Below are 113377 nucleotides of genomic sequence, written 5' to 3'. Positions count from 1 at the left end.
CCGGCGCTTTCCAGATGGCTGACGACCACATTTTTCAGCGAGCCGTTGAGCGAGCGAGGTTCGGGGTGGGCATAAACCAGTAAAACTTTCATCACATCGTCTCCTTGTTGACAGGAGCACAGCATAGGAGGCGGTCTGTTATAGTTGAAATGAATGTTCATTATATCAGGCATAGCCATGAACAATATCAGAAGACTGGATCTGAACCTGCTGCTGACGCTGGACGCATTGCTGGCAGAGCATCACGTTACCCGCGCGGCGCGGCGGCTGAACCTGTCGCAGCCGTCGGTGAGCGTACAACTGGCCCGGCTGCGGGAGATTTTCGACGATCCCCTGCTGTTGCCCGGCCCCAGAGGCATGAAGCCGACCGCCAGAGCCGATGAGTTGCGGGAGCCGTTGCGACAGGCGCTGGAATCGCTTGAGCACGCCATTGCGCCTTCCGCGGCTTTCGACCCGGCAACCGCCGATAATACGTGGCGGGTGTCCGCCTTCGATTATGGCGAGTCGACCATTGTGCTGCCGGCGCTGAGCCAGTTACGCCGTGAGGCGCCGCATACCCGGCTGGCGATTCTGGAAACGCCGCCGTCCGCCATGTTGCGGCTAATGGAACAAGGCGACATCGATCTGGCGCTGCACACCAGCGACATGGCGCCGTCGGGAATGCGCCGCCGGATACTGTTCCGGGAACACTATGTACTGGCCGGTAGGGTCGGGCACCCGCATTTGGCCCATCCGCTGACGCTGGACCAGTTCAGCCGGCTTGAGCACGTGATGGTATCGCCGGACGGCGGCGGTTTTCACGGCGCAACGGATGGGGCGCTGGCGGCGATGGGGCTGGCGCGTAAGGTGGTGCTGTCGGTGCCGCACTTCCTGTTTATGATGTCGGTGCTGGCGACCACCGATCTGGTGGCGATGCTGCCGTCCCGGCTACTGCGCGACCAGCCCGGTCTGCAGGTTGCCGCGGCGCCGATCGAGATTCCGGGGTTTGAGATGGCGATGTACTGGCATGAGCGCTGGCACCGCGATCGCGCGCATCAATGGCTGCGGGGGCTGATCGCCCAGGCGGTGGCGTGAGCACCCGCTCCGGGGTAGCCCGCCGGCATAAGGCTAAGGGGATGACGGCGCCGATTTTTGCCGGACAAGATGATTAAGCTGGCTGATGCCCGCCGCCGCGAACAGCGCTACGGCGCCGCAAACGATCGCCATCGATACGGCATGGCTGGACGCCTGCAAGGCGCTGGTCAGCAGCGGGCCGATAATTTGCCCGACGCCGTAGGTAAGGGTGACCAGCCCGAGCATATTGATGCTGTGCGGCGCATGCAGCCTGCGCGCCAGCGGCATCACCAGCGACGTGGTGCCCATGAAGGTGGCGCCAAAGCCGAGGCCGCTGATGATCAGCAGCAGCGGGGAGTCGCTAAACAGCGTCAGCAGTACGCATCCGCCCTGAACCAGCAAATTGGCGGACAGACAAGGCAAGGTGCCCCAGCGGCGGGCCGCCCACAGCCAGAAAAAACAGCCGGGAATGACCGACAGCCCGACCAGCGACCATAAATGCGCCGCGAGCAGCGACGCGCCCTGCGTTTTCACCATCAACGGCAGATAGGTCGCCACAATGATGTAGCCAAACCCCGCCAGTCCGTACAGCGTCGCCAGCTGCCACCAGCTCATCGCCTGGTCGGCAGGCGGCGGCGTGGTGTGCCGGGCGGCGCTGTCCGCCTGACGGGGATAGAGCAGCCACAGCAGCAACAATAGCGCGACGGACAACAGACCGGCGCCCCACCATAACCCGCTGGCAGTCAACCCTTGTTTCAGGCCGATAATCACATATTCGTTGCCGAGCAGAATGCCGACGCCGACCCCGGCATACAGCGAGGCGATCACCCGGCTGTCGTGTGTGTGTTGCAAAACCAGCATCGAACCGAAGATCATCGCCGCCGCGCTGGCGACGCCGGCCAGAAAGCGAATCACCACCGCCAGCATCACCGGCAGGTCGGGCGCCATAGCGAAAATCAACACGCCGGTGGCCGCCGCGCCGATGAACAGCATCAACGCCGGATGGGATGTCCGCCCCAGACGGCTGAACGAAAACAGCAGACTGCCGAACAGGTAGCCTGCGTAGTTGGCGCTGGCGATATAGGAAAGCTGGCTGAAGGTGAACCGGTTTTCACCGATCATTACCGGCAGCAAAGCGGTAAACAGGAAGCGACCAATGCCCATGCCCAGCGTCAGTATGGTCATGCCGAACAGCGCGGCTTTCAGCCGTTGTCCGGCGCTCATGTGAGGTGTGGTATCCATCAGGTAGCGGCAGTGAAGGGTGGTAAATGAAAGGTAAATGCAATGTTGCCTAAAGGCAAACAAAAGTGCATAAAGGGCGTACCTGCCCGGGGACTCAAATTTGATTTATTCAGCGATGCCCAGTTTGCGTTCAATTACCCTGGATAGCATGACGATAAAAGTAATGAAAACCAGATAAACCAACGCAGCAAATAAATAGGCATCGAAAAACTCAAAATTCGTCGAGGCCACCTCCTGAATGCGGGAGAAAAATTCAGTGTACTGGATAAGGAAAGCAATAGAGCTGTCTTTAATATTGTTAATTACCTGATTAGTCAGCGCAGGTACAGAGGTAATGAAAACCTGAGGTAGTATAATTAATCGGAAAATCTGCCACCGGCTAAACCCCTGCACGATGGCTGCCTCAGTCTCATATTTTCTCAGTGAATTGTAAGCTGTTGTCATATAGGACGCATTATAGGCTCCGATGTTAAGTGTAAAGCCTGTTACTGCCACAACGAAAGACGACAGGTGGATGCCTGTCTGTGGTAAACCATAATAAATGACAAATAAAATAAGAATTAATGGTGTGCCGATGAAAAAATCCATATATATTTTCGTCATACGTTTAACTGTAGATTGATTACTGATGCTTAGGGAAAAAATGACAATGCCCCAGAGAAGACCCGAGAAGGAAACAATAATAGCAAGTTTACATGTTTCAACGATCCCGTCAAAAACCAGCGGAAGTTGTTCCATCAGTTCAGTATAGAAATTAACCCATCCATCGGACATATTATTGCTCTCCAAAAAAATAATGAATGTCCGGATCGGCATCAAGGGATGAGAGCTCATCAAAAGACCCTTCTGCACGGATCCTACCGTAATTTAGGAAAGTAACTCTGTCACAAAGTTGTTTAGCAAGGCGTATGTCATGAGTGACACATAGTATTGTCACTTTTTGCTCATTAAGCTGCTTAATGAGCGAACCCACTTCACGGGTCATCAGCGGGTCAAGGGCTGACGTAGGCTCATCGAACACAATCACTTCAGGGTCCGTTACCAGAGCACGAATAAGTGCGACACGCTGCTGTTGCCCACCAGAGAGCTGTGAAGGATATTTCATGCTGTGTGCAGTCATATCCAGCCTTTCCAGCTCGTATAAAGCTTTATCTCTGGCATCGTTATGGGGAATGTTAAATACCTTACGAAGAGCCAGAGTAATGTTATCCATAACATTCAGATGGCGGTATAATGCGTAATTCTGGAAAACAAAACCAACTTTTTTCCTGAATTCAAGGGTGTTGAATTTTCTATCATTAACATCTTTGCCATGAAAGAATATATTGCCTGTATCTGGGGTTTCAAGTTGAGCCAGACAACGCAGTAGTGTCGTCTTGCCGCAGCCAGACGGGCCCATGACTATTTTTACCTCTCCGTACTTAATCTTTAAGTTGATGTTGTCTAAAACCTTTTTGTTGTTGAATTCTTTACTTACTTCACTTAATTCTATCAATGCCATACATTTTCACCTTCACTCTATTTAATTCATCACTTGTCATTTTGAATTTCATTTCAATCAGCCTGGCTGCAACAAGAGATAATTTGTAAATGAGAAAGTAAAATATTCCTGCGATGGTATAAATTACCAGGCCGTTCATGGTGACAGCGGTCAGGGTCATTGCCTGTTTTGTAATTTCAGATATACCCACGGTATAGGCAAAAGGTGTAGCTTTCAATACAGATGAAAATTCGTTTAATATCCCAGGGACAGCGAAACGGAGCATTTGAGGGAACTCTATGTTGCTTAAGATCTGTAGCTTACTTAAACCAGCCGCTTTAGCAGCTGTAATTTCTGATGGCTCTACCAATTGAAGCGCGCCGCGGAACACTTCCGCAAGATAACCGCCGCTGATTAATCCAATACTAAGATTCATTGCGAGCAATGGGGAAATACTCAGGCCTGTTGCCGGAAGACCAAAATAGACGAGAAAAACGGCTATTAAAACTGGAACTCCACGAAAAATGAAAACCAGGAAATCCAGAGTTTTCTTCATTGATGGAAAAGCCAGTCGCCGTAAAACGGCGACTGTCAATCCGGTAATCAATGCTGAGGTAAAACACGTAAATGTAACAATGAGCGTGTTTACGATACCCTCAAGCAAAAAATAACATGCATTTATCATATCTTGCGATGACATGTGCTGTTATTTCATCCATTTATCTACGATGCCAGATATTTTTTCCTCGCCTTGCTCATTAAGCCAGGCGTTAAAATCATCCCGCACCGGCGAACCTTTCTTAAAAGCAAACCCAAGATGATCAACACCTTTAAATACATAGCGGCTTTCAATAGGCATTTTTTGTTTATTCTTATAGTTAAAGTAAACCGGATCCTCTATGAATGCCAGGTCTACATTTCCATTTTTCAAATCGGCAATGGTTTCATTATAAGAGGGGTAAAGCTTTACTTTGCTTAATGAGTAATATCCTTTGGGTTCAAGAGTGGTTTTTATTAGGTCAGCATAAGCCATTCCCCGGGGGAACCCTATTGAATATTTTTTTAACTCATTCAGATCGCTCAGATCTATTTTACGACTCGCCAGACTGACCAGATTAAAGGAGTTAACATAATATGGAGATGAAAAATCCATTACTTTCTTACGTTTGTCTGTTATGGATATTCCTGAAAATGCTACATCTGCCTGACCGCTGGCTACCGCGCCAAGCATCCCATCCCATGAGTACTCTGTTATTTTTAGCTCGCATTTCCTTTCCTGACAGTAAGAAGAGAAAATCTCCAGATCAATCCCTTCCAATTTCCCGTCAGTAGTTTTGGATAGCATCGGTGGCGAGGCAGGGGACACGGCGACATTAAGTGTCTTTCCATTAACGGGATTGGCTGCGACAACAGTAAATGAGGTTATTCCTAAAATCATCACTAAAAGAAATTTTTTTAATAACATACAGGGCTCCTGGATTTAATCGGGGATACATAAATTTTTGAATTAACTGTAATAAGAAAAGTATGACCACTATTGCCGCCGTAAAAGGTTATAAGCAGCATTTCATCCAGAGGAAGGGCGTCGCCAACATACCGGATTCCAGTATGTGCTCCGTTTAATCTTAATATTATCTTATATGATAAGATGATAAATATCTCAGTGTCGTGAATGTCAGAGATGCGATTATCACCTTACCAAACTACCAAGTGTTCAATATAAACAACGTTTTCTGTTTGTGCAAATTTTGTTCGTGCTTAGACTCAGGTGAAAGGCTTTATGATATGCGGTGCGGGCAGGTATTTCAGCGGTCTGTTGTTTTGTACCACGTTTAATCCAGCAACAGTATGATTGAAGGAGCCTGGCTAACCATAGTACTACACATACGCTTATTCTAATTGTGACGAAAATATATTCTGATAATGGTTTTATTGTTTTTAACAAGAAGAAAAATCTTAATTATATGGATGTATTTTCTTATATTATGTGCGATACAGCAGTAAATAAATTCCCTGAAGCGTTGGCGGTTTTTTATCAACAGCCGCAGTTGTTGTTGCCTTGCCACCGTGCCGATGAACAGCATCAATGCCGGATTAGATGAGGTTTGCCCCAGACGGCTGAATAAAAACAGCAGACTGTCAGACAGGTAGCCTGCGTGGTTGGCGCTGGCGATGCTGGCAATATAGGAGGCTGGCTGAAGGTGAATTGACGTTTGCTAATCATCACCGGCAACAGGGCGGTAAGCAGAAAACAGCTAATGCTCGTGCCCGGGACAGCCTGTGTCGTCATGACGTGAATTGTCGGGATTTCCCGGTTTTTCCTGGCTTCACGCCGACAGATAACGATGCGATGGAGATATTATGAATTTTATTATCATTATCATTTTGGCGAAAATATCGTGAAGTGAGTCGGTAGGAATATTCCAATTTTTAAATTTGTGCATTATCACTAATAAATGGTCTGAGTGAAAAACATAGTGATGTATTGTGAATGCAACGCATTAAATGTAAGTCGATTCGTTAATCATCTTTGGTAGAAATATAGGTTATCACTGCCCATAATCTCTTTTTTAAATTGTGAGCGTTGTAATTAATAGCGTGTTCCCATAAATAACATTCGTTGACATCTATGATTTCGTAAACTACCATCCCCGGCGAATTATAGTTTTTCATGTTTCATTCTTTTATTTCAATAAAAGGAATTATCAGTTGAAAAACTTTTATGATAGTAAGAATATTCAGTTCTGGGATGAGCTGGCCCGAATTCATTCCGGGCAATCCGATTATGATGTTGGCAATTATGACCCGTGGCGATATCAGCTAAAAGATATCGAACTGTCTGAGTTAGGCGATTTACATAATAAAAAAGTACTTCATCTGCAATGTCATATTGGCTTGGATAGCTTTGCCCTTGAAATAATGGGAGCGGACGTTACCGCAATTGATTATTCAGTTGAAGCCATTGAAACCGCCAATGCAATAAAACTTAAATTTGGTCTTAAATCGAATTTTTATTGCGCCAGTGTTTATGATGTTTCTGAGCTGAAGCTGGGCGAATTCGATCTGGTTTTTACCTCTTACGGTGTTCTGGTCTGGCTTCAGCACCTGAATTTGTGGGCGAAAACTATCGCTTCACACCTGAAACCCGGCGGCGAATTACTGCTGATTGACGAGCATCCTGTCGCAAAAATGTTCAGTAATCCTCATCAGGATAATGCACCGCTTGATGGCAATGCTTTATTCTCTCCTGTTCAGTCCGGTGCGCCGGTAAAAGCGAATTATAAATACTCTTATGCCAATGACCATCGCCAGATAGAGAATCAGGAACAATATGTCTGGTTTCATAGCCTGTCTGAAATTATCACCAGTCTGACCAACGAAAGCCTGTGTATAACGGCTTTTCGGGAGTTCGATAAAGGTTTCTATAAAGCATTTTCTCAACTATCGCAGCATGAAGACGGCTGGTGGCGCTTCAATAATGGGCTTTCAGCTATTCCATTGACGTTTTTATTGCGGGCAAAAAAGCATTAGAAAAAAGGGATGGTTATGCAAGAGCTAATTTTAGCAGTAAATCTTCCGGTACTGGCGGATGGAACAGTAACTTACGATGGCAATGTGGTGCTGGCGACCCGCGACAAGGTGATTACCGCCATTGCGGAGGAGCGGGTTTCAAGGAAAAAGTATGATGGCCGGGTAACCTGTGCCGTCCGGGAAATTCTGCAACGTAATAAACTGGCGCTGAGTGATATTTCCGCTATCTCCGTCGTTAGCTTTGGACAGCCGATGAATGGCGCGCACGAGCTTGACGGCAAACTTAAACAGGAGATCGACGCGTTATTTCCGGGGTTTGATAACATTCATGCCGTGACGTCGCATCATTCGGCTCATGCGTTAAGCGCAGTCAGCCAGACGGATGTCAAACGCGCCTTGATCGTGGTGGCCGACCATACGGGGAATCTTATTGGCGAAAGAGCCGATGCGGTGGTGCTGGAAAATAATGCGGCGGAGCAAGTCAGCTATTATTTGTACGAGAATAATGATTTGACCCTCCTCGCTCAGGATAATGCGCAACCTTGCGATCAGGGATATGGCCGGTTTTATGGCGATATTACCTGTTATCTGGGGTTTGACAGCTATCGTGAATCGGGCAAAACCATGGGGCTGGCCTCTTTCGGCAATCCGGCGGTATTTTCAAACTATTCGCCGTTTATTGAAACGCCGGCCGGAGAAATATCCGCGCTGAAAGATGAACGCTATGCCGATGATTGCACCAAGGATCTGAAAGCATGGTTTAAAAAGCAGGGTATGGATATTCCGGAGCGGCGGCGTAAAGGAGAAGTTATTCGACCGTTTGATATGCATCTGGCGGCCTGGGCGCAGGATCAGCTGCAAAAATCGATTATTCGGCGGGCGAAGGCGCTGATTGAGCAATACCACATCGATACGTTGTGCGTCGCGGGCGGCGTGGCCATGAATTCCGTGATGAACCGTAAACTGGAAGAGGAATTGGGCATTACGGTTTACGTACCTCCTTCTCCGGGCGATGCCGGCCTGGCGCTGGGCGCCGCCGCGGAATATTTCTGGAAGAAAGATCACCGGGTTCCGCAATTTGAGAGTTCCCCTTATCTGGGGCCGGTTTATTCTGAAGAGGATATTGCCGGCAGCCTGCGCGCCTGTGAAGACGAATTTCGCATTCAACGTGTCAGTGAGCCGGAATATCAGGCCGCTCGTCTGATTGCGGAAGGAAAAATTATCGGCTGGTTCCAGGATCGCAGTGAATACGGGCCACGAGCGCTGGGTAACCGCAGTATTCTTGCTTCGCCTTCCAATAGCTGGACGAAGGAAATTCTCAACAGTCAGATAAAATTGCGCGAGTGGTTCCGACCTTATGCGCCCGTGGTGCTGGAAGAAGCCGCCGATAAGTATTTTGATATGCTGTCGCCGGTCCCTTATATGATGAAAGTCGCGCCGGTGAAAACCCAGGCCAAAGTCGATATGCCCGCCTGTATTCATGTCGACGGCACGGCCAGATTGCAGACCGTCTCCGCTGAATCCAATAAAAAGTTCTACCAGCTGATTAAGGCGTTGGGGAACCTGACCGGCGTGCCTGTGGTGCTCAATACCAGTTTTAATCTGGCCGGAATGCCGATCGTTGAATCGCCGGACGATGCTATTGACTGTTTCAGGCATGCCGTTGGTATGGATGCCTTGTTTATCGGCAATTATCTGCTGGAAAAGAAACAGAACCATTAATGCAAGGATTTGAGCGACTATCTTATGTTGACGAATAATAACGTTGTCAATTTGCTGCTAATCGGGTTCGGGCCTCACGCTAAAAGAATATATTATCCGCTGCTGGAGGCATCCTGTGATGACCCTGGATTAAACTTATGCGCCGCGGTGGATTTTATTTCAGCAAAGCGGGGAATAGAGGCGTATCTTGCGGGCAAACGGCTACAGCCGGAAATCCTTTATTTTAATGACAGCGATAACAGCCAGACTGAATTAGGCGCCGATGCCAGAAAACGTCTGGATGACGTGGTGAGAAAATACGCGATTAATGGCGTGATCATCGCCACCGAACCGCTGGCCCATACGCCGTATGCCCGCTGGGCGCTGGAGTCCGGGTTGTCTGTTCTGATGGATAAACCGATTTCATCTTATGAAGGCATTTCCACCTCAATTGAGAAATCGATAAAGATTGCCGAAGATTATCATGCGCTGAATGCCCTGTATCAAAAACAGCGGCGTGATAATTCCTGTCAGGTGTTTTCTCTCATGGCGCAGCGGCGCTATCAGACGTCGTTTAATCTGATCAAGCGTTATATTGCCGAGTGCTTTGCGCAGACCCATTGTCCGGTAACCAATGTGCAGACCTTTCATTCGGACGGTCAGTGGCGTATGCCGACGGAAATGGTGGAGCAGCATTACCATCCTTACAATCAGGGTTATGGAAAATGCTCGCACAGCGGTTATCACTATTTCGATATTGTGCCTTTTGTACTGGAAGCCGGATTTGGCGAAGGCAAACAGTTCGATAATATTGACGTCTTCTCGATGGCGATCCGGCCGGATGATGTGCTCAGTCAACTAGAGCTCGATGATTATCGTGCGCTGTTTGGGCAACGTCGTTTCGACGAATCCAACCATTATGATGAAAAACAGTTGGGGCTGTTGCTGGGAACATTTGGCGAAGTGGATTGCAGCAGCAATATCTGTTTTAAATGCGGCGACAGGACGCTGACCGCGGCGTCCATTAACCTGTGTCATAACGGCTATTCGCAGCGAAACTGGGTAACGGCGGCGGGAAGAGATCTCTATAAAGGCAATGGCCGCGTTTCTCATGAATCGCATATTTTTCAGCAAGGGCCGTTCCAGTCGATTCACTTTCATTCCTATAAGTCGGATGAGTTGCCCGACGATGCGTCGGACGAGCGGCATCGTGTCGGCACGAAAGAGCATCTGGAAATCTATATTTTCCGCAATGACAAAATGCTTGGCGGAAAACATGTCGAAGTGTTCGATATCGACGACATTATTGCGATGGAAGGCGGACGAAAAGGATTGAAGGGAAAATCCAAAGCCAAGGCGTTTTATGAATTTATTGCCGGCATGCGGGGCGAGATTGCGGCGGGCGATATGGTGTCTGATTTCAGTAAACATGAGGTGGGCGCGATGCTGACGTCGGCGATTTACCAGTCGATCAGCCATCGTTACCATCGGCTGAATCCGTTGATTAATCGTCGTTTCAAAAGCCGGGCCGCGGTTCTGCGGGCAGAAGCGCTCGTACCGTGATGGGGCTGAAAAAAGAGAGTCGTGGGTTGAAAAAAGAGCGTGTTGGGTTGAAGAAAGAGTGTGTTGGTTTGAAGAAAAAGAGTATGGGGCGGGTTGCCGGCCTGTTTCCGTTAGTGATTGCCGCGCCGCTGGGGCTGGATATCTGCCTCCCCGGCGTGCCGCTGATATCCCATGAACTGGGCAGCATGCCGGGAATGACGCAATGGATTATCAGCGGATTTGTGCTGTGTTTGAGCCTCAGTCAGCTTTTCTTCGGGCCGCTGGTCGACCGCCTCGGCGCGCAATGCGTTTTGTTGTGCGGCAGCCTGGTTTACGCGCTGAGCGCGATCGGCGTGTATTTTACCGACACGATCGCCTGGTTCATCGCGCTGCGGCTGGTGCAGGGATGCGGGGCTGGCGCGATGGCGGTTGCCGCGTCGGCCAGCGTGCCGCTGCGCTTTCAGGGGGTGGTCATCGGGAAGGTATTTAGCCTGCTTAACGGCGTGATAAGCCTGGTCCCGGTGCTGGCGCCGGTGATAGGTGGACTGCTGATCGTACACTATGGCTGGCGTTCCAGTTTTTATGCGCTGGGCGCTTTCGCGCTGCTGTGCGGCGTACTGGTGCTGTGGAAACCGCTGCCGGCTGCGTGCGGCAGGGCGCGTGATGGCGCACTGTCCCCGACACCGTCGTTAAGCGTTTTCTCCGGCTATCTGACTGTTTTTCGGCACCCCGAGTTTCGGTTGGGGTGTTTTGCCGCCAGCTTCGGTTTTGCCACGCAACTGATTTTCTTTTCCAGTTCACCCATCGTACTGATCGACACGCTGCATATCCCGGTGGATCAATTTGGATACTATTTTGCCGTCAACGCTCTGGCTATCACCGGCGGAAGCCTGCTGACCGCCCGGTTGCTGGGGCGAGTGAAAGAGACGGTGATTCTGTATGGCGGCGCAGTGCTGATGTTACTGGCCATGAGCGGCTTTATTCTGACGATCCATGTGCTGACCGTGTCGGTCTGGCCTTATCTTCTTTCAGCCACGCTGGGTAGCCTGGGGTTCGCCGTACTGATTGCGACCGGGGCGGCGGTGGCGCTGTCTCCGTTCACGTCGCTGGCCGGGCAGGCCTCCGCGCTGATGGCGGCGATACAGATGTCGTTCTCTTCGCTGGTTGCCTGGGCCGTGATGAACAGCTGGCGCGACGATTGGTCGCCGATGATTGCCGCCTATTTTCTGTTGGCCGTAGCGCTGCTGCTACAACTGCAGGCTTACCGGATGACGCGTGTCAGACGGCATCAATCGGAGCCGGCGGCGCTCGAAAAACCGTCCCCGAATTCGAATTGATCCATGCCGGAGTGATGTCCGGCATGGGGGCGATATCTGGCAGCGGGATGATATAGGGAATTGGAGTGAGGTATGACTTGCCGTTTCGATGAGGTTATCGATTTTTCGCATTCTCATTTATTGAAATGGGAATACCCTTCTCCGTATCTGCCGCACCCCACCTCACGGCCGCCGCTGCCTTTGTGGATTGCGGATATGGATTTTAGGTGCCCGGATGAAGTGCAACAGGCGCTGCACGACGCCATCAACCAGGGCGTTTTGGGCTATACGCGAGCCAGCGAAACCCTGTTTGACGCCATTATCCAATGGCAGTGGCATCATCATGGCTGGCGAATTCATGAAGACTGGATCGTGCAGAGTCCGGGGGTGGTGAACAGCCTGAGCATGATTGTGCAGACGTTTACCCAGCCGGGGGAGGGGGTGTTGATCCAGCCGCCGGTTTACGGGCCGTTTTATCACAGCGTAACGATGAACGACCGCCAGGTGGTGACGGCTCCGCTCACCGAAACGGCATCAGGGTATACGCTGGATCTTGATGCCTTTGAACAGGCGATCACGCCGACGACGCGGCTGTTTTTTTTATGTAATCCGCACAACCCGACCGGGCATGTCTGGAGCCGGGACGAGCTGCTGGCGATGGGCAACATCTGCCGGCGTCATGGCGTGATGGTCGTTTCCGATGAAATTCATCAGGATTTGATCATTAACCCCGCGAAACGGCATCAGCCGTTTGCCGGCATTAACGACGAATTCGCCGACCACAGCATTACCTGCACATCGCCGAGTAAAACCTTCAATCTGGCGGGATTGCACACCTCCAATCTGTTCATTCCCAATAAGACGATACGCGACGCGCTGAAACGAACCTATGCGCGCTGTTCATTGTATATCCCCAATATGCTGGGGCTGACGGCCTGCGAAGCGGCTTACCGTCATGGCGGGCCGTGGTTATCCGCGTTGCTGGACTATTTGCGCGATAACCGGGCGTTGTTGCAGGCGAACCTTGGCCCGGACTCACCGGTCCGGCTGTTCGACGCCGATGCGCTCTATCTTGGCTGGCTGGATTTTCGGGAAAGCGGCATTGCGCCGGCCGATTTACCGGCGACTTTGCTGAACCAGGCCGGGCTGTGGCTGGATGATGGCGCGAAGTTCGGCGCGGCGTACGCCGGGTTTGCCCGGATTAATTTTGCCTGTCGACGCACCCTGCTGCATTCCGCACTGGCGAAATTAGCCGATATGTTTACGGCGAGGGGGAAAACAGGAGGGCTGGTGTAGCGCGGCGCGGCATGGCGTCTTTTTTCCGCCATTGACCTTTTTAGCCAATGCTTCCAATAATGGCGTTCGTTGACTCGGGGTGCCGCGTTCCTGTCATGGAAAACGGCTGAGATATACCCGTATTACCTGATCTGGATTATGCCAGCGTAGGGAAGTCACGGTATCCCGCCGGTACCGCCTTCTTTCACGCCGGTTGGGAGGTTTATGAACGCTCGACCTGTACTTTTCCCTGCCGCGTCCGTCGCGGATTCCCTTGATGCTTTCCGTTTGCGCGCGCCGCTGGTGCACTGCCTCACCAATGAGGTGGTGCAGGGGTTTACCGCTAATGTGCTGCTGGCGCTGGGCGCCTCGCCCGCGATGGTGGTGGACGCGGGCGAGGCGGCGCAGTTTGGCGCGCTGGCTGATGGGTTACTCATTAATCTGGGTACGCTTGAAGCCGACCGCGCGCAGGCGATGCGCGCGGCGGTCGCGAGCGCCATCGAGGTCGGCACGCCGTGGGTGCTGGACCCGGTAGCGGTGGGCGGCCTGCGTTTTCGCACCGAGTTTGCTTTTGAACTGTTGGCGATGAAGCCGGCGGCGATCCGCGGCAACGCCTCCGAAGTCATGGCGCTGGCCGGCGAATGTTCGGCCGGGCGCGGGGTGGACAGCGGCAACGATGTGCTGGCGGCGCTGCCTTCAGCCGTTACGCTGGCGCGCCGCTGGGCCACCTGCGTGGCGGTAACCGGCGAAGTGGATTACGTGACCGACGGCGAGCGAGTGCTGGCGGTACCCGGCGGCGATCCGCTGATGACGCGGGTGGTCGGCACCGGGTGCGCGCTGTCGGCGGTGGTGGCCGGTTTCTGCGCGCTGGAGGGCGACCGGCTCAGTCATATCGCCGCCGCCTGTGCGGTGATGTCGCACTGCGGGCAACAGGCCGCGGCACAGGCGCACGGGCCGGGGAGTTTCATCCCCGCGTTTCTGGATGCGCTGTATACCCTGAACCGGGAGGCGCCGGCATGAAACGTATCAACGCGTTGACTATCGCCGGCACCGACCCGAGCGGCGGCGCCGGTATTCAGGCCGACCTGAAAACGTTCTCGGCGCTGGGCGCCTACGGCACCAGCGTGATTACCGCGTTGGTGGCGCAGAATACGCGCGGCGTACAGTCGGTCTATCGCATTGAACCGGCGTTTGTCGCCGCCCAGCTGGATTCGGTTCTGAGCGATATCCGTATCGATAGTGCCAAAATCGGCATGCTGGCGCAGACGGATATCGTGGAAGCGGTGGCGGACCGGCTGCAGCGCTACCCGGTGCCGTATGTGGTGCTGGACACGGTGATGCTGGCGAAAAGCGGCGATCCGCTGCTGGCGCCGGAAGCGGTGGCGGCGGTGCGCCAGCTGCTGCTGCCGCGGGTGTCGCTGATTACCCCCAATCTGCCGGAGGCGGCGGCGCTGTTGCAGTGCACGCCCGCCGACGATGAGTGGGGCATGCGACGGCAGGGGGACGCGCTGCTGGCGATGGGATGTCAGGCGGTGCTGATGAAAGGCGGTCACCTGAGCGACAGCGAAAGCCCGGACTGGCTGTTCATGCCGGATGCGGAGCCGGTGCGGCTGAGCGCGCCGCGCGTCAACACCCGGCATACGCACGGCACCGGCTGCACGCTGTCGGCGGCGCTGGCGGCGTTGCGCCCGCGTTATGACAACTGGCCGGATACCCTGTCCGCCGCGCGGGCGTATCTGCAAGGCGCGCTGGAACAGGCGGATTCGCTGGAGGTCGGCCACGGCATCGGCCCGGTACACCATTTTCATCGCTGGTGGTGACGCATTTATTGATTGCCGGCGGTGGAAAAGGCCGTCGGCAATGGCCGCATCGCATCCAGGATCCGCGCCTGACAGCGTGATTGCCGCAACAGCCAATGCGCATCGACTGAAAAGAGCATGTTATTGCAGCCAGATAAAAATGTATGGCCGTAAGCACCGCCTTATTCTGAAAACAGCGGCAGAATATTAAGGGGGGTGGGGGTATTACGATATTCCTGTGTTGCCGTTTTTTTTGATGTAAGCCGTGAATCGCCAACGCCTTGTCGTTGGCAGTTGAGATATTTTTTCTTTCTGATTAACATGAAAAGTAATCGATTACTTTTTGTGGGAAACCTAATGGCGAAGGCCGGGAAATGCGTTTCGGCCGGCAGAAGTAATTGAGACATTGATAACAACAAAACAAGGAACATCTATCTGGAGAGTCTTATGTACCTGAAGCGATTTTTACGTTTATCACTTTTTATCTCGTTGTTTACCCTCAATGCGTTGCCATTACTTGCCAGAGCGAACCTTGAAGCGGGAAAAGGGAATGTGCCCATCGCGCTGCAAATGTACACCCTGCGTAATGTCGGCTCGTTGGAAGAACAGTTCGCAATGGCTAATAAGGCGGGATTTAATGCCGTCGAGTTGGTCGGCGACCATAATGTGTCATCTGACGAGATGAAAACGCTGCTTGAGAAATATAACCTGAAGGCGATATCGGCGCATGTTCAGCTCACGAGTTTGCGGCAGGACAGTCAAGGCGTGGTCGCGTTTAACAATGCTATCGGTAATCGTGTCTTGATTGTTCCCTGGATTGAACCGGCTGACCGGCCGGACAGCGCGCAGGCATGGAAAAATATGGCGCAGGAGCTGGATAATCTGGCGCGCCATCTTAAAAAGCAGGGGATGACGCTGGGCTACCATAACCATGATTTTGAGATGAAAAAGTACAATGGCAAAACGGCGCTGGAAATTCTTTTTGATCATGCCCCCAATCTGGCGATCGAACTGGATATGGCCTGGGTGACGCGAGGCGGTCAGGACCCGGCGCGTCTGCTGAAAAAATATAAAGGGCGGGTGTTTGCCGTTCATGCCAAGGACCACGCACCGATTGGTATGCGTAATGATGAAATGAATTTTGCGCCGGCCGGGGAAGGTATTCTGACCTGGGATGAAATATTCCCGGCGGCAGAAAAAGCGGGCAAAGTCTGGTTTATCGTTGAACACGATGCCCCCAAAGATCCCTATTCGATTATCACCACCGCCAGGAAATTTCTGCTAAAGCATGTCAATCCCTAAGATGACATGATCTTTTTTTGAGTAGCTACAGACAACCTATTATGAGGTTGTCTGTACCACAGTCCGCGTTAATCAAAGAGAGCGTTATTGTTTTTCAGACCATCTGCCGGTCAGCGTGTAACGCATAATATCCTAACCGGATGCCCGGGAAATAAATTGCCAGTCCAGGATTCTTTTTTCAGGAAGGCTGTCAGGCTCGTTGATTTTTTGCAGCAGTAATTTTACGGCCTGCCGGCCAATTTCCTGTGAAGGCTGCTGGACGGTGCTTAATTGCGGCGAAGTAATATAGCTTAATTCGGTACCGTCAAAACCGATCACGGCGATATCTTTCGCCACCTGTAATCCCGCGTCTTCAATCGCTTTTAACGCCCCGGCCGCCAGTGTGTCTGATACGGCAAATACCGCATCCGGTCGTATTTCCTCATCAAGCAACGATAGCATGGCTTTTTTTCCCGCTTCGTAACTGAGTTCACTGGCATAAATAACCGAAGCGTAATGAAGGGCGCGCTCGGCAATCATTTCCCGATAGCCCTGTTCCCGAAGTTGGGCATATTTATAATTCAGGTCGTGATTGATCATGGCAATACGCTGGCGGTTATTGTTTAGCAGATGCTCAAGCACAAAACGGGAGGCCAGCCGGTCATCAATTCCGACGCTGGAAACCGCCGCCGCATCGGCGTATTCGGCACACTGCACCCAGGGCGCATCGCCTATCATCGTGGTCAGTTCCGGCAAACGGGATAACGCGTCCATGGTAATGACTCCATCGACCATTTTCCCGGACAATAATGACAGGCTGGATTTTGCCCGCGCGGTATCCGAGCCGGAATTACATAACAGGATGCGGTATCCGTTTTGCTCCGCTTCGGATTCAATGCCTTTTACCACATCGGCACAGAATGGATTGGCGATATTGGAAACCATGACCAGCAGCATATGACTTTTCGCGGTGCGTAATTGTCTGGCGAGTAAATTGGGCTGGTAATTGCTTTGTTGGATGGCGTTCAGTACACGTTCACGGTTTTGGGGCTTAACGGAGTCCTGATTATTCAGCACCCGCGATACGGTTGCCACGGAAACGCCGGCAAGTCGTGCGATTTTTTGAATCGACATAATGGGAAAACATTCCTGAACATGAGCTCTGCGCACAGGCTATCACAGTTTGTTTTCTCGAAAAAATCGATAGTCCGGCCGATATCCGCCGGACTATCGGGGATTATGCCGGTATGGCGATCCAGCGTTGTTCCTGATGGCTGCGCACTATCGCATCAATGATGTACATAATCGTGGCGCCGTCGTGGAACGTCGCGAAGTCGCAGGGATCGACCTGCGGCTGCTTGCCGTCCCGCAGATAGGTATAAAAGCGCAGCATCATGTTTTTAAACGCATCAGGCCAGCCTTCAATGTGGCCGCCGGGAAAATGGGCCTGGTTGGACACATCCGCATTCATCAATCCCGGATCATCGCACAGTAACTGATTGGGGCGGTCACGCTGCCCGATCCACAGATTTTGCGGCAGTTCCTGATCCCAGGCCAGCGAGGCCCGCCCGCCGTTAACTTCAAAGTGAAGGCGGTTTTTTCTGCCGGCGCTCACCTGAGATACCGTCAGGCTGCCGCGGCTGCCGTCATCAAAACGCAGCAGGATGGCGGCGAAGTCTTCGGTGGTTACGGGCTTGTCTTCATATTCCGCCGCCGCTGCGTCGGGGCCGCCGAAGGTGGCTGCCGCATGGCGGCTGGTCTTGCGCGTGGGGTAGACGGTGGAGAGGTCCGCCATCACTTCGACGATTTTGCGGCCGGTGACGAACTGTATGGTATCGCACCAGTGGGAGCCGATGTCGGCGACGGTGCGGGACAGACCGCCTTTGGCGGCATCGACGCGCCAGTTATAGTCGGTTTCGTAGAGCATCCAGTCCTGCAGGTAGCCGCCGTGTAAGGCAAACAGGCGGCCCAGCGTCTCCTGGCGGATCATGCTGGCCGCCTGCTGCACCATCGCGAAGTGGCGGTAAACAAAGCTGACCCCATGAACGATGCCTTTTTCCTGCGCCAGCGCAACCAGTTCGCGGGCTTCCTCGCTGGTCATACATAGCGGTTTTTCGGAAAAGATATGTTTACCCGCCAGCATCGCCTGGCGATTGATGGCGGCGTGCAGGTAATTGGGCGTGCAGTTGTGCACCACCTCCAGACCGGGATGATTCAGCAGCGCGTCAACGTCGCCATAGGCGTGGGGGATAGCTAACTGACGGGCCTTTTCCTGCGCCAGTTCAAGGGTGCTGTCACATAACGCGACCACATTGACAAACCCCAAACGCCGGATAGCTTCGATATGCGCAGGCCCGATGAAACCTGAACCGATAATGCCGACATTGATCATGACGCGTCTTCTCCTTTCAGTCCCAGCATGTTCCTGATGGCCTGGCGATCGCTGGTGGTGGCCGCAAAGTCATCAAACGCTTTTCCGGCCACCGGGATGATGTGGTGACGGATGAATTCAGCGCCTTCCCGCGCGCCGGTTTCCGCCTCTTTCAGGCAACATTCCCATTCCAGAACCGCCCAGCCCGGATAGTCATATTGCGCCAGCTTGCTGAAAATGGACTTGAAATCGATCCGGCCGTCTCCCGGCGAGCGGAAGCGCCCGGCGCGTTCTGTCCAGGGCTGATAGCCGCCATAGACGCCGCTTTTGCCGCTGGGGGTAAACTCGGCGTCTTTCACATGAAAGGCCCGGATTCTGTCGTGGTAAATATCGATAAAGGCGAGGTAATCCATGTGCTGTAACAGCATATGGCTGGGGTCGTACAGCACGTGGCACCGTGGGTGGTTATCGACCGCAGCGAGAAAACGCTCAAAGCTGATGCCGTCGTGCAGGTCTTCCGACGGGTGTAATTCGTAACAGACGTCGATACCGTGGTGATCAAACACATCCAGAATAGGGCGCCAGCGCCGGGCCAACTCGTCAAACGCTTCCTGGATTAACGCCTCCTGGCGCGGCGGCCACGGGTAGAAATAGGGCCAGGCCAGGGCGCCGGAGAAGGTGGCATGGGCGCGCAATCCCAATTTTTCCGACGCCGCGGCGGCGTTTTTTAATGCGTTGACCGCCCATTGTTGCCGCTCCGTGTGGTGGTGGCGAACCGCCGGCGGGGCAAAGTCGTTAAAAGCGTGGTGGTAAGCCGGGTGTACGGCAATCAGCTGGCCTTCGAGATGGGTGGAGAGCTCGCTAATGACCAGCCCGTGCTCAGCCAGACGTCCGGCGACGTCATCGCAATAGGTCTGGCTGTGCGCGGCCGTTTCCAGATCAAAGATGTGCGGATGGTTACAGGGGATCTGGAGCGCCTTGAAACCGAGGCCGGCCGCCCAGCCGGCCAGCCCTTCCAGTGAGTTAAAGGGCGCCTGTTCCCCAATATACTGCGCGAGAAATAACCCCGGCCCTTTTATTGTTTGCATGCTGCCTCCCGATGTAATGGCTTAACGGTTGTCTTGCTCTTGATATTTAAAGGAAAGAAGGAAAATAAACGCGATGACGGCGGCCATAACGGCCGGGATCCACCAGAAGGTGACCCAGTTGTGTACGTCGGGCGGCGTGGTTTGGCCGAGCAGCCGGTTATACAGCGCGCCGGAGATTTGCGAGCCGAGCAACATGCCAATGCCGTAGGTAAACATGACAATCAGGCTTTGCGCCTGACCTTTGACCTTTTCGCCGGCAACGCGGTCGGTATAGATAAAACCGATGACAAAGAAAAAGTCGTAGCAAACGCCATGCAGCAGGATGCCGAGATACAACAGCCCGCGCCCTGTCTCGCTGACGCCAAGGGCAAACAGCGCATAGCGGAGGAACCACGCCAGCATACCGATCAGCAGCATGTATTTGATGCCCAGGCGGCGGAACAGCAGCGGGATAATCAACATGAAAAAGATTTCCGACATCTGGCCGAACGACATCGCCGTGCTGACGTCTTTAATGCCGAGATCCGCGAGGAATGACGCGGTGTAGGCGTAGTAAGTGCCCAGCGGAATGGAAATCAGCGTGGCGCAGACAGCAAAAATCAGAAAATGGCTTTTCTTCAGCAGAGCGAAGGCGTCGGCGCAGAACAGATCGCGCAACGCCAGCGGCTGGCCTTTGGCCGGCGCCGGCGTATGGGGTAAGGTCAGGCTATAAACGGCCAGCATGACAGAGCACGCCGCGGCAAGCTGGAAAATCATCACGCTGGCGGCAATACCGGTAACGCCAATTAGGATCCCGGCGACAATCCAGCCTATCGTGCCGAACACCCGGACCACCGGAAAGGTTTTTTCCGCCTGCGCCAGACTGTGGAAGGCGATGTTGTTGGTCAGCGCCAGCGTCGGCATGTAGCACAACGTGTAGGAGAACAACAATGCAATCAGCTGTGCGCCGTTTTCACTGGTCAGCGCCTGCGGAACACACCACAGGATCGCCGCGCCGGCCAGGTGCATTACCGCCATCACTTTCTGCGAAGGGAAAAAGCGGTCAACCAGCATGCCAAGCACAAAAGGGGACAGGATGGAGGCGATAGGCCCGGCCGAGAAAGCGTCGCCAATCAATGAAGACATGTTGTGCTGTGTCATCACCAGCCCCAGCGTGACCGACCAGCTTCCCCAGATAAAAAATTGCATAAACATCATGAATGACAGCCGGGGAACGAGCAGTTTATGCGGTGATGTTTTTAATTCGGTACTCATCATTGAAGAAGTCATATTCTCCCGCCTTTTAAAAGTAATCGATTACAAAATATCTTCAGGTAGAAAGTAATCGATTACTTTAATGAACTCTCTGAGTACGTTTTGGAAATGCGAGATTTATCACAGGAAACTATGGCTGGCAAACCCGAGACGGCGATGAAGCTGTGCCGGCGATCGAAAATATACGGTATCAGGACGGGCAGGCAGCAGCATTCAGCGTCTATCAAACCGGGCATGGCGCGACCGACGCCGCTTGTCTTCACCGGGCCGCGCCAGCCGGGTGGGTCAGTCCAGCGTAAAATGCGCCCGAAACTGCGCCAGCGCCTCTGCGCTATCCCCCTGCGCCGATGCTTCCAGCGCTATCGGCCCGCGGTAATCCACCTCACTCAGCGTTCTGGCAATGTGGCGGTAATTGATCTCTCCGGTTCCCGGTTGGTGACGGCCCGGCACATCAGCCACCTGAATTTCCCCGATAAAGGGGTGACAGCGGCGAATCAGCTCGGTGAGATTGCCTTCGCCAATTTGTGCGTGGTAGAGGTCGAGATTCATCTTTAGGTAAGGGCTATTGACGGCGGAAACCAGCGCGAACGTTTCACTGGCTTTGGCAAACGGCGTTCCTGGATGGTCAACCTCCACATTGAGGTTTTCCAGCGTAAAGACGCGGCCGTATTGTTCGCCCAAACGGGCAATTTCATGCAGCGCGGCGGCGGCGTTTAACCACATCGAGCCGGTGAGGTTTTCGACCGGCGTTACCGGCAGCCCACTGGCATCCAGCGCGCTGCCGGTGAGATTAAGGTTCAGGCAATCCAGCTTGTCGGCCGCGATCAGCGACGCCCGCGCAGTCTTTAATAGCATGCGGATCCCCTCGCTATCGGTGAGGTTTCCGGCCAGAAAGCCGGACATGGAGGTAAAGCGGGCGCCGGTTGCGGCCAGTGCGTCGATATCCTGGTGTTCCCAGCTCCACATTTCAACACCGAAGCCCAACGCGTGAATATGCCTGACGCGTTCGATGAACGGGCGTTGCGGAAAAACCATTTCGGCACAGACGGAGAGTTGATTTTTCATGTTGTTGCGTGACCTCACGGTGGCGTTGCGTATGCCATGCGCGCTATAGGGGCGTGTATCCGCGAGCGCTTGCTCCTCGCAGACGCCATTGCGCGGATAAATTGGCGAATGGGTAAAAATATTGCATAGACAGTCCGCCCATGACCCGGTAATTTTGTGATCTACGTCAGATTATTGCCTGCGGCAGGGCTAGCGATCACCGGATTTTGGGGTGATGTTTTTTCTGAACGATCGTTTTTCTCTGAATGGTTACTTTTTTCTGAATGGTCGTTTTTCTCTGAGTGAGATTGTTGAGGAGATACTCATGGCGGGTTCAGCGCGCGCGGTCATGATTGCCAAAGGGCTGCAGACCATACTCAATTGCGGCCTGTTGGTGCTGGCGGTGATTCTGGTTGTCTTTCTGGGCAAGGAAACCTGGCATCTGGCTACGGTACTGCTGGTCAGCAATGAGAAAGAGTCGTCCTACATGCTGATCGAAAGCCTGGTGATTTATTTTCTCTATTTCGAGTTTCTGGCGCTGATCGTGAAGTATTTCCTTTCCGGCTATCACTTCCCGCTGCGCTATTTTATCTACATCGGCATTACCGCCATCGTGCGGCTGATCATCGTCGATCATAAAAACCCGGCGGATACCTTCACCTACGCCGGGGCGATTCTGATACTGGTGATCACGCTCTATCTGGTCAACAGCCCGCGCCTGAAGCGGGAATAACCAGAAAAGAAAAAGCCAGCTCAAGGGAGATTGAGCTGGCCAAGGAGGTGGTTCCTAGTAGCATAACTACGCTTATTTTTCGTTTTGTATTTTCTCAGCGCTGCAATAGTAACCAGTTAGCCAGGCCATTGATGTGATCTGATTCTAAAAAATGTCACAATTGGCACCATACTGTCACTTTTTTGTTATTTTGCGTGCGGATTGCGGGTGCTGGTACCCGGCAGATTTCGCAGCAGCAACGCGTATTCCAGCGCGATGTCGTCCGGCACCGGCAGATACACCGTATGGCCGTCGCCCGGCGCGACATCGATCGGCTGGCCTTTCGTGTTGAACAGGGTTTCGATGGTGAACTGGACGTTGCCGCCCGGCGTCATCATTTCCACGCTGTCGCCGCGGGAGAACTTGTTCTTGACCGCCACTTCCGCCAGCCCGTCGCGCCGCTCGCCGGTAAACTCCCCGACAAACTGCTGCTGGTCCGACACCGAGTAACCGTAGTCGTAATTCTGGTAATCCTCGTGGACGTGACGGCGCAGGAAGCCTTCGGTGTAACCGCGGTGCGCCAGCCCTTCCAGCGTTTGCAGCAGCGTCGGGTCGAACGGCTTGCCCGCTGCGGCATCGTCAATGGCGCGGCGATACACCTGCGCGGTGCGGGCGCAATAGTAGAACGATTTGGTGCGGCCTTCGATTTTCAGCGAGGCGACCTGCATGGTGGTCAGGCGTTCCACGTGCTGAATGGCGCGCAGGTCGCGTGAGTTCATGATGTAGGTGCCGTGTTCGTCTTCAAACGCGCTCATGTATTCGCCCGGACGCTGCTTCTCTTCCAGCATGAATACCTTGTCGGTGGGCGCGCCGATGCCCAGCGTCGGTTCCACCTGGACGGCGTCGAGCTGCGTGACGGCAATCGGCTCGTGGATATGCACGATGTTGCCCACCGTGTCTTCTTTGCCTTCCTGCACGTTGTATTCCCAGCGGCAGGCGTTGGTGCAGGTGCCCTGATTCGGGTCACGCTTATTGATATAACCGGACAGCAGGCAGCGGCCGGAATAGGCCATGCACAGTGCGCCGTGGACGAAGATTTCCAGTTCCATTTCCGGCACCTGGGCGCGGATTTCCTCAATTTCTTCCAGCGACAGCTCGCGCGACAGAATCACCCGGCTCAGCCCCATCTGCTGCCAGAATTTCACCGTCGCCCAGTTTACCGCGTTGGCCTGTACCGACAGGTGGATCGGCATCTGCGGGAAGTTTTCCCGCACCAGCATGATCAAGCCCGGGTCGGACATGATCAGCGCATCCGGGTTCATTTCGACAACCGGTTGCAGATCGCGCAGGAAGGTTTTCAGCTTGGCGTTATGGGGCGCGATGTTAACCACCACGTAGAATTTTTTGCCCAGCGCATGGGCTTCGCTGATGGCTTGCGCCAGCGTCTGGTGGTTGAATTCGTTGTTGCGCACGCGCAGGCTGTAGCGGGGCTGGCCGGCATAAATCGCATCAGCGCCATAGGCAAAGGCGTAACGCATATTTTTCAGCGTACCGGCCGGAGAGAGTAATTCCGGTTTGAACATGGTGTTTTCTCAAGTCTGATCACAGGTCAGGCTGTTCCCGGGCGGGAACAGTAAAGGCGGCAGATTCTAACGCCAACGGCGGGAAAAATCAGTAGTCAGCTTACAAAAAGTAAGCCTATTGACGTGCCGGGCTGTCGACGGCCGGACAAAAGTCCGGCCGTTTACGGCGTCAGGCGGTACGGATACCGGCGGAGGGGCCTGCCAGCTCGCGCTGGTGCGGGCGTTCAAAGTCCACCAGCGGCCCTTTCGCGATGATAGCGGTGGGGTTGAGCCAACGGATACTGTAGTAACCGGCTTTGATGTGATCCAGCTTGACCGTTTCTTTGATCCCCGGCCACTGATACAGCTCGCGCAGGTAACCAGAGAGGTGCGGGTAATCCTCCAGACGGCGGATGTTGCATTTGAACGCGCCGTGGTAAGCGGCGTCGAAACGCACCAGCGTCACGAACAGCCGCCAGTCGGCTTCGGTCAGCGTGTCGCCCGCCAGATAGCGGTGGTGGGCCAGGTGGGCTTCTACCGTATCCAGCGAGGCAAACAGGTTGGTTACCGCCTGGTCGTAATGCGCCTGGGTTTTGGCGAAACCGGTTTTGTACACGCCGTTGTTGATGTTGTCGTAAATCAGGCTGTTCCAGCGGTCTATTTCCGGCTGCAGCTCTGCCGGGTAAAAGTCCAGCCGGTTGCCGGTCAGGTCATTGAAGGCGTGGTTGAGCAGGCGAATGATTTCCGACGATTCATTATTCACGATGCGGCCTTCTTTGCGGTCCCACAGCACCGGCACCGAGACTTTGCCGGTGTAGTGCGCATCGCTGGCGGTGTAGAGCTGGTGCAGATAACGCACCGGCGCCACTGTGTCGCCGGCATCCTGCGGGGTGCTGAATTCCCAACCCTGTTCGCCGATGCAGGGGGCCGCCACCGACAGCTGAATCACGTCCTGCAGGGCTTTCAGGTTACGGTAGATCAGCGTGCGGGATGCCCACGGGCAAAGGTACGAGACGAACAGTTGATATCGCCCGGCTTCCGGCGCCAGCGACGTTGCACGAAACATCGTTTCCTGACGGTGAAATGCGCCGCCTTTGATTTCTTCGGCGGCTACCTCGCCATCGACCCACTTGCCATTCACTAATCCCGACATGCTTACCCTCATCATGATTATTATGTTCAATGATTATGCTAGCAGCCAAACGCCAGGAGAAAATTGCAAATTTTTAACCGAGTCGGACAGTTTCTTTGACGGCTTGCCCGTCTGTGCGGGCGGGGCCGCCTACATTTCCTGGCTGGCGGCCGCTTCCCAGCGGTAACCGATACCGTATACCGTGCGAATGAACGACGTTTCCTGATCAAACATTTCCAGCTTGCGGCGCAGGTTCTTGATGTGGCTGTCGATGGTGCGGTCGGTCACTACCCGGTAGTCATCGTACAGATGGTCGAGCAATTGTTCGCGCGAAAAGACTCGTCCCGGCTCGGCGGAGAGGGTTTTCAGCAGCCGAAATTCGGCGGGCGTCAACTCCAGATGGCGGCCGAGGTAGCTGGCCTGATAACGGTTTTGGTCGATCAGCAGCGCGGGCAGCGCATCGCCCGGCAGCGGCTCATGTTGCCAGCGGCAGCGGCGTAGCAGGGTTTTCACCCGGGCGACCACTTCGCGCGGGCTGTAGGGTTTGCAGATGTAATCGTCGGCGCCGATTTCCAGCCCCAGCAGCCGGTCGATTTCATCGGTACGGGCGGTCACCATGATGATCGGCACGTTGGAAAAACCGCGGATGGCGCGGCAGAGCGTCAGGCCGTCGCGGCCCGGCAGCATCAAATCCAGCAGAATGAGCTGGCAGTGATGTTCCCGCACCCAGGGTTCAACCTCTTCGCCCTGCGTCAGCCAGTGGGTACGGTAACCCGCCGACTGCAGGTAATCCACCAGCAGTTGGGCCAGTTTGGGCTCATCTTCAACGATCAGCACCGGCAGGTTTTCATCACCAGCCGCTGCAGGAGACGATGCTGTCATGTCGGTTACCTGCCTGTATCAGGATAGGTGCAACGGAAGCTCGACGGTGATTTGCACGCCGCCGAGCGCTGAATGATCAGCATACAGGCGTCCATCGTGCGCCTCAACGATATTGGCGCAAATCGACAACCCCAGACCCGAGCCGCCGCTGGCGCGGTTACGCGAGCTTTCCGCGCGGTAGAAGCGTTCGAAGATCAGCGCCAGCTGTTCATCGCTGATGCCGGGGGCGCTGTCGCGCCAGTGGATAATCAGCCGTTGCTGGCGCAGTTCGGTTTCCACTTCCAACTGGCCCTCGTTGTCAGTATAACGCAGGCTGTTTTCCATCAGGTTGTTGAACAGCTGGTTCAGACGATCCGGGTCGCCAAATACCACGGCTTCGGGGTGAAGGCGGGTGGTCAGCCGGATGCCTTTTTGCTGAAAACGCTCCCTGAACGCCGCCACCGACACCTGCAACAGGGCGCTGGCGTTGACGGCGGCCTTGCGATAAGCCAGCGCGCCCAGATCGGACAGCGACAGCTGATGCAGGTCGTCCACCAGCTTGGTCAGCAACGCGACCTCCGACTGTAGCGAGCCGAACGCCGCGGCGTCCGGCCGGCGCACGCCGTCCTGCAACGCTTCCAGTTCGCCGCGCAACACCGCCAGCGGGGTACGCAGTTCGTGCGAGATATCCGCCATAAACGCGCGGCGCGACTGCTCGTTTTTCTCCAGCGCCGAGGCCAATTGGTTAAAATCCTGCGCCAGACGCCCCAGTTCGTCGCGTCCGTTGGCGGAAACCCGGGTGCCGAAATCCCCGCCCGCCAGCTGGTGGATGCCGCTGACCAGCCGTTTGACCGGCGCCAGCAGGCCGCGCGACATCATCCAGGTCACCACCGCGGCCAGCAGGGTGGTGAAGGCGACAATCAGCCAACTGGTACGCTGTTGCTGGCGGTCGAAGCTGATATCGGCGCTACGGGTCAGCCCTTCCACCGGCGCGGCCACCAGCCAGCCGACGGTCTGTTTTTTCACGGTCAGCGGCTGCCAACTGCTGCCGGCGGGCATCGGGATCGGCGGGCCGATCAGCCGGCGGCGGTTCTCATCCATGATCCAAAACCGGGTGCGCCAGCCCTGCATCGCTTCGTCGTTGTTCTGTTCCATCGAGCGCAGCATGGGGAAAATGCCGCGCTCGTTGTTGTGCAGAAAATCCCAATTGCCGTACTGCTGGTATTGCTCTTCCAGCCAGCCGCGAATTTGCACCACCCGCTGCTCGTTGCCGTGGCGGATATAGTCGATAAACCCTTTCTCGAAACTGAGCCGGACGCCAAAGTGCATGATCACCAGCACCAGCATGCAGGTGGAGAAAATCGCCAGAAATAGTCGGGCGGTAATGCCGAATCTCATCATTCACCTCATGAGGAACGCGTCAGCGTCGCCTGTTGAACGGTATCGGACGGCACCCGGTTGAAAATCAGCGCCGGGAACGCCATCACCACCACCATGCAGAGATAGGTGTAAAGGAATACGGTGTGGGTTTCCGGCGCGCCGCTCACCAGATGCTGGTTGGCGAAAATCCCCAGCAGCAGGCCGGCGATGGTCACCCCCATACTGGTGGATAACTGCATCGACATCGACAACAGGCTGTTGCCGCCGCTGGCCAGGGAGTCCGGCAGGTCCTTGAGCGTCAGGGTATTCATGGTGGAAAAGCGAATACCGTTCACCATGCCAACCAGCAGCAGCACCACCGGCATCATCCAGTGCCAGCTCATTAGCGCCACCAGCGCAAACAGCAGGGTAGCGAGCGCCAGCGTCAGGGTGGAGGCGATCAGTACCGCGCGGTAGCCGAACCGGTTAACGATAATCACCACCAGCCGTTTCATCCCCATGTTACCCAGCACCAGCGGAATCATCATCATGCCGGCGTGAAACGGCGTGTATCCCAGCCCGATTTGCAGAAACACCGGGGTCATGAACGGCAGCATGCCGCTGCCGATGCGCGCCAGCCAGCCACCGAACAGCCCGATGGTAAAGCTGCGGGTGTCGAACAGACGCAGGTTGAACAACGACTGCTCATTGTTTCTGGCGTGCAGCCAATACCCCAGCAGCGCCAGCAGGCCGGTCAGCACCAGCGCGCTCAGCGCCGGCGCCGACAAACCGAGGCTTTTCTGGCCGTCCAGCGCCAGCGTCAGGGCGCCCATGGCGATGACCAGACAGACAAAGCCGCGCAGGTCGAAACGGCGCGGCGGCATGGTGAAATTGGGCATCAGCAACCAGGTGGCGAGGGCGCCGACCAGGCCGACCGGAATATTGATCAGGAAAATCCAGTGCCAGCTGGCGTACTGCACCAGAAAGCCGCCGAGCGTCGGTCCCATCAGCGGGCCGATCTGCCCCGGCAGCGTGACGAAGGTCATCGCCGCCATGTACTGATCGCGCGGCACCAGCTTCATCACCGTCAGCCGGCCGATCGGCACCATCATCGCGCCGCCGACGCCCTGAAGCACGCGGGAAAACAGCAGTTCGTTCAGGGTGGTGGAGCGAGCGCACAGCAGCGAGCCGAGGCTGAACAGCACGATGGCGGAAAAGAAGACGTTCCGCACGCCTAGCCGGTCCGCCAGCCAGCCGCTGGCAGGCAGCATCATCGCCACCGTCAGCACATAGGCCACGATCACGGCATGCATACGCAGCGGGCTTTCATTGAGGCTGACAGCCATGGAGGGCAGGGCGGTGTTGACGATGGTGGTGTCCAGCGCTTGCATAAAAAAGCCGAAGGCCACAATCCACAATTGCCAGCGAACGGAGGCGGGCTGATTGGTCATGCTTGGTGTTACTCCCGGGAATATCCTGTCCCTTGCAGGCGCCGGGGCGAACCCCGGCGAATTGTTACAGGTACGGCTAGCGCGGCATCAGGCCGACGGTTCGGTATGCGCGGTCGCGTCAGGGCGTTCGCGGCGACGCCATTGCAGGCGATCAAAGAACAGGTACACCACCGGCGTGGTGTACAGCGTCAGCAACTGGCTCATCACCAGCCCGCCGACGATGGTGATGCCGAGCGGCTGGCGCAGCTCAGAACCGTCGCCGCTGCTCAGTACCAGCGGCAGCGCGCCGAACAGCGCCGCCATCGTGGTCATCATGATCGGGCGGAAACGCAACATGCAGGCGCGGAAAATCGCCTCGCGCGCCGGCAGTTTTCCTTCACGCTGCGCCACCAGCGCAAAGTCCACCATCATGATGGCGTTTTTCTTCACGATGCCGATCAACAGCAGAATGCCAATCAGCGCGATCAGGCTGAACGGTTTGTCAAACAGCTCCAGCGCCAGCAGCGCGCCGACCCCGGCGGACGGCAGCGTCGAGAGAATGGTTAGCGGGTGGGCGACATTCTCGTACAGTATCCCCAGCACGATATACACCGTCAGGATCGCCGCGATGATCAGCACCACCTGCGAATGTTGCGACTGCTGGAACGCCAGCGCGGTACCGGCAAACTGGCCCCGCACGGTGGGCGGCACCCCCAGCGCGGTCATGGTGCGCTCGATGGCGGTGGTGGCGTCCGACAGGCTGGCGCCTTCCGGCAGGTTGAAGGAGAGGGTGGCGGCGGCCGACAGCCCCTGATGGTTGACCGCCAGCGGCGCGTTGGCCGGCTGCCAGCGGGCGAAGAACGACAGCGGTATCGGCTTGCCGTCGTTGTTGATTACAAACATCTTATCCAGCGAACTCGGGTCCTGGGTGTAGGCTGAATCCACCTCCATCACCACCTTGTACTGGTTCATCGGCTGGTAGATGGTGGAGATCTGGCGCTGACCGAAGGCGTTGTTCAGCAGCGTGTTGACGCTGGAGACGTTGATGCCGAGGCGCGCCATCGCGTCGCGATCGTACACCATCATCAGCTCGGCGCCCTTGTCCTGTTGGTCGGAACTGACGTCCGCCAGTTGCGGCAGCTTGCTCAGGGCATCGCGGATTTTCGGCTCCCAGGTTCTCAGCACCGACAGGTCATCCGACAGCAGCGAGAACTGGTAACCGGCGTTGGACTCGCGCCCGCCGATGCGCACGTCCTGCACCGCCATCAGGTACAGGTTGGCGCCCGGCTCTTTCGCCAGGTTGGCGCGCAGCCGGGTTATCACCTGCTGGGCGCTGACGTCACGCTGGGCCAGCGGCTTCAGGCTGATGAACATCGAGCCGCTGTTGGTGCGCATGCCGCCGGTGAAACCGGTGACGTTATCCACCGCCGGGTCGGCGCGCACGATGGTCATGAAATCCTGCAGTTTGCGCTTCATCGCCTGGAAGGAGATGCTCTGGTCGGCCTGAATAAACCCCATCAACCGGCCGGTGTCCTGCTCGGGGAAGAAGGTTTTGGGAATGCTGATGTACAACCAGACGCTCAGGCCGATAGTGCCCAGCAGCACCATCATCACCCAGCGCGAGTGGTTCAGCACCCAGCGCAGGCTGCGGCCGTAACCTTGTTGCAGCCCGAGCAGGAGCCGGTTGAAGCCGCGGGTGCGCGGCTGGCTGCGGGGCGCGTGATGGCGCAGCAGCCGGGCGCACATCATCGGCGTCAGGGTGATGGACACCAGCAATGAAATCAGGATCGCCACCGACAGCGTAATCGAGAACTCGCGGAACAATCGCCCCGGCAGGCCATCCATGAACAGCAGTGGAATAAACACCGCGATCAGCGACAGGCTCATCGACACCACGGTGAAGCCGACCTCCCGCACCCCTTGCAATGAGGCTTGCAGCGGTTTCATGCCCGCTTCGATATGGCGGGAAATGTTCTCCAGCACCACGATGGCGTCATCCACCACGAAACCGGTGGCGACGGTCAACGCCATCAGCGACAGGTTGTTAAGGCTGAAACCGCACAGGTACATGGCGGAGAAGGTGCCGATCAGCGACACCGGTACGGCGATGGCCGGAATCAGCGTGGCGCGCCCGGAGCGCAGGAACAGAAACACCACCAGAATCACCAGCGACACGGCGATAGTCAACGAGCGCTCGACATCGCGCAGCGAGGCGCGAATGGTGGGCGAGCGGTCCTGCGCGACATTCAGGGTGATTGACGCGGGCAGCAGGGCCTGCAGTTCCGGCATCGAAGCGCGGATGGCATCGACGGTGGAAATGATATTGGCGTCCGGCGCCCGGCGGATCATCACCAGAATGGCGGGTTTGGCGTTGGTCATCCCGGCGTTGAGCACGTTCTGCACCGAATCTTTCACTGTCGCCACGTCGCTCAGGCGCACCGGCGCGCCATTGTTGTAGTGGACGATCAGCGAGCGATAGGCGTCGGCGGTTTTCAGCTCGTCGTTGGTCTGAATCTGGTAGTGAGTGCTGCCGCTGTCGACGCTGCCGAGCGGCTGGCGCACGTTGGACTGGGCGATCGACTGGCGCACGGCGTCCAGCGATACGCCCTGATTGAACAGCGCCTGCGGGTTGAGCGCCACTCGCACCGCCGGCAACGAGCTGCCGCCGATGGTGACGTCGCCGACGCCGTCGATCTGCGAGACGCGCTGGGCAATCTGGGTGGAGGCGTAGTCGTACAACTGGCCGGGACCATAGGTGTCCGATGTCAGCGTCATGATCATGATCGGCGCATCGGACGGGTTCACTTTACGGTAGTAAGGACGGCTCGGCATGCTGCTCGGCAACAGGCTTTGGGCGGCGTTGATCGCCGCCTGCACGTCGCGGGCCGCGCCGTTGATGTCGCGCTCCAGCGCAAACTGCAGGATGATGCGGGTATTGCCCAGCGAACTCATCGACGTCATTTCATTGACGCCGGCGATGCGGCCCAGCGAGCGCTCCAGCGGCGTCGCCACCGACGACGCCATGGTTTCCGGCGATGCGCCGGGCAGGGTGGCGGTGACCGAAATCACCGGATAATCCACCTGCGGCAGCGGCGACACCGGCAGCAACTGATAGCCGAGCAGGCCGCACAGCGCTATCGCCAGCGCCAGCAACGTGGTGGCGACCGGACGATGGATAAACAGCGCGAAGAACTTCACTGTGCTTCCCCTTCCTGCGGCTGGCGGCGACGCAGGCGATGCGCCAGGCGGTCAAACAGCAGGTAAATCACCGGTGTGGTAAACAGCGTCAGCACCTGGCTCATCACCAGCCCGCCGACCATACAGATGCCGAGCGGGCGGCGCAGCTCCGCGCCTACGCCGGTACTGAACATCAGCGGTACGGCGCTGAGCAGCGCCGCCATCGTCGTCATCAGGATCGGGCGAAAACGCAGCAGACAAGCCTGATAAATGGCCTGATACGGCGTCATGCCCTGTTCGCGTTCAGCGGCCAGCGCAAAATCGATCATCATGATGGCGTTCTTCTTCACGATGCCGATCAGCAAAATGATGCCGATGATGGCGATGATGTTCAGGTCGCTGCCTGCGATCATCAGCGCCAGCAGCGCGCCGACCCCGGCGGTCGGCAGGGTGGAGAGGATGGTGACCGGGTGGATAAAACTTTCATACAGCACGCCCAGCACGATATACATCGCCACGACCGCGGCCACCACCAGCCAGATGGTGCTGGTCAGCGCCGACTGGAACGCCAGCGTGCTGCCCTGAAAGCGGGTAATGATGTCGCTGGGCAACTGCATCTGCTGCTGCGTTTCCTGGATGACTTTCACCGCATCCCCCAGCGCGTAGCCGGGCGCCACGTTGAACGAAATGGTGGTGGAGGGGAACTGATCGATGTGGTTGATCGACAGCGGCCCCTGACGCTCTTCTACCGAGGCGATGCTACTGAGCGGCACCACGCCGCCGCTACTGTTGATCAGCCGGATATCGTCCAGCGCCGCCAGTCCGTTGCTGCTGTCGTGATGCTGTTCCAGCACTACCCGGTACTGATTGGACTGGGTATAAATGGTGGAGATCAGCCGCTGGCCGAAGGCGTTGTACAGCGCGCTGTCCACCTGCGACATGGTGATGCCGAGGCGGCTGGCGCTGTCGCGGTTGACCTTGAGGTAGGCCACCGCGCCGCTGTCCTGCCAGTCGCTGCTGACATCCTGCAACTGCGGCAGTTTCTGTAGCTCGGCGGTCAGCTTCGGCACCCAGGTGCTGAGTTCATCCAGCGACATGGTTTGCAGGGTGAACTGATACTGGGTGCGGCTGACCTGGGTATCGATGGTCAGGTCCTGCACCGGTTGCAGATAAAGCTGAACGCCGGGCAGGGCGGACATTTGTTGTTGCAGTCGTTCAATCACGCCCTGAATACGGTCGCTGCGTTCCTCCAGCGGTTTCAGGTTGATCTGCAATCTGCCGCTGTTGAGCGACGGGTTGGTGCCGTCGACGCCGATAAACGACGAGACGCTTTCCACCGCCGGGTCCTTCATGATCAGCGCGGTGACCTGCTGCTGTTTGTCCACCATGCCGGTGAACGAGATGGTTTGCGACGCCTGGACGGTACCCTGAATGATGCCGTTGTCCTGTATCGGGAAAAAGCCTTTGGGGATCACGATATACAGCAGAATGGTCAGCACCAGCGTGCTCAGCGCGACGCCGAGGGTAATCCACGGATGACTGAGCACCCGCGTCAGGCCGCGGCCGTATAGCGCGATCACGCCATCAAAGAAGCGCTCGCTGGCGCGGGTAAAACGGTTCTGCCGGCTCAGCGACTGGTGGCTGAGCAGGCGAGCGCACATCATGGGCGTCAGCGTCAGCGACACCACGGCGGAGATCAGGATCGACACCGCCAGCGTAACGGCGAATTCGCGGAACAGACGGCCGATGATATCGCCCATGAACAGCAGCGGGATCAGCACCGCGATCAGCGAAAAGGTCAGCGAGATAATGGTAAAGCCGATTTCCCCCGCGCCTTTCAGCGCCGCCTGCAGCGGTTTTTCGCCTTTCTCGATATAACGGGCGATGTTTTCGATCACCACGATGGCGTCATCCACCACAAAACCGGTGGCGATGGTCAGCGCCATCAGCGTCAGGTTGTTGATCGAGAAACCGAGAAAATACATGGCGGCGAAGGTACCCACCAGCGACAGCGGCACCGCGATGCTGGGGATCAGCGTCGCCACCGCGTTACGCAGAAACAGGTAAATCACCATCACCACCAGCGCTATAGCCAGAATCAGCTCAAACTGCACATCGTCCACCGACGCGCGGATGGTGGTGGTGCGGTCGGTGAGCAGAGCGACGTCCACCGATTTGGGCAAACTGGCTTTCAGCGTCGGCAACAGGCTGCGGATATGGTCGGCGGTGGCGATCACATTAGCCCCCGGCTGACGCTGAATGTTGAGGACAATCGCCTGATTCTGGTTGGCCCATGCCGCCAGATGGGTGTTTTCCGCCGCCTGTTCTACCGTGGCGACATCCTGTAGCCGCACCGGCGCGTTGTTTTTCCAGGCAATGATCAACTGGCGGTAGTCGTCGAGCGAACGCATCTGGTCGTTGGCGGATAGCGTGACCGCGCGTGCCGGGCCGTCAAAACTGCCTTTGGGGGTGTTGACGTTGGCGGCAGTGATGGCGGTGCGCACCGTTTCGCTGCTCAACCCATAGGCGGCCAGCGCGCCCGGATTGAGTTTGACCCGCACCGACGGCCGTTGTCCGCCGGCCAGAGTAACCAGCCCGACGCCTTCCACCTGGGCAATCTTCTGCGCGATGCGCGTTTCGATCATGTCCTGCACCTGCGTCAGCGGCAGGGCGGTGGAGGTGACCGCCAGCGTCATGATCGGCGGATCCGCCGGGTTGACTTTGCTGTAGGTGGGCGGGAAAGGCAGATCGCTGGGCAGCAGATTGGTGGCGGCGTTAATGGCCGCCTGCACATCCTGTTCCGCTACGTCCAGCGGCAGCGAAAGCTGGAACTGCAGCGTGATCACCGATGAACCGCCGGAGCTTTGGCTCGACATCTGCTTGAGGCCGGACATGCTGCCGAACTGATGTTCCAGCGGCGCGGTGACCGCCGAGGTCATCACGTCCGGACTGGCGCCGGGGTACAACGTCACCACCTGAATCGTCGGGTAGTCCACTTCCGGCAGCGCCGAAACCGGCAATGCGCGATAGCCGACGATCCCGGCCAGCAGGATAGCGATCATCAGCAGCGTGGTGGCGATCGGCCGGAGAATAAACAGGCGCGACGGCCCGCCGCCATCAAGCGGCGCGGCGTCCTGTAACGGCGTCGTCTCCTGCATCAGGATTTCTCCGCTTTATGCTGACGTTTTTCCGTGCCGGCGGTGGATTTGGCATCCGCCGTCGCGGGCGCCAGTACTTCAACGCGCGCACCTTCGGTCAGGCGATCGATCCCGTCGGTGACCACCCGTTCGCCGGCGTTCAACCCGGTCGAAACCACGGTTTGCTGGCCGTACTGAATACCGGTGGTGACAAGGTGTTTGCTGACCTGATCCTGGTCGTTCAGTACCCAGACAAAGCGCCCTTCGTTACCCATCTGGATCGCGGATGACGGCGCCACCACCACATTTTGCAGGGTATCCACTTTCATCTTGATGTTGACGAACTGGTTGGGGAACAGCGCATCGTCGGTATTGTCGAAGCGGGCTTTCAGCTTGATGGTGCCGGTGGTGGCGTCGATCTGGTTATCCATGCTCAGCAGTCGGCCCTGAGAGAGAATGTGCTGATTGGCGCGATCCCAGGCTTCCACCTGTACCGGTTGACCGGATTTCTGCGCTTTCAGCACGGTGGCGATATCGCTTTCCGGCACGGTGAAAACGGCGTCGATCGGGTGGGTTTGCGTTAACACCAGCAGATTATCGGTGCTGGTGACGTAGTTGCCGATGTCAATCTGACGCAGGCCGACGCGGCCGCTAAACGGCGCGGTGATGCGGCTGTAATCCAACTGCAACTGCGCGCTGGCGACCGAACCCTGATCCGATTTCACCGTCGCTTCATACTGGCGCACCAGCGATTCCTGGGTGTCCAGTTGCTGACCGGAAACCAGACTGGTTTTGGACAGTTGCCGGTAGCGGGCCAAATCCTGACGGGCGTTGACCAGCAGCGCCTGATCTTTGGCCAGTTGCCCCTGTGCCTGCGTCAATGCGACGTCGAACGGGCGCGGATCGATTTCCGCCAGCAGGTCACCTTCCTTAACCTGTTGCCCTTCCTGAAAGTGGATCGCCATCAACTGGCCGCTGACCCGGCTGTGCACCGTGACGGTATTGGCGGCGGTAACCGTACCCAGACCCGACAGGTAATAAGGCACGGAGGACGAAGAAGAGAGTGCGGCCTGTACCGGCGGCGGCGCTGAAGAGCCGCCGCGGCGACCGCCGCCGCTTCGGCCTTGTCCCTGATGGGTGGCTTGCTGTGTGGCGGTCCCCCCGTTGGCGGATTCTGATTGTGATGTATGGAAATAACGCCAGGCGAAAAAAATGGCGGCAATAACAACAGCCAGTATCAGGAAGCGAGATAAGCGTGTGGCGTTCATAGCTATGGAAGGAACCTCCAATCAGCACAGGCCAAGATAAGCCCATGAAACACTGAATATTATGATACTAGTTTAAACAGCGAACGGAGGACAAAAATGGAGGAAATATGGAAGATATGTCAGGGTTTGTAGAAAAAGAATCCCCGGCGCGGTAAACGCCGGGGATGGTATGCCTGGTGTGTCAGCGAGATGTCATTCTCAAGACGGCGGGATTACAGCACCAGACCGGCGACGGCGGCGGACAGCAAGCTGACCAGCGTGGAGCCGTACACCAGCTTCAGGCCGAAACGGGAAACGGTGTTGCCCTGCATTTCGTTCAGCCCCTTGATCGCCCCGGCCACGATGCCGATCGACGAGAAGTTGGCGAAAGATACCAGGAAGACCGACAGGATGCCCACGCTACGCGGCGACAGCTGACCGGCCACTTTCTGCAGTTCCATCATGGCGACGAATTCGTTGGATACCAGCTTGGTCGCCATAATACTGCCGACCTGCAACGCTTCGGCTTTCGGAATGCCCATCACCCAGGCGAGCGGATAGAACGCGTAACCCAGCACTTCCTGGAAGCTCAGACCGAATACGGCGCTGAACAGGGCGTTGATGCCGGCGATCAGCGCGATGAAACCGATCAGCATAGCGGCGACGATCACCGCAACCTTGAAACCCGCCAGAATGTATTCGCCCAGCATTTCAAAGAAGCTCTGACCTTCGTGCAGGTTGCTCAGGTGCAGCTCTTTTTCTTCGTTGGTGTCGTAAGGGTTGATGAGCGACAGCACGATGAAGGTGCTGAACATGTTGAGCACCAGCGCCGCCACGACGTATTTGGCGTCCAGCATCGACATGTAGGCGCCGACGATTGACATCGATACCGTGGACATGGCGGTGGCGGCCATGGTGTACATCCGTTTCTCGGACATCTGCCCCAGAATGTCTTTATACGCGATGAAGTTTTCAGACTGGCCCAGAATCAGCGAGCTGACGGCGTTGAAGGATTCCAGTTTGCCCATGCCGTTGACTTTGGACAGGATGGTACCGATCAGACGGATGATGAACGGCAGGACTTTGATGTGCTGCAAAATACCGATCAGCGCGGAAATGAACACGATCGGGCACAGTACTTTCAGGAAGAACACGAAGCTATTGTTACCGATATTGCCGAAGACGAAGGTGGTGCCTTCTCCAGCGAAACTGAGCAGCTTGTCGAACAGACCCGCAAAGCCTTTTACGAAACCCAAGCCTGCGCTGGAATAGAGGAAGAAATAGGCAAGCAGAATTTCAATGACTAAAAGTTGAACAATATACCTGACGCGAATGCTTTTACGATCGCGGCACACCAGCAGTGACAGGCCGGCGACAACGAGCAGCGCCAGAATAAATTGCAGAATGTTGGACATGTTTGCTCCAAATTATGATAGGGGCCGATTTTTGGTCGTCATTTTATGTAACGATTGCGCTTAAAATGAGACGTAAGGCGCAAAAGCGAGATTATATCGCGGAAAATAACCTAAACTAAAGCGTGGGTCTCATAGCATTCACTTCTGTCTGGGTGATGTCGGGACGATTTCATCATGTCTGACCGGAAAATGCTGTGATGAAGATTCCCCGCCGGCAACCTCGTCGGGCTGGGAAACAACACAAGGAGATGACAATGCCTGCGTCTGACGCATTACGAGAACTGGGACATTCAGGAATTCGGGTGCCGTTGCTGACTTTTGGCGGCAACGTGTTTGGCTGGACCATTGACGAGTCAGCCTCGTTTCGGGTGCTGGACGCCCTGCTTGATCAAGGGCTGCACTTTATTGATACCGCTGATATGTATTCGACCTGGGCGCCAGGCAATAAAGGCGGCGAGTCGGAAAGCATTATTGGCAACTGGCTGAAACAACGTGGAAACCGCGATCGGGTGATTATCGCCACCAAAGTGGGCAAGGACATGGGCGGCGAGCGGCACGGGTTGTCGGCCGCTTACATCCGTCGGGCGGTGGAAGATTCGCTGCGTCGCCTGCAGACCGATTATATCGACCTGTATCAATCCCATGATGATGATAAAAGCACCCTGCTGGAAGAGACGCTGTCGGCGTTCGACGCGCTGATCCGCGAAGGCAAGGTACGCGCCATCGGCGCATCCAATTATGACGGCGAACGTCTGGCGCAGGCGTTGCAGGTTAGCAAGGATAACCATCTGGCGCGTTATGAAACCCTGCAGCCGGAATATAACCTGTACGATCGCCAGCACTATGAATCCACGCTGGAGCCGGTGGTGAAGGCCAACGGGCTGGGCGTGATTGGGTATTATTCGCTGGCGAGCGGCTTTTTGTCCGGCAAATATCGCTCGGCTGCCGATGCCGCGAAAAGCGCGCGCGGTCAGGGCGTGGTGGAACGTTATCTCAACCCGCGCGGTCTGGCGATTCTTGAGGCACTTGATCAGGTGGCCGAGGCGCACCGCACCTCGCCGGGTCAGGTCGCGCTGGCATGGCTGATTGCCCGGCCCGGCGTGACGTCGCCGATAGTCAGCGCCACGTCGGTCGAGCAGGTGGCGGAGCTGGCCAGCGCTACCCGGCTGACGCTGACGCTTCGGGAGATTGAACAACTGAATACCGCCAGCGCCTGATCGACGGGCGTACGCTGCTGTGGCGGCGTGGTATGACAGGGCGGGGAGCCGGTATCGGTTCCCTGCCCTGTTCGTTTTGGTCTTTATCAGATTTGAATGCGTGCCCAGGCTGCCGTGTCCTGCATGATGGGGGGACAGCTTAGTAAGTCAGCGTGATCGTTACGGTATCGGTTAAGTCCCTGCCGGCACCGGCGCCATCTGCCGCCGGTTGCCGAGATCGTTCGTGCCGCTCAGATTGATGCTGTAAGGGGGGGGTTTGGGTGCGCTGTACGGCGATGATGTTGCTGCTGACGGACGTGAATGCCGAAGGGAAGGCGGCCGAACCGAAATCGACATCCGGTGCGCTGATAATTAAACAGTCCTTCATCACCACCATATTTACCGCCAGCGTGCCGTCAGCGGGGGAATAATCCGGCACTTCATCAATAATAATGCGATAGGCTGTTTGCTGGCCGGCAGGCAGCGTGGTGAGCCTCATCACCGGATTAATTGCCGTTTTGCCGTTGGAATGGAGGTAAAGGACGGGCTGGCGATGACGTCATTAGGGTCATGATAAACATCGTGATTATTTTCCTGATGCCAGGCTACAACCTGTATCTGTAATTTTGTATCCTGGTGCGATTTATTTCCCAGCCAGACGGTAGTGCTGCGTTGGTTGGTTTCAATGGTTTGATAAATCGGCCAGACCGGCATGGGAGATAAACATTAAAACAAGCAGGTAAATTATTGTCGTCCGTTTCACATTTTCTCTGATTCAATATGAAATGGTTATTGTCACCTTATCCGTATAGGTACCTATGCGGGTTGCTGAGCTTGTCAAAATAACCGGTCATAAACGATATGCCACTGTATTTTTTTCCGGAAATGAACTCACGCTATATGTCAGCGCACCGGTTCCCCAAATTGTAGAACAATTGGCGTCCTGATAAAGCTGGTAGGCAATTCTATCCGCGGTATTCGTGTTTTTCAGATAATGAGCAGAACTGCCGCCGCTATTTTAGTCGTAATCAAGCGTGATAGTCATGGACGAGTCTGGCGTACAGGTCACCACAATCGATCCGGCTCCTTCACCGCCTGCGGCATGGCGATTATTCGGGATTTCCGTATGCATTCCGAAATCAATCGTTCCCAGATCACCGGAATAGAAGCCCATCGTGGTACCGAAGGCACAACCGGCAATGATGGTGGCGAAAACGTTAATGGTGGCCGTTCTGGTCTTGCTGACGGCATCAACCATCAGAAATAACTTCGCTGACCTATCCACTCGCAGTTAAAAAATATGGCTACCAGAAAAGCGTGGCGACAACGGTGTTGGTATAGGTTCCTATCGCTGGACTGGCGCTGCTTTGATCTCCCGGCAGTATTCAACCATAAACCGTAATATCCTGTGCGGTACCATTGGCGTTAATCTGTACGCTGCCGCCAATAGTTATTTCATTGGTGCGCGTGCTGTCTGAATATAAGCGATAGGGAATTTTGGTGGTTCTGCCGTCGCTGGAAACGCTGCGCAGTGTGCCGCTGGAATATAATCCACCGTCAGATGCGGAGCCTGATTTAACCCTGCTCTGCATCTGACGGTGGCGCTGCCAGTGGATGCCGAACCGGCTATACTGGCGCCTACGCTATTTTCCTTCATGTTAGCTGTGACCTCATTTGAATAACATCGACATATTACGGTGTACTTTCATCTGTGCATATTCACAGAGATTTCCAAATTTTAATATTAAATCCATTTCCTTCTGATGTGTTTACCCTGAAATTTGGGTGTCAGAATGATATGGTTTTTATATGCTGTATATTTTCTCCATTGCCTTCACTCTTGATGACGACTCTTCTCATTCGTTCACCGGGACACTTTTAAAATCAGAAGTTAATGAGATTATCCGATGAGTTAATAAAGTCGATGTGTCTATTTTTTCAATCGAAAAACGTTGTATTTAAAATTCAGTATTAAGACTGACAGCCAGTCTGCAATCCTGAGCGGGGAAAGTGAAAAAAAATCCGTTTTTCGATGACAGGAAACATCATTTTTTGTGTCATTTTTGTCGCTTACTTAAGTAAGCATGGCATCGCTATATTTATCGGTTTATCTCTGTGAACGAAGACGTTGCATTTGCTGAGTAACATACCACTCGCCTGGTATCGCTATAACATTCATATCATTGATTTATTCTATGAGGGGAAAGCGAAATCCTCGGGGTAGGATAACGTTATTGATGGGAAGTATTGATTTGTGGAAATAAAAAACAGTCTCTGTAAAACAGAGACTGTTTTCTGTGGAAGTGACAGCAACCTTATGGAGATTACCGCACTTCTTGTAAGTGCAATCTCAGCGGCAATTAAGCCTGAGGCTGAGTCACTACGTCTTTGATACCTTTTACTTCGATCTCTACGCGACGATCCGGTGCCAGGCAATCGATCAGTGCAGCGCGAGCTTTCACGTTAGTGCAGGTAGAACCGCTAACCGGGTTAGCTTTACCCATACCGCGAGCAGAGATCTTGTTAGCCGGGATACCTTTGTGAACCAGGTAATCAACAACGGTCTGTGCACGTTTGGTGGACAGAGTCTGGTTGTACTGGTCGGAACCCAGACGGTCGGTGAAGCCCAGAACCACTACGGAACCGTCTTTCGGATCCAGAGTGCTCAGCTGAGAGTACAGCTGGTCCAGAGAACGCTGACCTTCCGGTTTCAGAGTTGCTTTGTTGAAGTTGAACAGTACGTCAGACTTCAGAGTGAAGCGTTTGGTCTGAACAACCGGAGCCGGGGCCGGAGTCGGGGCCGGAGCTGGAGCAATAACCGGAGCCGGAGCAGCAGTTTCCTGACCGAAACGGTAAGAAACGCCCACGCTCAGCAGGCCATTGTCCGGACGACCGCCAACGGTGGACGCGTCGCCGATGTTGTTCACCCACTGGTAATCCAGACGGGTTGCCCAGTTTTTGGTGATAGCGTATTCAACACCCACAGCTGCCAGCGGAGAAACGCCGGTGTCGTGGTCGTTCAGGCCGGAATTGTCGTGGCTGTCTGCACGCCATACAAAACCACCCAGACGGGTGTAGATGTCCAGATCGTCAACGATCGGATAGCTCAGTTTAGCTGCCAGCTGAACGCCTTGAGCTTTGAAGCTGCCCTGGTTGCCGCCGTTATACTTCATACGGCCCAGCCAGTCGTAGCCCATTTCAAAACCCAGGTACGGGTTAGCCTGATAACCGCCGAATGCGCCAGCACCCAGTTGGCTCTGCGCAGCGTTGGTCACGTTGTAACCATTGCCGTTCAGGCCGGTATCGTGGTACTGGGACCAACCCAGTTTACCACCTGCGTACCAGGTGTTATCGTTCGGTGCGGCTTGTGCTACGGTAGCAAAGCCAGCCAGTGCCACTGCAATCGCGATAGCTGTTTTTTTCATTTTACGCCTCATTATCATCCAAATCGGCAATTAACTCTGAAAGCTAATCAGCCTTTGGTTAAAATCCTTTCTCGGAGATATTGCCCTTGGTCTAATTACTTGCTGCCAGTGAACTGACGTTATGAAAGGGCAACTCCAGCGAGCTAAAGTCTACAACGTGGTGAGAAAGTTACAAGTATGATGTGACAGACACCATGAAAAAATCAGTCGTTCATACATAATTACTAACAAATAATGGACGATTTTGTCAGATTAACCAGATGTCTCTTGATATTAACACTTCGCAATAACATCCCGGGCACTGTATTTCCGGGGGCTACGGGTAGCCTGCTACATCCCTGTAAGAAAAGTCCTAATATTCATTTAATGATACAATCTTGAGTGAATTTTTAGTGTGGAAAATGGTCTTGTGATTGTTTTTTCCTCTGGACGCATAATAAATCCATAGGTATTTCCATGCTGTGCCGCTCTTTGCAACCGCATTTTTTGTTCATCATCCAGCTCATTTGGCAGCCAGCACAATACGACGCTGTAATTACCCGTCAGTAATGCTTTCTCCATTGCGTCAACGGTAGATACCGGATTGATGCGATGCAGTTCAATCATTTTCTCTAGCGGCAATCCTGCCTGTTGCAGCCACAAGCGGCTGAGTTTTTGCTGCGGGGAAAGCCAGAGCAACCAGCGCGACTGCGATCCCAGTTGCTGTAATAAAGGAAGCAACAGCGGTGTCAGCATGGGATGATCATCACCATAGACGATTTCGCTGATGAACCCGCTGGAGGCGGTTTTCGGCATCGCGTTATGACCCAGGTGTGACGAGTGGCAGACATGGCGGGAACGGATGGTTTGAGTACGCATGATTTCTTTACCTCACAGCATTACTGTATGTGTGTACAGTATCTTTTGTGTGAGCAAAGATCAACCGGAATTTCTGAAAGCGCTTCGCATAATCGTTATGTCGTTGCCTGCATAACATTTTTTGTATTTGAAGACGCAGTTTTGCTGTGTTTAATTAATTGTTCCAGTTACGGATGTCTCTGGTAAACAGGAAAAAACGTTCAATACAAGGAAAAAGTAATGAAAGGACTATGCGAAAAAAGGATTTTGCAGGCGAAATCAGTGTTTGCTCCGCTGGGAAATATTCTCTCCCGATCTCAGTTCGGCGGTTATAGCATTGCGGCGGACGGCGTGATTTTTGCGCTTGTTTCCAGCGGAGAACTCTATTTGCGTGCGGCACAGCATAACGAGGACTTTTTCCTTGACCGGCAGACGCCCAAACTGATTTATACCAAACGCGGCCTGCCGGTACCGCTTAATTACTATCTGGTGGGTGAGGTGCTCTGGCGGGATGAGCCGGGGCTGCTGGAACTGGCATCGCAGTCTCTTCAGGGCGCCCGGCAGGATAAAGCCGCCAAAAAACGCTGCATCAGGCTGAAAGACCTGCCGAATATCAATCACGATCTGGAACGGCTGCTCTGGAAGGTGGGGATTAGAAACATCGATGAATTGCACCGACTCGGAGCGAAAACCAGCTATCTTAAGCTGCGTTCCGTCAGCCAGAACCTGAGTGTTAATGTGTTGCTGGCGCTGGCCGGCGCCATCTGTGGCGTCCATCAGGCCGCGCTGCCGCAAGGCATGCGCAGCGAACTGATTGAATGGTTCGAGAGCACGAGCCCACGTGCTTTCAGGCCTCCCCGGCTCAATTAGTGCATCGAGGTCTGTTGTCGATTCTCTTCGGCAATCATCTGGTTTTTTAGCTGCGTCAGTTCCGGCAGCAGGCCAATGATTAGATTAACCTGTTGTAATACCAGCTGTTCTTTACTGTCCTGCTCTGGTGACTGGGCATGGATGCGGTTTTTCAGCGCCTCCAGTTCTCTGTCCAGCGCGGCCTGGTCGCCATTGTCCTGGTGCAGTGCGTCGTCGACGTAACAGACGGCATCATTCAGCAATTGCAGGGTTTCGGCCGATCGGATGTGCTCGCGGTGCGCGCCCAGAGTGGAGATATACCCCAACAGGGTGTGATTGAGGCACATCAATCTGAAGGCGTTTTCCAGCGTGTTCGGTCGGGCATGCGGTTCGGCGGACATATTGGACACCACCGAAGCCAGCTCCGCGTCGCTGTTGTGGGCGTCGCGGCGGGCAATCCGATAAGGAAGCCCGTTGTCTTTGCCCTGATGATACTGAACCATGATGGCGTCGAGATAACGGCAATTATTGTTCATGGCCTTGTCGATCACCGCAGGCAAACCGCGAAATTTCCAGTCCGGCCAGATAAAGCTGACCGCCGCCCAGGCAATGCCGCAGCCCAGCAACGTATCGACCACTCTGGGAATGGCGACCTCCAGTCCTTCGCCCAGCAGATTAAAACACATCAACACCAGCAGGGTGATAAACAGCGTGGCCTGCGCATATTGCACGGTACGGAAGGCGAAAAACAGTACGCCGCTGATGACAATCAGCGCCAGTTGCCCTTCCAGCGACGGAACGATATACAGCAGCGGTACGCCGATGAGCACACCGCCCAGCGTGCCGACAATACGCAGCGCCAGACGCCGTCGAGTGGCGTTGTAGTTCGGCTGACAGACAAACAGACTGGTCAGCAGAATCCAGTAGCCGTGGTGCAAACCGGCCAGTTGAATAATGGCGTACCCGATGCACAGCACCAGCGACATGCGTACTGCGTGACGGAACAGCGACGACTGCGGCGTAAGATGGCGGTTGAGACGCAGCCTGATATCGCTCCAGCCGGCGATTTTATCATCCGATAACCGGTTTTCTGCTGGGAGATGGTGATTATGGCGTTCGAGCGTCTGTTCGGACTGAATATTGATTAACTGGGCGTCAATCGCGCGCAGATTATTGAGCAGATGGCGTAATGCCTTGATGGATAAGGTTTCCGCGCCCTGAAAAGCCAGCCTGTCGATAGCGGCGTCCAGATGGGAGAAGGCGCGCTCGATACGGTAGTCATGCAGGTATTTTTGCTGTAGCAAAATGGACTGCGAAACTTGCTGGCAGGCGCGGGACAACATGAACAGCAAGCGCTGGAACCGAAAAGGCACATCGCTGTAGCGCAGCGTGTGGCGCAGTTGTTCATACTGGATATGCGCCGAGCTGGCTCGTTCGTGGATATCCTGCGCGACAAAATAATAGTGCAGCGTGCGTCGGGTGCCGCGCTGGCCACGATCGCCGCGCAGCCGCGTCAGCAGCGACGCCTTGGCCTGATTGAGCGTATCGACCAACTGACCGTTGGCCATCGCTACGTCGATCAACGGCTGATCGTTGTCGTCGATATCGGGGTCGAACAGGTTGGATTTGGTTTCCAGATAGTGAGCCAGTTGCTGGTAGCAGCGGGCCAGATTGTCCTGCAGCGGCCGGATAGGGAACAGCAGGTGGCCGAGCAGCGTCAGCAGGTTATACCACAACGCGCCCAGCAACAGCAGGAACGGTTGTTGATACCAGTCGCTATAAAGCGAAATGCCCAGCATGGTATAGATGGCGATCAGCAGTGCACCGAAAGCGATGGTAGCGTAGCGTTGCCCCAGCGAGCCCAGCAGAATAAAGCTCCAGGTCGAGATCGCCAGGCCGACGATAAATAACCAGGGGTACGGGTAGAGCAGTTCGATCGACACCGAAGCGACCAGAAAGCAGGCGAGCGTAATCAACAGGTTAAACAGACGGCCGGACAAGCGGTCATCGAGGTCGGTCAGGGCGGCGGCCACCACGCCCAGCGTCAGGGGAATGGTGCTGGTGGGCACACCCAGCCACCAGGGCAGGATCGCCACGCCGCTGAGTGCGATCAGGATCCGCAGGTTATACAGCCAACTGCTGTTGTAGATGACTCGACGCAGGTTGGTCGAAACGCTCAGTTGCACGATGATGGTCCGTTGCGGTTACTGATAACGCCGGCGGGCGTTGGCTTCTCTGGCGGCTTGCGCCTCTTCCACCGACACCACGCGACGCCCCACCGGCCAGAGGGCGATGGCGGCAATCTTGAAATTGGCGATCCCAACCGGAATGCCGATGATCGTCAGGCACTGGGCGATGCCGCTGACGATGTGCGACAGGCACAGCCACCAGCCGAAAACGATCAGCCAGAAGACATTCAGCAGGGTGCCGCCGGCATTGAGCAGCGAACTTTTTTGCTCCGGCCGCAGCTCATCGACATGGATGGCCTCGTTGCCGTATGGCAGCAGAGAAAGTTTGGTAATTTCCCAGCATGAGCGGGTCAGCGGCAGGGTAAATACCAGCACAATGCTGACGACGGTGGCCAGCAGCCAGGCGAGCGTCGTGAAAAAACCGCCCAGCACGAAATTCAGGATATTGAGTACGGCTCGCATGATATGACTACCCTCGGTCAAACCCTATGATGGGAAACGAATTATCACATTATTAGCCGGGTTATTCTAACGTGTTTTTCTGGCTAGAGCGCGAAGTCGGATAGCGGTTACACTACAACTTTGAACATTTCTTCTGAAAATGGCGCAGGGCTCATGGAACTGAAATCGACCGCGTTGGGTAAGCATCTGGCGCAGCATCCCTACAACCGTGTGCAATTGCTGAATGCCGGCGTCAATGTCAGCGGTGATCGGCATGAATATCTCATTCCGTTTAATCAGTTACTGGCGATTCGCTGCAAGAAAGGGTTGATCTGGGGCGAGCTGGAATTCGAGTTGCCGGAAAACAAGGTGGTGCGCCTGCACGGTACGGAGTGGCAGGAGACCCAGCAGTTTTTTCGTCATCTGTTCAAGTCCTGGCAGAGCTGGAGCCAGGAGATGAGCGATGTCTGCAAAGACGTATTGCAACAGTTAGTGGACGCAATTGCGGAGCAGGAAACGGCGGATGGCTGGTTCAGCCGTCAGACGCTGACGCGCGTGCAGCAGGATATCCGGGCGGGGTTTGCCGCGCTGCCGTTGCCGCTGGCGCGTCTGGACGAATTTGAACATTGCCGGGACAACTATCAGCGTTGTCTGCGCTGGCTGGAGCAGGGGGACGCATTGCGCCAGCAAGCTAACCAGCGCTGGACGGAAACGATTCTGGCGGAGCAGAAAGCGTTTTTCGATACGGTGGAAAGTTCGCCGCTGAATCCCAGCCAGTGTCAGGCGGTGGTGAATGGCGAAAACGCCGTGCTGGTGCTGGCCGGCGCCGGCAGCGGCAAAACGTCGGTACTGGTGGCGCGTGCCGCCTGGTTACTGCATCGGGCCGAGGCGTCGGCGCCGCAGATCCTGCTGCTGGCGTTTGGGCGGCAGGCCGCGGATGAAATGAACAGTCGTATCCGTGAGCGGCTGCATAGCGACGAGGTCCAGGCCAAGACCTTCCATGCGCTGGCGCTGCACATCATTCAGCAGTGCAGCCGTAAGGCGCCGGTGATCAGCCAACTGGAAACCGACGGTGCGCACCGGCGCGCATTTCTGATCCAGCACTGGCAGCAGCAGTGTGACGAAAAGAAAACTCAGGCGAAAGGGTGGCGGCAGTGGCTGACCGAAGAACTGGAGTGGACTCTGCCTGAGGGGAATTTTTGGCAGGATGCGGCTATTGCGTCGCGGCTGGCCGGCCGGCTGGAGCGGTGGCTGGGGCTGATGCGGATGCAAGGCGGTACCCAGAGCGAAATGCTGGCGCTGGCCGATGACGAAACGCGCCCGCTGTTTCAGCAACGGTTGCGGCTAATGGCGCCATTGCTGAAAGCCTGGAAAAAAGCGTTGAAAGACGAAGGGGCGGTGGACTTTTCCGGCCTGATCCATCAGGCGGTCAACTGCCTGGACAAAGGCCGTTTTGTCAGTCCGTGGCGGCATATTCTGGTGGACGAGTTTCAGGATATTTCTCCCCAGCGCGCCCGTCTGCTGGATGCGCTGCGACGGCAAGCTCCCGATAGCAGCCTGTTTGCGGTTGGCGATGACTGGCAGGCGATCTATCGCTTCAGCGGCGCGGAACTGACGCTCACCACCGCATTTGAACAGCACTTTGGCGAAGGCGCGCAGTGCGTGCTGGATACCACTTACCGCTTTAATCACCGTATCGGGGATATTGCCAGCCGCTTCATTCAACAAAACCCGGCACAACTGAAAAAAGCACTCAATAGCCTGCGGGACGGCAATAAAAAATCGGTGGTGTTGCTGGCGCAGGAACAGCTCGATGCTTTGCTGGACAAGATGAGCGGGTATGTGACAGCGGAAGCGCGCATTCTGGTGCTGGCGCGTTATCACCATTTGCGGCCTGATGTGCTGGAAAAGGCGCAGACCCGCTGGCCGCATTTGCATCTTGATTTCATGACTATTCATGCCAGCAAGGGGCAGCAGGCGGACTATGTGATTGTGCTGGGGCTGCATGAAGGGCGTGACGGTTTCCCCGCGCCGCCGCGTGAATCGGTGCTGGAAGCGGTACTGTTGCCGCGGCCGGAGCCTTTCCCGGATGCGGAAGAGCGCCGATTGTTATATGTGGCGTTGACCCGGGCGAAACATCAGGTGTGGCTGCTGTACGATCGTGATGAGCCCTCGGTGTTTGTGGACGATTTGCATCAGTTGGGCGTACCGATGCAGCGCAAACCGGGCTAACGGCAACGTCGTCTGTTTACCTTCGGGAGGGAAAACTGGCCGGGCAGCCGGCCAGTTCTGGCGTAAAAACGGCGGTTACTTCAAACGGCCCTGAAGATAGCGCTGGTAATCCGGAATCGTGACGGAAACCGGCTGGCGGAATAGGGTGGAGTTAATCAGGAAGTCTGCTGTGGAGCGGTTGGTGGCGACCGGAATATTCCACACCGTTGCCAGGCGCAACAGCGCTTTGACATCGGGGTCATGTGGCACGGCGTTCAGCGGATCCCAGAAAAAAATCAGCATGTCGATTTTCTCCTCGGAGATCAGGGCGCCCACCTGCTGATCACCGCCCATCGGCCCACTTAACATGCTTCTGACCGGCAGGCCGGTATGCAGTTGAATCAGGTTGCCTGTGGTGCCGGTCGCATACAAATGGTGTTCCGCCAGTTGGGCCTTGTTGGCGCTAACCCATTCCAGCAGGGATTCTTTACAGTGATCATGCGCAACCAGAGCAATGTGCTTATGCACCTCGATTGTGCGGGTGGTGTACTCCATGGCGACATCCTTCGAACAGTATAGTTTTTACAGATTACGGAAACACGGTTTCAGTGGAAAGCGGCAGACTGAAAAAATGCGAGCATCTTTCCAAAAACAGCGTTTTTTGCCTGTAAAATCAGCATGCTTAGTGGGCTTCTCTTTCCTTCGCCCATTCCAGAAATCGCTGGCGCGTTCCTTTGTCGGCTTGCTGAAACCAGTACTGCATGATGTCGAGCGGATCCAGCGGATTGGCTGGCGTGTTGGTAGTGGCGGAAGTCTTCGCGGGGGATTGCAGCGCGAAGGTGATGACAGCCGCCGGTTGGCTCGAACGGTTGTAGTCAGCCATGCGTTTTTCGATTTCACCGGACAATTCCACTTCGCCGGTGCGCAACACATCGGTGCGGATCGGGATGGGCAGATTTTTGCTGTCCACCAGTTGATAATCGGGTGACTGGCTGAAATCCCGCTGCGCATTCGGGCTTTCCAGGTCCGGAAGGCGGATGGAAACTTCGTTGAGGTTGTGCGCGTCGAATACGGCAATCAGACCGGGCGAGCGATAGGTTTGTTTTGTCCCGGCGGATGATCCAACCGTTCGCAGCGCCTGAAAAACGATTTGATGATACCCCTTTTCCAGTTCGAGGCTGTCTGCGCCGTTGAGCAGCGAACCGGAGACCTTTTTCCCATCGACCATCATCAGCTCAATATCGGGCCTGAGTTTCAGCGTCGTCGCCATCGCCAGAGAACTGAGCGTGAGCAACCACAGCGTGGCGGCGATAGCGGGAATTGTTTTCATACATGCCTCATTACGGATCTGATCGCCGTATTGTTCAGTAATGGACAGAATGTGTCAAAATTTAAAAAATGAAATATTTGGTTATTAATGCGTAATAAGGTAGCACGACGCGCTTGTGGTGAGCCTGCCGATGGATTTTACCGGCACGACATATCGGCGCTGGTATTCTGCGTTACACTGATAACAGGCAGCGCCTGACGCCTTCGGGTTTTCCGGCATCATGTCTGAGAGCGGGCGTTCATCGGGTCAACGGTCACGGAGTCAACCATGCAAGACAGCGATATTAAAGCGGTACTGAACCAGGTGAAAACCATTGCGCTGGTCGGGGCTAGCGAGAACCCTTCGCGCCCCAGTTACGGCGTGATGGCTTATCTGCTTGGGCAGGGATACCGGGTGATTCCGGTCAGCCCGCGTCTGGCGGGGCAAACCCTGTTGGGGCAAGCCGCCTATGCGTCACTGAGCGATATTCCGGAACCGATTGATATGGTCGATGTCTTTCGCCAGCCGGACGCCGCGTTTGAAGTCGCACAGGACGCGATAGCTATCGGTGCGCGGGTGCTGTGGCTGCAAATCGGCGTCATCAATGAAGCCGCGGCGGTACTGGCGCATGATGCGGGACTGACGGTAGTGATGGATCGTTGTCCGAAAATTGAAATTCCCCGATTGGGGCTGGAAAAATAAGCGGCCTGCCTCGTTTCCCGGTGGGGAGCATTTCCCGGTGGAGGCAATACTGGTGGTAAACGCGCGGCTGGCGGCAAACGAGCGCCGCAATCATTACATGTCAGTGCAGCAGACGCGGGGCGCGGCGTCGGATCGTGGCGGCCAGTTCATCCAGCGATGGGTGCTCAGAAGGGTTGGGGTCTTCATTGACCAGTTGCTCTTCCGCCAGGTAGGTATGAATCGGGCGGCCCTGCTCATCTTCCATCACCACGTGATACCAGGGCGCCGTTCGCAGGGTATCATTGACCGCAAGCTCCTCCCATTTCGGTTGCTCAAGGGAGTATTCAGGATCAATGTCGATGACGACGCCGGGGTACCCCAGTAGTTTATGACGAATCTGCTGTCCGATGGTGAATTTACAGTTAATCATATGACCTCCCGAGAAACGTATTACGTACCCTAAATGGGGGGATGGCGCGTGGTTTTCAAGTCATCAGGTGCGGTGGCGATCTTCATCAGGACGGCTTAGCCAGTCGGTCTGTTTATTTTACTAATAATAGGCTGAACGATGGCGAAAATGCGTTAACTCTGACGTATTTTTACACTGCATTCAGTGGCGTTTGAGGGGGAATAGATGTCGACGGTATCCGTGATTGCCTGGGTTTACGGAATGGTGCAAGGGGTGGGATTTCGTTATCACACCCAGTTGCAGGCTCGCCAGTTGGGGGTACGCGGCTACGTCAGAAACTGCGATGACGGCAGCGTGGAGGTGGTCGCCAGCGGCGAGACGCATGCCGTAGAGCAACTGGTGGCCTGGCTAAAGCAAGGAGGGCCGCGCCATGCCCGGGTGGACAAGGTGCTGATGGAGCCGCACCCCGCCACCGATGAGCGCGATTTTACCATTCGCTATTGAACCCGCGCCTGAATATTCAGATGCATTTCACCGGTTTCGGCAGCCCGGCAATTTTGGTCGCCTGTTTGGCTGGGCCCTTGGGAAACAGGCGGTAGAGATAGCGGCTGTTGCCTTTCTCCTCGCCGTATTTCTGGGCCATCGCTTTAACCAGCATACGGATGGCGGGCGAGGTATTGAATTCGATGTAGAATGCCCTGACAAAGCGCACGACTTCCCAGTGCGCATCAGTGAGCGTGATGCCTTCCTGTTCCGCCAGCATGGGGGCCATGCCTTCCTGCCAGTCGCTGCTGTCTTTCAAATATCCCTGGGCATCGGTATCGATGACCCGGTCTTCAAACACTAACATATTGCCTCGGTATGACGTGAAAACACGCCTAGTCTAGCAAACTTTGCAGCGCATACAGAAGATGGCGCAAGGTGCTGTTTGAAACGTACCCTGCGGTCTTCATGCTCGCAAAAAAACGACAAGGCGCCCGAAGGCGCCTTGTCTGGAGGAGTCCGATGTCGGCGTCCGATTACTCTCGTGACATCCCCAACAGGCTCAGCAGGCTGACAAACAGGTTGTAGATGGAAACATACAGGCTGACTGTCGCACGAATGTAGTTGGTTTCGCCGCCGTGGACGATGTTGCTGGTTTCCCACAGAATCGCACCGGCGGAGAACAGGATAAACATCGTGCTGATAGCCAGATGCAGCCCCGGCAGATTCAGGAACAGGTTGGCAATCGTCGCCAGCAGCAGCACCACGAAGCCAGCCATCAGCATGCCGGACAGGAAAGACATGTCCTTGCGGGTGGTCAGCACGTAGGCGGAGCAGCAGAAGAACACCAGTGCCGTGCCGCCCAGCGCCAGCATGATGATGTCGCTGGCGCCGGCAGCGATAAGCGTGCTCAGCAATGGGCCGAGGGTATAGCCCATAAAGCCGGTCAGTGCGAACGCGGCCAGAATACCCGCCGGGCGGTCCGCCAGACGATATGTCAGGAACATCAGGCCGTAAAAGCCGACCAGCGTCAGGATCAGACCCGGCGATGGCAGGTTCAGTACGGTGCTAAGGGTGGCGGTGACGGCGGAAAAACCCAGCGTCAGCGACAGCAGGAAATAGGTATTACGAAGTACCTTGTGGGTACTGAGTAGCGATTGCTCGCGAGTAGTGGAGGCAATAATGCGGTCCATAATAACGACTCTCTCTAGTTAAGGGGGCCATTGTTGTCTTTAAAGAGAGTAAGTAGTTGCATTATGTTATTAAAGCCGTTTTACCCTTCTTTACGCTGTTGACGATAAAAGTACACTGTTGATAATCAACGCTTGAGCCTGATGGCGATTTTGTACGCTTTCAATCGGTTGCTGCCTGTTTTTCAGGCGATTGAGCGATGTGTCGCTTTACAATATCCGGCACACTGTTTATAGTTCGCGTCGTTGCGGAGGAGTGGCCGAGTGGTTGAAGGCACCGGTCTTGAAAACCGGCGACGCGAAAGCGTTCTAGAGTTCGAATCTCTACTCCTCCGCCACTTCTTTCAATAACTTACATCGAATTATCCCACCTGATTTTTACCATGTTACTATATTGTTGGTATATCTTGTTGGTATACTCATTTCATTGTTTTGCATAGCTATTCATCATCATCAATTAAAGGCAGGTCAAGCGTTGGGCTGATTTTTGTCTTGCGATCGTATGTGATTACCTGAGCCTCCGTCTTGTGACCACTGAAAATCTGCTTATCGCGGCTACTTCCTTCATAATCAGAAATTCCCTTCGCCTTGATGTCATGAAAATGGCACGTCAGCTCATAACCCAATTTTTGGCCTGCCTCCCGCCGCGCATTAACCCAGAGTGTATTTAGCCCTTTGTAGCTGTATTTCTCCCGGAACTTGTTGACGATGATGTGGCGTTTTCCGCCCAGCGACTTGGCTTGATCAAGGGCCGCACGCAATCTGTCGGTATACTCCTTGATCTGCCGAACGCCGGTCTTGCCCTGCTGAACGAAAAGTCCCAACTCAGTTTCCTGACTCCATTCCAGATCCTGCACATCGCCAATTCGCGCAGCGCATAGATAGGCTATCTCCATCGCGCACTGTAGTGCCGGCGCCCCCTCTTTGTAGATGGCCACATACTCGGCATCTGTAATGTAAATATCGCGAGCCTTTACGGTAAATTTCGATATGCCGGCGCATGGATTGGTTTTCACGTACCCCCGCTCATAACCCCACCGGTAGACTCGGCTCATGCTGCTTTTTTCTTGGTTCGCCTGCGTGCGCGAGCTTTTCCCCCTCAAATCAAGGTAGCGTCTAACATGCTCTGGCTTGATGGAGTCGGCCTTGGCCTTTCCAAATGCGTGGAGTAATTTTTTTTGATGCTGCAGGTAATCCCTTTGAGTCCTTGGCGAGCGATCTTTGTAATACTCGCTATCAAGAAATAAATTCCACAGTTTTTCAAACGTCATTATATCCCGTCTGGAATTTATTATTTTTTCGTATTTCTCCCAAACCTGCGCTATAGATAAATCACGTATTTTCCCGAGCGTAATCGTTTCTTTCGTTTTTGCTGGCTTAAATATGTAGCTATATTTATTTTTTCTGACTCGCGGAGGTAATTTATTATCCTCCGGATTAATTCGCTTTCGTCCCATTAAATCTAAATCCCGTCAAAGTTTATCCCAACGTCATCATCTTCCAGTTCCGGGGCTGGCGTTCCGTTTAATACGGCGTTAACGTGCGCCCACGTTACGCGAGGTTTTCCGTCTTTGCGGACGATGAACGAAATCCCAGAGCGGCGCAAAACATCGATTTGCTTTGATGGGTATTTATAGCCCGTTAGTTCGATCAATTCTTCGTCGCTTAATAGGACGTTTTCTGTGATCATTATTTTCCCCCAGCGATTTTATTATTTCGTCAGCATCGGTGCAGGCATCGTCTATATCCTGCTGGGTCAGGGTTTTATTTCTGACGCTACAGGCCAATCGGCCTATTTTGATGTCGAATTCAGATAACAGGCGGGCGCCCTGCTGCCATTTTTTATACATAGTGACCTCCATTCAGAGGTCACTATATTATTTGTGGTGATGAGTTATTTCTGATTATCGATAATCGGTTTTTCGTTCTCCGGCGGATAATTGCTGATACGCACGTCGGCGGGCAGGTCGTAAAAAACATCAGCGCGCCGGTGAGTGATGATTCTGCCAACCCTGCCATCCGGCAGGGTGAGGTACGTCGGTTTGTGCGGGTGGTGAGTCCATTTTAGCATTGGTTTTGCCTCGGTGCGGGGTGGTCAGCGGACCTGCAGCGACTGCTGTCCGATCTCAATGTGAGCGCCGGGGACGTCAACGCCGTTTTCTATGGACTCCTTGATCGCTTTCTTATCAGGGGCAACCAGTGTTTGGACTGTAACGAGCTCATCCGGCAAGAGGCTTTCATTGTCTATGATGACGCTGGCAACCCCTTTACGTGCAGTGAACGTATTGCGCGACGTCTTGAGCGATGACAGCCCAGCGGCCAGCAGGCAATCCAGTGCGTATTTTTTCAGCTGCTTTTCCCTGTTTTCGAATGAGCGCTTGCGTTCAGCCAGGCGCTTGGCTTCTTCGTCACACGTCTTTGCCTGACCCTGCAAATTGCGGACGTGAATCATGATCGCGTCCATTTTTTCGGACAACTCAATTTCAAGCCCGGACATTGTGTCTGCGATCATTTCCGGGGTCAGTTCATCTGATGTTTCCAGTAGTTGCTGTAGTTTTGCCATATCGGCGGCAATTGCGATAGCGGTAGTGCTCATGCTTTATCTCCTTCTTTGGTTTTCAGTTCCGCGATGCGGGCGTCTTTCAGATCGTTTAAGCGGCGCAGGCGGCCAGCCAGATATTTAGCGTGGTCATTGTCGCCCTTGGCTTCGGCGTTCTTGCGATGTACCTCAACCTCACGCGCCAGCACGCCGTAAACCTTGGCCGCCTCGTTTTCGCTAACGGCCGCTTTAATGGTTTCCGCGGCGCGCCCCAGTTTTTCGTCCAGCTCTTCGCGCAGGCGGGTGACATCAACCGCTTTTTCGCTGGCCCGCTTGATGCTGAATTCAACCTCGTTTTCTGCTACGTATTCCGGATTATCATGCATGCCCAGCCATACGTCGGCGCTAAAGCCCAACAGGGATAACGCTTTCTTGATGGCATCGGTGAGGCTTTTCTTTATAACCTCCGAGTCGGTTTTAATCCCCTTCTGCGTTTTGTACATGTACGGGGTGGCACCGTACGCCTCGATCTCCGAGCGCCCGCCACTATCGTTGATGTACCAGAGCGCGATTTTCAGTGAGTGATTCAATTCACTGATCAGCGACCCATCAGCATCACGCAGTATTCTTGTGCCGATGAATTTCTTGTTGTCGTCATAAATCGCTTCGCTTAGCGGTGCGCCGGGGAACATCTTTTCTTCCAATATGCGATAGCCCCACCCTCTTCCGGCCGGGCCAAAAATCTCGGTGGCCCGCATGAACATGTATTCGCTATTGATGCTCGTCCCCTCAAAGCCGGCGCCCGTCAGTGGCTTTGTATAGCGAGGGTCGGTTCGCTGCACGCGCTTCCAGATGTTGAGGTTTTCTTGCTCGATAACGGGCTTTTCTTCGATATCCGATTCCACGGCCGCGGCACGGGCCTGAAAATCATCTGCAGGTGCAGGTGCAGGTGCAGGTGCAGGTGCAGGTGCAGGCGTGCCGCCTTCATCACCGCCCGCGTAAATACCGTAACCCATTTCATCAAGCGCCTGGCGGGCCTGCTGCGCGACGCTGGCCGCCGGTTCCGGTTCGCTAGCTTCCGTTTTTTCTCCCTGATTTGAGGTGCTAGATTCGGGGCCGATCAATCCGTCGATAGAGAACCGCCCGCCGCCGAGATTCTGGATATCGGGTTGCTGATCGGGCTTACGTGTGGTGATAGCCGCCTCGGCCTGTTGCGCGTCGTCGCCATCATGCTGGTTGTCATGAGCCACCGCACCCTCGCGCCATACGGCCAAATACTTGTCAGCCAGACGCTGGCGCGCGTTCGCGTCATTGAGCAACTCGGGGCGCTTTTTCGCTTCGCGCAGCAGCCCCAGCAGCACATCACCGGGAATTGACAGGGCACCATTTTGCAGCCGGATCGCCATCGACCAGCGTTGAAACATTTGGTCGTCAGATTTAGCCAGCTCCTTCGCTCGGGCCACATCAGAAGCGGACACGCCGTCAAACGTGTCGGCATCAGTCACGATGCACGACGCTATTCCGATATCCAGTCGATCCATGTTCGTCCACACGCGCTCAACTGTTGGCGCGGCTGACGGCGGCGCGCTGTGGGTGGGGCGCTCAGCCGTTCCGTATATCCAGTTGTTGACGAACGCACTGGCCGCCGCCGCGTCGATCGGCGGGTTGAATTTTTTCTCAATCTCCGCCACCAGCTCAGTTACGCGAACCGGATACATTGCGGCCACCGCTGGATACTGTGACAGCACACTAACGATGGTGTGCGTGTCGTCATCACCGGATTCGTCATCAGCGAAAAAATCGAGGACGAGAGAATAATCGTGGTCATCCAGATCCGTTTTACCCAGCAGCACGAGCGCCGCGATTTTCTCCTGCAGCGACAACTCGGTTGGGCGGATGGGGGCCGGGTCAGGCTTGCGCGTCCACACACCCTCTACAAGCTCGTTTTCATCCATGAATTCAGTGCTAAACCTCCCGATACCGGGGCGAGGCGAGCCTACACAATCCTCCGTTATCGTCGGGTTGAAAAAGTTTTCGCTGGAGCCGGGAAACAGCTCTTCCAGAAGCATGGTCGCGGCCATTGCCGCCAATTTCTGGGTTTTCGCCTCAATGAGCGTTGCCATCTCCTTGGCTCCGCTTTTCACTGCCGATTTTTTCGGTGTGAATGATGCAACATACATGGTCATTGGTTTTGCCTCGACGCTATGTGATTAGCGGCTGGTCATGGCCGCGGGGAAGTGCTCAATGCATTGCAGGTTTTTGATCCGGTCCTCAATCGCCGATGCCTGCACGTGCGCTGAATCAATGATGCTGGATTGCTGGCGGCGCAGCTGTTCGACGCATTTTTGCGTGATTTCACCGGCGGACAACTGTGGAGCGGGGATCGTTATTTCACGCACATCAATGAGTGTTAATCCGCTCCACCGTGACATGTCACACGTAGCAACAAACGGGACGGGATTGAATTGGTTGTGATGGATGTATAGCTTGACGGTGATATCTGGCGCTTTCATAGCGATCCCTTTATACTGGGGCTACCAGTGGCGGCCCTTGGTTGTCATTGGTTTTGCCTCGGCGCGGGGTGGTTCCCGCGCTGTTCCCGAAAGGTTTGGTCGCCGATCGGGGTGAAGAAGCCCGCGCAAGCGGGCTTTTTTGCTTCACAACACAGCACACTCTGGCCTTTTAAAACCGAATAGACCCGATTTATCAGAGTGCACTGTGGTGTGAAAAAGGGCGGACATGGGAAAGGAACAACCCGCACCGCCAAGGTCTCACACAGCTTACTGGCAAGGATCACGGTCCTAACGTGATTTGGTTGTGACGCCCGGAGTCGAACCGGGCAGCGGGTAGGGTTTCCCGCCGATCACCTGATAACCACAACGATAAGAGCACCCGCTGGACTCGAACCAACACCACGGCCATCGCCATTGCCGTTAACGAGTGCTACCTATTACACCAGGGTGCTCTTACCTGTTGCGTGCTGTCTTTCCAGCCGTCACCGACTTGTCGCCTCGGGGCGCCACTTGGTAGACATTTACGAAGACCGTCTTGAAGTGGTAAGCCATCCAGTCTTGAATTTGGTGCCCCGTAACGTGGGGCGAGCGGCACTGTTTTATCCGTGGTTTATCGAGGGTTCAGGCTAACCCCGTTTACGCGCCATCGGACGGCCTTAGCATTGACTCTCTATGCGTCGGGAGAACACACCGCGGTTAACGGTGGAGAGCGTTCCAAACCTAATTCGTGCCGGTTACGCTATCCGGAGTCGCTTCACCGACCCAACCAGGTCAGAACTTACGACCGAACCTCTGGTGTTAGCGCAGTCTTTCCCGCTGTCAGAACTCATTACCCAAACTACTGCGGTCATTGGTTTTGCCTCGGTGCGAATCATCTACCTATTCGTGCGCCGGTAGCGGCTACTTCGTGGGCGTCCTGCCTGTTCGCTGTCGTTGGAGTTAATTTAGATAAAACGAACAGATTAGTCAACGCTAAATTTAGATATAACGAACAAAATGGGCGAGAAAAATCCCAAGTAATTAAAATTACAAGGGATTATTTTGAATCCTTTCTTGCCCTGAGGAGTTCTTCGAATAGCCGATTGAAGCCATCCACTCGCTCGCGCAAATCGGCAAGGTGCTTTTCCTTTTCGGACTCTGGCAGCGCTGAAAATAGCCTCACCAGCTCCGTCTCCCTCTCATCCAACTCTCTGGGGGTGGGCAGAGCATCTCCCGGAAACTTATCTTCATCGCCGTATAGAATCCATGTCGGCGAGCACTGGAGTGCTTCACTTAGGGCGAAAAGGTTCTTGCCGCCAGCTTCGCTATCATCAGTTTCCCATTGCGACACGGTCACGTGGGAAACCTTGATTAACTTTGCAAGCGCGCGCTGCGTTAGTTTTAACTCTTTTCTTCGCGCTCTAATGCGCTGGCCGGGTGTATTCATAGTTAGTTAATTCTAAATTTTCTTGACTTAGTTATCTCAAACATCTAGCTTGTCAGTTAAATCTAACAGGAGGTGTTTCGTATGTTTAAAACCGATGCCATTAAGTACTTCGGCAACCTCACCAAGCTGGCCGAGGCTGCTGGTGTAAAACTCCCTTCAGCCAGCGCCTGGGGTGATTTAATCCCTGAGCGGCGTGCGGCGCGGCTCGACCGCGTAACCAACGGTGCGCTGCGTTATGACCCTGTGCTCTATCAGCGTCATAACGATACCCGGGGTTAACCCCAAAATCTGATTATCAAAAATCAATGCGTAGGAGACGCGGGAAATGGATATCAGGGAGTTAAAACGCGAAGTTGAGGGCTGGGCCGCGGAGATGGGGCAGGAGTCCGTAGCGATAGAGATATCGCGTGCATTAACAGAAACGGGCGGGCATCCGGATATCAAGCTACACGACATTGAGTGCGGCGACGTCTGGCGGGCCATCAACAACAACCGGCAGCAGATTTTCAGGTGGCTGCGTAGCGACACGCGGGCAGCTGACAGAAAAATTCAGGCGCTGGCGCCAGCCATTAAGCGGGCATTGCCAGCAGAGCGCCGGGCGCGGCTGGAATCCAGCGCGATGTATTTAGTGGCGATCGCTATCCGTGAGTTTTTCGAGGCCGTGATTGCGATATTGCTGGGTGATTGTGACATGTCACAGCGACTAGCAACGGCAAACGCAGCAATAGCAGCCGTAGCGCCGGTACTACAACAACGGCTGACCACCGTTTAAACCGAGGCAAAACCAATGACACCAGAGGATTTTATCAGAAAGCACGTCGTTGAATCCCTGCGAGCAGAGGGATTTTCAGCGGAGCAGGCGGCTCAGGGGGGGGGTAGAGGCCATCGCGTATTATCGCCGGTCCTCAAAGCCATCCAGTAAGCGCAGAAGCATTTTTGATGATTGTCTGGATCAGGCCCGGCTGATTATTCGGTACGGGCGAAAAAATAAGACCAGGTCTGTAAAAGGCCAGATGTTTTGAGGCAAAACCAATGATCACTATCACGTATTGCAACGGTTTCCGGTTAGACGGTAACCCGGCGCATATCGCAGATATCGTGCCAATTTTTGAAGCGCGTCGCGAGGCTGCTCGCTTGGCCTGGGAACAGTACGAGCAGCGCAAGGCTGAGTTGTTCGAAGAGGATCTAACACCGGAACAGTATCAGGATGCATGCCGGGTGATTGCTGAGGCGCTGGGGGTGTGACGTGAGCAGTACAATTCTTGGTTACGTCTGGGACGCATGTGCAGCATCTGGAATCGGTGGCACAAAATTACTGATCATGGCGCGCCTTGCAGATTTTTCTAACGACGAGGGTATGAGTTATCCCGGCATGAAAACAATAGCTCGGCAACTACGCGCTGGTGAGAGCACTGTCAGGACGGCGATCGGCGAGCTGGAGGCTGACGGCTGGCTGGTGCGAGAGAATCGTCGCAAGGGGAACAGAAATACCTCTAACGTTTATGTTCTCAACGTTGACCGCCTGGAGTCGATCGCATTCGCGGAACGGCAGAGAGTTAGAGAACTCAGGAACCGCAATTCTCACCCGCCAGAATCTGACGCGTCAATTCCTGACACGTCAGAATCTGACTCTTCATACGCGTTTCACCCGTCAGAATCTGACAAAAAACCGGGTTTTCACCCGTCAGAATCTGGGGGACATGATCCATCAGTAATAACTGATCCATCAGTAGATAGATCTGAATCATCAGATATACGCGCTATGGGCAAAAAAACAGCGAAAGAAGACTATCTGGAACAATTCGAACTGTGCTGGAAGGTATATCCAAAGCGGGAAGGGTCAAACCCTAAAAATCACGCATTCAAGCACTGGCAGGCTCGAGTCAAAGACGGCGTTAGCCCTGATGACCTACTGGCTGGCACCCAACGTTACGCAGCATTCTGCACGGCAAAAGGGCAGATCGGCACGCCGTATGTCATGCAGGCGCAGCGGTTCTACGGCACAAGCCGGGAGTTTGAAAATAGTTGGGAGGTATCGACCACTCCAGCACCAGCACCGCGCCAGCAGAAACCAGCGGACACAACGCAAGACATGCTGGCCCGCCAGTATCAGGGCGGCGGAGTTAACTGGAAATTCAGGGGTGAATCGCGATGACAGCCACCACCGAAATTACTGAAATTCTGTCCGCAGAGTGCGGAGTGGGGCGGCGATTCATCCGCTCAACACTGGAAAATTTCACCCCTGCCAACGAGCAGGCGGAAAAAAATCTGTCGGTTTGCCGTCAGTTCATCGGCGAGTGGGAACAGATTTATGAAAACGGCTCAAGCCTGGTGATGACCGGCCGCCCGGGTACCGGCAAAACTCATCTGGCCGTGGCTGTCATGCGTGCGCTGATTGAACGGCATGACGTAGACACGTACATGACGACAGCCCAGCGAATCATCCGTGCAATGCGTGATTCGTGGCGCCAGGGCGGCGACAGGACTGAATATGATGTGCTCAGTTTTTATTGCGAAAAAGACCTTTTGGTTATCGATGAGGTCGGTATGCAGCACGGTACAGACTCAGAGCGCCTGTTGGTGTCCGAGGTCATCAATACTCGCTACGAACGCATGTTACCCAATATCCTGATCAGCAATTACACACGCGATGAAATGGATGGTTTTTTGGGTTACCGGGCGATGGACCGGGTGATGGAGAGCTCGGCGGTACTGGTGTTTGACTGGGATAGTTACAGGACGGGGCAACATGGCTGATTTTTTACCGCCGCATGATCTCAATGCTGAGCAGGCTGTGTTAGGCGGCCTAATGCTGAACGATGACGAAGAGCGACGCGCAGCGGTAATGGCGATGCTCAAACCGGAGTCGTTTTACTCCCGGGCTCACCAGTGCATTTACCGCAGCCTGCTGTCACTCGCAAAAACAGACCGACCAACCGATGCGGTTACGCTGTCAGCTGAGTTGACGGCCAGCGGCGATATTGAACTGGTGGGGGGGTTTGGCTATCTCGTCGAAATATGCCGAGTGCCGGCCGCTGCAAACACGGCGGCATATGCGCGCATCGTTCGCGACAACGCGATAGCGCGATACACACAGCGCCAACTGATCGCCTGCACCGAAATCATAATGGCGGGTGACGGGCAGCCGGTTGACGAAAAATTGGCGTCAATTCAACGGATTATGGGCCAGACATTCGAGCACGCGACAAGCGGAAAGCGCGGCGGCCTGCGCCCGTTCGCCGACGTGCTGGCTGAGTGGATGGACGATGTCGATCGGCGATACACAGACCAAAACGCCGGGGGGCTGACGCTGGGTGTTTCCGGTTTGGACGAAATTATGGCGCCCAAATATGCCCTGCGCGGCGCACTGATTGTGGCCGGCGCGCGACCCAAAATGGGTAAAACCGCATTCTACAACAGGGTGATCGGCCACTTTGCGCTGAATCACCGGCTTCCGACCCTGGCGTTTTCGCTGGAGGTGACCGCGCGTGGCATTGTTGAGCGACTGGTCAGCCAGGAATCCGGGGTTAAATCAGAAATTTTTTATACCGGCGCGACAGATGAGATGGATATGGCCCGCGCGATGGCGAAGGCCCAGGAGCTGGCGGAAACAAACCTGATGCTCGACGACACCCCGTCGGTATCGCTGGCGCACATTGTCAGCGAGAGCCGCCGGATAAAGCGCCAGCGCGGCTCTGTCGGGCTGGTCGCCGTCGACTATCTAACGCTGATGAGGGGTGAGCAGGCAGAGCGTCGGGATATCAGCTACGGCGAGATCACGAAGGGGCTCAAAGCGCTGGCGAAAGAACTGGACTGCGTTGTACTGCTGCTGACCCAGCTTAACCGCGCGCTTGAACAGCGTGCAGATAAACGACCGCTGCCGTCAGACAGCCGCGACACGGGGCAAATTGAGCAAGACTGTGACGTATGGATCGGGCTGTATCGCGACTCGGTCTATAACGAGAACGCAGACCCCCAACTGACCGAATTGATATTGCGGATGAACCGCGAGGGGCCGTCTGGCACAGCATACACGCTGCTGCGAGACGGGTATTTCGTAGACACAACGCCGGAGGATATCGCACAGAGAAAATCGCAATCAGCAGCACCGCAGCACCGCGAGCGGCGGTACAGCAAAAAAGAGCCGATTCAACCCTTTTAAACTTAAACCGCGCCTGACCAGCGCCAACCCAAAAATAAGGCAAAACCAATGACCACCAACAAAACTGAAGTTGTTTTCGCAAAGCGCGCCGGCATGATTGATGACGGCTGCGATCACACCGCCGTTATTTTGTGGCAAATGAACTGGCGCGCCCGCGCCGTCAGCCGCTCCGTATATGTTCCACGCCCCCGGCCGATCCCCGTCGTCAAGCCGCGCGATCTGACCCCTAAACCCCAGCCGCGCCGCAAGGCCGAATCTACGCAGTATCGCTATGCAAACACGCTGCCGCTGGAATCGCTGATCGCAGTGATGTCCGGCCGCTGGCTCAGCTGCGATGCAATGCTGAAAATCATCACGACCCAACACCCTGAGCACACAATCAGCCGTCGCGCATTGGCCGTGCGCGTCAGCTCGATGATGAAAAGCCCCAGCGTTGACATCGAAAGCCGCGATGTCGGCATCACTGAATACCGGCTCAACAGCGTAGACCCCGTTTATCTGCAGCGCTCGAAGACGGCCGGCGGGAAATGACGAGACAGTCCGATTATCTACCTGATGGGCTGCCACACAACCGCGGATTATGGCCCGCTGAATGCAGGGAAATGGAGTGGCTGGACCTGCGAGCCAATCAACTGATTCACGCCCTGATCGACGGCAAGACCGACCGTCACCAGGTGGAAGCAGAAATAGGCCGCGTTGCGGAGCGGCACCGGGAACACTTTAAACGCCGCCTGAACTACTGGCGGGAATACCTCAAAAAACAAGGCAAAACCAAATGACAGAACTGACGAAAGAGGCGCTGACCGACGCCATCAGATCCGCGGCAGTCAAAGCGGCATCAACCGACGAACGCCGGGTACTGAATTATGCAGCGGGTGAAATTGAGCGGCAGGGCAGTGAAATTGAACGCCTGAAATTCGACATGCGGGAACTCACCGAGACAATGAATCGCGCTCGACGCACAGCAAAAGATCTGGCGGAGGAAAATCACTCATTACGCAATCCGGCACCGGAAATCACCGCTCAACTTGAGAGCCTCAAATACGTGCGTGTGGAGCCCAACGGCTGGACGTGCAGCACACTGCCGCATGGGCGCGTTACTGATGATGTCGCTGAGCCGTGGAATGCTGCGATCGATGCGGCCGAGCTGATTACTGATGAGCTGGTTGCCGAGCTGGCAGAGCATCACATCCCGACGATGCAGCGGCGTATCGCCGAGCTTGAGGGGCTGCTGTTCGCTCAGGGGGCAGAGTTGGCATATCTGCGGGGGCAAGAGCCGTTCATGTACGGGATTCGCGAGCCGGATGGAACCGCATACATGGACGAGCACTGTGTTGATCTGAACAAAGAGCATATAACGGGCGTTGTCGATGGATTAAACGGGGATGAGACGGGACCGAACAAGTACACAGTTGTCGCGCTCTACGCCGCACCCGTCCCGGCAGCCGCTAGCCAGCCTTTCGCGGTGCCGGACTTTCGCGCGCTGGCTGAGAATTTAGTAGAAAACATAGTTGATCTGGGCAGCGCTACGCCTGAATACGAAGAGCAACTGATATCGTTTGCAGAAAAAGCCTGCCGCGCCGCCATGCACCAGTCCGGCAACTCTCCGGCAATTCCGGATGGTTGGGTGGCCTGCAGTGAGCGGATGCCAGAGGCGAATTCAGAGCAAGAGGTTCTTGCATGCTTCAAAGGTGGTGACATTTCTACGCTGTATTACTGCGAGGGCCGATGGGATGACGCATACGGAATTGTCCCTATTCGTCAGGATGTAACCCACTGGATGTCGCTGCCGCCAGCCCCCCTGTCAGACCATATTCCTGACGCCACGAAATTGATCGGCGAGCTGACTATGTTCGTCAAGCGCTTATCTTGGTCACTGCGCAGGGCAAACCCCGATAGCAAGGTCGCTAACCAAGCTAGTCAGTATCTACGGGACAAGGGGTTAATCTCCGTGTCTGACTGCCTGCGCGGAGCCGATGAGAGCGAAGGGGGTGAGGCGTGAGCAAGATAAAAACAATGGGCGCAAGCCCGTTAACCGGGCAGGTCTTTTACGGCACCATCAACACAGAAAAGGGCATATGGATAGGTAAGAAGACCGATGTGACTGATATGGCATATCGCGCTGTTGCTGAAAGCCTAATGCATAATGGCCGGGATATTGTTTTCACGCTCAAAGACGGACGTGAATTGGTGCTACGCGCGGATGTTCGTGACCCGGGTGTTACCAATCCGACAACAGGCGGTGCCGAATGAAAGCACTATCTATCCGCCAGTCCTGGGCCTGGCTTATCGTCAATGGCTACAAAGACATCGAGAACCGTAGCTGGCACACGAAATACCGCGGGCAAGTGCTGATTCATGCCGCAGCGACAATGCCGACCCCTGCCGAGTGGCGTGAAGCGATGCGTGTCGCCCAGCTTGCTGGCGCACCAGCGATCCCATCATTTGAAATGATGGATAAAGGCGGCATTGTCGGCTATGCGACGATCACCGGCACATGCGAAAGCAGCTCGTCACCGTGGTTTTTCGGTCCAGTAGGATTCATGAAGCTGAGCGGGTGAGCAGCGGGTTAGAAAAAGGGGAGCTTAAACGCTCCTTTTTTATTGTAAAAATTAATTATCAACAGAATTAATAAAAAATATAAATGATTTTATGCAATTTTGTATAATAACATTAGTAATTATACGAATATGATAGAAGTCGTTAAGTTCGATGCAAGTATTCCAAGTGATACTGTTTTTATATACAGTATAAATAATGTGGGTTGTGAGTGGGGGTTTAGTGTCTGACATTGAGTCTGTAGCCGATGGGCTCCCAGACGGCAGAGCGCTAATAACGATAGAGCAGGGACAGATAGTTAGCGTTAGAATAGTTGGTGATAATGAGCATGTAGCAAGCCTGGCGGCGCTGCTGGATATCGCAAAACTTGCTGGATATGAAATTGTAAACTCTGGGAACAAGCCGTATAATTAATGTGCCGGACTGAACACCCGGCAACCCAAATTACTGCGCTATCACGAGGATGAACGATGGCGCAGTTATCATTAGTAAAATCCCCGGGCGGAATACTGGTTCCGTCCACACCTGACACTCGCGAATACCTGAACCGGCTGGCCGTCGGTGCAGTGATTTGTTGCGAGTTTAAAAAGGCTCGCAACCCCGCATTTCACCGAAAATATTTCTCCCTGCTGGGTCTTGGTTTTGACTACTGGGAGCCGGCCGGCGGCGCCATTTCTCAATCTGAACGCGATTTCGTTCGCGGATTCGTGCGTTATCTCGCCAGCTACGCCGGCGCAGAGGACGCAATCAGTGCTGTCGCTGATGAGTATTGCGAAACCACCGGTCGCCAGCGCGCCGCTAACATCTCCGGCACAAAATCATTTGATGCATTCCGACGATGGGTGACCACCGAAGCTGGGCATTACGACGCCTATATCATGCCCGATGGCAGCGTCCAGCGCGAGGCGCGCTCTGTCTCATTTGCAAAAATGGATGACCTGGAATTTAACGACCTTTACCGGGCCACTCTCGACGTTCTCTGGAATTTTATCCTGCGCCGGTCATTCCCAAGCCAGCAGTCAGCAGAAAACGCAGCCGCGCAGCTGCTGGAGTATGCGGCATGATGAACCAGAAAATTCAGGAGCTAATTAGCGCTGGTGCGATTTTCTATGTTTCCCACAGCGGAGGAAAAGATAGTCAGGCTATGTATGCGTTGCTGTCTGAGCATATTCCGCACAATCAAATAGTAGTCATTCACGCGAGTCTGGGTGACGTTGAGTGGCCCGGCGTTATTGAGCACATCAAGGGAAATACAACCCATGATTTAAACGTCGTCCAGGCCGGAAAAAACCTTCTCGGCATGGTCAAATCACGCGGGAAGTGGCCCAGCGCCAGTTTCCGACAGTGCACCAGCGATTTAAAACGTGGACCCATTCAAAAATTCATCCGCCAGGACATCAAGAGACGGGGTGGCGGAATCGCGGTCAACTGCATGGGTTTGCGCTCGCAAGAATCAGCAGCAAGAGCGAAGCGCAACCCGCTAAGTCTCAACAAGAGCCAGAGCGTCAGAGGGCGCGATGTTTATGACTGGCTCCCTGTTTTTGATCTGACCACTGAGCAGGTTTTCGAAACAATCGCCAGCGCAGGACAAAAACCACACTGGGCATACAGTACAGGCAATGAGCGCCTCAGCTGCATGTTTTGCATAATGGGTTCCCTCAACGATTTGCGCAACGCAGCCACATTAAACCCGTATCTCTACCGGCGATACATCTCGCTGGAGCGCGATATCGGACACACCATGTTTACAAAAGGCGGGAAGCCAATTTGGCTGGATGAATATGTCGGTATACCGGTCACCAATATTGATTGTGGCAAAGGGGCTGCCGCATGAAAACCATCTACCGCAGTAAAAAATGGCTGGCGGCCGTCGGCAGCATTCAGCAGTGCGTTTTGTGCGGCACCTGGGGTACCCAGGTTGCTCACAGAAATGAAGGCAAGGGCATGGGCATCAAGGCTGATGACTGCGCCACTGCTGCCATCTGCGTCCAGTGCCACACAGAGATAGACAACGGGAAAAACCTGACCCGTGAAGAGCGCCGCCAGATCATGGACCGCGCCATCGTCTTGACCGTCATTCAGATTGCCCGCCAGGGTTTGGTGGTGCCGAAGTGAAAACCTACAACATTACGCCGATAGGCAAGCCACGCATGACACAGCGCGACAAATGGCAAAAACGGCCACCGGTACTTCGGTACCGGGCGTTTTGCGATGAAGTCAGGCTGAACAAAATCACACTCCCGGAAAGCGGCTGGCACGTCACGTTCGTCATACCGATGCCAGCAAGCTGGAGCAAAAAGAAGCGGGCGGAAATGAATGGCAAGCCCCACCAGCAGAAACCCGACAAAGACAACCTGGAGAAAGCCCTGCTGGATGCGATTTTTGATGACGATAGCCGCATCTGGGATGGCCGGGTTTCAAAAATCTGGGGTGAAACAGGGCAAATCATTATATGCGAGGCGGCATGAAATCAAATAACCACACCACCGACATCTTGCGCCTACGCTTGCGCCGCTTGCGCATATACCGCTACGCCGGGTCGGTGGTTATTGATTACCGGATTCTGCGCAATTATCAAAAAACACTGGTGAGGGCTGGCGCGTGACGGACGAATTAAAATTGACGCAGGCGCAAAAATACTGGCTCCAGCCGATTCTGGATCAATTCGGCGCGTGGGTGTACTCCGGGCGCCTGGACCGCCGGCAGACCAGCATCATTTCGCAGTTCATGGCGCGCATGCGCCCGGCAGAATACCCGTCACGGCCGATGTGTAGCGACGATGATGGCAGGCTGATTAGTGCCATCTGGGACGAGCTGTATGCAACCAGTCGCACAGCCTGGGTGTTGATTTTTTGCCGGTATGTGTACGGCAGCAGCGATCGGCACCTGGCGCGCGTGTACCGCGACGCTCTCATGATTGGCGATGATAGCGCCGCGGCCAGCAATGACCCGGTCAAATGCCTGATGTCGCGCCGCGTACCAGCGCACAGACCCGTAGACATCCCGTCTATATCAACGTGCCGGCGGGAGTCTCTGGCGATGATAGAGTCGGCGGAAATGCTGGTTTACCTGCGGCTGACCGGAGCGCTGGCGGAGCGGGATCGGCTGAATGCGCAGAGAAAGAAGTTAAACGGCAGTCGATAGATTGACAAATAACCGATTATCGGTTATATTGAATTCATCGAAACGAGATATCCGCCTACCGCTGGAGAAAATAAGATGAATGCATATCAATTATACGATGCCGCAATGGAAAACGCAGAAAACAACGATATCGAAATCAGTGCCGAATATTTTTCTGATTACGCAGAGGGGGCGCTGAATATTTTTATGTCGCAAAATTTGGCAGAAAAAATTTATGCGTGCGCCGTCAATTTCCGAGATAACGGGGTGGGAACTAACGATTTGTGGCACATGGTAGAAAAACCACTCAGTGAGATCGAAATATAATGTTGTTGATGGAATTTATTAATAGGCAATTTGGCGGCAATCAGGCTGCCTTTGCTCGTCACATGGGTGTGCGCCCACAAAAAGTTCAGGACTGGTTGAATGCTGGGATGTTTGTGTACGTCGACGCACAGGGGCGGGCATTTCTGTGCTCTGTAAGAAGAGAGATACCCGTCACAAAAAAATAGCATCACCCCATTGAGTATAACTGATTATCGGTTATAATTGATGTCAGCAGGGAGGGGGGATTAACCAACTCCATCAGTTAAAAATAACGGAGTGTCATAATGAAGCGATTTTATATTCCAAAATCCGCACTAGTTATGTGCCGCAGTAAATACCAGAGGTTCGCTTGTGATCTCAAATACGCCATAAATCAAGGCATGTTATCTGACCCGGATTGGCGCGTTGACATAATTTTAGAATGGTATTTTACAGAAGAGAAGTTTCAGAACCATCCCACAGAGGGTTATGGGCATCACTATGCCTGGGTCGAGCATTGCCTTTTATCAGAAGGCGGCGTAAAGCTTAGCGGCGACAGGGCATTCGTTAAATGTGATGATCGTCCCGCGTATATTGAGTGCCACAAGAACTGGTGACGACAAGTTGAGCAACAAAAACATTAAAGCGCTGGCGATGGCTCTCAGTCTCTCAAGGCGCGATATCGCAGAGATAGTTACGTTGGGCGGCATCCCGACATCAACAAGCCGGGCTGACTCATGGTTGCGCGGTAGTTCGTCGGCAAAGACGCCCACTGGAAATAGTGATTTTGACGGTACAATTTCTCGCAGTAGAGAGATAACAACAACCGAATTTGATGCATTTTGCGCTGGATTAAGGTCATGGCTTGATAAAGACGCCAGCAAGGACTAAGTTTTTCTTGTTCCCTGGGTCTCTGGGGATGAACCCAAGTAGGATAGATTTTCTTCCCCAGTTCCCCGCTCCGGCGGGGTTTTTATTTTGCGAGAAACAAAGCTATTGACATTGAGCCACTGAGCCAATAGCATTAGATACGATGTAACACGTATATGCGTAATAATGATAAACCCGCCACTGAGCGGGTTTTTGCGTTTCTGGATAATCGAAAAATGAATTCACAGCCTCGGCATTCGCCGGGGCTTTTTTATTTCAACTGCGCCCCGTTACGCGGAGGTGAGGTCATGCGTATGAACGACAAAGATCCCGGATTCTGGGCGGACATCGCCACCGGGTTGAAAAACTCGTTGCCGCAAATATCCGGCGCGACGCTGGCAGTAATCATTTGCTACGGACGCCTGATTTATGACGGCGTTGAGCGAAAAAATAAATGGATAGAGGGCGTCCTGTGCGGCGCCCTTTCTCTTGGCATTTCCAGTGCGTTGGATGTTGTAGGGCTGCCGATCAGCATGTCGCCGTTTATCGGCGGAATGGTTGGATTTATCGGTGTAGAGAAGCTGCGCGGCATCGCTATTCGCGCAATCAGCCGCCGCGTCGGTGCAGACGATGGGGACAGCAATGCAAATCAGCAATAACGGTATCGCGTTGATCAAGGAATTCGAGGGCTGCCGCCTGTCCGCATATCAGGATTCTGTCGGCGTCTGGACTATCGGATACGGCTGGACGCAGGCAGTTGACGGTAAACCGGTCCGCGCCGGCATGCAGATTGACCAGGCTACCGCAGAGCGGTTATTGCGCTGCGGCGTTGTCCAGTACGAGCAGGCAGTAAATCAACTGGCAAAGGTCAAGCTGACTCAAGGTCAATTTGACGCGCTGGTTAGCTTTGCATACAACCTCGGCATTCGATCGCTGTCCACGTCCACGCTGCTGAAAAAACTGAACGCTGGTGATATTGCTGGTGCGGCTGATGAATTCCCGAAATGGAACAAGGCCGGCAGCCAAGTATTGCCAGGGCTGGTTGCGCGTCGCGCTGCAGAACGCGAGATGTTTTTGTCATGACATCAGTAAAACTTCATCACGGCGACTGTCTCGACGTCTTACGCTCAATGCCGGATAACTCAGTAGACAGTATTGTCACTGACCCTCCGTATGGCCTGAAGTTTATGGGTAAAAAATGGGACTACGATGTGCCGTCAGTAGAAATATGGGGTGAATGTCTGCGCGTCCTGAAGCCTGGCGGCCACCTACTTGCTTTCGCAGGAACCCGCACTCAGCATCGAATGGCAGTCCGCATCGAAGACGCCGGATTTGAGCTGCGAGACATGGTGACATTTCTGTATGACACGAATGAAACTGCTCAGGCGCTGATTGAGAGCATGACACCAGAGCAGTTAAAATTGCTGGATGCCACTTTTGGTCGGGATTCTATGATTGCCTGGATTTATGGCAGCGGATTCCCTAAGTCTATGGATGTTAGCAAGGCGATTGATAAGTCGGCCGGTGTTGAGCGCGAAATCGTTGGCAAGAGAGTTAAGTCAGGAAACATAAAGGGCAGCTCCCTTCATTCAGGATCAGAGAGAGCCGGTCGCGGGCACTCGTCAGAAGTGATATACACGAAACCCGCCACTGACTCAGCTAATCAATGGCAAGGCTGGGGAACCGCACTGAAGCCAGCACTGGAGCCTATCACCGTGGCGCGCAAGCCGCTGGTGGGCACCGTCGCGGCGAACGTGCTGGCGCATAGTACGGGAGCACTGAATATCGACGGGTGCCGGGTGGTAGGCGCTGACGACCCAGCAGCGCGCTACAACGGCAAGCCAGCGAGAGGGGAGAACACGAACGCATACGGCGCTGCGTCAAAGCGGGATGAGGTTTACCAATCTTCCTCCCTCGGCCGTTGGCCTGCCAACCTGATTCACGATGGCAGTGATGAGGTGGTTGCCCTGTTTCCTATGACCGCCCCTTCGAAATCGTCAATGCGCGGGGTTGGCCTAACGGGTTCCAATGAAAAAATTTATGGCAAAGGAAATCCAGATTTTAACACTCTACGCGGTATTAATGACAGCGGCGGCAGCGCTGCACGCTTCTTCTACTGCGCAAAGGCGAGCAAAACCGATCGGGGAAACGGTAATAATCACCCGACAGTCAAACCCACCGACCTGATGGCCTATCTCTGCCGTCTGGTAACGCCTCCTGGCGGTACCGTGCTCGATCCGTTTGTGGGCAGCGGTAGCACAGGAAAAGCAGCGGTATTGGAGGGTTTTCAGTTTATTGGCATTGAACGTGAATCTGAATACGTAGAGATAGCGCGTGCTCGTATAGCTGACGCACAGAAAAAGTCGGGTGCAGCATGAAAATATGGGCAATTGCGGGTCTGTCGCTGGTAGCTGGTATTGCGCTCGGCTGGTACGTTCAGGGGTTGCGCTGGGATGCTGATGCTGCCGAAATTGGGCGCAAACAGTCTGATAATATCAGCGCAGGCCAGCAGGCAATAATTGCGCGTCAGTCGTTTGAGTTCCATCGCTACAACGAGATAGCACGCAACGCGAATCAGTACGCTATCAACATCAAAGGGCAGTCAGATGAAAAACAGATTGTTTACCGGGCAATTATTAAACGTGACCCAGCTAGTGGTAAGTGCGTTCCTGATGATGTTGCTGATCGGCTGCTCGACTACACGAACCGTTTACGTGCCAGCGCAGTGCACGCCGCTGCCAGAGACGCTGACACAACCAGTACTGGCTCCGCTGCCTCCGGCTGCCGACTGACATATGCGCAGGCGATTTACTGGATTGATCCGTTGCTGGCGGCAATTGAGCAAGCAAACGGGCAGCTGGCGGCTATTCGCGAGGCCGATCAGTCAAGGGGAAGTGGTAATACACAACGTTAATTTCTAATTGGCGCATCAACAACAAGAGAGTAATCATGGCGGAAGAATTATCAGCATCACAACAAATTCGCGTCGGCTTGCTGACAACGCTCAGTTATGACACAGCAGCAACGGCAAAGGCGATCGAATTCGTTCAGGATGATCAGTTGCGGTACAAGCTGTTTATCGATCAGTACAACCGGGTGCATACGGAAACCGAGGTTGTGGCGAAAACCATCAAGGCAATCCAGGAAGCGACTGAGGCGCTGGCTCTGTTTTAACTCGGCATTACAGCAGGCATTCATTGAGTGCCTGTGATAATGCTTATTTATAAAATCCTGCCAATAGCGCAGATGTAGCGCCATTGGCAGAGATTTATATAGGTTTTCTTGAGCGGTGTTTCGTATATCCCGGCGTTTTATTTAATGAGGTAGCGGAAAATTCTGTCATGAGTGACTCAGCAATAAAAAGACCGCACGCACCGCAGTCATTCATCACACCAGCCGACCCGTATCCGTACACGCGATTAACCCCGGCAAACGATATTCACGATTGGATCAGCGACAACATCATCAACGATTCCGGTTACCTGCATAATCCTGACCACGAGCATTTGGCAGGTGCTGACATTGCGTTTTTGTGGGCCTCTAACGCTTTTGAGAAAAAAGGGCGCGCAGTCCTCGGTCAGTGTGAAGAGGTCATGATGCGTGCTGGCGGCTGGCAAAAAGCCAGAATGGAACAGCAGATGTATGAATGGTTTGGCCGGGTTCCTCAATTCATCATCACGCTGGCCGCCGATTACTGCGCCGAATGTAATGACCTTGAATTCTGCGCATTGCTGGAGCACGAGCTTTACCACATCACCCAGGCTGTCGATCAGTTTGGTGCGCCGAAGTTCAACAAAGAGGGGCGGCCGGTTCTGAAATTGCGCGGCCACGACGTTGAAGAATTCGTAGGCGTGGTTCGCCGCTACGGCGCGAGCCGCGATGTGCAGGAACTGGTGGACGCAGCAAATCAACCCGCAGAGGTAGCTCACATCGATATCGCCAGGGCGTGCGGGACGTGCATGCTGAGGCTGGCTTAAATATTGGACTGTATTAGACGGATGGTGAGGCATGGCTGCACTAAAATCAGATGTGAAAGCCTTCATCATTCAAATGCTTGCATGCTTTGATACCCCTTCGCAGGTGGTGGAGGCTGTCCAAAAAGAATTTGGTATCAAAATAACCCGCCAGCAGGCTGAATCTCATGACCCAACGAAGGTAAGCGGCAAGACACTGGCGAAAAAGTGGGTCGACATGTTCAACGCGACCCGCGACCGCTTCCTCAATGAAATTTCCGATATCCCGATCGCCAATAAGGCCTATCGCCTGCGCGTCCTGCAACGAATGTCCACGACCGCAGAAAACATGAAAAACATGGGCATGACGGCGCAGTTGCTGGAGCAGGCGGCTAAAGAGGTTGGGGATGTCTACACCAACAAACAGAAGGTTGAGCAAAGCGTTGTTGCCACACATAACGTTATGCCGGTCCCGTCCTGCGATAACGTAGACGACTGGGAAAAAGCAGCGCAGAAACAGCAGGGCGAGGTATTGGGTGGATGAATTACAAAGCCGTCTGGAAACCTTTGCCGGGATCGCAATCGCTCTCCCTGAGTTGCCCGTGTAACGAAATCCTCTACGAGGGTACGCGTGGTCCGGGAAAAACTGCCGCGCAGCTGGCGCGCTTTCGTCGTCTGGTTGGCCTGGGTTATGGCTCGTTCTGGCGCGGCGTAATTTTCGATACCGAGTATAAAAACCTCACCGACATCATCACTCAGTCAAAGCGCATGTATCGCCTGTTCAACGACGGGGCACGCTATCTGGCATCGGCCAGTGAGCTGCGATGGGTCTGGCCTACGGGCGAAGAGTTGCTCTTCCGTTTCGGTAAAGAGGAAAGCGATTACTGGGACTATCACGGCCAGGAGTTCCCGTTTATTGGATTCAACGAGCTGACGAAGCAGCAGTCACCAGAGTTCTACGAAATGATGTTCTCCTGCCGGCGCTCTTCGTTCCGGCCAGAAAACTACCCGCTGGCGGGCGGCAGCCTGTTGAAGCCAATCCCGCTGGAGACGTTCAGCACGACCAACCCGTTCGGCATCGGCCATACCTGGGTGAAGAAACGCTTCATTGAACCTGCGCCGCGCGGCACAATCATTCGCGAAACGCAAAAGGTGTTTAACCCGCAGACCGAGCGCGAAGAGGACGTGACGCTCACCCGCGTTGCGATTCACGGTTCGTTCAAAGAAAACCCTTATCTGGATCCGCAGTACATAGCGACGCTGATGGCCATCAAAGACCCGAACCGTCGCAAGGCGTGGGTAGAGGGTTCATGGGACGTAACCAGCGGTGGCCGCTTTGACCATCTTTGGAATGCATCGCTACACGTCATTAAGCCGTTCCGCATCCCGGATAGCTGGACGGTTGACCGCTCCCATGACTGGGGCGAGTCGAAGCCGTTCTCTAACCTCTGGTGGGCACAGGCTGATGGTACTGCCGCTGAATTGCCTGACGGTCGCCAGTTCTGCCCGCCAGCCGGGTCGCTAATCCTGATTGGCGAGTGGTACGGCTGCCCCCCGGACGAGCTAAACAAAGGTCTGAACATGTCCTCCACCAACGTCGCAAAAGGCGTTGCGTGGGTTGATAGGCGGCTGGTGGGCGACGATGCAGATGAGCCAGAGGAGATTCAACTCGACGGCAAAACGCAGGGCCAACTGCATATCATGCCAGGCATCTGCGGTGAGGTATCAAAAGGCCCGGCTGATGGGGCGATTTACAACACCGGCGATGACGAGCTTTCCATTGCCCAAAAGATGGAGAAACAGGGTGTCGAATGGATCCCATCCAATAAAAAGCCCGGCTCACGCATCAATGGCGCATCGCTGTTCGCTGACATGCTTGAGGCTGTCGTAGAGGGCAAGAATCTGGAATCAGGAATGCCTGAGAAGCCTGCTTTCTATGTCTTCGAATACTGTCGCGGCTGGATAAGCCGCATTCCAGTGCTTGTTCGCGACGATAAAAACCCTGACGACGTCGACACCCAGCAGGAAGACCACGACTGGGATGCAACGCGTTACCGCGTACTGCATTCACCACAAAAAATTACAGGCATGTTGGTGCGCTCGCGCTGACGGAGGACATCGTGACCGAAAGCGAAATGAAACAGCAGCGAGCCAGTAACTCCAGCGTCGAAAAAGAACGCCGGAACTACCTTTCATCGCTGTTCAATGGGACCAGCAACACGAAGCGCCAGCGCCTCTATCAGGAGTTCGGTTACCCGCAGGAACTAACATTTGATGACTTCTACCGGGCATATCGCCGCAATGCTGTAGCAGGTGCCGCCGTGACGCGTATGGTTGACGGCTGCTGGGAGGATTTCCCGGAAGTTTACGAAGGCGACCAGACAAAGGATGCGTCAAAGCTCACCGACTGGGATAAACGCATCAACAAGTTGCTGAAGCGCTGCTGGGAGCAAATTAAGGGCGCTGACCGCCGTAACCTTGTCGGCCGCTATTCAGCTCTGCTGGTGCAGGTAAAGGACAGTAAACCGTGGTGGGAACCCGTGGATACTGTCGTGGTTGCCAGACAAAGGGAGAAAGCCCTCGTTAAGCTGATTCCGGTATGGGAAGCGCAGCTTGATCCTGTGCAGTGGAACGAAGACCAGAGCAGCGACGAGTTCGGTGAAGTGACGATGTACTCGTTCACTGAGCTTCCTGTCGATGGAAACTTAGATGCAAGGCCGGGGCGCATCATTAACGTCCACCCTAGCCGTGTAATCATCCTTGCTGAAGGCTCTGATGATGGTGTCATGACCTCTGGTAAATCGCTGCTTGAGGCTGGATTTAATAAGCTTCTGGACATCGAGAAGGTGAGCGGAGGTGCGTCAGAAGGTTTCCTCAAGAACGCCAGTCGCCAGCTTAACTACTCATTCAGCGAGAAGACCAACTTCGCCGCCCTGGCTAAAGCTCTCGGCGTTCCTGAAGGACAACTGGCTGATGCGCTTGATGATCAGGTTCGTCGCCTGAATAACAGCACTGACAGCGCCAGCTTTATGCAAGCGGGCACTGCTGAGGTGCTAAGTGTTGCAGCCGCTGACCCTGAACCAACGTGGCGCACTGCACTCAGTGAGTTCTGCGCCACAGTACCGATCCCGGTTAAAGAGCTGATAGGCATGCAGACTGGTGAGCGCGCCAGCACTGAGGATGCGAAAGGGTGGGGGCGCACAAGGATGAGTCGCCGCAAAGGATTTCTGACCGATGTTATCACCGACGTTGTAACCAGATTCTGGACGCTTGGTATTGTTGAGCCAGCCGCTGGTGAGGAAATTACCGTCGGATGGTCTGATCTGCTGGCGCCGAGCCAAGCAGAGAAGATTGCCAATATGGACAAGCTGGCCGACGTGGCGGTGAAATCGACGAATGCCTTTGGTCGTTCGGCTATCGAAGAGAACGAAATCCGCACGGCTGGCGAACTGCAACCACTGCCTGAGCTTGAAGATGAGGTTCCGCCTGATGGCAACAAACCAAAGCCCGATCCCCTGGGCGACCCTCAGTCAGAAGCCGAAAAGTCCGGTGATACCACGGTCGAAAGTTGACCCCACAATGTCGCGAAAGTCCGTCAGCAATATGGCGCGCGACATCGAAGATCGGTATTACGCGATAAAACTGGAATTGAAAGCGCAGCTTGACCGGATTCTTATTGGTCGGGAGAGACTTGGCAATAGTCAGACATGGCATTTCCTGTGCCATACCAACGGCGACGATCCGACGTTGTACCAGGTGAACGCCGGGACGTTCATTTACGACATGTCGGCGCAGCAAATGCGTGACTTGCTGCAGGTGGTTCAGACGATACTGGATGACCACTTGCTGGCAGGCGGTGAGCAAAATCTCTGGGCGCTGGATTATGTATCGGCTGAGTTCCAGCGCGGTACGTTCGAAGCGTTCAATAACCTGTCTCAACAGTCGCAGGTTTACGCCAGCCAGACGACGCTGCAGCAGTTGCTATCCAGCCCGGCCTACCAGAACCAGATCGCCAGCGCATACATCAGCACGTACAGCGACTGGAAACTGGAGGCTGACCGGGCGCGCGGCGACCTCGCCAACGTCATTGCCGACGCCATTGGTCGGGGCGTCAATCCTCGCGAGACAGCGCAAGTCATCAGCAAGCGCCTCGATGTCTCGATGTCTCGTGCCAAAAACATCGCACAGACCGAGCAAGTCGGCGCGCTGCGCCAGGCGCAATGGAACGAAACTGACTGGGCTGCTGACCGGCTTGGGCTGAATACCGGCCTTCTGTGGCTGTCAGCGCTCAAACCAACAACGCGCGCCTGGCACGCCAGCCGTCACGGTAAGGTTTACACTACCGAAGAGGTGCGGGACTTCTACGCCGAGAATGGCAACCGGTACAACTGCTATTGCAGCCAGATACCGGTGCTGCTCAACGACGACGGCAGCATTTTTAATGAAGGGCTGGCGGATAAGCTGAAAAAAGAGCGTCAGCAGTGGGCCACCAAGGAGGCCGCATGATCTACCCATGTGATGCCGCCAACGCAGTGGGGATTTTGAACATCCACTACCAATTCGCAGAAACCATATGTCGCCCAAAAGAAAGGATTAAGGCAATTACTCAGGGCCTCATAGCCCATGACAGGATGCTTGCCGATTGGGACGGACACAGAAAAAGCGCCGACTATCGCCGAAGAGTTACACCTAAATCACTTTAATGAGGACGCAACGTGAAGCTATCCAGCATCCACGTTAAATCCCTCGCCATCAACGCCTCCAACATCTCAACGACAACCATCAACGGCCAGGAACACTACGTCATTCGTGGTGCAGTCCCGATCGTCGATGACATCGTGATGAATGGCGGCCTGTACCCGGCGGAGGAGATTAACAACAGCTACCTGACAATGGAGCGCAAGTTGATGCCGTTGGGTCACCCGATGGTGAACGGCAAATACGTTAGCGCCAACGACCCGCAGGCGGTTAACGATTATTACGCCGGTGCGTGGGCTCAGAACGTCAGCAAGGCCAACGACAAGGTCGTGATGGACGTTTACGTCAATAAGGCCGTGGCAGATACCAAGCCTGACGGAAAGCGCCTTATTCAGCGCCTGGACGACATGATTACCGGCAACAACGCCGACCCGATTCATGTTTCCACCGGCCTGCTGCTGAACAAAGAGCAGAAGGCTGGCGAGTCGAAGGGGAAAAAGCACTCCTGGGTCGCTCACAACATGCAGTTCGACCACATCGCGATCCTGCTCGATGAGCCTGGTGCTGGCACGCCAGATGAAGGCGTCGGCATGTTCGTCAACGCTGACGGACAAGAGGCTGATGTTGAATCGACGAGCCTCATCGATGCTGCCAACAGCCTGAAAGACGGCTGGTGGAACAAAGTTAAGCTCTTCATCAGCAACGCATCAGAGATGTCCTTTGACGACATCTACCAGGCACTGCGCATGTCCATCAAGCAGGACGACAAAAAGTGGCGCTACGTCGTCAGTGTCTGGCCTGACCATTTCGTTTACGAAGAGGATGGCGAGAACGCCAAACCGAAACTCTTCGACCAGAAGTACCTCATCTCTGACAAGGTCGTAACGCTTGTCGGCGATCCAGTAGAAGTCGTGCGCAAACCAACTGAGTACGAAGTCAAAACCAACGGAGAAGAAAACCCGATGAAAGAGAAGATGATCGCCGCGCTCAATGCCGCAGGCGTTAAAACCGAGGGGCTGACCGACGATCAGGTCTGGGATGCCTACAACCAACAGATGAAGAAGAAAGAAGGTGGCGGCGACCCGGGCCAGGCTCAGATTAACGCTGACGCGATTACTGCGGCAGTAAACCTGGCACTTAAGCCGCTGACCGACGAGATCGGCACGCTGAAATCTCAGTTACAGGCGAACGCTGAGCAAGACCTCAAAACCAAGCGTGAAGCGGTCAAGGCGAAATTCCCGTTCATGACTGAAGCTGCGATCAACTCGCTGGCTGGCGATGCGCTGAACGACATGTATTCGCAGTGCCAGACCAGTACTGGCCTTAACCCGTCATTCCATCAGGTGAATGCTGATGTCGACCAGTGGAAAGACTACGACCTCAACGCTGGCATGGATCAGGAGAATAAATAATGGCGAATGTCATCTATCGCGGCCCGGTCGAGCGTGAACCGGAAACCATCAACCTGCCTGTAGCGGCGGCGCTCAACCCTGGCGTGGCCGTTAAGGTTGCCTCCGGCAAACTGGCCGTGGCGGCCGATGCCACCGGGCGCTGGCTCATTCTTGGCAATCGTCGCTTCACTGGTCAGGCAATTACCACTGCTTACGCAGCAAACGAAACCGGCGTGGCGTATCGCGTCGAAGGTGAGCAGGAATACAACGTCCGCCTGGCGGCAGCTGCCTACACCGCTGGGCAGGAACTGACTGTCGGTGCTGGTGGCGTGTTCAAGGCGGCCGCTAGCGGCAATCAGGTAGTTGCGACGTTCGACGAAAAAGCAGGGCGCACTCTGGCGGCGGAAGGTTTCGCCGACGTGGTGATCCTCTCCACTCCGTACGCCAAGGCATAAGGAAAACACGAATGTTAAAGTATACGAAAGAACAGCAAGCGCTGATTCTTAACGCCCGTCGTCGCTGGGATATGATGCAGCGCAATATGGCGGCCCAGCACGGTTTTGCGGTTAACGACGCAAACGGCCAGTTCATCGCGTATGACAACCTAGTTGGTAACGCCTCCGTGTTGCCTAAAGATGTCTGGGGCGAATGGGACCGTTCGGCGATTACCGTGCAGCGCGACGTCCTGGCGGTGTTCAACGACCTGGCGGCAAGCGTGTCACGCCCGATGGCACTGGGTAAGATCGTTCACTACTTCATGACCCTGTCCGACTCTGGTGATGTGAATATCAGCCTGGACGGTCGCGGTAAAGCTAAGACCGATCAGCCTGTCATGGATTATGAAGGCACGCCACTGCCGATCATCGATAGCGAACTGTCTTTCGGCTGGCGCCAGATGCTGGCTGCCCAAACGGAAGGCTACTCGCTGGACAGCGATGCCATCACCAACCATCAGCGCAAAATCGCTGAGAAGCTGGAGGATTTGGTGTTGAACGGTGATTCGACCATTAACGTCAGTGGCTCAACCATATTCGGGCTGCGCAACGCACCTTATCGCGCAACCGGTGTTCATGGTCTGGTTCTGAAAGGTGCTACGGGGGCACAATGGGTTGGCGTCATCACCGACCTGATCAACCTGCTGCACACTCAAAACTACTACGCACCAGTGACCATTTACCTGAACTATTCGGACTGGTTCTACACCACGGTGACCGATTACGCGGCGAACTACTCCAAAACCATTTCCACTCGCATCATGGAAATCCCAGGTGTGGCTGCGTTGGTTCCCGCGTCGAAAGTTCCAGCAAATGAGCTGCTGGGCGTGGTTAAACGCCCGGACGTGGTCCAAATCCTCAACGGCATGCCGCTGACCATGCGCCCGAAAGCACGCCAGAACCCGGAAGATGATTACGTCTTCACCGTCCTGGCAGCGGCGTCCCCCCAGTTCAAACACGACCACAATGGCCAAGCCGGTTACGTTCAGGTCACCAACGCGTAATTCACGGGGCTTCGGCCCCTTTTCTTTTACGGAGGCCGTATGGCTGATAAGAAAAAGCAGAAATGGATGCTGACCCACGATAGTCACGAATTGAAGAGGGGGGCTATTTTCGAAGGCAATTCGCTTCCCTTGTGGCTGTCGGGCAAGGCGATCCCGGTTAGCGAGCAGGTGCTGGAAGTGGCAACGCCTGATTCCGAAGCAGTAGCAAAGCTGCAGACCGAGCTGGATGAGGCCAACAGCAAGGTAACTACGCTGACCGCGTCCAACGCAAAGCTGCAGACCGAGCTGGATGAGGCGCAGAAACAGCTGGCTGAGCTGCAGAAGAAGGTGAAATAACCATGGCGGCCCAGATAGCTGCCGATGACGTGTCTGCTCTGCTTGCCGAGCTGGGCTACAGCATTCCATCTGTGGTGCTGGGCCTGATTCTGGCGCAGGTGAATGCCATCGATGAGTGTCTGGATGCAGCCGGGCAAGACGAGAGCACGCAAAAGCTGATCAAGATCTATGCCGCGGCGCTTTTAGCCGCCTCATCCGGCGCTCGGCGCATCAAATCGCAGGGGGCGCCGTCCGGTGCATCCCGCTCATTTGACTATGGGGTGGACGGTATAACCTGGTTGCGCGACTCGCTGGCCCGGCTGGACGTTCATGGCTGCACCGCCGAACTACCGATCAGCGCTGGCAATAATGTCGGATTTTTTATGGTTGTAGGTGGGTGCAAATGAGCTGGATTACTGTGAATGAGCGCCTACCAAAACCTTTCACTCGCGTCTGGGTGCTGACGGACACCGGCAGGCAGACCACCGGCTACATCAAATCTGACGGCGAGTGGTTCATCAACTGCCAACGCATCCGGGCGACGAATGCAGTGGTGCTGCAGTGGAGGGGATAGCTGTGTCAAATATTGCCAACTGGAGCTACACAGCCAAGGCGACTATCTGGCGCAAACTGCCCGGAAATGACGAATACGGCGACCCGCTGGGCTACGCTGCGCCGGAAGTCATCATGTGTGACTACGAAGGCGGGCTGAGCAAGCGCCTCGGCAACCTGGGTGCCGAGGTCGTCGTGAAAAACACCGTCTGGTCTGAATACGCGCTGGCGGACGCGGGTGATTACCTGCTGATCGGCGAATCAACAGAGGCTGATCCGGTTTCCGCCGGCGCCGACGAGGTGCGGCAGGTTATCAGATACGCCGACACGTTCGAGCGACAGGCGGACGATTTCGCTATTTTGACGGGGGCATAATCATGGGGGCAAAAGTCCGGGGTATAGCACAGTCAAAACGCGGACTGGAGCGGATCATAAACGATATTCAGGGGCGGAAAGCTGTGCGCGCCATTCAATCGGCCATGCTGATTGGGGCGGCGCAGGCAGCGCTGTATACCCCGATTGATACGTCTACGCTGCTGAATAGTCAATACAGGGAAATGAATGTCCGCGGAACCCGGCTAACCGGGCGCGTAGGCTACTCAGCCAATTATGCCGTGTACGTTCATGACCAGAACGTGCCGCAAGTATTCCGGCGCGCCACGGCGGAAAAAGAGTTCCTGACCAAAGGCTTTGCCGATACGCAGGGGCAGATCACCGAAGCTATGCGTAGGGAGCTGGCGTTATGACACCGCTTATGTATGAGCGGGTGCGTAATCTTTTTGGCGATGCCGGGCTGACTGACGGCTTTATCGTGCAGCAGTTGCTGTATGACGATCCCGGCGACATGTCGAAAGCTGTGATGGTGTTCCGGCCGAATGGCGGTACCGCTATCCGCAATGACCTAGGGGCTGAGCATTATGTGCTGGTGGATATCATCGGAGCCAAAGACAAGCGCCGCGATGCCGCCAGCGCCGTCCAGCGCATCATCGACTACGTGCAGGCTAACCCGATGACTGACGAGTGCGTCGGATTTATTCAGAACATGGGCGGCATCCCGCCGCCGATTCTCACCGAGGAGGGGCGGATCGTCTTTCGTTTGCAATTCGCCTGCACCTTTGGGGAATGATATAATTTCACCGCGCGGCTAGACCGGCCAGTCGAAAGCAGAGAACACAGACTCTGTTGCCGCGCACCTTCATCTGTGAAACCTACTGTGAGGTTTATATGAAAGCGAATAAGGGTCGTGATGACCTGCCTATTTCCCGTATCCGTGAGCTTTTCAGCTATGACCCAAATACTGGCGAATTGGTATGGAAAGAACGATCAGCAGAGACGTTCAAGAGCAAGGCTGGTTATGTGAATTTCATGCGAGAATTCTGTGGGAAGTCAGCGGGAGCGGTAAGTAACCGTGGCTATCTTCGCTTAAAAATTCAGGAAAGATCGTATCTTTCTCATAGAGTCATATGGGCATTATTCTATGGCGAGTGGCCCTCTGCAGAAATCGATCATATTAATGGGGTTAAAACGGATAACAGGATATTGAACCTGCGAAACGTACCCATGCTCGAAAATGAAAGGAACAAGAGTCGGCCTGAAAATAACACATCTGGCTACATTGGAGTCTGGTACAGAAAGGATAAAGATCTGTGGCAGGCGGCAATAAGAGCCAATGGCGTCAGATACCATCTTGGATACCACGAAACTCCAGAGCTTGCTTATGCCGCAAGGCTAAAGAAGCAAAAAGAATTAGGTTTCCATGAAAACCACGGGCGATAAGCCCACCGACCTAAACAGGCTGCCGATTGGCGGCCTTTTTTATGCCAAAAGAGGGCTAAATAATGTCTAATTGCCAAAACTCAAATGAACGCCTGTTTGGTGGGGCTGTTGTTTTGGAGGTAAGTGATGGTTGCCCGGACACGAAACCGGCTGAGGCCGACTGGAAAGCGCTGGCAGCTGGTACCAGTAAAGGCTTTGACTTCAACCCGAACACGGTAACAAGTGATGCCGACGATGGCGCTGGTTTTGTTGAAACCATCATCACTAACAGCGACTTCACGATCTCCTTTGAGGGGGAAGTGCGCAAGAAAGACCGGCTTGATCAGTACGGTATCGGCAAGTACATCAAGTATTTTTCGACGGAGTTAGCCGCTAAGAGACAGCCTGGTATCTGGGTTCGCATGGACTATGGCCCGGTCGAGTTTGTTGGTTACATGAACATCACAGCGCTGAGTTCTGACGGCGGTACGAACGATATTGTGACGTTCTCAACCGAGTTCAAGGTTGGCGACGCGAGCACGATAGAAGTTAACGAAACCGACACGGTGGCGGTAACCGGCGTCACAATCTCGCCGACCACTAGCACCGGGGCTGCCGGCGGAACGAGCACGTTCACTGTTACCGTGGCGCCGGCCGGCGCGACCAACAAAACGTTTACTGTCGCATCAACTGACCCCACAAGGGCCACGGCGATGGCATCCGGAACGACGGTCACGGTTAGCCGCGTGGCGACCGGTACGGCGCAGATTGTCATCAACACCGACGACGGCAACTTTGTGGCCACCCACACGGTTACCGTCAGTTAACGGGCATTACAAAGGCTGCCGGCCGGCGGCCTTGATAATGCTCATTGCTCAGGGAAAATCATGACACCACTCAAGGCGATCGGTGAATGCGTTATCTCGACACGCCAGCGCGATTATCTGTTTCGCCCGTCATTTGCTGCCATGACGAATATTGGCGAGCCGGCGGAGATTGTCCAGGCATTCTATGACCTGCATAACGACGAGGCGCGCCCGCTCATCGAGCGAGCTGTGGAGGCTTACGGCGTAGTGCCGGCGTGGCTGATAACTCACGTATCCCGGCCCGCGTTCAGCAAGCGGGCGGTGCTGGCGGCGATAACGGTGCTGGCGGCGTGCTGCGATACCGATTGCTCGGCCCTGACCGGGGAGCTGGTGCCGAGAAAAACCAGAAAAGGCGGCGTTATCTGGCGCCCCGGATCGATGCCTGTTTCCGATCTGGTGCTGGTGGCGCAGTCGCTGATCACTCACGGTATTATCGGAAAGGCTAGGGTGCGGCGTTTGCAGCGTCACGAGTCTGCCGAGCGTACAACCGAATTCCACGCTATCGAGTACATCAACGCGGCGCGCTCGCACTTTGGCATGAGTCGGCAGGAAGCTGAGAGCCTGACGATGACCGAATTTATCATGCTGCTGGCTGCCAAATATCCAGACCAAAAAGGGTTCACACGGGAGGAATACGACGCAGTGGCCGATAACTACCTGCGGCGCAAGGCGGCGAGAATTGCGAAAGAAAGTACCCACTGAACTCCGTCAACTGATTTGAAATCCATCAACCCACTAACTTAGCCCCGTCAGCCGATGGGGCTTTTTTTATCCACGCGCTTCACACGCGCACGTTATAATCCCAGAGCCTACAGAAAGCCGAGCCTGAGAGTTGCCGTTGGTGGCGACCTTCTGGGAGGCGGCTACTCTGTGTGACAGGCTCTGCTTTCTATAGGCAAACGCTATGAATAATCACGCTGTAATTCCCGCCTTTGACTTCCGTGAAATGGTCATGGTGGCAGACGGTCGAATTGTCACCACCTCGTTAAGGGTCGCGGAGTATTTCGGAAAACGTCACGATAACGTCATTCGCGCAGTAAAACGCTTATCTATTGATTGTTCTAATGATTTTAACCAACTCAATTTTGAGGCGGTCGAATATTTAGACAAAAAGGGCGAGATGCGCCTGATGTACAACATCACCAAAGACGGTTGGATGATGCTGGTCATGGGTTTCACCGGCAAGGCCGCTACTGCCATCAAGGAAAGCTACATCACCGCCTTCAACTGGATGGCGGGCCAACTCCAGCGTCGCCATGTGATGGGTGAAGAGGCCATGCATCAATTGGCTATCAAAGAGACGCGCTCTAAACTGAAAGGCACTATTGGTAGCCGCCTTATGAGTGACCGAAAAAGAGAGATACCGCTCTTACGTGCGGAAGAAGAACGGGTGCGCGCCCTGAGTTGTCCGCCACTATTTGATGAGCTGACACTGTGACAAGATGGCTGCGATGTCGTGGCGCGTCCCTGCGCCACCGTGTCAACCCAAAATACCGGCAATTCGCGTTGTTAACTCATCTTTTGTCATGATGACAAAGCCGCGTTTCTGGAGTAGCTCAACCATCGTTGTTGCGCTGATTAATTGCTCGTCGTCACGAGCAGTCTGGGCCATTTCCATCCGACCCTCTTTAAACGTCAGGAGTACGCGGCCACTAAACAGCGGGGAGGATACCGGGCGATTATCTATTATCAGGCAGTGAATATACTCAATCGCCTGTAGCATCTGTGTTTGTGTCAGGTCTTCGATGCGCTCGACATTAAAACGCTGGTGAATGAGTGAATAGGCATCTGAATAGATCATCCCGGTTTTCCCAACCAGCAGGTTAACAGCGTCACGCAATGGTGTGCGCTCCAGTGTTGTGGTTTTCTCCGGGCGGCGTTCTCGCTGGTTAAAGTAGCAGTCTTCCAATTTCTCGAACACGTCCCACGCCTGATCCGTTTCCAGCATCTTTGCGTGACGTGCTGCGCCGCGTTCTGTCCAGAGAATGAGGAATCGAACATTTGAATGGATTTTATTTTGAGAGTCTCTTAAAGATACTCTCAAATTTTCGAGATCCTTCCCCGTGATTTTGAAGTAGTGCTTACCTTCATCAAAGCGATCTCTGTTTCGACTGTGATTGTTCCTAATGCGGATGGGTTCAGTGCCGTAAAGCTGCGCCAGCAGTTCAGTGGTGATAACCGGTATTGAGTTGTGGCTGATGGCTGGCAGGGTTTCTACTATGAATGTAGTCATGACGACCTCTGTTTGTTTTTTTCGAATTGCCACTGTCGGAGTGGTGCCGGGAGGTTCGAAACAGCACAAACAAAGCTGCGGACTTATTCCCCTTTCGGGTGTTGTATTAGTCGCCCTCCCGACTCTGATCGGGATGTGGTCGCGCATTGCGCCCACTAAATAACAGGCATAAAAAATCCAACACTAACGGGGTTGGTTCTGGCCGTGTTTGTTGAGGTTTCGACGCCTCGTGACACAGAATGTAGCGGATAGTGATCGGGGCGTCAACCGGTGTTAACATTAGTTTCTTTAACTGATGGGGATAGGGATGAATAAAATATTAGTGTGGCTTAGTTTTTTTGTTTTGATTGCCACTTGTTATTTTGCATTGAGAGAATGGATTTCGTTGTTTTTCATTATTCCAACATTTTTATTGCTGGCGTATTTTTTTGAGTGGATAAAACAGAAGGCCGAGTTTAATCGTCAATTGTCAAAATCTGAGGTGCTTGCGGTTTTTCGTTTTTGTGCTATTGGTTTTTTTATATCATCATCTTTCACTAATTTTGGGTATCTATACTGGATTAACTCAATGAAACCAATTTTTGGTGATAGATATTTAGCATATAAAAAATATGAAGATTTACAAGAAAAAGATAAAGCATATAACAACAAAAAAGAAGAAGAGAAAGTTAAGTTGTTATTTAATGCGCGCTCTTCAGCAAGGCTTCAACTAAAAGATTCATCGTCAGCGACATTTTCTGGTGAGAGAGTTAGTCGAGATGGTTCTATTTGTGGTTTGGTTAATGCTAAAAATAGCTTTGGCGCATACACTGGCAATGTTCGTTACTTATATGCTGTCGGTGTTTCATATATAGATGATGGAAGTAGTGACTTTCAAAATGCTTGGGATAAATACTGCCTATAACGTAAGTTGATATCAATTACAAACCCCGCTTGCGGGGTTTTTTTATGCCCGGAGAAAAGTAAATGCCGACTAAAGCTGGCGAGATTTATTACGATATCGAGTTAGAAACCGCTCAGTTATTATCGTCCCAGCAAAAGACGAATTCTGCTCTTGATTCTCTGGGTAAGGGATTTGATCGCACCACTCGTAACGTAGAATCTACCGAAAAAGCCATGTCCAGTCTGTCGCGTGTGGTTGTTGCAATGACAGCGGCATTATCCGTGCAGCAGGTTTCCGAATACGCGAACGCATGGACGACGGTCAGCAACAAACTTGCTAACTCTGTGCGCCCACACGAACAACTGGTAGATGTTACCCAGCGTGTATTTTCGATCACACAATCCACGCGCTCAAGCCTTGATGCTACCGCGTCACTGTATGCCCGCCTTGAACGCGCAACCCGGCAATATGGCACCAGCGCTGGCGATTTGGCCCGCCTGACCACCATCATCAATCAGGGGTTCATCGTTTCCGGTGCTACCACGCAGGAGGCGGAAAACGCAATCATCCAGCTATCGCAGGGGTTGGCATCCGGAACACTGCGCGGCGAGGAATTTAACTCCGTCAACGAGCAGGGAAATCGGCTTATGGTGGCGCTGGCGGATTCGCTCGGCGTCGGTATTGGGCAACTCCGCAACATGGCTGCACAGGGCAAATTGACCACCGATGTGGTGGTGAAAGGGCTGCTGTCTCAGGGTTCAAAAATCGGCGACGAATTCGCTAAAACCATCGCCACCACCGCCCAGTCATTGCAAGTGGCAAAAAACAACATCACCAAGTTTTTCGGCGAAAGCACATCCGTTCAGGCCGGTCTGTCTGTATTCAACAGCGCGGTAATATCCGCCAGCGAAAACATGGACGCGATGAGTGGCGCGCTAACGGCGGTCGCGCTGGTGATGGGTGGGCGCTTTGTTGGCGCGCTGACGATGGCGGCGGCTGGGCAGGTAAAAGCCACGGCGGCCAGCATCGCCAGTTCCAAAGCCGCGGCGCAATCTGCAGCAGCGGCAGAGCTGGACGCCGCAGCACAACTTCGCCTTGCTCAAGCCAACAAAGATACGGCCCTGTCTGACCTGAACCTGGCGCAGGCGCGGCTAAACGTCATTCGTGAGACGAACGCCGCCGGCGTGGCTGAGGTTGCACTGGCTGACTCCAAGGCGGCCAGCATCAGGACGAATCTGGCTCAAATCGAGGCGGAAAAAGCGCTGGAAACCCAGCGACTCAAGGCGCAGATCAGTGAACAGGGTCGCATTGCCACGGCGACGCGCATGGCTGAGCTGCAACGCGCATCTACCGCGCTGACCGCGCAATTGGCGACCACTGAATCAGCCGCATCACAGGCCAGAGCCACGGCGATAGCGCAGGCAGAAGCGCAGGTATCGTCTGCTCGCTTGGCTGCTGCTGATGCCGCCAGTGTGGCTGCCGCCGCGAATGGAAAATATGCGGCATCACAAGAGGCGTCCACCGTCGCAACCAAGGCCGCCAGCCTGTCGATGGGTGTATTGCGTGGGGCGCTCGGCCTTGTCGGCGGACCTTCCGGAGCCGCCATGATCGCCGCAGCCGCCATTTTCTACTTTTACCAGAAGGCGCAGCAGGCCAAGCAAGAGAGCATCGACTTTGCCGACAAGTTGGATGGCGTCATCGCAAAAATGCGTGAAATGAACTCCACGCAGCTGGCTGCGTCAATTGCAAAAGGGCAGCAGTCGTTGATTGATCAGGCTGGTGTGATATCCGATCTCCGTTCCCGGCTCTCTGAGTTGCGAATGGAGGAATCAAAATATGCCGGGCTGGCGCAGGCGTTCGGCAATGAGGGCGGGTACGGTGTCCGATTGGCTGAAATCCGACGTCAAATCACCATCGCCACCGGAGATCTGGACGCAGCAGAGAACAGGCGCAGTCAGACTGCCAGTAAATTGGGCATCATCGAGGCTCAGGCTAACGGCAGATTCGCACAAGGCATTGACCTACTTAAACGCAACGCTCAGGAAGCGGGCGTAGCCGCCGGCATGATGAGTCATCTGGGTCAGATGATTGATGTAGCGGCAAAGGCAAAGGATCGCTTTAATGCCACATCACTGAAAGTGCAGGTCAACCCTGACGCGCAAAAGCAAATCGAAGGCATGCAGCAGCAGGCCAAGTTGATGAGCATTGTCGATAAGCGTCAGCGCGCCGTTACCGAGGCTCAGGATGAGGCGAAGTCTAAGGGTGGCAACGCCAATCAGATCCGCGAAGCCGGGGAGTACGCTGCTAAGCTGTACGACCTGAAAGAGGCTGAATCTGATCGGGAAAAATCTCAGAGAGAGGCTGAATCTGAGGCGAATAAAGCGGCCAACCAACAGCAAAGCATTGCATTGAAGCTGGAGAACCTGCGCGAACAAACGGAGATGACAGCTGAGTCCACCCGCGAACTGACTCGTGAACAGGCCGTGCTGCGCGCCCAGCAGTCTTTGGGTAATGGTGCTACCGACGAACAGACAAAACTTGCCGGCGAGCTTGCTGGTAAACGGTGGGATGTGGCTAACGCCATTCGTGCGGAAGCCGCCGCACAGAAAATGCTGCCTGAGGCAGCGGAGAACAAGAGTTATCAGGATGATCTGAAAGACCTGCAGATCGCGCTGAACAGCAAAAAAATATCTCAGCAGCAGTTTGATACTACTGCTGAGCGGCTGGAGCAGGAGCATCAGGCAAAACTGGCAAAAATCCGCTCCCAGCAAGTGGTCACGCCAGCCCAGGAGGCATTGGGGCAGGTTGACCCTGTACAGCAACTGGCAAACCAGCACGCTCAGCAATTAGCGCTTATCCAGCAGTTTGAGCAGCAGGGTGTGTTGCAGCATCAACAGGCACTGGCGTTGAAAAACTCGTATGACACGCAATATGAGCAGCAGCGCATCGCGGCAGCCTGGCAGATCTGGGAGCAGCAAGACACCACAAATAGGCTGCTGGGTGAGTCAATGGATTCACTAAGCAGCTCCGCGTCTAGCGCACTCACTGGCATTATTACTGGTAGCACATCTGCCAGCGAAGCCCTACGGTCAATCGGGAACACGATCCTGAATAGTCTCGTGAATACGTTTGTGCAAATGGGGATGGAGTGGGTCAAGTCTGCGATTATGGGCCAAACTGCGCAGACGGCAGCAATTGGGACTGTTACCGCCGCGCAGACGGCAGCAATTGGCACGCAGACTGCGGTAAGTACGGCCGCCGCTGGAACTACCGCCGCTGCATGGACTCCGGCGGCGATCCTGTCATCCGTTGCGTCAATGGGTACCGCCGCCGCCATTGGTCTTGGTGCAGTTGCTGGGGTGGTGGGTGCCAATCTACTGGGCAAGCGCAAAAACGGCGGCCCTGTTAGTGCCGGAGGGCTTTACCAGGTCGGTGAGAGTGGGCTTCCTGAGATATACAAAGCAAGCGATGGAAAACAGTACATGATCCCCGGCGATAATGGCTCTGTTATCAGTAACAAGGATATGCAGGGTGGCAACGGTGGACACACGTTCGCTTACAGCCCGGTAATCAACGTTAACGGCGATCCTGACGCCCGCACGCTAGCGATGATGCAGGACGCTGTCAAGCAGGGTGCCATGCAGGGGTATCAAATGGTGACCCAGCACCTGGCGACCGGCCGGGGGCAGGTGTCAAAGGCGTTAAGCAACGGCTGGGGAACCAAGCGGAGAATGGGCTAATGGCAATCACTACCAGCGTTAACTATCCGGGTGATTATCTGCCGATGCCACAACGCACCGGGCACGTATTTAACCATGTCAGCCCAATGATCAGGACGCAATTAACATCCGGTCGATCGCGCCAGCGGCGACTTTATACGTCAACACCAACTCAGGCCGGGGTAACGTGGATTTTCTCTGATATACAGGCCGAACTTTTCGAATCCTGGTATAGGGATGCAATCGCCGACGGTGCAGACTGGTTTAACATGAACCTTCGGACGCCACTGGGGGTTGAGTCGTATGTTTGCCGGTTTACCGATATTTATGATGGGCCAACGCTGATCGGGTTTGGTCGGTGGCAACTTACCGCCACGCTTGAATTGTGGGAGCGGCCTATATTGCCGCCGGGATGGGGGGAGTTCCCCGACTACATCATCAACAGCAGCATTATCGATATGGCAATTAACAGGGAGTGGCCCGAATCATGACGGTACTCAATAGATTGTATGCCTCATCCGGTGATGAGGTAATTATTGAAACCCTGCAGATAAATATAGGCGATGATGTACATTACCTGTGCAAAGGGTATGAGGATGTCACGGCCACAACCGAGGCTAATGATGTCGTCACGTTCACAGCATGCGCTATCGATATCGCTCTGCCGGCGCGTAATAGCGACGGAACGCAGGATTTACAGTTTGCCATCGGCAACATAAACGGCGTGGTATCAACTGCGATCAGGAATGCGCTGAATAATCTCAGCGGGGCCACTCTCACATACCGTAATTACGTGTCTACTGACCTCGCGGCGCCAGCCTCTACGCCCTATACCCTGACTATCAAGTCGGGATACTGGACGGCGTTAGAAGTGCAGATAAAGGCCGGTTACATGAACATCCTCGACACGTCGTGGCCGCGCCACCGCTACACCCTGCCTTATTACCCCGGGCTCAGATACATGAGTTAAGGAGACCACATGTTTAACCCTGACAAATACCGTTCTGTCTCCTGGCAGAAGGGCGGACGCGCTTACCCCTATCTTGATTGTTTTGGCATTGTAAATGAGATACGTCGAGATCTTGGGTTGCCAGAATGGCCCGACTTTGCCGGTGTTACAAAGGACGGTGACGGACTCGACCGCGAGGCCAGAAACCTGATGCTATCGCTGGAGCGCTGCGAGCCATGCGCCGGCGCTGGAGTAGCCTGTTATTCAGGCTCAACAGTAACGCACGTGGGAATTGTCGTGGAAATTAACAGCCGGCTACATGTAGCCGAGTGCAACCCCAAAACTAACGTCACGTTCCTGCCGCTTGGCAGATTTAGGCGTCGATTTGTAAAACTGGAGTTCTGGCGATGACCATCAGGATTTACCCCTCTCGACTGCCCGGCGAACCACTGGAGGTGCACGAGCATAAAGCTACGACGGTGCAGGGGTGGCTACAATCAAACGTGCGTGAATTTCGGTCGGACATGACTCATCCAATCAGCATCGATGTGGATGGAAAAAATATCCCGCCGTCAGCCTGGTTTGATTGCCAAATATCACCGGATAGCGATGTGCGCATCTACCCCATTGCTTACGGGGTAGAATTGGGCGTCGTCGGATGGATAGCTGTCGCCCTTGCTGCCGCCGCGGTTGCTTATGCGCTATTTTTTGCGCCTGGCGTCGGGAGCCTTAATTACTCATCAGTCGGATCCGGTGATTCACTGGATCTTAACCCGGCAAAAGCCAATTCCGCCAAGCTTGGCGACCCAATCCGTGAGGTGTTTGGGCGTTATCGAATTTATCCAGACTACGTCTGCCAGCCGGTATCCAGGTTTAAACCAGATGATCCCACCGTGATGGTTACAGAGATGTTCCTCTGTCTTGGGATCGGTACGTTTGCGTTTGATGACGGAGACATTCGCGTTGGCGCCACTCCGATTGGCTCCCTCGGCGATGGATTTAGCCACACAAAATATGCGCCCGGCGCTGATGTATTAGGTGATCATAGAAGCGAAAATTGGTGGAACTCGACCGAGGTCGGTGGAACATCAACCGGTTCAGGTCTGGACATGGCTCAAACATCGCCAACATCTGATGATATCGTCGCCAGTTCTGCGACTGTAGCCGGGTTTGACATCACATTTAATGGCCTGAGCACAACGACAGACGCCTCAACAGGCGTAGTAACATATGATTTACCAGATTCATTTGTTGTCGGAGCGATCGTTGAAATAGTAATACCGGCGACCGTTTCCGTCACTAACTCAGGGGCATACAGCAGGATAACCAGCAATGCGCTCTCAGAGATAGTCCCGGCCGTCGGCATGGCCGTCACGCTGACATACAACGGTGTTGATTATGACCTGTTCATCGCATCGTATACACCGCAATCCACCGGTGTTACCGCCAGTGTTACGCTGGCTTATGACAGCGCAACCGGCGCAGCGTTTACCGGGATCCCTGTTGGTGATGCCAGGCTAGCGATCTCACATGCCGGTAGTGAGTACAAAATCAATGCGGTTGATGGCAACACAATCACTGTCGATCGGGTAATTGGCGGCGTTATTGATGGCACCTGGGCGGGTTATTCATCGCGCACTGTGCTAGATTTTTCTGCCAGCGGCATCAATGACTCAAACCGCTGGATGGGGCCGTTCTTGGCCTGCCCGGAGAACGAAACCACTGATGCCATTGAGGTGAATTTTTCATTCCCGAACGGCATTTGTGGTTTCGGCGGCAGCGGCGACAAGCAGCCGCGCAGCGTGTCGTGGGAGATACAGTATCGCATCTACGGTTCAGAGGCCGGGTGGTCAAACAAAACCGGCACATACACGGCTCAAAACATAAATGGCATGGGGTACACCGAGCGCATCAACCTCTCCAGCCCTGGGCTCGTAGAGGTCCGCAGTCGCCGAACTAATGAGCAGGGAGAAAATAACGCCCGCGATAGCATGTACTGGCAGGCACTACGCAGTCGGTTGTCGGGTCGCCCGGCATCATATGCCGGCGTAACGTGCATGGGGGTGACAGTAGAGACGGGGGGCAAGCTGGCGGCGCAGTCTGACCGCCGGGTTAATGTCGTTGTGACCCGTAACTATGAGGTTGGCGCAGCTCGGACGATATCTGGCGCTCTATTGCATGTCGGCAATTCTGTCGGGCTTGGCATGGACACGGATACGATAGCTGAACTTGAGTCTACGCTATGGACGCCGGGCGGTGATTTTTTTGATTACTCGACTGATTCCGCCAGCTCAAATAGCAGTGGTTCTAGCTCTGTATCAGTACTTGATATGCTCAACAAGATCACCGCCGCGGGTAAATCGTATTTCCTGCTGTCTGATGGTCTGGCGTCTGTCGGGCGCGAGGGCGTTAAAACATGGACCGGGATAATCAGCCCACAGGAAACCACTGATCATCTACAGACCGCATTTTCGGCGCCGTCAGATGATGATTACGATGGTGTTGACGTCACATACATTAACGGCTCAACGTGGGCTGAGGAAACCGTGCAGTGTCGAACGCCAGACAATCCGACGCCGCTGAAAATAGAGAGTTACACGCTCGATGGCGTGCTGGACAAAGATCACGCGTACCGCATCGGTATGCGGCGCCTGATGAAATACCGGCAGCAGCGCCTGACGTTCACGGCAACAACTGAGCTGGATGCGCTTTGTTATAACGTCGGTGATCGGATCATTTTTACCGACGACATACCGGGCAATGAAACCGTGTCCTGTCTGGTCACCAGCATGAGCACTGCCGGTGGCGTAACCACGGTCACAACCAGCGAACCGCTGAACTGGTCGTATGAAAATCCACGAGCACTCATTCGTTACCAAGACGGAACGGCGTCGGGACTCATGGTCGCCACCCGCATAAACGAATACGCGCTATCCGTCCCGTACCTGCCGACATTCGAATCAATTGTTATGGGAGACTCTGCAATAGAACCACCCAGGCTAATTTTTTGCGACTCCGCACGTGTTGGATATGACGCGATTATCTCAGATATAAGCCCCCAGACCGATGGAACGTGCCAGATCACCGCCAGCGAATATCGTGCCACCTTCTACGACTACGATAGTGCAGCGTATCCCGGCAATGTCTAACTAATCCATCACAAACAATTAAAATTGAGCCCGCCTTGCGGGCTTTTTTATTTTCAGAGGCCAGAGAAATGACTACGTACAATACCGGGAATGCCCTTGGTTCCGCTGCCGCAAAGGATTTATACGATAACGCCCAAACCCTGGATATCTTTGTTAATGATCCAGCAAACCGCGTGGCACCGGACAGGCTTGGCGTGCAGCGTAAAACGTGGCACGGAATCGAAGCCGATCACGCGGAACAAATGGCCGCGTTCGACTCTGATTTTGAGACATTTTTAACTCAATCCGGGTATCAGTATGTAGGGGATTATTCGAACGGTCCGTTTTCTTTAACGTCGCGCAGCCAGTTGATTCGACATGATGGAGAATACTGGCGGGTGGCGGCTAACGCTGATCTACCATTTACGACAACCGGCACTAACGCTACATCATGGGGCACCGATGTTATCAGCTTGGTATCGGTTGGTGACGCCGCATTGCGCAGTGATCTGGCGGCGCCAACTGGTGCTGGGATGGTCGGAAGTTCCGGCGGAACGGTCCAGTCCGACATCGAGGGGTTGATTAGCAGTGTATCGACGATTAACGACAGAGTATCGACGATTAACGGGCACGCAGACCTTGTTATTGACGATTATCTGCTGGCTGGCGAGACAACGTATGACAACGCTATTCAGCGTGTGCTCACTGCTTCGCTTGCTAGCGGCAGGCCGATCAAGTTCCTTCCCCGCATGTACAACTTCAACAGCCCTGTCACGCTGAATATGGATGCTACAGGCATCAAAATTTACGGTGCCGGCGTAGGCCGCACTGAGTTGCGATTCCCAAATGCTGCCGCGGGAGTTACTCAGCTAATTATCCAGTCCTCAGCTGATTGGTTTGATTTGGTTTGGGAGGGGATGAGCGTCCGCTCGTCGCACGCAGGAACCTTGTGTCAGATTGGTAACACCAGCTACGCGGATCCGCTGAACGTCGCGCGCCTGCAGGATTTGGCCTTTCTTAACAGCGGAACCGGTGGCAATGATGTTGTGGCCCTGCGCCTGGCTTACGGCGTTCAGTGTTCACTGATTAACGTGCGAGCCAACTGCTATGCCGACGGTGCCGGTACTAACGTAGGCCGCGCGCTGGTTGTTGAGCAAGCCGGGTTTACGTCGTACATAGCCTGCAGCTTCGGTAATGCGAGCTACGGGGTGTCATTCCTGAATGGTGTGTCCTTTGCAAATAATTTCATCGGTTGCGATTTCGAAAACATCAACATCGCGCTGTACAACGGATCCGTCAATTCTGGCGGCCACACATTTATCGGGTGCCAGTTTAGTCTATGGACTCAGTACTTGGCCCAGGCCCCCGTTGGGGCAACGAATCGCTTCCTGATCATCAACCCCAATGTATCGCAAACCTCCGGCTTATTGGACCCGGCTAATGGCGCGGGAATTAAATTCCAGAGCGACCAGTTGGGTATTACCACACCGGCAGTGCCTGCATCTGGGGCGACAGTGACAAACATAACCGGGCGCGATGTCGTCGTGATCGTCTGGGCTGGTAACGTCAGTGCGATCAGCAGAAACGGCGCTGCACAAGGTATGACGGGTGGAACAGTAATCCTACACCCGATGGACACTATAGCGCTGACGTACAGCGTTGCACCTGGGTGGACATGGTACAAGCTGGGATGATGGATGATTGCAGAAAGCCCGGCATTACGCCGGGCAATACCGCAGGAGCAACGAAAAAGTGCAGGAGGTACGGGCAATAAAAAACCCGGCTGACGGGCCGGGTTTCTGAAATAATCACGCATCTATTATGCGGCTTTCTGTTTGTTAGCGGTCAGGCGCGCATCAATTGCATCAGTTAACTCTTCAGCTTTTTTCAGTTTCGAATCAATACTCTCTATGAGCCTTTTGATTTCAAAATCAGTCATGGAATGTTCTCCTGTATGTGGCTTATGGGCAAATAAATGGCTTTTTGTCGAGTTCAGCAATGGCGGCCTGCAAGGCCGCCTCATCGCCGACCTCAATCGCATTAGCCATTTTGTGCATGAGTGAAACATATTCCCCTATGGTTTCAGCCTGATACTCAAAATTCAGCGCTCCTGCTATCTTTTTCATATCATCATGCACTTCGGATAATAAGCTAGCTCGCTCTTTGTAGCTGGGGTTCTCTCCCTGCAAGTAGCTGATATCAAAAGAAAACATCTTTGTCTGTGATAACGCACGCGAAACAATATGAAGAATTCTTGTATAAAAACCGTCAAACAAAACTTTTGTTAGGTTTTTAGCCTCAATGGGGGTCACTAATCATACTCCTTATATAGTCCCGATCAACGCGCCTTTCAATAGGAGTTGTCTATTATGTGAACAGAGCGTGTCTATCGGTGCACCGATCAGTGACGTATCTTCTTTGGGAGTAAGCTCAGTTGCTGTATATAGTTTGCTCATAAATCGGTCAATCGGGAAATAACTTTAGTTTCGAAATGTAATTAAACCTTAACAGTTTTTAAGGCGTTTGTTATCGCTATGAAAATGTTAGCGAATATTCCCCGATAAAATCTATGATGTCAGTCTTTGCCGACTATCACACAACATCGTTACTATACAGGCCAAGCCATCAGCTCCAATCCAAAGAAAAGGCGCGTGATTATCTACTAATTCTACTGATTGGGTAACCTGCACTTTTAGTTAGTTCCAGAATTTATCAAGATATTCATCTGCAAACCATGTCTTAAATACGGGAATTCAAGAATAAATTAATTAAATTATAAAATAATTATTGTGGTAATTATTAACTTTCAAATATTGACGATAGTATTTATTTTTTACGATCTACCACGTCAATCACTTCATCTAACGCGTCTTCTATAGTTGGCAGCGGATCAGTATGCAGCGGGATAGCGATACCCGGCCAGATTTTGACTGCCAGCCACCCGCCGAAATCGCTGAAAATTGCATACGAAAGCATGGGGCAACCGTCCAGCATTTCACCCTCTTCGAGCACGCAGATCGTCGCCCCTTTATAGTCGATTATTTTCATTTTTACGCAACCTCCATGTTGGTATTTCACCTTTTGTTTTTAGTTAACTATCTGATATTTATATGTGTGATTTTATAATATATACCAACAAAATAACGTAAGTGCATGAAAATAAAAGTATGCGGTTCCGGTCTTGAAAACCGGCGACGCGAAAGCGTTCTAGAGTTCGAATCTCTACTCCTCCGCCAAAATTCTTAACGGGTCAGCATTATGCTGGCCCGTTTTCGTTTGCGCCGATGTTCCAGTCTTCGAGTCTGCTTCCAAATTTCCGCTCATGTCGTTATAGCCTGCCCGGTGACGCGGTATGATAGTGCCTTGCGCTATGGGTTCTGGAGAAAAACATGCAGGTGTTAATCGTTGTTGATATGCAGAACGGGGTGTTCGCCACGCCGCGTTATCAGCAGGATATCGTGGTTGAGCGTATCAATCGGTTGATTGACGCGGCGGATCAGACCGTTTTCATTCAGCATGCGGACGCAGATATGCCGCCCGGCAGCGAAGCATGGCAGTTGTTGCCCTCGCTGCATCGTCCCGCGAACGCGATATCCGTCACCAAAACCGCCTGTGATGCGTTTTATCGCACTGAGTTGGCAGACACGTTGAACCGTCTTGATGTTCGGCATTTCACCGTATGTGGTTGCGCTACCGACTATTGCGTCGATGCCACCATCAAAAATGCCGCCAGCCGCGGCTACGCCCAGACGGTAGCGGGCGATGCCCATACCACGGCGGACCGTCGGGCGGTTAGCGCGGCACAATTGATTGCCCAGCATAATGATGTCTGGCGCGATTTCATCATTCCCGGCAATACGCTGCGGGTGGAAGACACCGAGGTTATCCTGCGCGCGTGGCAGGCCCCGGCCTGATGCGTGCGCTGCTTAAGGTGAACTGAGCAGATCGTTTTCAAGCCAACGCAGAATCACCTCGACGATATAGCGCTGTTCATCATCGTTCAGTGGGCGGTGCTGTTCGATGTGATGCCATTTCTCCAGACAGCCCCGGCAGCAGGTTGCGGTGGCGTGCTGAGCGATAAATACCGGATGGCCACGCATCGGGGTTTGTTTGCCGTCGTTGGCGGGCTCCGCCGGCGCCAGCCGTTGAGCGATAAAATCGGCGGCGTGAGACGCAATCAGCGTCTTGCCTTTGCTGAAGCAATAGTCGCGCTCTTTGGCGCCCAGATGAAAACGCTGGCGGAAGCGGGAGCGTGACAGCCGGGAAAACAGCTCATCAAGTGTTGTCATGCCCGAAATCTGTGGGTAATGGTCTGAGTGGGCCAAGACTACTCCCGACGCCGGGTGAGGGCAAGGTCCACAGGATAACCGTTTGTATTGTATTGGTAATATTACGGCGCAAATCCGGCGCCGCTTCACAAATACCTCAAAAACGACGTCGTGCGACCGCAAACGGGGCTACGCTTTCAATACAGCGGTGGCTAACTCAAGGGGGCATGATGTACAAGACCATTTTAGTACCCGTGGATATTGACGAAGAAGCGTTGACCCAAAAGGCGTTGTCACATGCCGTGGCTCTGGCCAGGCAGTCCGGCGCTACCGTCCACCTGTTTCATGCACTGCCTGACGCTTCGGCGTTCATGTCGGCGTACTCGTTTGGCATCAAGGAGTTTGAGAATGAGGCGGTGATCAAAGCGGATGAGAAGCTGCATACCTTGATGAAAACCATCGATTTGCCGGCGGACAAGCTGTCTCACAGTATCAGTTTCGGTATTCCGCGCGATGAAGTGTTGGAACTGGCTCAGGAAATTGAAGCCGATCTGATTGTGATTGGTTCGCGTCGCCCGAATGTGAAGACCTATCTGCTGGGGTCGAACGCCGCGGCGATCGTCCGCCATGCCCAGACATCGGTGTTAGTGGTGAGGTAAACCGGCCGGCGAGGCCCGGTGTCACGCTGGCATTAGCGGCCTCGTCTTTCAGCGTAACTGGCTGTCTTTGCTGCCGCGTCGGTTATAACCGCTGTTGACGGCCTGTTTCTTATCCAGCTTTTCCTGACACTGCACGCAGAAGCGAACACCCGGTAGCGCCAGACGGCGTGCCTGCGGGATGGCTTCGCCGCATTCCTCGCAATACTCTGCGCTGTCGCCCTGATGCAGCAGGCTACGGGCGCGGGCGATGGCATCATCCACCGTCGCGTCGATTTGCTCCTGCACTGCACCGTCATTAGACCAGCCACTGGCCATGACGCACCTCTATTGTCAGTATGGGACCCTATTATTTTTGTGAAGCCTATGTCTGTGTGAAACCTATTGCCAGCATAAAACATATGCAGCATGGAAACGCATTCTGAGTATGGCATGAAATGACGGGTGGAACGCGCGGGGGCCTAAAAAAGCATAACGTCATCCGACTACGGCACAGGATGCAATAGCTTTCGGCATTTGTCACGACATCAACAGCATCAACAAGATGCTATTCGCGTTGGGGAGTCACGGTCGTCGAAGCGACAGCAGGTGCAACAGACTGTTCGACACGTGGTTGCTGTGTGTTCTGGTGATGGAGAAAAGCGCCGATGGCGGAATAGGCAAAACGACCAAGCAGAATAATAAAACTAATCATTAGTACAGTACGGGCTATGCGCGTACCGGATCGTCGTCGCTGACGCAGGGCTATGCGCCGTTTGTGGATAATGGTGGACATGGATGCTCTATTTCCTGTTATCGCGGACATTCGCTGTATTTTATTTAGGCACAAGCCTGCGGGATGGTCAATGTGAGTGGGGCAAAAAGCGTGGAGTGGGGTAGCCAGACGTGCTGTTGATGATGATTCTGTGAATGGTGTCACGGAAAAAAGCAAATGCACCGTAATAACAGGCCGGACAGCAAACCCGGAGGCGCTGCCGGCCTGGAAAACAATCAGACCAGTTCTTCTTCGATGTGCAATTTCCAGCCGCTAACGTCTTCCCAGTATTGCTGTTCTCGTTCCAGATCAAGCTGTACCAGCATGTTCTGGTTGAAGAACCCGTGCGGGAAGATCAGCGTCCACGCCGTTTCGCTGGCGATAAGACGTAGCGTTTTCGGCGTGGTGGTCGCCTGACGCTGGTTGTTCAGCAGGGTGGCGAGGCGCAACAGTTGCACCATCGGCAGGTACTGCTTCTTTTTGAACAGGTTGAAACGCGGCAACTCTTCCAGCTTGACGGCCTTGCGATGCAGCCGCACCGTCAGGGCCAGCAACTGCTGCTGCTCCTGATTGAAGCCCGGCAGGTTGGTGTTTTGCAGAATATAGGCCGAATGGCGATGCATACCGCTATGGTTGATGCCCAGCCCTACCTCATGCAGCATGGCCGACCATTTCAGCAACGCTTCCAGTTGCGGATGCACCAGCGACGGGTTCTGCTGCGCCCATTGGGCATAAAGCTGTTCAGCGGTTTCCCGCACGCGTTTAGCCTGCTCCCGGTCGATATTGTAGTGGCTGGCCAGACTCTGTGCGGTACGGATACGGATATCCTGATGGCGGAAGCGGCCTTCCATTTCGTACAGCACCCCCTCGCGCAAAGCGCCGTCCGATAGGCGGAGCTCCTTGATCGCGAGCGCGTCAAACACGCCGCACAGGATGGCGAAGCCCGGCACCAGCACGCTCTGACGATCTTCGGTCAGACCGGGCAGGCTAACCGCACGGAAGTTTTTGAATTGCAGGATGCGCTCGCGCAGCATTTCCAGCCGTTCCGGGGTGATCAGCCCGTCTTTTTCCCCCATCGCCACCAGAATTTCACACGTGGCTTTGATGGTGCCGGAAGCGCCCAATGCATAGTCCCAGCCGTAAATACGGTATTCCCACGCCAGGGTTTCCAGCTTCTGGGCCGCCGCCAGCCGGGCGCGCCGGAAGTTGGCCTCGCTGATTTCGCCGTTGGGGAAAAACTGCTGGGCGAAGCTGACGCAACCCATGCGGCGGCTTTCCACCAGCATGGGCTCAAAGTCCTCGCCGATCACCAGTTCGGTAGAACCGCCGCCGATGTCGATCACCAGCTTGCGGCCTTTTTCCGGCTGGGTGTGTTCCACCCCCATGAAGATCAGACGGGCTTCTTCATGGCCGGAGATGATCTCGATCGGGTAGGGAATAATCTTAGCGGCGCGGCGCAGAAAATCCTGCGCGTTGACCGCCTGCCGCAGGGCATGAGTACCAACAATCGACACGTTAGTAGCGGGAAAACCCTGCAGTCGCTCGGCAAACAGCGCCAGACAGCTCAGCCCGCGCTGGATGGACTCCTCGCTCAGCCGGTTCTGGCTGTCCAGCCCGTCGGCCAGATGCACGCGTTGTTTCAGGCGACTGAGTACCTGCAGTGCGCCATTGACGACGCGGGCGACCACCATGTGGAAACTGTTGGACCCCAGGTCGATAGCCGCGAATTCCTGGGGTTGTTCGGTATTGTGATTCGTTAAAGGCATTGGGTCAGGCCTGTTCTCCGGGTTGCTCAAGCGCCTTGATATAGTCATAGATGGCATTCTGGGCGCGTATCTTGCGCCGGTTGCCGCGGGTGACGTAGCGATTGCTCTGTTCCTTGTCTACCACACGGGTTTTTACCGTATCGCTGAACAAAATATCCAGAATGTCCAGCACCCGGCCCTTAAGCCTGTGATCAAGCACTTCCACCGCGACTTCGATACGGTAATCAATATTGCGTGTCATCCAGTCGGCGGACGACAGGAAGACCTTGTGGTCGCCGCCATTGTGGAACACATAGACGCGATCGTGCTCCAGATAGCGGTCCAGAATACTGATGACACGAATATTATCGCTGATCCCGGGGAGTTCTGGAATCAGCGAACACATGCCGCGAACCAGCAGGTTGATTTTTACCCCGGCGCTGGAAGCGGCGTACAGACGGTCCACCAGTCCTTTATCCACCAGATTGTTGATTTTTAGGGTGATTTTCGCTTCCTGACCCGATTGTGCGTTAGCGATTTCCTGATCGATCATCTGATAGAGACGTGCGCGGGAATTTTGCGGCGACACCAGCAGATGGTCGAAGCTGACCGGCCGGTACGGGTTTTCAATGAAGTTGAACACCCGGCGCACTTCGTTGGTGATGCGTTCGTCGGCGGTGAGCAGCGAGTAATCGGTGTACAGGCGCGCGGTTTTCTCATTGAAGTTGCCGGTGCCGATGTGGGCATAGCGCACGATGTTGTCCCCTTCCTTGCGGGAAATCAGGAACAGTTTGGCGTGAATCTTCAACCCCGGCACCGAGAAGATAACGTGAACGCCCGCTTCCGTCAGCCGTTTGGCCCAGTGAATGTTGGCTTCTTCGTCAAAGCGCGCCTGCAGTTCCACCACCACCGTGACCTTTTTGCCGTTGTGGGCGGCGTGGATCATCGAGTTGATGATGCGGGAATCTTTCGCTACGCGGTAGATATTGATCCTGATCGATAACACGCTCGGGTCGAAAGAGGCCTGACGCAGCAGTTCCAGCACATGCTCGAAAGTATGGTACGGATAGTAAAGCAGCACGTCGCGGTGACGGATGGCGTCAAACCCGTTGCGGAATTGGCTGAACCAGCTATGGCGCAAGCGCGGCAGCGGCTTGTTGACCAGATTGGCGCGGCCGATATTCGGGAAACCGATGAAGTCTTTGAAATTGTGATAGCGGCCGCCGGGGATCACCGAGTCGTAGGAGGAGATATCCAGCTTGTTCAGCAGGCACTCCACCATCGCGTCCGGCATATCGCGCTGATAGACGAAGCGCACCGGCTTGGCGGTCAGACGCTGCTTCAGGCTGGAGGACATCAGTTCCAGCAGGCTCGACTCCATTTCGGTGACCAGATCGTATTCGGCGTCGCGGGTCATTTTCATCGAGTAGGCATTGAGCGCGTCGAAATCGAAAAAGCCGCGGAAAATATCGTCCAGACAATAGCGAAGAATATTGTCGATTAGAATCATAGTCTTGCGGCGGTGCGGCGCTTCCGGCGGCAGGTCGACGAAACGCGGCACTTTGTCGGACGGGATTTCCAGCAGCGCGTAATCGGTCTTCTCGCCCCGGATGATTTCCACCGCCAGATAGGTGTAATCGTCTTTCAGAAATTCCACCAGATTGGTTTCCGGCAGAATCAGAATCGGCGTGATATGCGGGCGCAGATTTTGCCGGAAGTACTCGCGCAACCAGATTTGCTGGTTGGGGGAAACCTGACGCTCGTTCACCAGAAAGATCTGGTTGCGGGCCATTTCCAGCAGCAGTTCGTTGTACAGATTGTCGAACAGTTGGTCGGTTTTCAGTACCCGGGTCTGAATTTTGCCGAGCAAATGGCGCAGTTCGCCGGCGGAGCCTTGTTCTTCGTTGATCAGGATGCGGCGCTTCAGGTCGGCAAAGCGAACTTTGTAGAACTCGTCCAGATTGTTGGAATAGATGCCGAGAAACCGCATCCGTTCGATTAACGGATTGGTTTTGTCCGCCGCTTCCTGCAACACACGCTCATTAAAGGATAACCAACTCAACTCTTTTTCTATGTAGAGTTTGTCCTGACTCATTGTCGCTCCGTTACACTATTTTGACTTAAGTGTAGCTAATATCCACGTTCATTATGGCGCGCAAATGACGATAAAAGCGAATGCGCGTATCGACTTACCATTGTCATATTACAGGCGTAAAGGCAACATATGTTACCCCGTCGGTGACGGGGAATTTAACTTCCTCTTCATTTACGCAAGAGGACGGACAGGTTCACGACACGGCAGGAACAACGGCGACGCATGGCAGACACAGGCAATTTACCTTACCGGGACAGACAGCGGGCGTTTATCGACCGGTTGACGCGCCGGATTGTGGTGGGGAGCGGGTGGCTGGTGTTGCTGGCGCTGCTGCTGATTTTTTTCTATCTGCTGTATGTGGTGATCCCGCTGTTTTCCTCTGCGTCGATTCGGCCGCTGGCGCCGGTGGCGGTCGATACCCGCGAGCCGGCGCTGGCGCTCGGCATCAACGACAACGGCCGTTGGGCTTTCCGGGTGGATACGGCCGGTTACGGCGAATTCATCGCGCTTGAACGCGGTCAGTCCGTAGCGCGCGTGCCATTAGCGCCGTCGGTAGCGCTGGCGGCGATGAGCGTCGGTGAGCGCCCGCTACTGGTCATGGGGCAGGCTGACGGCGCGCTGAGCATGGTGCGTCCGGAAATGCCGCTGTCCGGCGCTGGCGCGCCGCAGTGGCGATATCCGCTGGGTGAGCGCCCGCTTCTGCTGGCCGGCGCGCTGCCGCCGCTGCGGCAACTGGCGGTCGCCGAGTCAGGCGATGTGCTGCGGGTGGCGATGATTGGCGGCGATAACCTGTTGCAGCTCTATTCGCTGACGGCCGCCGGCGCACAGTCCGTCGGGCAGGCCAGGCTGACCGAACCGGCAGAGCAACTGCTGCTGACGCCGGACGGGCAACAGCTCTATACCCTGAACGACAATCGTCTGACGGTATGGCAACACGGTGAGCAAGCGCTTACCGCTCGCGAAACGGTGACGTTGCCGGGAACGGCGCCTTTGTCGTTATCACTGCTGGCGGGCGGCCATTCGTTGCTGGTGAAGTCCGCCGATGGGCGGGTCAGCCAGTGGTTCGATACCCCGGCGGCGCAAGGGCCGCGTCTGAGTGAGATTCGTACTTTCCCCACGGTAGGACGGCAGTTGCAACTGGTGATCGAACCGCGTCGCCGCGTTTTCGCCACCCTCGACCCACAGGGGCATTTCTCGCTGTTCGCCAGCAAACAATCCGGCGAGCTGATGAGCGCCTTGCTGACGCCGCAGGCCAGGCTGGCGGCGTTTTCTCCCCGCGGGCGGGCGCTGCTGGTGGAAACGGACGCGGGCTGGCAACCCTATCAGTTGGACAACGCCTACCCGGATATCGGCTGGCGCGGGCTATGGCAGAAACTCTGGTATGAAAACTATCCCGAACCTGATTATGTCTGGCAGCCGACCGCCGCCGACGACAGTTATCAGGCCAAATTCAGTCTGGTCCCGTTGTTGACCGGCACCTTCAAAGCCGCCCTCTACGCCATGCTGTTCGCCGCGCCGCTGGCGCTGGCCGCCGCGATTTACACCGCCTGCTTCATGGCGCCGGCGCTGCGGCGCTGGGTTAAACCCGCGATGGAAATCATGGGCGCGTTGCCGACGGTGGTGATCGGGTTGATTGCCGCGCTCTGGCTGGCGCCGCACATGGCCGCCTATCTGGCCGCCATTCTGCTGCTGCCGCCGCTGTGGGTGCTGGCCGTGCTGGGATGCGGTTGGTTGCTGGAGCAATTGCCCGGGCGCTGGCGACGCGGCGTGTCGACGGGCTGGGATGCATTACTGCTGATACCGGCGATGTTGTTGATGTTGGCGCTGGCCTGCTGGCTGGGGCCGTGGCTGGAAATGCGCCTGCTGGGGCAGCCGCTCTGGCAGTGGATGGGCGATCATTTCAGCCAGCGTAATACGCTGGTGGCCGGGGTGGCGCTGGGGTTTGCGCTGATCCCGCTGATTTTTTCGCTGGCGGAGGATGCGCTGTTCAGCGTGCCGGCGCGGCTGAGTCAGGGGTCGCTGGCGCTGGGGGCGACGGCGTGGCAAACGCTGTGGCGGGTGGTGCTGCCGTCGGCCAGTTCCGGTATTTTTGCCGCGCTGATGCTTAGCTTCGGCCGTGCGGTGGGCGAAACCATGATTGTGCTGATGGCGACCGGCAACACGCCGGTTATGAACAACAGCCTGTTTCAGGGGTTACGATCGCTGGCGGCCAATATCGCCATCGAGATGCCGGAAGCGGCGATGTCCAGCGCGCATTATCGGGTGCTGTTTTTGGCCGCGCTGGTGCTGTTTGTGTTTACCTTTGTGGTCAATTCGCTGGCGGAGGTGATTCGCCAGCGTCTGCGTCGCCGCTATCGCGATGAAGGAGAATTGTCATGAAGCGCTGGTTCGGCACCGGAACGCCCTGGGTATGGCTGACGGCATCCGCCATTACCTTCAGCCTGATTGCCATGATCGCGGTATTTGTGCTGCTGATCGGGCAGAGCGCGCGCTATCTGTGGCCGCAGCCGGTGTGGTTGTTTAGCCTGCAGGATTCGCAGGGCAGTGCGCAGCAACTGATCGGCGAACGCTACGACGCGCAGCGTCTGACCCGGCAACAACTGATGGATGCCGGCGTCGAGAATGCGCCCGCCGAAGGCGCTACCCGCTATCTGCTCAAGACCGGGTGGCGGGAGTTTTACGGCCAGAGCTTTCAGACGGTGCTGTCCACGTCGGTGACGGATGCCCGCCAGCCCGCCGACGTGCTGGCGGTGCGCCGCACCACCAACGGTATGGCCTATGGCTATCTTGACGGCATGACCGAGGACGGACAGCCGCTGGTATCCGACAATCTGTCGTCGACGCTGCAACAACGCATTTTGCAGGTGCGGCAATTGATGGCGCGCGCCCAGACCCTGCGCCTGGGGGAGATGAACCGGGTTAATCAGCAGTTCGACGCGCTGCGGCTGCAGGAAGAGAAACTGCGCCGGGAAAACCGCTTGGGCGATCAGGCGCAGGCGCGCCTCAAAGCGGAACGCACCGAGCTGGAGCGTCATTTCAATGCGCTTAACCAGCAACTGATAGCGTTCAATGCCGACATCAACCGTAGCGCCGTTCTGCTGCGGGATGCGCAAGGACAGCGGCATACCATTCCGGTCAGGATGATCGACCGGGCCTGGTACCCGAATGCGATGACAATCCCTGAAAAAGCGCAGCAGACGCTGCAGGTGCTGGGCACTATGCTGACCCGGTTCGAGCCGGACGACAGCAGCCCCGGCCAGCTGTTTCCGGCAATTTTCGGCACCGTGCTGCTGGTTATCTTGATGTCGGTTATCGTGATGCCGCTGGGGGTGGTGGCGGCGGTCTATCTGCACGAGTACGCCGACAACAACAGCCTGACGCGCTGGGTGCGGATTGCCGTGGCGAATCTGGCCGGGGTGCCGTCGATCGTTTACGGCGTGTTCGGGCTGGGATTTTTTGTTTATCTGGTAGGCGGTACGCTGGATAGCCTGTTTTACGCCGAGTCGCTGCCCAATCCGACGTTCGGCACGCCGGGGCTGCTGTGGGCGTCGCTCACGCTGGCGCTGCTGACGCTGCCGGTGGTGATTGTGTCCACCGAAGAGGGGTTGTCGCGTATTCCGGTGTCGGTGCGTCATGGCTCGCTGGCGCTGGGGGCGACCCGGGCGGAAACCCTGTGGCGCGTGGTGTTGCCGATGGCGGTGCCGGCGATGATGACCGGGCTGATTCTGGCGGTGGCGCGAGCGGCGGGGGAAACCGCGCCGCTGATGTTGGTGGGCGTGGTGAAGTCGGTGCCGGCGCTGCCGGTGGATGATATCTTTCCCTACCTGCATCTGGAGCGAAAATTCATGCACCTGGGATTCCAGATTTATGATCTGGCGTTTCAGAGCCCGGATGTGGAAGCCGCCCGTCCGCTGGTGTACACCACCGCGCTGTTGCTGGTGCTGATTGTGGTGGCGTTGAATCTGGCAGCGATCGGCATTCGCCATGTGCTGCGTGAAAAATACCGAGCGATGTCACTCTGAGTGGCGGGAGAACCGTGGTGGGAGAAATAGTGATGGGCATGCCTAAACAGCTGGAACGACTCCCCGTGATGGACGTCCACCGGTTGACGGATGATCAAACGGCTTTGTCGGTGGACGGGCTGAATCTGTATTACGGCGACAAGCAGGCGCTGAGCGATATCTCCCTGCGTATTCCGAAACACCGCGTGACCGCGTTGATTGGGCCGTCCGGGTGCGGTAAATCCACCCTATTGCGTTGCTTTAACCGTATGAACGACCTGATGGATACGTGCCGCATTGAAGGCGATATCCGCCTGCAGGGCATGCCCATCAACGATCCGGCGGTGGATGTGTCGACGCTGCGCCGCCGGGTCGGCATGGTATTCCAGCGCCCCAATCCATTCCCCAAATCCATCTATGAAAACGTGATTTACGGCCTGCGCCTGCAGGGCGTGAAAGAGCGGCGTACGCTGGATGAAGCGGTGGAAAATGCGCTGCGGGCCGCGGCCTTGTGGCATGAGGTGAAAGACCGGCTTGGCGACAATGCGCTGACGCTCTCCAGCGGCCAGCAGCAGCGGCTGGTGATCGCCCGCGCCATCGCCATCGAACCGGAGGTGCTGTTGCTGGATGAACCCACCTCGGCGCTCGATCCGATCTCGACGCTGGTGATCGAAGAGCTGATCGGCGCGCTGAAACGCCGCTTCACGCTGGTACTGGTGACGCACAACATGCAGCAGGCGGCGCGGGTGTCCGATTATACGGCGTTTATTCATCATGGCCGGCTGATTGAATATAACGAAACCGACGCGCTGTTTACCGCTCCGGCCGAACGCCGTACCGAAGACTATATTACCGGTCGTTTCGGTTAAGCTGCGCCTCACGATAACGGCATGTTTTCGTGAGGCGGTTTGCTCACTACGTTATGCTGCGATACGTTCATTTGTTCATAACCTTATCTTTCAATTAAATAAAAATAACGATAAATAAACATGTTCTTCTGTGGCGACAATGACGCCAATTTTACTTATTTCCTTTATTTGATCTGGGTCAGCTTTATTTTATTTATTGCATAACCAAAATTGTTTATGCCTGTTTTTGGCTAGATGGAATTGATTAGGTGAATTACTATTTCTTTCGCAGCAATTGGCTGTACATTTAAATGGAATTGCTAGGGATGAAAAAGTCTATAAAAATGGGGTTGGCTCTGGGATTGCTTCTGGCTACAACGTCTTCTGCGTTCAGTGCGCCTGCGCCTGCTCTGAGTGGATTACGTATTAAAGTATTATCAGGGGTATATGGCGGCACCTGGCAATATGCTCCCGTTAACGCGGTTTCGATCGGGCCGGGCTACGCGGGCGGCACACTGCAGATTGCCGTTGTGGAAACCGGATATGGTGGTAATCGTATTGGTTGGATCAACGGCGAACAAAAGAAACCCGATTCGGTGAAACTGGCGTGTCTGGTGAAAGGCGAGATGACGGACAATTGCCCCCGAGGTGCCACAGGCGCGGGATGGATTGCCTATTTTAGCGCGAACTATCAGACATCAGTGACTTTCCGCTATCAATCGACATCGGCTAATTTCCCCTATAAAACCTTGAGCACGTCACTCACGATCAAGTAATTTTTTTTAAAATACCGTCTCGATAAGACTACACCTTACAGGCAGCACATACGCTGCCTGTTGTACCAACAGTTATGCTAACAGTTGTACTGACAGGTTTACATCCAGATAGGTTTACATCCTGACAGCCCGCCTCATTTACTATTTTGTCGCAGACAGTATTCGAAATCCTTACGTGTTCCATGTCAGACGTGCGTTATTATTTCATTTTATCCTGAGATTAAAGGTAGTAAATCCAAGAAAAATAAACACGCGGTAATATTTCTTGTCTAATTTGTTTTGATTTATATTTCCCGACTGGTTTTTATTTTTGTTTTATTTATATTTTCTTTTATTTTTATTTGTTTCTTAAATGATGTTGCTTATCTCATTTTTTTACTGGAGGCAATTTTTTGTGCTGATTAGTATTTCATTGCAGCAATGGGCTGCATATTTTAATGGAACCACTCAGGATGAGAATGTCTATAAAAATAGGTTTTACGCTGGGTATGGTCGTGGCGGCGCTATCGCCAGTTTATGCTCAAACCTCTGATGAGCCGGTACAAACCGTCATTACCGCGCTCGATTCTCCGTTTATCGATCATCCGCTGTCAGCCGGTTCAGAACAGGACGTGTCCTCTTCCGAACATAAAGCGCTGCGCGCGCCGGCGCCGGCGTTGAGTTCAGTGCAGGTGTACGCGGTGTATTCCTCGCTGAAAGGCGGCTGGCAGGCGGTGCCGACCAATACCTTTACACTGTCAGGTTATGCGGGTGGCACCACGTTGCGCATCGCCGTGCTGGAAGTGGGGTATGGCGGTAACCGCATTGGCTGGCTGAACGGCGGGCAAACCAGCCCGTATCAGGTTAACCCCGTTTGTATTGTTAATGGTCGTTATACCGAAAGCTGCCCGGCTGGCTACACCGTTGCGGGCTGGATGGCGTATTTCAATGCAGACAATATGTCGTCGGTGGTATTCCGTTATCAATCCACATCGACCAATTTCCCGAATCGCACGCTGAGCACGTCGCTCAATATTCAGTAAGTGCCAGACAACATTCAGTAAGTGCCATACAACAGGCGGCGTATGCGCTGCCTGTTGTTTTAAACAGTTTGTTTTAAACAGTTTGTTTTAAGGCGTGATTCATCAGACGGAAATAACGTACCTGAGTCGGATAAATGGGCGTATTGAGCCGCATTTTATGTGTTGGATCAAAATAATTGATACGCGTCATTAATTATCCGTGTGATTGAACCCGGCGGTGATAAAATAGCGTCGGTTTTCATTCACGCGTATTAAACGGTAGGCATTATGAGATTCAGCACCATGAGCGAAGGTGACATCATCACCGAGCTTTGTCGGCGGATAAAAGACGCGCGCATTCAGCAACGCTTGTCGCAGGTGGATTTGGCCGAGCGGGCTGGGCTTGGCATCGCCACCATCAAGCGGGCGGAAATGGGCGAGTCGATTACCCTGAGCAGCCTGCTGGCGATTCTGCGCGGGTTGAATCGCTTACATCAGCTGGAAGGCGTGCTGTTTGATACCGAAGTCGAGAATTTTAATGCGCGCCTGAATGGCGGGCAGCCGCG

Annotated in this window: 118 protein-coding genes, 1 tRNA gene, 1 pseudogene and 1 riboswitch (2 of these 121 cut by a window edge); of the genes and pseudogenes, 73 read left to right on the top strand and 47 right to left on the bottom strand. The window is 54.6% G+C overall.

Going from position 1 to position 113377, the window contains the following annotated elements; genetic code table 11:
- Positions 1-92, bottom strand: partial view of an NAD(P)H-dependent oxidoreductase gene (locus tag CVE23_RS16165; protein WP_100849953.1) — the beginning only. 691 nt of this gene lie to the left of the window's left edge; only the first 92 of its 783 coding nucleotides appear in the window; the start codon lies at positions 90-92; its stop codon lies off the left edge, out of view.
- 85 nt (positions 93-177) lie between these two features.
- On the opposite strand from CVE23_RS16165, the gene CVE23_RS16160 reads away from it, so the two are divergent.
- Positions 178-1074 carry a LysR family transcriptional regulator gene (locus CVE23_RS16160; RefSeq protein WP_100849952.1) on the top strand — a complete coding sequence of 299 codons (897 nt, stop codon included), beginning with the start codon at positions 178-180 and terminating at the stop codon, positions 1072-1074.
- A 33-nt stretch (positions 1075-1107) separates the two neighbouring features.
- Here CVE23_RS16160 and CVE23_RS16155 read toward each other — a convergent pair whose 3' ends face one another.
- The 5 genes from CVE23_RS16155 to CVE23_RS16135 form a co-directional block, all read right to left on the bottom strand.
- Positions 1108-2295, bottom strand: coding sequence for an MFS transporter (locus tag CVE23_RS16155; protein WP_100849951.1), 1188 nt, complete (start codon positions 2293-2295; stop codon positions 1108-1110).
- A gap of 105 nt (positions 2296-2400) precedes the next feature.
- Positions 2401-3069: an amino acid ABC transporter permease gene (locus CVE23_RS16150; protein ID WP_038919825.1), complete on the bottom strand. Its 669-nt coding sequence runs from the start codon at positions 3067-3069 to the stop codon at positions 2401-2403.
- Position 3070: 1 nt separating this feature from the next.
- A complete protein-coding gene (locus CVE23_RS16145) occupies positions 3071-3796 on the bottom strand; it encodes an amino acid ABC transporter ATP-binding protein (protein ID WP_038919824.1) in 726 nt (241 codons plus the stop codon).
- Entirely contained in the window at positions 3774-4475 is a 702-nt protein-coding gene (locus tag CVE23_RS16140; RefSeq protein WP_049854877.1) for an amino acid ABC transporter permease, read from the bottom strand. Before CVE23_RS16140 ends, CVE23_RS16145 begins: the two co-directional genes overlap by 23 nt.
- Positions 4476-4481: 6 nt before the next feature.
- Positions 4482-5240 carry a transporter substrate-binding domain-containing protein gene (locus tag CVE23_RS16135; protein WP_049854878.1) on the bottom strand — a complete coding sequence of 253 codons (759 nt, stop codon included), beginning with the start codon at positions 5238-5240 and terminating at the stop codon, positions 4482-4484.
- 1244 nt (positions 5241-6484) lie between these two features.
- On the opposite strand from CVE23_RS16135, the gene CVE23_RS16130 reads away from it, so the two are divergent.
- From CVE23_RS16130 to CVE23_RS16095, 8 genes are all read left to right on the top strand, one after another.
- Positions 6485-7306: a class I SAM-dependent methyltransferase gene (locus tag CVE23_RS16130; protein WP_038919819.1), complete on the top strand. Its 822-nt coding sequence runs from the start codon at positions 6485-6487 to the stop codon at positions 7304-7306.
- 15 nt (positions 7307-7321) lie between these two features.
- Positions 7322-9028: a carbamoyltransferase C-terminal domain-containing protein gene (locus CVE23_RS16125; RefSeq protein WP_049854879.1), complete on the top strand. Its 1707-nt coding sequence runs from the start codon at positions 7322-7324 to the stop codon at positions 9026-9028.
- A 147-nt stretch (positions 9029-9175) separates the two neighbouring features.
- Positions 9176-10570, top strand: coding sequence for a Gfo/Idh/MocA family oxidoreductase (locus CVE23_RS16120; protein ID WP_225622600.1), 1395 nt, complete (start codon positions 9176-9178; stop codon positions 10568-10570).
- The gene (locus CVE23_RS16115) at positions 10570-11886 is read left to right on the top strand and encodes a multidrug effflux MFS transporter (protein WP_100849950.1); all 1317 of its coding nucleotides are present in this window, start codon (positions 10570-10572) and stop codon (positions 11884-11886) included. The genes CVE23_RS16120 and CVE23_RS16115 overlap by 1 nt, the downstream gene beginning before the upstream one ends.
- A gap of 72 nt (positions 11887-11958) precedes the next feature.
- Complete coding sequence (locus CVE23_RS16110; RefSeq protein ID WP_100849949.1) at positions 11959-13161, top strand: MalY/PatB family protein; 1203 nt, start codon at positions 11959-11961, stop codon at positions 13159-13161.
- A 65-nt stretch (positions 13162-13226) separates the two neighbouring features.
- Positions 13227-13331: riboswitch (TPP riboswitch) on the top strand.
- Between the two features lie 34 nt (positions 13332-13365).
- Positions 13366-14160 carry a hydroxyethylthiazole kinase gene (gene thiM, locus CVE23_RS16105; protein WP_100849948.1) on the top strand — a complete coding sequence of 265 codons (795 nt, stop codon included), beginning with the start codon at positions 13366-13368 and terminating at the stop codon, positions 14158-14160.
- Complete coding sequence (thiD, locus tag CVE23_RS16100) at positions 14157-14960, top strand: bifunctional hydroxymethylpyrimidine kinase/phosphomethylpyrimidine kinase (RefSeq protein ID WP_100849947.1); 804 nt, start codon at positions 14157-14159, stop codon at positions 14958-14960. Before thiM ends, thiD begins: the two co-directional genes overlap by 4 nt.
- Positions 14961-15386: 426 nt before the next feature.
- The gene (locus CVE23_RS16095; RefSeq protein WP_100849946.1) at positions 15387-16241 is read left to right on the top strand and encodes a sugar phosphate isomerase/epimerase family protein; all 855 of its coding nucleotides are present in this window, start codon (positions 15387-15389) and stop codon (positions 16239-16241) included.
- 132 nt (positions 16242-16373) lie between these two features.
- Here CVE23_RS16095 and CVE23_RS16090 read toward each other — a convergent pair whose 3' ends face one another.
- From CVE23_RS16090 to CVE23_RS16070, 5 genes are all read right to left on the bottom strand, one after another.
- The gene (locus CVE23_RS16090) at positions 16374-17354 is read right to left on the bottom strand and encodes a LacI family DNA-binding transcriptional regulator (RefSeq protein ID WP_038919813.1); all 981 of its coding nucleotides are present in this window, start codon (positions 17352-17354) and stop codon (positions 16374-16376) included.
- Positions 17355-17457: 103 nt separating this feature from the next.
- Positions 17458-18612 carry a Gfo/Idh/MocA family protein gene (locus CVE23_RS16085; RefSeq protein ID WP_100849945.1) on the bottom strand — a complete coding sequence of 385 codons (1155 nt, stop codon included), beginning with the start codon at positions 18610-18612 and terminating at the stop codon, positions 17458-17460.
- Positions 18609-19679, bottom strand: coding sequence for a sugar phosphate isomerase/epimerase family protein (locus CVE23_RS16080; protein WP_100849944.1), 1071 nt, complete (start codon positions 19677-19679; stop codon positions 18609-18611). The genes CVE23_RS16085 and CVE23_RS16080 overlap by 4 nt, the downstream gene beginning before the upstream one ends.
- Before the next feature lie 21 nt (positions 19680-19700).
- Positions 19701-20948, bottom strand: a complete 1248-nt coding sequence (locus CVE23_RS16075; RefSeq protein ID WP_100849943.1) for an MFS transporter — start codon at positions 20946-20948, stop codon at positions 19701-19703.
- 270 nt (positions 20949-21218) lie between these two features.
- Positions 21219-21998: a TIM barrel protein gene (locus CVE23_RS16070; protein WP_100849942.1), complete on the bottom strand. Its 780-nt coding sequence runs from the start codon at positions 21996-21998 to the stop codon at positions 21219-21221.
- Between the two features lie 304 nt (positions 21999-22302).
- Here CVE23_RS16070 and psiE point away from each other — a divergent pair, with 304 nt between their 5' ends.
- Positions 22303-22710 carry a phosphate-starvation-inducible protein PsiE gene (gene psiE / locus CVE23_RS16065; RefSeq protein WP_038669395.1) on the top strand — a complete coding sequence of 136 codons (408 nt, stop codon included), beginning with the start codon at positions 22303-22305 and terminating at the stop codon, positions 22708-22710.
- Between the two features lie 185 nt (positions 22711-22895).
- Here psiE and trhP read toward each other — a convergent pair whose 3' ends face one another.
- The 9 genes from trhP to CVE23_RS16020 all read right to left on the bottom strand — a co-directional run bounded on the left by trhP (position 22896) and on the right by CVE23_RS16020 (position 38009).
- Positions 22896-24272, bottom strand: coding sequence for a prephenate-dependent tRNA uridine(34) hydroxylase TrhP (trhP, locus tag CVE23_RS16060; RefSeq protein WP_100849941.1), 1377 nt, complete (start codon positions 24270-24272; stop codon positions 22896-22898).
- A 169-nt stretch (positions 24273-24441) separates the two neighbouring features.
- A complete protein-coding gene (locus tag CVE23_RS16055) occupies positions 24442-25404 on the bottom strand; it encodes a glutathione S-transferase family protein (protein WP_100849940.1) in 963 nt (320 codons plus the stop codon).
- 129 nt (positions 25405-25533) lie between these two features.
- Positions 25534-26265: an envelope stress response regulator BaeR gene (baeR, locus tag CVE23_RS16050; protein ID WP_049854891.1), complete on the bottom strand. Its 732-nt coding sequence runs from the start codon at positions 26263-26265 to the stop codon at positions 25534-25536.
- An 18-nt stretch (positions 26266-26283) separates the two neighbouring features.
- Positions 26284-27642, bottom strand: a complete 1359-nt coding sequence (gene baeS, locus CVE23_RS16045; RefSeq protein ID WP_100849939.1) for an envelope stress sensor histidine kinase BaeS — start codon at positions 27640-27642, stop codon at positions 26284-26286.
- Between the two features lie 8 nt (positions 27643-27650).
- Positions 27651-29054 carry a multidrug transporter subunit MdtD gene (mdtD, locus tag CVE23_RS16040; protein WP_100849938.1) on the bottom strand — a complete coding sequence of 468 codons (1404 nt, stop codon included), beginning with the start codon at positions 29052-29054 and terminating at the stop codon, positions 27651-27653.
- A gap of 87 nt (positions 29055-29141) precedes the next feature.
- Positions 29142-32231 (bottom strand): multidrug efflux RND transporter permease subunit MdtC, encoded by a 3090-nt coding sequence (mdtC, locus tag CVE23_RS16035; RefSeq protein WP_100849937.1) that lies wholly within the window; start codon positions 32229-32231, stop codon positions 29142-29144.
- Positions 32228-35368, bottom strand: coding sequence for an MdtB/MuxB family multidrug efflux RND transporter permease subunit (locus tag CVE23_RS16030; RefSeq protein ID WP_049854895.1), 3141 nt, complete (start codon positions 35366-35368; stop codon positions 32228-32230). Before CVE23_RS16030 ends, mdtC begins: the two co-directional genes overlap by 4 nt.
- Positions 35368-36615 (bottom strand): MdtA/MuxA family multidrug efflux RND transporter periplasmic adaptor subunit, encoded by a 1248-nt coding sequence (locus tag CVE23_RS16025; RefSeq protein WP_100849936.1) that lies wholly within the window; start codon positions 36613-36615, stop codon positions 35368-35370. The genes CVE23_RS16030 and CVE23_RS16025 overlap by 1 nt, the downstream gene beginning before the upstream one ends.
- 212 nt (positions 36616-36827) lie before the next feature.
- A complete protein-coding gene (locus tag CVE23_RS16020; protein ID WP_038911659.1) occupies positions 36828-38009 on the bottom strand; it encodes a NupC/NupG family nucleoside CNT transporter in 1182 nt (393 codons plus the stop codon).
- A 254-nt stretch (positions 38010-38263) separates the two neighbouring features.
- Between CVE23_RS16020 and CVE23_RS16015 the strand changes: the two genes are divergently transcribed.
- On the top strand, positions 38264-39226 hold the full coding sequence (locus tag CVE23_RS16015; RefSeq protein ID WP_100849935.1) for an aldo/keto reductase: 963 nt from the start codon (positions 38264-38266) through the stop codon (positions 39224-39226).
- A 139-nt stretch (positions 39227-39365) separates the two neighbouring features.
- Here CVE23_RS16015 and CVE23_RS16010 read toward each other — a convergent pair whose 3' ends face one another.
- From CVE23_RS16010 to sulA, 5 genes and pseudogenes are all read right to left on the bottom strand, one after another.
- Complete coding sequence (locus tag CVE23_RS16010) at positions 39366-39704, bottom strand: Csu type fimbrial protein (protein ID WP_100849934.1); 339 nt, start codon at positions 39702-39704, stop codon at positions 39366-39368.
- 351 nt (positions 39705-40055) lie between these two features.
- Positions 40056-40463 (bottom strand): annotated as a pseudogene (locus CVE23_RS23120) (Csu type fimbrial protein).
- Between the two features lie 127 nt (positions 40464-40590).
- Positions 40591-40797, bottom strand: coding sequence for a spore coat protein U domain-containing protein (locus tag CVE23_RS23275; protein ID WP_100849931.1), 207 nt, complete (start codon positions 40795-40797; stop codon positions 40591-40593).
- Between the two features lie 768 nt (positions 40798-41565).
- A complete protein-coding gene (gene ompA, locus CVE23_RS15985) occupies positions 41566-42630 on the bottom strand; it encodes a porin OmpA (RefSeq protein WP_038919798.1) in 1065 nt (354 codons plus the stop codon).
- Positions 42631-42993: 363 nt separating this feature from the next.
- Positions 42994-43488 carry an SOS-induced cell division inhibitor SulA gene (sulA, locus tag CVE23_RS15980; RefSeq protein WP_038919797.1) on the bottom strand — a complete coding sequence of 165 codons (495 nt, stop codon included), beginning with the start codon at positions 43486-43488 and terminating at the stop codon, positions 42994-42996.
- 219 nt (positions 43489-43707) lie between these two features.
- On the opposite strand from sulA, the gene CVE23_RS15975 reads away from it, so the two are divergent.
- Entirely contained in the window at positions 43708-44337 is a 630-nt protein-coding gene (locus CVE23_RS15975; protein WP_038919796.1) for a TfoX/Sxy family DNA transformation protein, read from the top strand.
- On the opposite strand, the gene yccS is transcribed toward CVE23_RS15975, so the two are convergent.
- Together yccS and CVE23_RS15965 are read right to left on the bottom strand one after the other, a co-directional pair.
- The gene (gene yccS, locus CVE23_RS15970) at positions 44334-46502 is read right to left on the bottom strand and encodes a YccS family putative transporter (protein ID WP_038919795.1); all 2169 of its coding nucleotides are present in this window, start codon (positions 46500-46502) and stop codon (positions 44334-44336) included. The two genes, CVE23_RS15975 and yccS, sit on opposite strands and share 4 nt — an antisense overlap.
- Before the next feature lie 18 nt (positions 46503-46520).
- Positions 46521-46967, bottom strand: coding sequence for a YccF domain-containing protein (locus CVE23_RS15965; protein ID WP_038919793.1), 447 nt, complete (start codon positions 46965-46967; stop codon positions 46521-46523).
- A gap of 153 nt (positions 46968-47120) precedes the next feature.
- On the opposite strand from CVE23_RS15965, the gene helD reads away from it, so the two are divergent.
- The gene (gene helD / locus CVE23_RS15960) at positions 47121-49178 is read left to right on the top strand and encodes a DNA helicase IV (RefSeq protein ID WP_100849930.1); all 2058 of its coding nucleotides are present in this window, start codon (positions 47121-47123) and stop codon (positions 49176-49178) included.
- Between the two features lie 75 nt (positions 49179-49253).
- On the opposite strand, the gene CVE23_RS15955 is transcribed toward helD, so the two are convergent.
- Both CVE23_RS15955 and CVE23_RS15950 read right to left on the bottom strand, forming a co-directional pair.
- On the bottom strand, positions 49254-49712 hold the full coding sequence (locus CVE23_RS15955; protein ID WP_100849929.1) for a methylglyoxal synthase: 459 nt from the start codon (positions 49710-49712) through the stop codon (positions 49254-49256).
- Between the two features lie 127 nt (positions 49713-49839).
- Entirely contained in the window at positions 49840-50487 is a 648-nt protein-coding gene (locus CVE23_RS15950; RefSeq protein ID WP_100849928.1) for a DUF2057 family protein, read from the bottom strand.
- Positions 50488-50754: 267 nt separating this feature from the next.
- On the opposite strand from CVE23_RS15950, the gene CVE23_RS15945 reads away from it, so the two are divergent.
- A complete protein-coding gene (locus tag CVE23_RS15945) occupies positions 50755-51168 on the top strand; it encodes a CoA-binding protein (protein ID WP_038919790.1) in 414 nt (137 codons plus the stop codon).
- Positions 51169-51268: 100 nt separating this feature from the next.
- On the opposite strand, the gene hspQ is transcribed toward CVE23_RS15945, so the two are convergent.
- The gene (gene hspQ / locus CVE23_RS15940; protein ID WP_013318896.1) at positions 51269-51577 is read right to left on the bottom strand and encodes a heat shock protein HspQ; all 309 of its coding nucleotides are present in this window, start codon (positions 51575-51577) and stop codon (positions 51269-51271) included.
- A gap of 204 nt (positions 51578-51781) precedes the next feature.
- On the opposite strand from hspQ, the gene yccX reads away from it, so the two are divergent.
- On the top strand, positions 51782-52060 hold the full coding sequence (gene yccX, locus CVE23_RS15935; RefSeq protein WP_038919789.1) for an acylphosphatase: 279 nt from the start codon (positions 51782-51784) through the stop codon (positions 52058-52060).
- A gap of 16 nt (positions 52061-52076) precedes the next feature.
- On the opposite strand, the gene tusE is transcribed toward yccX, so the two are convergent.
- Positions 52077-52406, bottom strand: coding sequence for a sulfurtransferase TusE (gene tusE, locus CVE23_RS15930; RefSeq protein ID WP_024106754.1), 330 nt, complete (start codon positions 52404-52406; stop codon positions 52077-52079).
- A gap of 169 nt (positions 52407-52575) precedes the next feature.
- Positions 52576-53232, bottom strand: a complete 657-nt coding sequence (gene yccA / locus CVE23_RS15925; protein WP_100849927.1) for an FtsH protease modulator YccA — start codon at positions 53230-53232, stop codon at positions 52576-52578.
- A 247-nt stretch (positions 53233-53479) separates the two neighbouring features.
- Here yccA and CVE23_RS15920 point away from each other — a divergent pair.
- Positions 53480-53567: transfer RNA gene (locus tag CVE23_RS15920), tRNA-Ser, on the top strand.
- Between the two features lie 102 nt (positions 53568-53669).
- Here the strand turns inward: CVE23_RS15920 and CVE23_RS15915 are convergent.
- From CVE23_RS15915 to CVE23_RS15885, 8 genes are all read right to left on the bottom strand, one after another.
- Positions 53670-54686 (bottom strand): site-specific integrase, encoded by a 1017-nt coding sequence (locus CVE23_RS15915; RefSeq protein ID WP_100849926.1) that lies wholly within the window; start codon positions 54684-54686, stop codon positions 53670-53672.
- A 5-nt stretch (positions 54687-54691) separates the two neighbouring features.
- Positions 54692-54919: a DUF4224 domain-containing protein gene (locus CVE23_RS15910; RefSeq protein WP_100849925.1), complete on the bottom strand. Its 228-nt coding sequence runs from the start codon at positions 54917-54919 to the stop codon at positions 54692-54694.
- The gene (locus CVE23_RS15905) at positions 54861-55079 is read right to left on the bottom strand and encodes a hypothetical protein (RefSeq protein WP_100849924.1); all 219 of its coding nucleotides are present in this window, start codon (positions 55077-55079) and stop codon (positions 54861-54863) included. The genes CVE23_RS15910 and CVE23_RS15905 overlap by 59 nt, the downstream gene beginning before the upstream one ends.
- 44 nt (positions 55080-55123) lie before the next feature.
- Positions 55124-55300 (bottom strand): hypothetical protein, encoded by a 177-nt coding sequence (locus CVE23_RS22905; RefSeq protein WP_167389553.1) that lies wholly within the window; start codon positions 55298-55300, stop codon positions 55124-55126.
- 24 nt (positions 55301-55324) lie between these two features.
- Positions 55325-55825 (bottom strand): siphovirus Gp157 family protein, encoded by a 501-nt coding sequence (locus CVE23_RS15900; protein WP_100849923.1) that lies wholly within the window; start codon positions 55823-55825, stop codon positions 55325-55327.
- Positions 55822-57954 (bottom strand): exodeoxyribonuclease VIII-like protein, encoded by a 2133-nt coding sequence (locus CVE23_RS15895; RefSeq protein WP_100849922.1) that lies wholly within the window; start codon positions 57952-57954, stop codon positions 55822-55824. Before CVE23_RS15895 ends, CVE23_RS15900 begins: the two co-directional genes overlap by 4 nt.
- A 24-nt stretch (positions 57955-57978) precedes the next feature.
- Positions 57979-58281, bottom strand: a complete 303-nt coding sequence (locus tag CVE23_RS15890; protein ID WP_100849921.1) for a hypothetical protein — start codon at positions 58279-58281, stop codon at positions 57979-57981.
- A 1036-nt stretch (positions 58282-59317) separates the two neighbouring features.
- Complete coding sequence (locus CVE23_RS15885) at positions 59318-59707, bottom strand: helix-turn-helix domain-containing protein (protein ID WP_100849920.1); 390 nt, start codon at positions 59705-59707, stop codon at positions 59318-59320.
- Between the two features lie 81 nt (positions 59708-59788).
- Here CVE23_RS15885 and CVE23_RS15880 point away from each other — a divergent pair, with 81 nt between their 5' ends.
- The 42 genes from CVE23_RS15880 to CVE23_RS15665 all read left to right on the top strand — a co-directional run bounded on the left by CVE23_RS15880 (position 59789) and on the right by CVE23_RS15665 (position 87193).
- Complete coding sequence (locus tag CVE23_RS15880) at positions 59789-59986, top strand: Cro/CI family transcriptional regulator (protein WP_100849919.1); 198 nt, start codon at positions 59789-59791, stop codon at positions 59984-59986.
- A 46-nt stretch (positions 59987-60032) separates the two neighbouring features.
- Entirely contained in the window at positions 60033-60479 is a 447-nt protein-coding gene (locus CVE23_RS15875; protein ID WP_100849918.1) for a toxin YdaT family protein, read from the top strand.
- A 260-nt stretch (positions 60480-60739) separates the two neighbouring features.
- The gene (locus CVE23_RS15870) at positions 60740-60952 is read left to right on the top strand and encodes a hypothetical protein (RefSeq protein WP_100849917.1); all 213 of its coding nucleotides are present in this window, start codon (positions 60740-60742) and stop codon (positions 60950-60952) included.
- A 1-nt stretch (position 60953) separates the two neighbouring features.
- Complete coding sequence (locus tag CVE23_RS15865) at positions 60954-61862, top strand: helix-turn-helix domain-containing protein (RefSeq protein WP_100849916.1); 909 nt, start codon at positions 60954-60956, stop codon at positions 61860-61862.
- Entirely contained in the window at positions 61859-62464 is a 606-nt protein-coding gene (locus CVE23_RS15860) for an ATP-binding protein (protein ID WP_100849915.1), read from the top strand. Before CVE23_RS15865 ends, CVE23_RS15860 begins: the two co-directional genes overlap by 4 nt.
- A complete protein-coding gene (locus CVE23_RS15855; protein ID WP_100849914.1) occupies positions 62457-63869 on the top strand; it encodes a replicative DNA helicase in 1413 nt (470 codons plus the stop codon). Before CVE23_RS15860 ends, CVE23_RS15855 begins: the two co-directional genes overlap by 8 nt.
- Positions 63870-63917: 48 nt before the next feature.
- Positions 63918-64400: a hypothetical protein gene (locus CVE23_RS15850; protein ID WP_100849913.1), complete on the top strand. Its 483-nt coding sequence runs from the start codon at positions 63918-63920 to the stop codon at positions 64398-64400.
- A 71-nt stretch (positions 64401-64471) separates the two neighbouring features.
- Positions 64472-64648: a hypothetical protein gene (locus CVE23_RS15845; RefSeq protein ID WP_308420899.1), complete on the top strand. Its 177-nt coding sequence runs from the start codon at positions 64472-64474 to the stop codon at positions 64646-64648.
- Positions 64645-65871 carry a DUF551 domain-containing protein gene (locus tag CVE23_RS15840; RefSeq protein ID WP_100849911.1) on the top strand — a complete coding sequence of 409 codons (1227 nt, stop codon included), beginning with the start codon at positions 64645-64647 and terminating at the stop codon, positions 65869-65871. Before CVE23_RS15845 ends, CVE23_RS15840 begins: the two co-directional genes overlap by 4 nt.
- Positions 65868-66122 (top strand): DUF7446 family protein, encoded by a 255-nt coding sequence (locus CVE23_RS15835; protein ID WP_225622599.1) that lies wholly within the window; start codon positions 65868-65870, stop codon positions 66120-66122. Before CVE23_RS15840 ends, CVE23_RS15835 begins: the two co-directional genes overlap by 4 nt.
- Complete coding sequence (locus CVE23_RS15830; RefSeq protein ID WP_100849910.1) at positions 66119-66430, top strand: ASCH domain-containing protein; 312 nt, start codon at positions 66119-66121, stop codon at positions 66428-66430. Before CVE23_RS15835 ends, CVE23_RS15830 begins: the two co-directional genes overlap by 4 nt.
- Positions 66431-66898: 468 nt before the next feature.
- The gene (locus tag CVE23_RS15820; protein ID WP_100849908.1) at positions 66899-67492 is read left to right on the top strand and encodes a DUF1367 family protein; all 594 of its coding nucleotides are present in this window, start codon (positions 66899-66901) and stop codon (positions 67490-67492) included.
- Positions 67489-68262: a phosphoadenosine phosphosulfate reductase domain-containing protein gene (locus CVE23_RS15815; protein ID WP_225622598.1), complete on the top strand. Its 774-nt coding sequence runs from the start codon at positions 67489-67491 to the stop codon at positions 68260-68262. The genes CVE23_RS15820 and CVE23_RS15815 overlap by 4 nt, the downstream gene beginning before the upstream one ends.
- Positions 68259-68543 carry a DUF1364 family protein gene (locus CVE23_RS15810; protein WP_100849907.1) on the top strand — a complete coding sequence of 95 codons (285 nt, stop codon included), beginning with the start codon at positions 68259-68261 and terminating at the stop codon, positions 68541-68543. Before CVE23_RS15815 ends, CVE23_RS15810 begins: the two co-directional genes overlap by 4 nt.
- Positions 68540-68896: a RusA family crossover junction endodeoxyribonuclease gene (locus CVE23_RS15805; RefSeq protein WP_100849906.1), complete on the top strand. Its 357-nt coding sequence runs from the start codon at positions 68540-68542 to the stop codon at positions 68894-68896. Before CVE23_RS15810 ends, CVE23_RS15805 begins: the two co-directional genes overlap by 4 nt.
- Complete coding sequence (locus tag CVE23_RS22790) at positions 68881-69033, top strand: YlcG family protein (protein WP_373287818.1); 153 nt, start codon at positions 68881-68883, stop codon at positions 69031-69033. Before CVE23_RS15805 ends, CVE23_RS22790 begins: the two co-directional genes overlap by 16 nt.
- On the top strand, positions 69030-69572 hold the full coding sequence (locus CVE23_RS15800; protein WP_100849905.1) for an antiterminator Q family protein: 543 nt from the start codon (positions 69030-69032) through the stop codon (positions 69570-69572). The genes CVE23_RS22790 and CVE23_RS15800 overlap by 4 nt, the downstream gene beginning before the upstream one ends.
- Positions 69573-69647: 75 nt before the next feature.
- Positions 69648-69878 (top strand): hypothetical protein, encoded by a 231-nt coding sequence (locus CVE23_RS15795; protein WP_100849904.1) that lies wholly within the window; start codon positions 69648-69650, stop codon positions 69876-69878.
- A gap of 284 nt (positions 69879-70162) precedes the next feature.
- The gene (locus CVE23_RS22900; protein WP_100849902.1) at positions 70163-70474 is read left to right on the top strand and encodes a hypothetical protein; all 312 of its coding nucleotides are present in this window, start codon (positions 70163-70165) and stop codon (positions 70472-70474) included.
- A 561-nt stretch (positions 70475-71035) separates the two neighbouring features.
- Complete coding sequence (locus CVE23_RS15780) at positions 71036-71386, top strand: phage holin, lambda family (RefSeq protein WP_225622695.1); 351 nt, start codon at positions 71036-71038, stop codon at positions 71384-71386.
- On the top strand, positions 71370-71810 hold the full coding sequence (locus tag CVE23_RS15775; RefSeq protein WP_100849901.1) for a lysozyme: 441 nt from the start codon (positions 71370-71372) through the stop codon (positions 71808-71810). Before CVE23_RS15780 ends, CVE23_RS15775 begins: the two co-directional genes overlap by 17 nt.
- A complete protein-coding gene (locus CVE23_RS23115; RefSeq protein WP_100849900.1) occupies positions 71807-73105 on the top strand; it encodes a DNA-methyltransferase in 1299 nt (432 codons plus the stop codon). The genes CVE23_RS15775 and CVE23_RS23115 overlap by 4 nt, the downstream gene beginning before the upstream one ends.
- The gene (locus tag CVE23_RS15765) at positions 73102-73641 is read left to right on the top strand and encodes a hypothetical protein (protein WP_100849899.1); all 540 of its coding nucleotides are present in this window, start codon (positions 73102-73104) and stop codon (positions 73639-73641) included. Before CVE23_RS23115 ends, CVE23_RS15765 begins: the two co-directional genes overlap by 4 nt.
- A gap of 35 nt (positions 73642-73676) precedes the next feature.
- Entirely contained in the window at positions 73677-73901 is a 225-nt protein-coding gene (locus CVE23_RS15760; protein ID WP_100849898.1) for a DUF2560 family protein, read from the top strand.
- Positions 73902-74068: 167 nt separating this feature from the next.
- Positions 74069-74704, top strand: coding sequence for a putative metallopeptidase (locus tag CVE23_RS15755; RefSeq protein ID WP_188726087.1), 636 nt, complete (start codon positions 74069-74071; stop codon positions 74702-74704).
- A 31-nt stretch (positions 74705-74735) separates the two neighbouring features.
- Positions 74736-75224, top strand: coding sequence for a DUF2280 domain-containing protein (locus CVE23_RS15750; RefSeq protein ID WP_100849897.1), 489 nt, complete (start codon positions 74736-74738; stop codon positions 75222-75224).
- A complete protein-coding gene (locus CVE23_RS15745) occupies positions 75221-76789 on the top strand; it encodes a terminase (protein WP_100849896.1) in 1569 nt (522 codons plus the stop codon). The genes CVE23_RS15750 and CVE23_RS15745 overlap by 4 nt, the downstream gene beginning before the upstream one ends.
- Before the next feature lie 11 nt (positions 76790-76800).
- Positions 76801-78252 (top strand): anti-CBASS protein Acb1 family protein, encoded by a 1452-nt coding sequence (locus tag CVE23_RS15740; RefSeq protein ID WP_100849895.1) that lies wholly within the window; start codon positions 76801-76803, stop codon positions 78250-78252.
- A 31-nt stretch (positions 78253-78283) separates the two neighbouring features.
- The gene (locus CVE23_RS15735) at positions 78284-79186 is read left to right on the top strand and encodes a phage minor head protein (protein WP_167389578.1); all 903 of its coding nucleotides are present in this window, start codon (positions 78284-78286) and stop codon (positions 79184-79186) included.
- 209 nt (positions 79187-79395) lie between these two features.
- A complete protein-coding gene (locus tag CVE23_RS15725; RefSeq protein WP_100849892.1) occupies positions 79396-80790 on the top strand; it encodes a DUF2213 domain-containing protein in 1395 nt (464 codons plus the stop codon).
- Complete coding sequence (locus CVE23_RS15720) at positions 80790-81224, top strand: hypothetical protein (RefSeq protein ID WP_100849891.1); 435 nt, start codon at positions 80790-80792, stop codon at positions 81222-81224. Before CVE23_RS15725 ends, CVE23_RS15720 begins: the two co-directional genes overlap by 1 nt.
- Before the next feature lie 11 nt (positions 81225-81235).
- On the top strand, positions 81236-82267 hold the full coding sequence (locus CVE23_RS15715) for a major capsid protein (protein ID WP_100849890.1): 1032 nt from the start codon (positions 81236-81238) through the stop codon (positions 82265-82267).
- Between the two features lie 39 nt (positions 82268-82306).
- Positions 82307-82603 (top strand): hypothetical protein, encoded by a 297-nt coding sequence (locus CVE23_RS15710; RefSeq protein WP_100849889.1) that lies wholly within the window; start codon positions 82307-82309, stop codon positions 82601-82603.
- A gap of 2 nt (positions 82604-82605) precedes the next feature.
- The gene (locus tag CVE23_RS15705; RefSeq protein WP_038667799.1) at positions 82606-82989 is read left to right on the top strand and encodes a DUF7370 family protein; all 384 of its coding nucleotides are present in this window, start codon (positions 82606-82608) and stop codon (positions 82987-82989) included.
- Positions 82986-83156 (top strand): DUF551 domain-containing protein, encoded by a 171-nt coding sequence (locus CVE23_RS23110; protein ID WP_100849888.1) that lies wholly within the window; start codon positions 82986-82988, stop codon positions 83154-83156. The genes CVE23_RS15705 and CVE23_RS23110 overlap by 4 nt, the downstream gene beginning before the upstream one ends.
- A gap of 2 nt (positions 83157-83158) precedes the next feature.
- A complete protein-coding gene (locus CVE23_RS15695; RefSeq protein WP_100849887.1) occupies positions 83159-83509 on the top strand; it encodes a hypothetical protein in 351 nt (116 codons plus the stop codon).
- A gap of 2 nt (positions 83510-83511) precedes the next feature.
- Positions 83512-83880, top strand: coding sequence for a hypothetical protein (locus CVE23_RS15690; protein ID WP_100849886.1), 369 nt, complete (start codon positions 83512-83514; stop codon positions 83878-83880).
- A complete protein-coding gene (locus CVE23_RS15685) occupies positions 83877-84260 on the top strand; it encodes a phage tail termination protein (protein WP_100849885.1) in 384 nt (127 codons plus the stop codon). Before CVE23_RS15690 ends, CVE23_RS15685 begins: the two co-directional genes overlap by 4 nt.
- A gap of 98 nt (positions 84261-84358) precedes the next feature.
- Positions 84359-84910: an HNH endonuclease gene (locus CVE23_RS15680; protein ID WP_100849884.1), complete on the top strand. Its 552-nt coding sequence runs from the start codon at positions 84359-84361 to the stop codon at positions 84908-84910.
- 62 nt (positions 84911-84972) lie between these two features.
- Positions 84973-85716, top strand: a complete 744-nt coding sequence (locus tag CVE23_RS15675) for an Ig-like domain-containing protein (RefSeq protein ID WP_100849883.1) — start codon at positions 84973-84975, stop codon at positions 85714-85716.
- 60 nt (positions 85717-85776) lie between these two features.
- Positions 85777-86457: a DUF6246 family protein gene (locus CVE23_RS15670; RefSeq protein ID WP_100849882.1), complete on the top strand. Its 681-nt coding sequence runs from the start codon at positions 85777-85779 to the stop codon at positions 86455-86457.
- Between the two features lie 202 nt (positions 86458-86659).
- Positions 86660-87193: a Rha family transcriptional regulator gene (locus tag CVE23_RS15665; RefSeq protein ID WP_100849881.1), complete on the top strand. Its 534-nt coding sequence runs from the start codon at positions 86660-86662 to the stop codon at positions 87191-87193.
- Between the two features lie 42 nt (positions 87194-87235).
- On the opposite strand, the gene CVE23_RS23270 is transcribed toward CVE23_RS15665, so the two are convergent.
- Positions 87236-87988, bottom strand: coding sequence for an ORF6N domain-containing protein (locus tag CVE23_RS23270; RefSeq protein WP_100849880.1), 753 nt, complete (start codon positions 87986-87988; stop codon positions 87236-87238).
- Between the two features lie 307 nt (positions 87989-88295).
- Here CVE23_RS23270 and CVE23_RS22785 point away from each other — a divergent pair, with 307 nt between their 5' ends.
- From CVE23_RS22785 to CVE23_RS15630, 7 genes are all read left to right on the top strand, one after another.
- Positions 88296-88892 carry a hypothetical protein gene (locus CVE23_RS22785; RefSeq protein WP_145958426.1) on the top strand — a complete coding sequence of 199 codons (597 nt, stop codon included), beginning with the start codon at positions 88296-88298 and terminating at the stop codon, positions 88890-88892.
- 62 nt (positions 88893-88954) lie between these two features.
- The gene (locus CVE23_RS15655; protein WP_100849879.1) at positions 88955-92611 is read left to right on the top strand and encodes a tape measure protein; all 3657 of its coding nucleotides are present in this window, start codon (positions 88955-88957) and stop codon (positions 92609-92611) included.
- Positions 92611-93081: a hypothetical protein gene (locus tag CVE23_RS15650; protein ID WP_100849878.1), complete on the top strand. Its 471-nt coding sequence runs from the start codon at positions 92611-92613 to the stop codon at positions 93079-93081. The genes CVE23_RS15655 and CVE23_RS15650 overlap by 1 nt, the downstream gene beginning before the upstream one ends.
- On the top strand, positions 93078-93560 hold the full coding sequence (locus tag CVE23_RS15645; RefSeq protein WP_100849877.1) for a DUF1833 family protein: 483 nt from the start codon (positions 93078-93080) through the stop codon (positions 93558-93560). Before CVE23_RS15650 ends, CVE23_RS15645 begins: the two co-directional genes overlap by 4 nt.
- A gap of 9 nt (positions 93561-93569) precedes the next feature.
- Positions 93570-93950 (top strand): nitrite transporter, encoded by a 381-nt coding sequence (locus CVE23_RS15640; RefSeq protein ID WP_100849876.1) that lies wholly within the window; start codon positions 93570-93572, stop codon positions 93948-93950.
- On the top strand, positions 93947-96688 hold the full coding sequence (locus CVE23_RS15635; protein WP_100849875.1) for a host specificity factor TipJ family phage tail protein: 2742 nt from the start codon (positions 93947-93949) through the stop codon (positions 96686-96688). The genes CVE23_RS15640 and CVE23_RS15635 overlap by 4 nt, the downstream gene beginning before the upstream one ends.
- A gap of 68 nt (positions 96689-96756) precedes the next feature.
- Positions 96757-98361, top strand: a complete 1605-nt coding sequence (locus tag CVE23_RS15630; protein ID WP_188726086.1) for a hypothetical protein — start codon at positions 96757-96759, stop codon at positions 98359-98361.
- 267 nt (positions 98362-98628) lie between these two features.
- Here the strand turns inward: CVE23_RS15630 and CVE23_RS15625 are convergent, their stop codons facing one another.
- Both CVE23_RS15625 and CVE23_RS15620 read right to left on the bottom strand, forming a co-directional pair.
- Positions 98629-98979 (bottom strand): hypothetical protein, encoded by a 351-nt coding sequence (locus CVE23_RS15625; RefSeq protein WP_100849874.1) that lies wholly within the window; start codon positions 98977-98979, stop codon positions 98629-98631.
- A 514-nt stretch (positions 98980-99493) separates the two neighbouring features.
- Entirely contained in the window at positions 99494-99715 is a 222-nt protein-coding gene (locus CVE23_RS15620; protein WP_100849873.1) for a hypothetical protein, read from the bottom strand.
- Positions 99716-100056: 341 nt separating this feature from the next.
- Between CVE23_RS15620 and CVE23_RS15615 the strand changes: the two genes are divergently transcribed.
- Positions 100057-100581, top strand: coding sequence for an isochorismatase family protein (locus CVE23_RS15615; RefSeq protein ID WP_038919787.1), 525 nt, complete (start codon positions 100057-100059; stop codon positions 100579-100581).
- A gap of 12 nt (positions 100582-100593) precedes the next feature.
- Here the strand turns inward: CVE23_RS15615 and CVE23_RS15610 are convergent, their stop codons facing one another.
- Positions 100594-100956, bottom strand: coding sequence for a DUF4186 domain-containing protein (locus CVE23_RS15610; protein WP_038919786.1), 363 nt, complete (start codon positions 100954-100956; stop codon positions 100594-100596).
- Between the two features lie 209 nt (positions 100957-101165).
- Here CVE23_RS15610 and CVE23_RS15605 point away from each other — a divergent pair, with 209 nt between their 5' ends.
- On the top strand, positions 101166-101594 hold the full coding sequence (locus tag CVE23_RS15605) for a universal stress protein (protein WP_038919785.1): 429 nt from the start codon (positions 101166-101168) through the stop codon (positions 101592-101594).
- 48 nt (positions 101595-101642) lie between these two features.
- On the opposite strand, the gene CVE23_RS15600 is transcribed toward CVE23_RS15605, so the two are convergent.
- The 3 genes from CVE23_RS15600 to ppk1 form a co-directional block, all read right to left on the bottom strand.
- Positions 101643-101909 carry a DksA/TraR family C4-type zinc finger protein gene (locus CVE23_RS15600; RefSeq protein ID WP_013318889.1) on the bottom strand — a complete coding sequence of 89 codons (267 nt, stop codon included), beginning with the start codon at positions 101907-101909 and terminating at the stop codon, positions 101643-101645.
- Between the two features lie 672 nt (positions 101910-102581).
- A complete protein-coding gene (gene ppx / locus CVE23_RS15590) occupies positions 102582-104111 on the bottom strand; it encodes an exopolyphosphatase (RefSeq protein ID WP_038919784.1) in 1530 nt (509 codons plus the stop codon).
- A 4-nt stretch (positions 104112-104115) separates the two neighbouring features.
- Positions 104116-106185, bottom strand: coding sequence for a polyphosphate kinase 1 (gene ppk1, locus CVE23_RS15585; protein ID WP_038919783.1), 2070 nt, complete (start codon positions 106183-106185; stop codon positions 104116-104118).
- Between the two features lie 222 nt (positions 106186-106407).
- Here ppk1 and CVE23_RS15580 point away from each other — a divergent pair, with 222 nt between their 5' ends.
- The 6 genes from CVE23_RS15580 to CVE23_RS15555 all read left to right on the top strand — a co-directional run.
- The gene (locus tag CVE23_RS15580; protein ID WP_100849872.1) at positions 106408-108564 is read left to right on the top strand and encodes an ABC transporter permease subunit; all 2157 of its coding nucleotides are present in this window, start codon (positions 106408-106410) and stop codon (positions 108562-108564) included.
- Positions 108561-110207 (top strand): phosphate ABC transporter permease PstA, encoded by a 1647-nt coding sequence (gene pstA, locus CVE23_RS15575; protein ID WP_049854910.1) that lies wholly within the window; start codon positions 108561-108563, stop codon positions 110205-110207. The genes CVE23_RS15580 and pstA overlap by 4 nt, the downstream gene beginning before the upstream one ends.
- Positions 110208-110239: 32 nt before the next feature.
- Positions 110240-111055, top strand: coding sequence for a phosphate ABC transporter ATP-binding protein PstB (gene pstB / locus CVE23_RS15570; RefSeq protein WP_038919780.1), 816 nt, complete (start codon positions 110240-110242; stop codon positions 111053-111055).
- Positions 111056-111360: 305 nt separating this feature from the next.
- The gene (locus CVE23_RS15565; protein WP_049842591.1) at positions 111361-111810 is read left to right on the top strand and encodes a DUF4879 domain-containing protein; all 450 of its coding nucleotides are present in this window, start codon (positions 111361-111363) and stop codon (positions 111808-111810) included.
- 458 nt (positions 111811-112268) lie between these two features.
- Entirely contained in the window at positions 112269-112832 is a 564-nt protein-coding gene (locus CVE23_RS15560) for a YolA family protein (protein WP_174213750.1), read from the top strand.
- A 267-nt stretch (positions 112833-113099) separates the two neighbouring features.
- On the top strand, positions 113100-113377 hold the 5' portion of the coding sequence (locus CVE23_RS15555) for a helix-turn-helix domain-containing protein (protein ID WP_038919778.1). It continues 163 nt past the right edge of the window; only the first 278 of its 441 coding nucleotides appear in the window; its start codon is at positions 113100-113102; its stop codon lies beyond the right edge, outside the window.

Origin of the sequence: Dickeya fangzhongdai, from assembly GCF_002812485.1 — a bacterium.
Taxonomy (GTDB): domain Bacteria; phylum Pseudomonadota; class Gammaproteobacteria; order Enterobacterales; family Enterobacteriaceae; genus Dickeya; species Dickeya fangzhongdai.
This window is presented reverse-complemented; position numbering and strand designations above follow the sequence as displayed.

What these genes read in the sequence shown, in the direction of transcription:
- CVE23_RS16160 (WP_100849952.1), top strand. Translation starts at nt 178, where the DNA reads ATGAACAATATCAGAAGACTGGATCTGAACCTGCTGCTGACGCTGGAC.
- CVE23_RS16155 (WP_100849951.1), bottom strand. Translation starts at nt 2,295, where the DNA reads ATGGATACCACACCTCACATGAGCGCCGGACAACGGCTGAAAGCCGCG.
- CVE23_RS16150 (WP_038919825.1), bottom strand. Translation starts at nt 3,069, where the DNA reads ATGTCCGATGGATGGGTTAATTTCTATACTGAACTGATGGAACAACTT.
- CVE23_RS16145 (WP_038919824.1), bottom strand. Translation starts at nt 3,796, where the DNA reads ATGGCATTGATAGAATTAAGTGAAGTAAGTAAAGAATTCAACAACAAA.
- CVE23_RS16140 (WP_049854877.1), bottom strand. Translation starts at nt 4,475, where the DNA reads ATGTCATCGCAAGATATGATAAATGCATGTTATTTTTTGCTTGAGGGT.
- CVE23_RS16135 (WP_049854878.1), bottom strand. Translation starts at nt 5,240, where the DNA reads ATGTTATTAAAAAAATTTCTTTTAGTGATGATTTTAGGAATAACCTCA.
- CVE23_RS16125 (WP_049854879.1), top strand. Translation starts at nt 7,322, where the DNA reads ATGCAAGAGCTAATTTTAGCAGTAAATCTTCCGGTACTGGCGGATGGA.
- CVE23_RS16115 (WP_100849950.1), top strand. Translation starts at nt 10,570, where the DNA reads ATGGGGCTGAAAAAAGAGAGTCGTGGGTTGAAAAAAGAGCGTGTTGGG.
- CVE23_RS16110 (WP_100849949.1), top strand. Translation starts at nt 11,959, where the DNA reads ATGACTTGCCGTTTCGATGAGGTTATCGATTTTTCGCATTCTCATTTA.
- thiM (WP_100849948.1), top strand. Translation starts at nt 13,366, where the DNA reads ATGAACGCTCGACCTGTACTTTTCCCTGCCGCGTCCGTCGCGGATTCC.
- thiD (WP_100849947.1), top strand. Translation starts at nt 14,157, where the DNA reads ATGAAACGTATCAACGCGTTGACTATCGCCGGCACCGACCCGAGCGGC.
- CVE23_RS16095 (WP_100849946.1), top strand. Translation starts at nt 15,387, where the DNA reads ATGTACCTGAAGCGATTTTTACGTTTATCACTTTTTATCTCGTTGTTT.
- CVE23_RS16090 (WP_038919813.1), bottom strand. Translation starts at nt 17,354, where the DNA reads ATGTCGATTCAAAAAATCGCACGACTTGCCGGCGTTTCCGTGGCAACC.
- CVE23_RS16085 (WP_100849945.1), bottom strand. Translation starts at nt 18,612, where the DNA reads ATGATCAATGTCGGCATTATCGGTTCAGGTTTCATCGGGCCTGCGCAT.
- CVE23_RS16080 (WP_100849944.1), bottom strand. Translation starts at nt 19,679, where the DNA reads ATGCAAACAATAAAAGGGCCGGGGTTATTTCTCGCGCAGTATATTGGG.
- CVE23_RS16075 (WP_100849943.1), bottom strand. Translation starts at nt 20,948, where the DNA reads ATGACTTCTTCAATGATGAGTACCGAATTAAAAACATCACCGCATAAA.
- CVE23_RS16070 (WP_100849942.1), bottom strand. Translation starts at nt 21,998, where the DNA reads ATGAAAAATCAACTCTCCGTCTGTGCCGAAATGGTTTTTCCGCAACGC.
- psiE (WP_038669395.1), top strand. Translation starts at nt 22,303, where the DNA reads ATGGCGGGTTCAGCGCGCGCGGTCATGATTGCCAAAGGGCTGCAGACC.
- trhP (WP_100849941.1), bottom strand. Translation starts at nt 24,272, where the DNA reads ATGTTCAAACCGGAATTACTCTCTCCGGCCGGTACGCTGAAAAATATG.
- CVE23_RS16055 (WP_100849940.1), bottom strand. Translation starts at nt 25,404, where the DNA reads ATGTCGGGATTAGTGAATGGCAAGTGGGTCGATGGCGAGGTAGCCGCC.
- baeR (WP_049854891.1), bottom strand. Translation starts at nt 26,265, where the DNA reads ATGACAGCATCGTCTCCTGCAGCGGCTGGTGATGAAAACCTGCCGGTG.
- baeS (WP_100849939.1), bottom strand. Translation starts at nt 27,642, where the DNA reads ATGAGATTCGGCATTACCGCCCGACTATTTCTGGCGATTTTCTCCACC.
- mdtD (WP_100849938.1), bottom strand. Translation starts at nt 29,054, where the DNA reads ATGACCAATCAGCCCGCCTCCGTTCGCTGGCAATTGTGGATTGTGGCC.
- CVE23_RS16030 (WP_049854895.1), bottom strand. Translation starts at nt 35,368, where the DNA reads ATGCAGGAGACGACGCCGTTACAGGACGCCGCGCCGCTTGATGGCGGC.
- CVE23_RS16025 (WP_100849936.1), bottom strand. Translation starts at nt 36,615, where the DNA reads ATGAACGCCACACGCTTATCTCGCTTCCTGATACTGGCTGTTGTTATT.
- CVE23_RS16020 (WP_038911659.1), bottom strand. Translation starts at nt 38,009, where the DNA reads ATGTCCAACATTCTGCAATTTATTCTGGCGCTGCTCGTTGTCGCCGGC.
- CVE23_RS16015 (WP_100849935.1), top strand. Translation starts at nt 38,264, where the DNA reads ATGCCTGCGTCTGACGCATTACGAGAACTGGGACATTCAGGAATTCGG.
- CVE23_RS16010 (WP_100849934.1), bottom strand. Translation starts at nt 39,704, where the DNA reads ATGAGGCTCACCACGCTGCCTGCCGGCCAGCAAACAGCCTATCGCATT.
- CVE23_RS23275 (WP_100849931.1), bottom strand. Translation starts at nt 40,797, where the DNA reads ATGCAGAGCAGGGTTAAATCAGGCTCCGCATCTGACGGTGGATTATAT.
- ompA (WP_038919798.1), bottom strand. Translation starts at nt 42,630, where the DNA reads ATGAAAAAAACAGCTATCGCGATTGCAGTGGCACTGGCTGGCTTTGCT.
- sulA (WP_038919797.1), bottom strand. Translation starts at nt 43,488, where the DNA reads ATGCGTACTCAAACCATCCGTTCCCGCCATGTCTGCCACTCGTCACAC.
- CVE23_RS15975 (WP_038919796.1), top strand. Translation starts at nt 43,708, where the DNA reads ATGAAAGGACTATGCGAAAAAAGGATTTTGCAGGCGAAATCAGTGTTT.
- CVE23_RS15965 (WP_038919793.1), bottom strand. Translation starts at nt 46,967, where the DNA reads ATGCGAGCCGTACTCAATATCCTGAATTTCGTGCTGGGCGGTTTTTTC.
- helD (WP_100849930.1), top strand. Translation starts at nt 47,121, where the DNA reads ATGGAACTGAAATCGACCGCGTTGGGTAAGCATCTGGCGCAGCATCCC.
- CVE23_RS15955 (WP_100849929.1), bottom strand. Translation starts at nt 49,712, where the DNA reads ATGGAGTACACCACCCGCACAATCGAGGTGCATAAGCACATTGCTCTG.
- CVE23_RS15950 (WP_100849928.1), bottom strand. Translation starts at nt 50,487, where the DNA reads ATGAAAACAATTCCCGCTATCGCCGCCACGCTGTGGTTGCTCACGCTC.
- CVE23_RS15945 (WP_038919790.1), top strand. Translation starts at nt 50,755, where the DNA reads ATGCAAGACAGCGATATTAAAGCGGTACTGAACCAGGTGAAAACCATT.
- hspQ (WP_013318896.1), bottom strand. Translation starts at nt 51,577, where the DNA reads ATGATTAACTGTAAATTCACCATCGGACAGCAGATTCGTCATAAACTA.
- yccX (WP_038919789.1), top strand. Translation starts at nt 51,782, where the DNA reads ATGTCGACGGTATCCGTGATTGCCTGGGTTTACGGAATGGTGCAAGGG.
- tusE (WP_024106754.1), bottom strand. Translation starts at nt 52,406, where the DNA reads ATGTTAGTGTTTGAAGACCGGGTCATCGATACCGATGCCCAGGGATAT.
- yccA (WP_100849927.1), bottom strand. Translation starts at nt 53,232, where the DNA reads ATGGACCGCATTATTGCCTCCACTACTCGCGAGCAATCGCTACTCAGT.
- CVE23_RS15915 (WP_100849926.1), bottom strand. Translation starts at nt 54,686, where the DNA reads ATGGGACGAAAGCGAATTAATCCGGAGGATAATAAATTACCTCCGCGA.
- CVE23_RS15910 (WP_100849925.1), bottom strand. Translation starts at nt 54,919, where the DNA reads ATGATCACAGAAAACGTCCTATTAAGCGACGAAGAATTGATCGAACTA.
- CVE23_RS15905 (WP_100849924.1), bottom strand. Translation starts at nt 55,079, where the DNA reads ATGTATAAAAAATGGCAGCAGGGCGCCCGCCTGTTATCTGAATTCGAC.
- CVE23_RS22905 (WP_167389553.1), bottom strand. Translation starts at nt 55,300, where the DNA reads ATGCTAAAATGGACTCACCACCCGCACAAACCGACGTACCTCACCCTG.
- CVE23_RS15900 (WP_100849923.1), bottom strand. Translation starts at nt 55,825, where the DNA reads ATGAGCACTACCGCTATCGCAATTGCCGCCGATATGGCAAAACTACAG.
- CVE23_RS15895 (WP_100849922.1), bottom strand. Translation starts at nt 57,954, where the DNA reads ATGACCATGTATGTTGCATCATTCACACCGAAAAAATCGGCAGTGAAA.
- CVE23_RS15890 (WP_100849921.1), bottom strand. Translation starts at nt 58,281, where the DNA reads ATGAAAGCGCCAGATATCACCGTCAAGCTATACATCCATCACAACCAA.
- CVE23_RS15885 (WP_100849920.1), bottom strand. Translation starts at nt 59,707, where the DNA reads ATGAATACACCCGGCCAGCGCATTAGAGCGCGAAGAAAAGAGTTAAAA.
- CVE23_RS15880 (WP_100849919.1), top strand. Translation starts at nt 59,789, where the DNA reads ATGTTTAAAACCGATGCCATTAAGTACTTCGGCAACCTCACCAAGCTG.
- CVE23_RS15875 (WP_100849918.1), top strand. Translation starts at nt 60,033, where the DNA reads ATGGATATCAGGGAGTTAAAACGCGAAGTTGAGGGCTGGGCCGCGGAG.
- CVE23_RS15870 (WP_100849917.1), top strand. Translation starts at nt 60,740, where the DNA reads ATGATCACTATCACGTATTGCAACGGTTTCCGGTTAGACGGTAACCCG.
- CVE23_RS15860 (WP_100849915.1), top strand. Translation starts at nt 61,859, where the DNA reads ATGACAGCCACCACCGAAATTACTGAAATTCTGTCCGCAGAGTGCGGA.
- CVE23_RS15855 (WP_100849914.1), top strand. Translation starts at nt 62,457, where the DNA reads ATGGCTGATTTTTTACCGCCGCATGATCTCAATGCTGAGCAGGCTGTG.
- CVE23_RS15850 (WP_100849913.1), top strand. Translation starts at nt 63,918, where the DNA reads ATGACCACCAACAAAACTGAAGTTGTTTTCGCAAAGCGCGCCGGCATG.
- CVE23_RS15845 (WP_308420899.1), top strand. Translation starts at nt 64,472, where the DNA reads ATGGAGTGGCTGGACCTGCGAGCCAATCAACTGATTCACGCCCTGATC.
- CVE23_RS15840 (WP_100849911.1), top strand. Translation starts at nt 64,645, where the DNA reads ATGACAGAACTGACGAAAGAGGCGCTGACCGACGCCATCAGATCCGCG.
- CVE23_RS15830 (WP_100849910.1), top strand. Translation starts at nt 66,119, where the DNA reads ATGAAAGCACTATCTATCCGCCAGTCCTGGGCCTGGCTTATCGTCAAT.
- CVE23_RS15820 (WP_100849908.1), top strand. Translation starts at nt 66,899, where the DNA reads ATGGCGCAGTTATCATTAGTAAAATCCCCGGGCGGAATACTGGTTCCG.
- CVE23_RS15815 (WP_225622598.1), top strand. Translation starts at nt 67,489, where the DNA reads ATGATGAACCAGAAAATTCAGGAGCTAATTAGCGCTGGTGCGATTTTC.
- CVE23_RS15810 (WP_100849907.1), top strand. Translation starts at nt 68,259, where the DNA reads ATGAAAACCATCTACCGCAGTAAAAAATGGCTGGCGGCCGTCGGCAGC.
- CVE23_RS22790 (WP_373287818.1), top strand. Translation starts at nt 68,881, where the DNA reads ATGCGAGGCGGCATGAAATCAAATAACCACACCACCGACATCTTGCGC.
- CVE23_RS15795 (WP_100849904.1), top strand. Translation starts at nt 69,648, where the DNA reads ATGAATGCATATCAATTATACGATGCCGCAATGGAAAACGCAGAAAAC.
- CVE23_RS22900 (WP_100849902.1), top strand. Translation starts at nt 70,163, where the DNA reads ATGAAGCGATTTTATATTCCAAAATCCGCACTAGTTATGTGCCGCAGT.
- CVE23_RS15780 (WP_225622695.1), top strand. Translation starts at nt 71,036, where the DNA reads ATGCGTATGAACGACAAAGATCCCGGATTCTGGGCGGACATCGCCACC.
- CVE23_RS15775 (WP_100849901.1), top strand. Translation starts at nt 71,370, where the DNA reads ATGCAAATCAGCAATAACGGTATCGCGTTGATCAAGGAATTCGAGGGC.
- CVE23_RS23115 (WP_100849900.1), top strand. Translation starts at nt 71,807, where the DNA reads ATGACATCAGTAAAACTTCATCACGGCGACTGTCTCGACGTCTTACGC.
- CVE23_RS15765 (WP_100849899.1), top strand. Translation starts at nt 73,102, where the DNA reads ATGAAAATATGGGCAATTGCGGGTCTGTCGCTGGTAGCTGGTATTGCG.
- CVE23_RS15760 (WP_100849898.1), top strand. Translation starts at nt 73,677, where the DNA reads ATGGCGGAAGAATTATCAGCATCACAACAAATTCGCGTCGGCTTGCTG.
- CVE23_RS15755 (WP_188726087.1), top strand. Translation starts at nt 74,069, where the DNA reads ATGAGTGACTCAGCAATAAAAAGACCGCACGCACCGCAGTCATTCATC.
- CVE23_RS15750 (WP_100849897.1), top strand. Translation starts at nt 74,736, where the DNA reads ATGGCTGCACTAAAATCAGATGTGAAAGCCTTCATCATTCAAATGCTT.
- CVE23_RS15745 (WP_100849896.1), top strand. Translation starts at nt 75,221, where the DNA reads ATGAATTACAAAGCCGTCTGGAAACCTTTGCCGGGATCGCAATCGCTC.
- CVE23_RS15735 (WP_167389578.1), top strand. Translation starts at nt 78,284, where the DNA reads ATGGCGCGCGACATCGAAGATCGGTATTACGCGATAAAACTGGAATTG.
- CVE23_RS15720 (WP_100849891.1), top strand. Translation starts at nt 80,790, where the DNA reads ATGGCGAATGTCATCTATCGCGGCCCGGTCGAGCGTGAACCGGAAACC.
- CVE23_RS15715 (WP_100849890.1), top strand. Translation starts at nt 81,236, where the DNA reads ATGTTAAAGTATACGAAAGAACAGCAAGCGCTGATTCTTAACGCCCGT.
- CVE23_RS15710 (WP_100849889.1), top strand. Translation starts at nt 82,307, where the DNA reads ATGGCTGATAAGAAAAAGCAGAAATGGATGCTGACCCACGATAGTCAC.
- CVE23_RS15705 (WP_038667799.1), top strand. Translation starts at nt 82,606, where the DNA reads ATGGCGGCCCAGATAGCTGCCGATGACGTGTCTGCTCTGCTTGCCGAG.
- CVE23_RS23110 (WP_100849888.1), top strand. Translation starts at nt 82,986, where the DNA reads ATGAGCTGGATTACTGTGAATGAGCGCCTACCAAAACCTTTCACTCGC.
- CVE23_RS15690 (WP_100849886.1), top strand. Translation starts at nt 83,512, where the DNA reads ATGGGGGCAAAAGTCCGGGGTATAGCACAGTCAAAACGCGGACTGGAG.
- CVE23_RS15685 (WP_100849885.1), top strand. Translation starts at nt 83,877, where the DNA reads ATGACACCGCTTATGTATGAGCGGGTGCGTAATCTTTTTGGCGATGCC.
- CVE23_RS15680 (WP_100849884.1), top strand. Translation starts at nt 84,359, where the DNA reads ATGAAAGCGAATAAGGGTCGTGATGACCTGCCTATTTCCCGTATCCGT.
- CVE23_RS15675 (WP_100849883.1), top strand. Translation starts at nt 84,973, where the DNA reads ATGTCTAATTGCCAAAACTCAAATGAACGCCTGTTTGGTGGGGCTGTT.
- CVE23_RS15670 (WP_100849882.1), top strand. Translation starts at nt 85,777, where the DNA reads ATGACACCACTCAAGGCGATCGGTGAATGCGTTATCTCGACACGCCAG.
- CVE23_RS15665 (WP_100849881.1), top strand. Translation starts at nt 86,660, where the DNA reads ATGAATAATCACGCTGTAATTCCCGCCTTTGACTTCCGTGAAATGGTC.
- CVE23_RS23270 (WP_100849880.1), bottom strand. Translation starts at nt 87,988, where the DNA reads ATGACTACATTCATAGTAGAAACCCTGCCAGCCATCAGCCACAACTCA.
- CVE23_RS22785 (WP_145958426.1), top strand. Translation starts at nt 88,296, where the DNA reads ATGAATAAAATATTAGTGTGGCTTAGTTTTTTTGTTTTGATTGCCACT.
- CVE23_RS15655 (WP_100849879.1), top strand. Translation starts at nt 88,955, where the DNA reads ATGCCGACTAAAGCTGGCGAGATTTATTACGATATCGAGTTAGAAACC.
- CVE23_RS15650 (WP_100849878.1), top strand. Translation starts at nt 92,611, where the DNA reads ATGGCAATCACTACCAGCGTTAACTATCCGGGTGATTATCTGCCGATG.
- CVE23_RS15645 (WP_100849877.1), top strand. Translation starts at nt 93,078, where the DNA reads ATGACGGTACTCAATAGATTGTATGCCTCATCCGGTGATGAGGTAATT.
- CVE23_RS15640 (WP_100849876.1), top strand. Translation starts at nt 93,570, where the DNA reads ATGTTTAACCCTGACAAATACCGTTCTGTCTCCTGGCAGAAGGGCGGA.
- CVE23_RS15635 (WP_100849875.1), top strand. Translation starts at nt 93,947, where the DNA reads ATGACCATCAGGATTTACCCCTCTCGACTGCCCGGCGAACCACTGGAG.
- CVE23_RS15630 (WP_188726086.1), top strand. Translation starts at nt 96,757, where the DNA reads ATGACTACGTACAATACCGGGAATGCCCTTGGTTCCGCTGCCGCAAAG.
- CVE23_RS15620 (WP_100849873.1), bottom strand. Translation starts at nt 99,715, where the DNA reads ATGAAAATAATCGACTATAAAGGGGCGACGATCTGCGTGCTCGAAGAG.
- CVE23_RS15615 (WP_038919787.1), top strand. Translation starts at nt 100,057, where the DNA reads ATGCAGGTGTTAATCGTTGTTGATATGCAGAACGGGGTGTTCGCCACG.
- CVE23_RS15610 (WP_038919786.1), bottom strand. Translation starts at nt 100,956, where the DNA reads ATGACAACACTTGATGAGCTGTTTTCCCGGCTGTCACGCTCCCGCTTC.
- CVE23_RS15605 (WP_038919785.1), top strand. Translation starts at nt 101,166, where the DNA reads ATGTACAAGACCATTTTAGTACCCGTGGATATTGACGAAGAAGCGTTG.
- CVE23_RS15600 (WP_013318889.1), bottom strand. Translation starts at nt 101,909, where the DNA reads ATGGCCAGTGGCTGGTCTAATGACGGTGCAGTGCAGGAGCAAATCGAC.
- ppx (WP_038919784.1), bottom strand. Translation starts at nt 104,111, where the DNA reads ATGCCTTTAACGAATCACAATACCGAACAACCCCAGGAATTCGCGGCT.
- ppk1 (WP_038919783.1), bottom strand. Translation starts at nt 106,185, where the DNA reads ATGAGTCAGGACAAACTCTACATAGAAAAAGAGTTGAGTTGGTTATCC.
- CVE23_RS15580 (WP_100849872.1), top strand. Translation starts at nt 106,408, where the DNA reads ATGGCAGACACAGGCAATTTACCTTACCGGGACAGACAGCGGGCGTTT.
- pstA (WP_049854910.1), top strand. Translation starts at nt 108,561, where the DNA reads ATGAAGCGCTGGTTCGGCACCGGAACGCCCTGGGTATGGCTGACGGCA.
- pstB (WP_038919780.1), top strand. Translation starts at nt 110,240, where the DNA reads ATGGGCATGCCTAAACAGCTGGAACGACTCCCCGTGATGGACGTCCAC.
- CVE23_RS15565 (WP_049842591.1), top strand. Translation starts at nt 111,361, where the DNA reads ATGAAAAAGTCTATAAAAATGGGGTTGGCTCTGGGATTGCTTCTGGCT.
- CVE23_RS15560 (WP_174213750.1), top strand. Translation starts at nt 112,269, where the DNA reads ATGTCTATAAAAATAGGTTTTACGCTGGGTATGGTCGTGGCGGCGCTA.